Source organism: Candidatus Hepatobacter penaei (genome assembly GCF_000742475.1).
Classification (GTDB): domain Bacteria; phylum Pseudomonadota; class Alphaproteobacteria; order Holosporales; family Hepatobacteraceae; genus Hepatobacter; species Hepatobacter penaei.
The window spans coordinates 20,159-116,190 of record NZ_JQAJ01000003.1; the positions used below are offsets into that span (position 1 = coordinate 20,159).

At 49.2% G+C, this 96,032-nt stretch carries 97 protein-coding genes and 2 tRNA genes; 60 read left to right on the forward strand and 39 right to left on the reverse strand.

What is annotated here, in order from left to right; translation table 11 throughout:
• Window positions 1–186 precede the first annotated feature (186 nt).
• Together IG82_RS0104235 and IG82_RS0104240 are read right to left on the reverse strand one after the other, a co-directional pair.
• Window positions 187–597, reverse strand: a complete 411-nt coding sequence (locus tag IG82_RS0104235; RefSeq protein WP_031934331.1) for an EVE domain-containing protein — start codon at window positions 595–597, stop codon at window positions 187–189.
• Between the two features lie 38 nt (window positions 598–635).
• Window positions 636–1,319, reverse strand: a complete 684-nt coding sequence (locus tag IG82_RS0104240) for an outer membrane beta-barrel protein (RefSeq protein WP_156095375.1) — start codon at window positions 1,317–1,319, stop codon at window positions 636–638.
• Between the two features lie 223 nt (window positions 1,320–1,542).
• Here IG82_RS0104240 and IG82_RS0104250 point away from each other — a divergent pair, with 223 nt between their 5' ends.
• Both IG82_RS0104250 and IG82_RS0104260 read left to right on the forward strand, forming a co-directional pair.
• Window positions 1,543–3,177, forward strand: a complete 1,635-nt coding sequence (locus tag IG82_RS0104250) for a hypothetical protein (protein ID WP_156095376.1) — start codon at window positions 1,543–1,545, stop codon at window positions 3,175–3,177.
• 432 nt (window positions 3,178–3,609) lie between these two features.
• Entirely contained in the window at window positions 3,610–4,398 is a 789-nt protein-coding gene (locus IG82_RS0104260; RefSeq protein ID WP_031934335.1) for a hypothetical protein, read from the forward strand.
• A 9-nt stretch (window positions 4,399–4,407) separates the two neighbouring features.
• On the opposite strand, the gene frr is transcribed toward IG82_RS0104260, so the two are convergent.
• From frr to rpsB, 4 genes are read right to left on the reverse strand one after another with little or no spacing between them, the layout of a single operon-like run.
• On the reverse strand, window positions 4,408–4,965 hold the full coding sequence (frr, locus tag IG82_RS0104265) for a ribosome recycling factor (RefSeq protein WP_031934336.1): 558 nt from the start codon (window positions 4,963–4,965) through the stop codon (window positions 4,408–4,410).
• Complete coding sequence (locus IG82_RS0104270) at window positions 4,955–5,683, reverse strand: amino acid kinase family protein (protein WP_031934337.1); 729 nt, start codon at window positions 5,681–5,683, stop codon at window positions 4,955–4,957. The genes frr and IG82_RS0104270 overlap by 11 nt, the downstream gene beginning before the upstream one ends.
• A 14-nt stretch (window positions 5,684–5,697) precedes the next feature.
• On the reverse strand, window positions 5,698–6,540 hold the full coding sequence (gene tsf / locus IG82_RS0104275) for a translation elongation factor Ts (RefSeq protein ID WP_052545702.1): 843 nt from the start codon (window positions 6,538–6,540) through the stop codon (window positions 5,698–5,700).
• Between the two features lie 3 nt (window positions 6,541–6,543).
• Complete coding sequence (gene rpsB, locus IG82_RS0104280; protein ID WP_040333154.1) at window positions 6,544–7,437, reverse strand: 30S ribosomal protein S2; 894 nt, start codon at window positions 7,435–7,437, stop codon at window positions 6,544–6,546.
• A gap of 242 nt (window positions 7,438–7,679) precedes the next feature.
• On the opposite strand from rpsB, the gene IG82_RS0104285 reads away from it, so the two are divergent.
• A complete protein-coding gene (locus IG82_RS0104285) occupies window positions 7,680–9,572 on the forward strand; it encodes a secretin GspD/PilQ domain-containing protein (RefSeq protein WP_156095377.1) in 1,893 nt (630 codons plus the stop codon).
• Here the strand turns inward: IG82_RS0104285 and IG82_RS0104290 are convergent.
• Window positions 9,559–10,071: a TIM44-like domain-containing protein gene (locus tag IG82_RS0104290; RefSeq protein ID WP_156095378.1), complete on the reverse strand. Its 513-nt coding sequence runs from the start codon at window positions 10,069–10,071 to the stop codon at window positions 9,559–9,561. The two genes, IG82_RS0104285 and IG82_RS0104290, sit on opposite strands and share 14 nt — an antisense overlap.
• 113 nt (window positions 10,072–10,184) lie before the next feature.
• Between IG82_RS0104290 and IG82_RS0104295 the strand changes: the two genes are divergently transcribed.
• The 3 genes from IG82_RS0104295 to IG82_RS0104305 are packed head-to-tail and all read left to right on the forward strand — an operon-like array spanning window position 10,185 to window position 13,360.
• Complete coding sequence (locus IG82_RS0104295) at window positions 10,185–11,303, forward strand: extracellular solute-binding protein (RefSeq protein WP_172642895.1); 1,119 nt, start codon at window positions 10,185–10,187, stop codon at window positions 11,301–11,303.
• Window positions 11,304–11,314: 11 nt separating this feature from the next.
• The gene (locus IG82_RS0104300) at window positions 11,315–12,451 is read left to right on the forward strand and encodes an ABC transporter ATP-binding protein (protein WP_031934343.1); all 1,137 of its coding nucleotides are present in this window, start codon (window positions 11,315–11,317) and stop codon (window positions 12,449–12,451) included.
• 3 nt (window positions 12,452–12,454) lie between these two features.
• A complete protein-coding gene (locus IG82_RS0104305) occupies window positions 12,455–13,360 on the forward strand; it encodes an ABC transporter permease (protein WP_216476150.1) in 906 nt (301 codons plus the stop codon).
• 10 nt (window positions 13,361–13,370) lie between these two features.
• On the opposite strand, the gene IG82_RS0104310 is transcribed toward IG82_RS0104305, so the two are convergent.
• A complete protein-coding gene (locus IG82_RS0104310; RefSeq protein WP_031934345.1) occupies window positions 13,371–15,428 on the reverse strand; it encodes an ATP-dependent DNA helicase RecG in 2,058 nt (685 codons plus the stop codon).
• 77 nt (window positions 15,429–15,505) lie between these two features.
• On the reverse strand, window positions 15,506–16,369 hold the full coding sequence (accD, locus tag IG82_RS0104315) for an acetyl-CoA carboxylase, carboxyltransferase subunit beta (RefSeq protein WP_052545704.1): 864 nt from the start codon (window positions 16,367–16,369) through the stop codon (window positions 15,506–15,508).
• 151 nt (window positions 16,370–16,520) lie between these two features.
• On the opposite strand from accD, the gene IG82_RS06970 reads away from it, so the two are divergent.
• The gene (locus IG82_RS06970) at window positions 16,521–17,207 is read left to right on the forward strand and encodes a pilus assembly FimT family protein (protein ID WP_052545705.1); all 687 of its coding nucleotides are present in this window, start codon (window positions 16,521–16,523) and stop codon (window positions 17,205–17,207) included.
• Window positions 17,191–17,943: a type II secretion system protein gene (locus tag IG82_RS06685; RefSeq protein ID WP_082192066.1), complete on the forward strand. Its 753-nt coding sequence runs from the start codon at window positions 17,191–17,193 to the stop codon at window positions 17,941–17,943. The genes IG82_RS06970 and IG82_RS06685 overlap by 17 nt, the downstream gene beginning before the upstream one ends.
• Before the next feature lie 6 nt (window positions 17,944–17,949).
• On the opposite strand, the gene IG82_RS0104330 is transcribed toward IG82_RS06685, so the two are convergent.
• The 5 genes from IG82_RS0104330 to IG82_RS0104350 all read right to left on the reverse strand — a co-directional run bounded on the left by IG82_RS0104330 (window position 17,950) and on the right by IG82_RS0104350 (window position 22,538).
• Window positions 17,950–18,261, reverse strand: coding sequence for an HU family DNA-binding protein (locus IG82_RS0104330; protein ID WP_031934348.1), 312 nt, complete (start codon window positions 18,259–18,261; stop codon window positions 17,950–17,952).
• A gap of 150 nt (window positions 18,262–18,411) precedes the next feature.
• Complete coding sequence (locus IG82_RS0104335) at window positions 18,412–19,158, reverse strand: ABC transporter ATP-binding protein (RefSeq protein WP_052545706.1); 747 nt, start codon at window positions 19,156–19,158, stop codon at window positions 18,412–18,414.
• Window positions 19,155–19,928, reverse strand: coding sequence for an MlaE family ABC transporter permease (locus IG82_RS0104340; protein WP_031934350.1), 774 nt, complete (start codon window positions 19,926–19,928; stop codon window positions 19,155–19,157). Before IG82_RS0104340 ends, IG82_RS0104335 begins: the two co-directional genes overlap by 4 nt.
• Before the next feature lie 43 nt (window positions 19,929–19,971).
• Complete coding sequence (alr, locus tag IG82_RS0104345) at window positions 19,972–21,114, reverse strand: alanine racemase (protein ID WP_052545707.1); 1,143 nt, start codon at window positions 21,112–21,114, stop codon at window positions 19,972–19,974.
• Window positions 21,111–22,538 (reverse strand): replicative DNA helicase, encoded by a 1,428-nt coding sequence (locus tag IG82_RS0104350; RefSeq protein ID WP_216476152.1) that lies wholly within the window; start codon window positions 22,536–22,538, stop codon window positions 21,111–21,113. Before IG82_RS0104350 ends, alr begins: the two co-directional genes overlap by 4 nt.
• 502 nt (window positions 22,539–23,040) lie before the next feature.
• Here IG82_RS0104350 and IG82_RS06690 point away from each other — a divergent pair.
• A complete protein-coding gene (locus IG82_RS06690; RefSeq protein ID WP_156095380.1) occupies window positions 23,041–25,617 on the forward strand; it encodes a hypothetical protein in 2,577 nt (858 codons plus the stop codon).
• Here IG82_RS06690 and trmB read toward each other — a convergent pair.
• The 4 genes from trmB to ftsH form a co-directional block, all read right to left on the reverse strand.
• Complete coding sequence (gene trmB, locus IG82_RS06975) at window positions 25,545–26,267, reverse strand: tRNA (guanine(46)-N(7))-methyltransferase TrmB (RefSeq protein ID WP_172642897.1); 723 nt, start codon at window positions 26,265–26,267, stop codon at window positions 25,545–25,547. The two genes, IG82_RS06690 and trmB, sit on opposite strands and share 73 nt — an antisense overlap.
• Entirely contained in the window at window positions 26,264–27,826 is a 1,563-nt protein-coding gene (lnt, locus tag IG82_RS0104365; protein WP_082192069.1) for an apolipoprotein N-acyltransferase, read from the reverse strand. Before lnt ends, trmB begins: the two co-directional genes overlap by 4 nt.
• Window positions 27,827–28,174: 348 nt before the next feature.
• The gene (ybeY, locus tag IG82_RS0104375) at window positions 28,175–28,639 is read right to left on the reverse strand and encodes an rRNA maturation RNase YbeY (RefSeq protein WP_172642898.1); all 465 of its coding nucleotides are present in this window, start codon (window positions 28,637–28,639) and stop codon (window positions 28,175–28,177) included.
• 87 nt (window positions 28,640–28,726) lie between these two features.
• Window positions 28,727–30,607, reverse strand: a complete 1,881-nt coding sequence (gene ftsH / locus IG82_RS0104380; RefSeq protein ID WP_156095419.1) for an ATP-dependent zinc metalloprotease FtsH — start codon at window positions 30,605–30,607, stop codon at window positions 28,727–28,729.
• A 167-nt stretch (window positions 30,608–30,774) separates the two neighbouring features.
• Here ftsH and rseP point away from each other — a divergent pair, with 167 nt between their 5' ends.
• The 5 genes from rseP (at window position 30,775) to IG82_RS0104405 (ending at window position 35,930) form a co-directional block, all read left to right on the forward strand.
• Window positions 30,775–31,875 carry an RIP metalloprotease RseP gene (rseP, locus tag IG82_RS0104385; RefSeq protein ID WP_031934358.1) on the forward strand — a complete coding sequence of 367 codons (1,101 nt, stop codon included), beginning with the start codon at window positions 30,775–30,777 and terminating at the stop codon, window positions 31,873–31,875.
• Entirely contained in the window at window positions 31,872–34,148 is a 2,277-nt protein-coding gene (gene bamA / locus IG82_RS0104390; protein WP_052545712.1) for an outer membrane protein assembly factor BamA, read from the forward strand. Before rseP ends, bamA begins: the two co-directional genes overlap by 4 nt.
• A 65-nt stretch (window positions 34,149–34,213) precedes the next feature.
• Window positions 34,214–35,242, forward strand: a complete 1,029-nt coding sequence (lpxD, locus tag IG82_RS0104395) for a UDP-3-O-(3-hydroxymyristoyl)glucosamine N-acyltransferase (RefSeq protein ID WP_031934360.1) — start codon at window positions 34,214–34,216, stop codon at window positions 35,240–35,242.
• A gap of 37 nt (window positions 35,243–35,279) precedes the next feature.
• A complete protein-coding gene (fabZ, locus tag IG82_RS0104400) occupies window positions 35,280–35,786 on the forward strand; it encodes a 3-hydroxyacyl-ACP dehydratase FabZ (RefSeq protein WP_031934361.1) in 507 nt (168 codons plus the stop codon).
• 67 nt (window positions 35,787–35,853) lie between these two features.
• Window positions 35,854–35,930 (forward strand) — tRNA-Arg (locus IG82_RS0104405).
• A 220-nt stretch (window positions 35,931–36,150) separates the two neighbouring features.
• Here the strand turns inward: IG82_RS0104405 and IG82_RS06980 are convergent.
• Entirely contained in the window at window positions 36,151–36,756 is a 606-nt protein-coding gene (locus tag IG82_RS06980; protein WP_052545714.1) for a cold shock domain-containing protein, read from the reverse strand.
• A gap of 296 nt (window positions 36,757–37,052) precedes the next feature.
• On the opposite strand from IG82_RS06980, the gene IG82_RS06985 reads away from it, so the two are divergent.
• Genes IG82_RS06985 through ftsY form a run of 3 tightly spaced genes read left to right on the forward strand, consistent with a single transcriptional unit; the run spans window position 37,053 to window position 41,386 of the window.
• A complete protein-coding gene (locus IG82_RS06985; RefSeq protein WP_172642900.1) occupies window positions 37,053–39,206 on the forward strand; it encodes a hybrid sensor histidine kinase/response regulator in 2,154 nt (717 codons plus the stop codon).
• A complete protein-coding gene (gene mtaB / locus IG82_RS0104425; RefSeq protein WP_052545716.1) occupies window positions 39,199–40,485 on the forward strand; it encodes a tRNA (N(6)-L-threonylcarbamoyladenosine(37)-C(2))-methylthiotransferase MtaB in 1,287 nt (428 codons plus the stop codon). Before IG82_RS06985 ends, mtaB begins: the two co-directional genes overlap by 8 nt.
• On the forward strand, window positions 40,475–41,386 hold the full coding sequence (gene ftsY / locus IG82_RS0104430) for a signal recognition particle-docking protein FtsY (RefSeq protein ID WP_031934365.1): 912 nt from the start codon (window positions 40,475–40,477) through the stop codon (window positions 41,384–41,386). Before mtaB ends, ftsY begins: the two co-directional genes overlap by 11 nt.
• Here the strand turns inward: ftsY and rnpA are convergent.
• From rnpA to IG82_RS0104440, 3 genes are read right to left on the reverse strand one after another with little or no spacing between them, the layout of a single operon-like run.
• Window positions 41,383–41,841, reverse strand: a complete 459-nt coding sequence (gene rnpA / locus IG82_RS0104435; RefSeq protein WP_245591063.1) for a ribonuclease P protein component — start codon at window positions 41,839–41,841, stop codon at window positions 41,383–41,385. The two genes, ftsY and rnpA, sit on opposite strands and share 4 nt — an antisense overlap.
• A gap of 9 nt (window positions 41,842–41,850) precedes the next feature.
• Window positions 41,851–41,985, reverse strand: coding sequence for a 50S ribosomal protein L34 (rpmH, locus tag IG82_RS07090; protein WP_082192072.1), 135 nt, complete (start codon window positions 41,983–41,985; stop codon window positions 41,851–41,853).
• Window positions 41,986–42,039: 54 nt separating this feature from the next.
• On the reverse strand, window positions 42,040–43,560 hold the full coding sequence (locus tag IG82_RS0104440; protein ID WP_031934367.1) for an Npt1/Npt2 family nucleotide transporter: 1,521 nt from the start codon (window positions 43,558–43,560) through the stop codon (window positions 42,040–42,042).
• A gap of 222 nt (window positions 43,561–43,782) precedes the next feature.
• Between IG82_RS0104440 and IG82_RS0104445 the strand changes: the two genes are divergently transcribed.
• The 16 genes from IG82_RS0104445 (at window position 43,783) to ctrA (ending at window position 59,611) form a co-directional block, all read left to right on the forward strand.
• Window positions 43,783–44,166, forward strand: coding sequence for an NADH-quinone oxidoreductase subunit A (locus IG82_RS0104445; RefSeq protein ID WP_082192073.1), 384 nt, complete (start codon window positions 43,783–43,785; stop codon window positions 44,164–44,166).
• A 5-nt stretch (window positions 44,167–44,171) separates the two neighbouring features.
• Window positions 44,172–44,726, forward strand: a complete 555-nt coding sequence (locus IG82_RS0104450) for a NuoB/complex I 20 kDa subunit family protein (protein ID WP_168338450.1) — start codon at window positions 44,172–44,174, stop codon at window positions 44,724–44,726.
• 17 nt (window positions 44,727–44,743) lie between these two features.
• Window positions 44,744–45,346, forward strand: coding sequence for an NADH-quinone oxidoreductase subunit C (locus IG82_RS0104455; RefSeq protein WP_031934370.1), 603 nt, complete (start codon window positions 44,744–44,746; stop codon window positions 45,344–45,346).
• The gene (locus tag IG82_RS0104460; protein ID WP_031934371.1) at window positions 45,343–46,521 is read left to right on the forward strand and encodes an NADH-quinone oxidoreductase subunit D; all 1,179 of its coding nucleotides are present in this window, start codon (window positions 45,343–45,345) and stop codon (window positions 46,519–46,521) included. Before IG82_RS0104455 ends, IG82_RS0104460 begins: the two co-directional genes overlap by 4 nt.
• Window positions 46,518–47,111: an NADH-quinone oxidoreductase subunit NuoE gene (gene nuoE, locus IG82_RS0104465; RefSeq protein WP_031934372.1), complete on the forward strand. Its 594-nt coding sequence runs from the start codon at window positions 46,518–46,520 to the stop codon at window positions 47,109–47,111. The genes IG82_RS0104460 and nuoE overlap by 4 nt, the downstream gene beginning before the upstream one ends.
• 1 nt (window position 47,112) lies before the next feature.
• Window positions 47,113–48,429 (forward strand): NADH-quinone oxidoreductase subunit NuoF, encoded by a 1,317-nt coding sequence (nuoF, locus tag IG82_RS0104470; protein WP_031934373.1) that lies wholly within the window; start codon window positions 47,113–47,115, stop codon window positions 48,427–48,429.
• A gap of 5 nt (window positions 48,430–48,434) precedes the next feature.
• A complete protein-coding gene (nuoG, locus tag IG82_RS0104475) occupies window positions 48,435–50,504 on the forward strand; it encodes an NADH-quinone oxidoreductase subunit NuoG (RefSeq protein ID WP_031934374.1) in 2,070 nt (689 codons plus the stop codon).
• A 36-nt stretch (window positions 50,505–50,540) separates the two neighbouring features.
• Window positions 50,541–51,530, forward strand: coding sequence for an NADH-quinone oxidoreductase subunit NuoH (gene nuoH, locus IG82_RS0104480; RefSeq protein WP_031934375.1), 990 nt, complete (start codon window positions 50,541–50,543; stop codon window positions 51,528–51,530).
• A gap of 2 nt (window positions 51,531–51,532) precedes the next feature.
• The gene (gene nuoI / locus IG82_RS0104485; RefSeq protein WP_052545757.1) at window positions 51,533–52,048 is read left to right on the forward strand and encodes an NADH-quinone oxidoreductase subunit NuoI; all 516 of its coding nucleotides are present in this window, start codon (window positions 51,533–51,535) and stop codon (window positions 52,046–52,048) included.
• 13 nt (window positions 52,049–52,061) lie between these two features.
• Window positions 52,062–52,673 carry an NADH-quinone oxidoreductase subunit J gene (locus IG82_RS0104490; RefSeq protein WP_172642901.1) on the forward strand — a complete coding sequence of 204 codons (612 nt, stop codon included), beginning with the start codon at window positions 52,062–52,064 and terminating at the stop codon, window positions 52,671–52,673.
• A gap of 1 nt (window position 52,674) precedes the next feature.
• Window positions 52,675–52,968 carry an NADH-quinone oxidoreductase subunit NuoK gene (nuoK, locus tag IG82_RS0104495; RefSeq protein WP_172642902.1) on the forward strand — a complete coding sequence of 98 codons (294 nt, stop codon included), beginning with the start codon at window positions 52,675–52,677 and terminating at the stop codon, window positions 52,966–52,968.
• Window positions 52,969–52,974: 6 nt separating this feature from the next.
• On the forward strand, window positions 52,975–54,891 hold the full coding sequence (nuoL, locus tag IG82_RS0104500) for an NADH-quinone oxidoreductase subunit L (protein WP_031934379.1): 1,917 nt from the start codon (window positions 52,975–52,977) through the stop codon (window positions 54,889–54,891).
• Between the two features lie 21 nt (window positions 54,892–54,912).
• Window positions 54,913–56,466: a complex I subunit 4 family protein gene (locus IG82_RS0104505; protein WP_052545717.1), complete on the forward strand. Its 1,554-nt coding sequence runs from the start codon at window positions 54,913–54,915 to the stop codon at window positions 56,464–56,466.
• Window positions 56,466–57,827: an NADH-quinone oxidoreductase subunit N gene (locus tag IG82_RS0104510; RefSeq protein ID WP_082192074.1), complete on the forward strand. Its 1,362-nt coding sequence runs from the start codon at window positions 56,466–56,468 to the stop codon at window positions 57,825–57,827. The genes IG82_RS0104505 and IG82_RS0104510 overlap by 1 nt, the downstream gene beginning before the upstream one ends.
• Window positions 57,820–58,617 carry a biotin--[acetyl-CoA-carboxylase] ligase gene (locus tag IG82_RS0104515; protein ID WP_031934382.1) on the forward strand — a complete coding sequence of 266 codons (798 nt, stop codon included), beginning with the start codon at window positions 57,820–57,822 and terminating at the stop codon, window positions 58,615–58,617. Before IG82_RS0104510 ends, IG82_RS0104515 begins: the two co-directional genes overlap by 8 nt.
• A gap of 268 nt (window positions 58,618–58,885) precedes the next feature.
• Window positions 58,886–59,611: a response regulator transcription factor CtrA gene (gene ctrA / locus IG82_RS0104525; protein ID WP_031934383.1), complete on the forward strand. Its 726-nt coding sequence runs from the start codon at window positions 58,886–58,888 to the stop codon at window positions 59,609–59,611.
• Between the two features lie 580 nt (window positions 59,612–60,191).
• Here the strand turns inward: ctrA and IG82_RS0104530 are convergent.
• From IG82_RS0104530 to IG82_RS0104540, 3 genes are all read right to left on the reverse strand, one after another.
• The gene (locus tag IG82_RS0104530) at window positions 60,192–62,264 is read right to left on the reverse strand and encodes an Rne/Rng family ribonuclease (RefSeq protein WP_172642903.1); all 2,073 of its coding nucleotides are present in this window, start codon (window positions 62,262–62,264) and stop codon (window positions 60,192–60,194) included.
• A gap of 276 nt (window positions 62,265–62,540) precedes the next feature.
• Window positions 62,541–62,783 (reverse strand): RNA chaperone Hfq, encoded by a 243-nt coding sequence (gene hfq / locus IG82_RS0104535; RefSeq protein ID WP_031934385.1) that lies wholly within the window; start codon window positions 62,781–62,783, stop codon window positions 62,541–62,543.
• Between the two features lie 103 nt (window positions 62,784–62,886).
• A complete protein-coding gene (locus IG82_RS0104540) occupies window positions 62,887–63,558 on the reverse strand; it encodes an HAD family hydrolase (protein WP_052545719.1) in 672 nt (223 codons plus the stop codon).
• A 440-nt stretch (window positions 63,559–63,998) separates the two neighbouring features.
• Here IG82_RS0104540 and IG82_RS0104550 point away from each other — a divergent pair, with 440 nt between their 5' ends.
• From IG82_RS0104550 to IG82_RS0104560, 3 genes are all read left to right on the forward strand, one after another.
• Window positions 63,999–64,589 carry a hypothetical protein gene (locus tag IG82_RS0104550; protein WP_156095382.1) on the forward strand — a complete coding sequence of 197 codons (591 nt, stop codon included), beginning with the start codon at window positions 63,999–64,001 and terminating at the stop codon, window positions 64,587–64,589.
• Between the two features lie 146 nt (window positions 64,590–64,735).
• Entirely contained in the window at window positions 64,736–65,197 is a 462-nt protein-coding gene (locus tag IG82_RS0104555; protein WP_031934389.1) for a Ros/MucR family transcriptional regulator, read from the forward strand.
• Between the two features lie 81 nt (window positions 65,198–65,278).
• Window positions 65,279–65,353, forward strand: a tRNA-Gln gene (locus tag IG82_RS0104560).
• Between the two features lie 16 nt (window positions 65,354–65,369).
• Here IG82_RS0104560 and IG82_RS0104565 read toward each other — a convergent pair.
• Window positions 65,370–66,179: a DsbA family protein gene (locus IG82_RS0104565; protein WP_172642904.1), complete on the reverse strand. Its 810-nt coding sequence runs from the start codon at window positions 66,177–66,179 to the stop codon at window positions 65,370–65,372.
• 96 nt (window positions 66,180–66,275) lie between these two features.
• Entirely contained in the window at window positions 66,276–66,875 is a 600-nt protein-coding gene (locus IG82_RS0104570) for a class I SAM-dependent methyltransferase (protein WP_031934391.1), read from the reverse strand.
• A 411-nt stretch (window positions 66,876–67,286) separates the two neighbouring features.
• Between IG82_RS0104570 and hemB the strand changes: the two genes are divergently transcribed.
• The 5 genes from hemB to IG82_RS0104600 are packed head-to-tail and all read left to right on the forward strand — an operon-like array spanning window position 67,287 to window position 71,106.
• Entirely contained in the window at window positions 67,287–68,288 is a 1,002-nt protein-coding gene (gene hemB, locus IG82_RS0104580) for a porphobilinogen synthase (protein ID WP_031934393.1), read from the forward strand.
• A 33-nt stretch (window positions 68,289–68,321) separates the two neighbouring features.
• A complete protein-coding gene (locus IG82_RS0104585) occupies window positions 68,322–68,948 on the forward strand; it encodes a septal ring lytic transglycosylase RlpA family protein (protein WP_245591061.1) in 627 nt (208 codons plus the stop codon).
• A gap of 21 nt (window positions 68,949–68,969) precedes the next feature.
• Window positions 68,970–69,281, forward strand: a complete 312-nt coding sequence (gene fliQ / locus IG82_RS0104590) for a flagellar biosynthesis protein FliQ (protein WP_216476154.1) — start codon at window positions 68,970–68,972, stop codon at window positions 69,279–69,281.
• The gene (locus tag IG82_RS0104595) at window positions 69,278–70,018 is read left to right on the forward strand and encodes a flagellar biosynthetic protein FliR (RefSeq protein WP_031934396.1); all 741 of its coding nucleotides are present in this window, start codon (window positions 69,278–69,280) and stop codon (window positions 70,016–70,018) included. The genes fliQ and IG82_RS0104595 overlap by 4 nt, the downstream gene beginning before the upstream one ends.
• Window positions 70,018–71,106: an EscU/YscU/HrcU family type III secretion system export apparatus switch protein gene (locus tag IG82_RS0104600; protein WP_031934397.1), complete on the forward strand. Its 1,089-nt coding sequence runs from the start codon at window positions 70,018–70,020 to the stop codon at window positions 71,104–71,106. The genes IG82_RS0104595 and IG82_RS0104600 overlap by 1 nt, the downstream gene beginning before the upstream one ends.
• Before the next feature lie 35 nt (window positions 71,107–71,141).
• Here the strand turns inward: IG82_RS0104600 and IG82_RS07340 are convergent, their stop codons facing one another.
• On the reverse strand, window positions 71,142–71,273 hold the full coding sequence (locus IG82_RS07340; RefSeq protein ID WP_281172866.1) for a hypothetical protein: 132 nt from the start codon (window positions 71,271–71,273) through the stop codon (window positions 71,142–71,144).
• A 140-nt stretch (window positions 71,274–71,413) separates the two neighbouring features.
• On the opposite strand from IG82_RS07340, the gene lpxA reads away from it, so the two are divergent.
• Entirely contained in the window at window positions 71,414–72,232 is an 819-nt protein-coding gene (gene lpxA, locus IG82_RS0104610; protein ID WP_216476155.1) for an acyl-ACP--UDP-N-acetylglucosamine O-acyltransferase, read from the forward strand.
• A 107-nt stretch (window positions 72,233–72,339) separates the two neighbouring features.
• On the opposite strand, the gene IG82_RS0104615 is transcribed toward lpxA, so the two are convergent.
• Both IG82_RS0104615 and IG82_RS0104625 read right to left on the reverse strand, forming a co-directional pair.
• Window positions 72,340–73,950, reverse strand: a complete 1,611-nt coding sequence (locus IG82_RS0104615; RefSeq protein ID WP_031934399.1) for a coiled-coil domain-containing protein — start codon at window positions 73,948–73,950, stop codon at window positions 72,340–72,342.
• Between the two features lie 231 nt (window positions 73,951–74,181).
• Entirely contained in the window at window positions 74,182–74,580 is a 399-nt protein-coding gene (locus IG82_RS0104625; RefSeq protein ID WP_031934401.1) for a YbgC/FadM family acyl-CoA thioesterase, read from the reverse strand.
• Window positions 74,581–74,753: 173 nt separating this feature from the next.
• Between IG82_RS0104625 and IG82_RS0104630 the strand changes: the two genes are divergently transcribed.
• The 10 genes from IG82_RS0104630 (at window position 74,754) to IG82_RS0104670 (ending at window position 82,675) form a co-directional block, all read left to right on the forward strand.
• Window positions 74,754–74,954, forward strand: coding sequence for a hypothetical protein (locus IG82_RS0104630; protein ID WP_156095384.1), 201 nt, complete (start codon window positions 74,754–74,756; stop codon window positions 74,952–74,954).
• Window positions 74,955–74,966: 12 nt separating this feature from the next.
• Window positions 74,967–75,299: a GspE/PulE/PilB domain-containing protein gene (locus IG82_RS0104635; protein WP_031934403.1), complete on the forward strand. Its 333-nt coding sequence runs from the start codon at window positions 74,967–74,969 to the stop codon at window positions 75,297–75,299.
• Window positions 75,229–76,344, forward strand: coding sequence for a GspE/PulE family protein (locus IG82_RS0104640; protein WP_172642905.1), 1,116 nt, complete (start codon window positions 75,229–75,231; stop codon window positions 76,342–76,344). Before IG82_RS0104635 ends, IG82_RS0104640 begins: the two co-directional genes overlap by 71 nt.
• Window positions 76,314–76,856 (forward strand): type II secretion system F family protein (locus IG82_RS07250; RefSeq protein ID WP_216476156.1); only part of this gene is annotated, 543 nt, incomplete at its 3' end. The genes IG82_RS0104640 and IG82_RS07250, both read left to right, overlap by 31 nt.
• A 111-nt stretch (window positions 76,857–76,967) precedes the next feature.
• Window positions 76,968–77,411: a type II secretion system F family protein gene (locus tag IG82_RS07410; protein ID WP_408605317.1), complete on the forward strand. Its 444-nt coding sequence runs from the start codon at window positions 76,968–76,970 to the stop codon at window positions 77,409–77,411.
• A gap of 14 nt (window positions 77,412–77,425) precedes the next feature.
• Window positions 77,426–78,808, forward strand: a complete 1,383-nt coding sequence (locus IG82_RS0104650; RefSeq protein WP_156095385.1) for a hypothetical protein — start codon at window positions 77,426–77,428, stop codon at window positions 78,806–78,808.
• Window positions 78,809–78,887: 79 nt separating this feature from the next.
• Window positions 78,888–79,400: a hypothetical protein gene (locus IG82_RS0104655; protein WP_031934406.1), complete on the forward strand. Its 513-nt coding sequence runs from the start codon at window positions 78,888–78,890 to the stop codon at window positions 79,398–79,400.
• 131 nt (window positions 79,401–79,531) lie between these two features.
• Window positions 79,532–81,013, forward strand: a complete 1,482-nt coding sequence (locus IG82_RS0104660; protein WP_031934407.1) for a peptidylprolyl isomerase — start codon at window positions 79,532–79,534, stop codon at window positions 81,011–81,013.
• A 26-nt stretch (window positions 81,014–81,039) separates the two neighbouring features.
• Entirely contained in the window at window positions 81,040–81,930 is an 891-nt protein-coding gene (locus IG82_RS0104665) for a bifunctional 5,10-methylenetetrahydrofolate dehydrogenase/5,10-methenyltetrahydrofolate cyclohydrolase (protein ID WP_031934408.1), read from the forward strand.
• On the forward strand, window positions 81,899–82,675 hold the full coding sequence (locus tag IG82_RS0104670) for a ComF family protein (RefSeq protein WP_082192077.1): 777 nt from the start codon (window positions 81,899–81,901) through the stop codon (window positions 82,673–82,675). Before IG82_RS0104665 ends, IG82_RS0104670 begins: the two co-directional genes overlap by 32 nt.
• Here the strand turns inward: IG82_RS0104670 and IG82_RS0104675 are convergent.
• Together IG82_RS0104675 and IG82_RS0104680 are read right to left on the reverse strand one after the other, a co-directional pair.
• Entirely contained in the window at window positions 82,672–83,871 is a 1,200-nt protein-coding gene (locus IG82_RS0104675; protein ID WP_031934410.1) for a UDP-N-acetylglucosamine--N-acetylmuramyl-(pentapeptide) pyrophosphoryl-undecaprenol N-acetylglucosamine transferase, read from the reverse strand. The two genes, IG82_RS0104670 and IG82_RS0104675, sit on opposite strands and share 4 nt — an antisense overlap.
• Before the next feature lies 1 nt (window position 83,872).
• A complete protein-coding gene (locus tag IG82_RS0104680; RefSeq protein ID WP_156095386.1) occupies window positions 83,873–84,868 on the reverse strand; it encodes a hypothetical protein in 996 nt (331 codons plus the stop codon).
• Window positions 84,869–84,904: 36 nt separating this feature from the next.
• Here IG82_RS0104680 and rapZ point away from each other — a divergent pair, with 36 nt between their 5' ends.
• Together rapZ and IG82_RS0104690 are read left to right on the forward strand one after the other, a co-directional pair.
• A complete protein-coding gene (gene rapZ, locus IG82_RS0104685) occupies window positions 84,905–85,777 on the forward strand; it encodes an RNase adapter RapZ (RefSeq protein ID WP_031934412.1) in 873 nt (290 codons plus the stop codon).
• A gap of 75 nt (window positions 85,778–85,852) precedes the next feature.
• Window positions 85,853–87,031, forward strand: coding sequence for a thiolase family protein (locus IG82_RS0104690; protein ID WP_031934413.1), 1,179 nt, complete (start codon window positions 85,853–85,855; stop codon window positions 87,029–87,031).
• A gap of 21 nt (window positions 87,032–87,052) precedes the next feature.
• Here IG82_RS0104690 and IG82_RS0104695 read toward each other — a convergent pair whose 3' ends face one another.
• Window positions 87,053–87,868 carry an undecaprenyl-diphosphate phosphatase gene (locus IG82_RS0104695; protein WP_031934414.1) on the reverse strand — a complete coding sequence of 272 codons (816 nt, stop codon included), beginning with the start codon at window positions 87,866–87,868 and terminating at the stop codon, window positions 87,053–87,055.
• 85 nt (window positions 87,869–87,953) lie between these two features.
• Here IG82_RS0104695 and IG82_RS0104700 point away from each other — a divergent pair, with 85 nt between their 5' ends.
• The 5 genes from IG82_RS0104700 to IG82_RS0104720 are packed head-to-tail and all read left to right on the forward strand — an operon-like array spanning window position 87,954 to window position 91,032.
• On the forward strand, window positions 87,954–88,646 hold the full coding sequence (locus tag IG82_RS0104700) for a glutathione S-transferase family protein (RefSeq protein WP_052545723.1): 693 nt from the start codon (window positions 87,954–87,956) through the stop codon (window positions 88,644–88,646).
• 26 nt (window positions 88,647–88,672) lie between these two features.
• Entirely contained in the window at window positions 88,673–89,011 is a 339-nt protein-coding gene (locus tag IG82_RS0104705) for a YraN family protein (protein WP_216476157.1), read from the forward strand.
• A 32-nt stretch (window positions 89,012–89,043) separates the two neighbouring features.
• Window positions 89,044–89,559 carry a BON domain-containing protein gene (locus IG82_RS0104710; protein WP_052545724.1) on the forward strand — a complete coding sequence of 172 codons (516 nt, stop codon included), beginning with the start codon at window positions 89,044–89,046 and terminating at the stop codon, window positions 89,557–89,559.
• A 7-nt stretch (window positions 89,560–89,566) separates the two neighbouring features.
• Complete coding sequence (gene rnhA / locus IG82_RS0104715) at window positions 89,567–90,019, forward strand: ribonuclease HI (protein WP_031934418.1); 453 nt, start codon at window positions 89,567–89,569, stop codon at window positions 90,017–90,019.
• Window positions 90,016–91,032, forward strand: a complete 1,017-nt coding sequence (locus IG82_RS0104720; RefSeq protein WP_031934419.1) for an RluA family pseudouridine synthase — start codon at window positions 90,016–90,018, stop codon at window positions 91,030–91,032. Before rnhA ends, IG82_RS0104720 begins: the two co-directional genes overlap by 4 nt.
• Here IG82_RS0104720 and IG82_RS0104725 read toward each other — a convergent pair.
• The 6 genes from IG82_RS0104725 to IG82_RS0104750 are packed head-to-tail and all read right to left on the reverse strand — an operon-like array spanning window position 90,988 to window position 95,330.
• Window positions 90,988–92,442 carry a TrkH family potassium uptake protein gene (locus IG82_RS0104725; protein ID WP_082192078.1) on the reverse strand — a complete coding sequence of 485 codons (1,455 nt, stop codon included), beginning with the start codon at window positions 92,440–92,442 and terminating at the stop codon, window positions 90,988–90,990. The genes IG82_RS0104720 and IG82_RS0104725 overlap by 45 nt on opposite strands.
• Window positions 92,443–92,468: 26 nt before the next feature.
• Complete coding sequence (gene lipA, locus IG82_RS0104730; RefSeq protein ID WP_052545725.1) at window positions 92,469–93,374, reverse strand: lipoyl synthase; 906 nt, start codon at window positions 93,372–93,374, stop codon at window positions 92,469–92,471.
• Window positions 93,358–93,864 (reverse strand): F0F1 ATP synthase subunit B, encoded by a 507-nt coding sequence (locus IG82_RS06700; protein WP_040333163.1) that lies wholly within the window; start codon window positions 93,862–93,864, stop codon window positions 93,358–93,360. Before IG82_RS06700 ends, lipA begins: the two co-directional genes overlap by 17 nt.
• A gap of 10 nt (window positions 93,865–93,874) precedes the next feature.
• Window positions 93,875–94,321, reverse strand: coding sequence for a hypothetical protein (locus IG82_RS0104740; protein WP_031934422.1), 447 nt, complete (start codon window positions 94,319–94,321; stop codon window positions 93,875–93,877).
• A gap of 12 nt (window positions 94,322–94,333) precedes the next feature.
• Window positions 94,334–94,558 carry an ATP synthase subunit C family protein gene (locus tag IG82_RS0104745; RefSeq protein ID WP_031934423.1) on the reverse strand — a complete coding sequence of 75 codons (225 nt, stop codon included), beginning with the start codon at window positions 94,556–94,558 and terminating at the stop codon, window positions 94,334–94,336.
• Between the two features lie 16 nt (window positions 94,559–94,574).
• Window positions 94,575–95,330, reverse strand: coding sequence for a F0F1 ATP synthase subunit A (locus tag IG82_RS0104750; RefSeq protein WP_332840774.1), 756 nt, complete (start codon window positions 95,328–95,330; stop codon window positions 94,575–94,577).
• A gap of 427 nt (window positions 95,331–95,757) precedes the next feature.
• Between IG82_RS0104750 and IG82_RS07260 the strand changes: the two genes are divergently transcribed.
• Window positions 95,758–96,032: hypothetical protein (locus IG82_RS07260; RefSeq protein ID WP_216476159.1), on the forward strand; the 275-nt coding region annotated here is incomplete at its 3' end.

Consider the following 96,032-nt stretch of genomic DNA (forward strand, 5'->3'; position numbering starts at 1 on the left):
GCAAGATGCGAACTATCCTATTCTGACCCTTTAGGATGTGAACCCTGAGCCGAAGGCTTGGCCTGTGCCATCGCCTCACTGACCTTGGATTACACAAACACGGCGCCCCGTTAAAGGGGCGTTTTTTTTATCATCCATTTGGGGGGTGTTTTGGTGCCGCAAGGTTCGTGCGTTTAGAGGCAAGGGTTATGCAGGATGACCCCATGAAGAAATGAGATACCACGTTTCTTCATCCACAGGTACCACAGAAAGACGCCCTTGTTTGATGAGAGCCAGATGATGACATCGTGGATCTTGCTTGATGCGCGTTAAGGTGACAGGGGCAGCAAAGGGACTCAATGTTTCCACATCTACCATGGAAAATCTGTGGGTTGGGTCTGTGGTGTCGGGATAGGCTTCACGCACAATCTTGACCGTGCCCATAATGCGCCGCTCGCTGCCGGTGTGGTAGAAAAACGCTTCATCTCCTTCACGCATGGCGCGCATATGCTTTTGTGCCTGAAAGTTGCGCACACCATCCCACGATGTTTGCTGATCACGAACTTGGTCCTGCCACGACCAACAATCAGGCTCTGTTTTCAACAGCCAATAGGCCATGCTGTCTCCACCAAAAACGCGCCTCTCAAAGGTGACCCTTAAATGGGCAAGTGCATTCCCACCATGATGACGTTTTTGCTGACTTTGTCAAAGGTTTGCTTGATGGTGTGGTTACGACCATCGGTAAAAGAACGTTCGATCTTGCCAAACGTTGTCCAGGTATAGCTGAGAGACCAGGTGATTCTTTCAAACTTTCTCAGCACACCGATGCCCAACGACATTCCTGTTTTCAGCTTTGTGCCATCAGATTTAAAATCTGCTGCGGGCTCAGCATAATCTAAAGCAAACCATCCAAAATCAAGGCCTAGCTTAGCAAAAGGTTGAAAGCCCTCTCTTTCAAAGAGGCCGAACTTGCACGCCAACCCCAGGTTTGCATTGTGAGCAATAGATCCTGTAAAGCCATAGGCTTCATGGGTGTGTTTAGCTTTGGGGGTGAGAAAATCCAACGAAAGCTCAGGCGCAATCCAGCGATAGACATAAGAAACATTGAACCCAAACAAAAACCCCCATTGAGAAAATTTTTCACTTTTGCCCTCAGTGCCCAAGAACTGACTATCTATGGTTTCTGAACTTTCACCTGAAATTTGCGGTGCACCAAGACCCAGGCCCCACATCCAACCGGGATCTGCATGCCCCTGAGGAGGGGTGCTCATCACGCCGAGACAAAGGGTGCCCAACACAAGGGATAAACAAACATTTTTATTCGATAGAAAAGAAGTCATGATACGTTCGCAGACAAAATTCAAAGTATGGTGCCATTCAACCCTTATTTTTTTCTAAAATCAATATTTTTTGCCCATGAAAGCATTGATGAATACCCTTTTTTTAACGCCATGATTTGCGCCCAGGCAGATTGAAGCAAGTTTTTTATAACCTGTTGAAAAAAAGAGGTTTTTGTTTTAATTGTTGCCAAATGAGCATAATTGTATGGTGGCAACGATGAGAATGGTCGTATCGTTTTTTCTTGTGTATGTCTCTTTCCTCTCTTCGGGGTGGGCGCTTGAAGCACTTTGGCGTGAAGAGCAACGGGTGCTTGCAGCACACAGAGCCGGTCGCCCTGTGACACTGAATCAGGGGTTTACGTGGCGAGACCTTGCCATGAAAGCCAGAAATGATATGCTGCGACGCCGGCATCAAGAGGCGCAGCACTTTCATATGATGCCGCTTGTTGCGCCCGATGGACACGTTTCTCATCTTCCTGTCCGTAATGGCCGTGTCCACATCGATTTTGATGTTCAACGCCGGGCCATGAGGGAAAGGCAAGGTTCACCCTCTCAACGTCAAGAGGCCATACGCGTGCGTCTTGAACGCGAGCGTGCCGCAGAGCAAAGGTTTCGGGTCCAAGTTGCCCTTCGTGATGCTGGGGGGAGAGATCGAGGGGGACGCAATGCTGCGTTGCAAAATGAGCAGAGAGAACCTGAGAGGTCCGCTCAAGAGGGATTGAGGTTAACCAGAAACTATGAAAGAGGGACGTTATCATCGTGGTCACACCAAATGGTGGATGACACTTTTCCTAACATGGTCGCTGGGGATTATAGAGACGCTGTTGTCTTGGCAGGCACTCACAGCTGCAGAAAAACCACATTGATGCGGGCCATTCAGCGTGTTTATGCGGAACGTCGTCTCACGCCGCAACCTGTGTATGGGGACAATTATAGGGTGAACCTTACGAATATTTTACAAGACCCTTATATAGCCTTGTTGTCCTTTGCAGAAGGTGAGCCTATGGGTCTAGAACAGCACAAGGGGATTCTTAAGAACCAGTTTGATGATCTGACGAACCACGTTCCCGATCAAAGGGGGGCACTTTTGGCGTTTAGGGACCGTATGTTTAATTGCCCTCAATTTCAACGCTATCCTCAAAGTGTTTCGCTTCCGCTTCAATTTCTTCTGAGCTATATCTTAAGGCCAGAAAATGGATCGTTGAGAGAAGATGTGGTGAATATCATGGTAACGCACAACGATGCTTGCGAAGATGCGACGGCTTCAGCCTTGGAAACCTTACGTACTTTGAGTGTGTGCTATAGAATACAGACGTCGTCTTCCGATCCAGATGTGGAGACAGCCTTGGTGAGTGTGTGTTTATCCTTTGTGAAACAGCATATGTTGAAGGAGTATATGGTCAACGCTGTTTATGCAGAAAACCAAAGATTGCGCGCTAATAACACCTTTGATGAACAACGTAATAATCCAGGCCATGGTGAAATTGTGGAATACCAGCTTCAGCTGACCAAGCTGGCCAATCACGTGCTGGGTTGGGGGTGTGTGTTTGATCATGTGCTCCACCCTCTTCCCCTGCCTGATTATATGACGCCGCGCGGCCTAGCAGAAGACCTTGCCAACGTGAATCCAAGGTTTTGGATCCATGCCTTAGGTGCGCTGCCAGCATGGCGGTTTTGGGTTGAGAAGAGTGATGAATACAAAAATCTACAGCGTATGTATGATGAAGCTGCCACAGATGAACAACAAAGGGAACTTGAAGCAGCCTTTGACTCTCTGTACTATCTCAAGGCAAAAAATGCTCTGATTGCGGCGGGGTATTTCACCCAGAATGAATATTATGATTTGATTCGACTTTGATGGTCTGCCCCAACTGGTCTCGTTTTTCGTCAGGGGGTATTGTGGCCTGGCCATCTTGTGCGCTTCTTGATGGCCTCTAGCCTCGAGGGGGGGGAGGTCCTTTCAGCGGCTAGGGGGGTCAGGGCTTAAGCATCTGGGTGCTCGTTGCGCCAAGGGGACGCGTTTTTTTTCTGCCTTGTCCCACAGCGCGATGGGGTGGGTGAGATGCCATGGCTTAGGCTTTTGTTACCTTTTTTTTTTCCACAATCATCTCTTGGGTTGAAACGTTTGTGCATTGCTTGAAGCTGATCCTTATAAAAAAAGGCCGTTTTGTGGTGCACCGCGCGGGGTGATGCCAAGGCATGGGAGGCATGCGCCTTGCGCGCAGGGATTGTTTTGACTCGCGGCCCATAAGGGCGTATGGTAAGGCAGCTTTGTATAAGGACGCGCTCCATGGATACAAATATTTATACAAGTGTGGCCAAAGCGATGGCTTCCTTGGCCACCATGCATGTGGTGTTTCCTGTGTTTTTATTGTGCTATGTGAGCCGTGTGCGGGAACGGGCAGCAGAGGCCTTTATTTTGGTGCTGTTTTCTTCCCTCGTGGTGGCTTTTTTTGACATCATTTTTGATCGCTGGATTACGGAAGACAAGGCCATCTATTTACCCCATGGCTCGGCCGCGTTGGCTGTTGCTTTTTATGGCTGGTTTGTGTATGCGTCGTCCCTCTGGCCCTTGCGCATTCTCTGTGGGGTGATGGCGATATGTGCCCTTGGAGGGCTCTGGTATCAAAGTGTGCCCTTGATCTCGCTTGTCTTGGGGGCAGGTATGGGCTTTTTGCTGGTAATGTTTTTCTCACTGCTCACCAGAGGGGCTTTGCTTCAGGGGCGGATCTATATCATTGGTCTTTTCCTTACCCTTGTGGGTCTTGGGTTGGTGGCCTTTATTGCGCATGTGCCCAAGGCCGTGTGGATGGATGGCTATATGTTGCTAGGGTTTTCCTTGGCGGGCCTTTTGTTGCACAAATCATTGACGGGTGTGTTTCGCGCCAAAGAAAAGGTGGGGCTGATCAGTCTTGTGATGCTGGGCGTGGTGGCGCTGAAGGCCTTTTCTGATTATGTCCTGGTGCCGCTCTTTTCACCGGCGGTGTCATTGACGGTGTGGATCATGAGCGGGGCTCTGCCGGTTGTGATGGTGTGGCAATTTCCGAAACGTATTCACATCTTTCAGAGCAAGCCCTAGGCTGTGTGCCTAGAGGCTCATCAATTCGGTTTTTTTAACGTTCACCGTTTGATCAATTTTGCTAATCATACCGTCTGTCATTTTTTGAATCTGGCCACTGTGGCTGCGCAGTTCGTCTTCAGAAATGTCGTTATTTTTTTCTGCCTTCTCAAGGGCGTCCATGCCCATGCGCCGTATAGAGCGTACTGCCATGCGCCCATTTTCCGCATACTTGCCCAGCGTTTTGGCCAGCTCTTTGCGGCGTTCTTCGCTTAAGTCAGGCACCTGAATGCGCAACGTCGAGCCGGCTGTTTGGGGGTTGAGTCCTAGGCCTGCATCTGAGATGGCTTTTTCCACCTGCGGCACCATATCTTGGCTCCAAACCTGAATTTGCAAGGTCAAAGGTCCCTGTACGCTCACTGTGGCCACCTGATTTAAGGGCATCTTGCTGCCATAGGCGTCTACCTGCACAGGATCAAGCAACTGTGTGGTCACGCGTCCGGTGCGCAGGCCTTGAATATCTTTAAGAAAAGACTGAAAACTGTCTTCCATCTTTTTTTCTAATTTGTTTTTCAGTTCATGAAACATCGTGAATCCCCCCAGATGTGATGCGTGTAAAACGACCCTTGTGCTGAAGTAGAGACAAGAGCCCATCCTTTTTCATAATATTGAACACATAAATAGGCAAATCAAAATCCCGTGCCATGGCCACTGCGGTGCTATCGAGGACCTGGATGTTCTTTTCTAAAACTGCTGTGTGGCTGAGGTGGGGCAAAAAGGGCGCATCAGGAAAGTACGCGGGGTCTTGTGCAAACACGCCGTCCACTTTTGTGCCCTTAAGCACAGCGCTGCATCCTGTTTTAAGAGCGCCCAATACGGCCGCTGTGTCTGTGGTAACAAAAGGTTGCCCCGTGCCGCCAGCAAGAATGAGGATTTTTTTGGTCCCCAAAATATCTTGTGCCCTTTCCTCACTGAAAAGAGAGACTTGCTCTGGCAGGGGAAAGGGGCTCATCACCTCTGACGGGATATGCCTTTCTGCCAGATGCGCTTTGAGAAAAAGACCATTAAGCATACTGGCACACATGCCCATTTGATCAAGAAACAGGCGAGATGTTTGGGTGAAAGGGGCCGTGTGTCCGCGCATGAGATTGCCGCCGCCTATCACAATCACCAAAGTGTGAGATTCAGCCAGTGTAGCCACTTGATCGAGGATAGGGTCGAGCCTTTCTTGTGAGAAAATTTCACCAGACAGCTTAAGCAAAAAGCGCTGAGAAGACAACGTCTCTTGCCCCAATCTTTCACCCATGGTCATGCCTTTGGTTATTTAATTTTCTCCATGGCAAAGCCTGTGATGCGCACATGGCCGGGCAGGGCGGTGACATACGCCTCCACCGTTTTTTCAGGCTCCATAATAAAGGGCTGCTCGAGAAACACGGTTTCGGAGAAAAACTTTCTCATCCGCCCGTCAACAATTTTGGCAATGGCCGCTTCAGGCTTGCCGGCTTTTTGCGCATCTTCTAAGAAGAAAGCTCGCTCTTTGCTGACGTCCTCTGCATTGAGGTCATCACGGGTCAACGCCGTGGGCTTAGAAGCCGCCACATGCATGGATAAATGTTTGCCGGGCAGATGAAGCGCCTCTGGATCGGATTCGCTGTGTAAGCCCACCAGCACGCCAATGGTGCCCATGGCATCTGTATAGGCGTTGTGGATATAAGAGCCAACATAGCCTTGATCCACAGAAACGACTTGCAAATCCATCAGCTTAATAGGCTCACCAATGACAGAAGACAGGTGGGTTGTTTTTTCTTGCACCGTTTCACCTGAAGCCATGGCAAGCTGCGCCAGTGCATCCAGTGTGGCGGGTTTTTCTTTCACCACAAGAGCCAGCACGTCTTTGACGAAACCTTGAAAGGTCTCATTCCGTGCCACAAAATCAGTTTCTGACGCCACCTTCAACAGCGCGCCCCAGGTGCCTTCTTTGGCCACGCCGATCACACCTTCGGTGGTGTCACGATCCATTTTTTTAGCAGCTTTGACAATGCCTTGCTTGCGAAGCCAGACCGCGGCTTCCTCAAGAGACCCATTCGTCGCCTCCAAGGCTTTTTTGCAGTCAAGAATACCGCAACCTGTCATCTGCCTGAGTTTTTGAATGTTTTCTTTCATACGTTACCCATCCTTTCTCATATCGGCATCTTCAGACGTTACGGGTGCTTCTGGGGCTATCTCTTGTGGAGCCTTTTCCGGTGTACCTTCCTCTGCATGGGCGGCTTTTTCTGTCTGGGATGTATCGGCTAAAGCTTCCGGTTGAGCCGGTGCCTTTTCGTCCTCTGTGGGTTCATCTGACGCAGCAGCTTGTTTTTTATCGTGGCCAAATTCTTTTTTCAGGCCTGTTAATGTCGCTTCAGCTACAAGGTCACAATAAAATGCGATGGCCTTGGCGGCATCATCATTGGCAGGGATTGGGTAGGTGATATCATCGGGGGTTGCGTTGCTGTCCACAATGGCCACCGTCGGGATACCCAGTCGTTTGGCTTCAGCTACCGCGATGCTTTCTTTATTAGTATCCACAATAAACAACATATCAGGCAAGCCGCCCATATCCTTGATACCACCCAAGGCATTTTCTAATTTCTCATGATCCCGGGTGAGAGACAAACGCTCTCTTTTCGTGAGTTTTTGAAAATCGTCTGTCTGAAATTGAGCCTCAAGGTGCTTAAGCCGTTTGATCGATTCAGCAATGGTGTGCCAGTTGGTGAGCGTGCCACCAAGCCACCGCTTGTTGACATAGTATTGTCCTGCGCGCAGGGCTTGCTCTTTAACAATCTGTGACGCTTGCCTTTTGGTGCCCACAAAAAGAAGACGCCCGCCCGAAGCAATGGTTTTCTCAATGGCATTTAAGGCATCCACCAACATGGGCAGGGTTTTTCTCAAGTCAATGATATGAATGCCGGCCCGTTTCCCAAAAATATAGTCTTTCATTTTGGGATTCCAGCGCTGGGTTCTGTGACCAAAATGAGCGCCCACGCCCATTAAATCTTTGATGCCGATTTTGTGTACCATTGCGGTTCTATCCTTTCTCAGTTCATCCGCCACAGGTCCACCGCCCCTTGAGGGGCACTGAGAAATTGACCTGTGTGAGGTTTTCTATCCCTCTATCATAATCCAAAATGCGAGGGAGACAAGGCATTCCTGTTTTTTTCTATTGACTGGCTGTGCCAAATCATATCTAAAATAGACAAAAAAACACAAAAGTAGGGAAAGCATGCTAAAAAAATATCGTTTTGTGTTTTTTTTTGTGGGGTGTGTGGCTGGTGTCTGCCTGTGGCCCCACAAACAAGCCTGAGCTCTCTTATCTTGATCAACAAGAGCCGTGGAAAGAAGAGGCGCAAAAAGTGATGTCTGCCCTGGCTGAGGGGGACGCGGATCGGGCAAGCATGAGTGCCAATTTTGCCCTGAGTAAGTTTCCCAATCAGCCTATGCTGCATTTGCTCAATGGCATGGCCTATGAGGCCGCATCGTCGTCAGGCGGGATGTCGCAAAATTTAGATTTGGCTGAAACGGCCTATCACACCTCGTTACGGCTTGATCCTAATAGTTGGTATGCGCTCTATCGCATGGGACGACTGCAGGTGAGCATGGGAAAGTATGTGCCTGCCCAGCGTTACTTTGCCCAAGCCATCAAATTACGGCCCAAAGACCCTATGCTTTTTTATGAAATGGCCTTTGCTGCCTATTACGCCCATGATTTGCCCTGTGCGTTTGTGAGCATCAAAAAAGCCCTTGCGTGCTTGGCGGAAGACTCCCCCCAGCGCCCTCTCTATTTGCGGGCTGCGGCCTTGCTTTCTTCAGCTGTGGGCCATCACGGAGTGGCCGCCACCTATCTGGCGGAGTTGAGAACCCTCGTGCAAAAAGGGGATGAGAAAGATGTGGATTTTTTGCAAGATCGCATGGACAGCTGGCAGAGGGTGTACCAGGATTTATCGCCGGGGTTGTTGAAAAAAATCTCGCTGTCGCCCGGCAGTGAGGAAGATCTTTCGCTGCCGCCACCTTCGGCCTTGCCCGGTCCTGATGGCCAGTATGTAGACCCCCATAATGCAGGAACATCACCAGATGATCTCACCTCTTTGGGTGATGGATCTCCAAAGTCTCACGCCTCTTTCCGGAAACACAAAAGGAAGCTCGGGCCGCCAGAGGAAGAAGAAGATCCGGTGGTGATTTTTGAATGCGTATTGCTGTTTTTAGATGAAAAGACCACCACACAAAAGGGCCAAAATCTTCTGGAATCCTTTGTCAACGGCACGCTCTTAAGCTTGAAGCCCTTAGAAATTGATACGTTGTTTTATAAGAACCTGGATGGGGGCCGGGTGCTGAGCACTACAGACATGGGTACAAGCGATAGTGCATCGCTGCCCGTGCAGAGGATTTTTTCCAAAAATATGACCTGGGGCACGGTGCAATATAATGCCAACATCGTCAACATTACCAATGACCGGGTGGAGCTGTTGAGCCGGCCGGTGCTGACGGCTTTTTTGGGCAAGCCGGCCACGTTTGATTCGGGCAACACGTTGGTAGGCGGGTTATCGGGAAGCTCGGGTGGGTCGTTGATCAATTTGCCTGTGGGCACGTTGGTGAGTTTTACGCCCACAAAAATTACGGGGAAAGTGGTGGAAATTGATGTGGATATGGAAAGCAGTTCGGTGACCCACGCCAGTCTGCCCACCGGCCTGTCAGATCAGCTGATTGACACGCAAAAAACCCGCATCAAGACCAAATTGCGTCTCAAGTTTAATGAAACAGGGATTGTGGGCGGCAATTATGATCGGGGCACAACCTATAAAAAGAGTGGTGTTCCGTTGCTTGAAAAAGTGCCGCTGGTTCAATATTTTTTCTCGTCTGAAAATAAAGAGGCGCAGAAACGGTCGGTGTTATTTTTGGTGACACCGCGCCGCCGCAAAACCATTGAGCAAGAGTTTCATCATTATCAAACCCTGAGGGGTCGCCATGGAAAGCTATCAGAGCTGTCCATGTTTTTAAGAGAAAACCTAGATGCCACCATGGGCATGAGCCACTTGGGTATTTTCTATAATGAGTCTTGGGATAAACTCGATTTCTATTTTAAAGGGGATATGGTGCGCTTTCCGGAAAGCTCATTGTCACAAAAAGTGGGCTCGCTGCGCAACTTTATTTATTATTGATGCGATCGAGCACCCAGTTAGGGTCATCGCTTTTAATGTTGCGTTTGAAGGTCCATACATCTTGGGTGGGCACCGTTTCTTGGTCAAAAACCTGATCACACGCAAATTGCACCGAGACAAAGGCTGTGTTTTTCTCAAGACGTTTATGTTGAATAGATACCGCGGTGAGATAGATATCGGAAGGTTTTTTGGGGATGGGGTTATTGAGCAGCGTCTTTAACAGCGCCGGGGAGACCAGGGGTTTGAGGGTTTTTTGATCTTGGGCCTGGTGGGCTTTGAGAATCATCAAAAAAGACGCTTCCGCCCCTTCAAGAAAATGAGATTCATCAAACCCAGGGTAAAAGGCTTGCGGATCTGCCACATGTTTGCGAATTTCCACGTCGTGCTTATCGAGAAACACCGTCCTTTTGCGGGGCTTGTGGGGCATTTTTTGACCCAGCACCTGCCAGAGTCTGGAAAAGATGAGCACAGCAACAAAAAGTAAGACAAGAAGACTCATAAAAAGATCCTTTGAAAAGAGGTCCCACAAACGTTTGTATGCGATCACTCTAGCGCCATCTTGAAAAAACTTCTATAGTCTGTGGACCGTGGGTGCGTGTGCGAGGCCTGAGTGTGTCAAAAAATTCTTTGGTGGGTGTGGCGTTTTTTGTTTTTTTTGCCGCGCTTGCTTTTTATACAGCCTTTTCGCCTTCGCAAGATAAACGTGTTTTGCATATCTATAACTGGGCGCACTATATTCCTGCCTCTGTGATCGAAGCCTTTGAGCGTGAAGAAGGTGTCAAAGTGCATTATGATGCCTTTAGCACCCTTGAAATTCTTGAGGCCAAGTTGTTGGCGGCTCATTCAGGATATGACGTGGTCTTTCCCCCAGCATTTCCTACCCTCAAGCTTTTTGCGCCGGCCGGGATTTTTGCCAAACTGGATGTAACGAAAATGCCTAATATTCAGCATCTTGATCCGGCGGTGGTGGAAAAATTAAAAATGGCTGATCCTGAGGGTGTGTATGCGGTGCCTTATTTATGGGGCACAACGGGCATGATTTACCATAAAGAACGGTTGGCATCTTTGGGGGATGATCCCCCCTATGAAAGTTGGGCGTTGCTTTTTTCGAAGCCATGGCTGAAAAAACTGGCGCCTTATCATGTGGTTTTGCTGGACTCGCCGGCTGATGTGTTTCCAGACGTTTTGTTTTACAAGCGAAAAGATCCGTTTGGGTTTCATAACGATGTCTTGAAAGAGGCGGCTTCCTATTTGGCTGAGATTCGTCCCTTCATCTATAAATTTGATTCGAGCCAGATTTTGCAAGATCTTGCATCTGAGCGTGTGGCTGTGGCTGAGATTTTTTCCTCCTATGCCCACATGGCCATTGCGGCTTGGGAAAAACAAACAGGGCATTCGCCTTATTGTTATGTTATTCCTCAAGAAGGTGCCTTGATGTGGATTGATACCATGGCGATTCCGCGCGATTCATTAAATAAAGATCTGGCCTATAAGTTTATGAACTTTTTGATGCGTCCTCAGGTGATGGCTGAGATTACGAATCAAACCTATACAGCCAATGCCGTGATGGGGACTGAGCGCTGGGTGGATCCTTACATCCAAAAGCAAAAAACCATCTATCTGGATGCGTCCGTTAAAAAACGTCTTCTGTTAGATCAAATTCCTCCTCGTGCTTATGAACGTTTGCGCCTGCGCTATTGGACCATGATACGGGCGGGGCATAACCTTTAGGGAGAATTGTTATGGTAAAACTTTCGCTCACACGTCTTGAACCCTGGCAAGATCCCAAAGTCAGGCCTTATATTGACATTCGTCATGTGACCAAATCTTTTGGCAATGTGCAGGCCCTAGATGGCGTGAGCCTTTCTGTATATCAGAATGAATTTTTCTCTTTGCTGGGGGGGTCGGGATGTGGGAAAACGACACTCCTCAGGATTTTGGCTGGGTTTGAAGCGCCGACGTCAGGGCGGATTTTAATTGATGGTGTGGATGTGACGGATATGCCTCCTTTTGAACGTCCACTTAATATGATGTTTCAATCTTATGCGCTGTTTCCACACATGACCGTTGAAGAAAATGTGGCCTTTGGCCTGCGTCAAGAAAAAATGCCTGAGCCCACGCTGAAGAAACGTGTGAAGGAAATGTTGTCACTTGTGCATATGAGCGCTTTTGCACACCGCAAGCCGCCGCTTCTTTCGGGGGGGCAAAAACAGCGTGTGGCCTTGGCGAGGGCGCTGGCGAAAAGGCCGAAAGTGTTGTTGCTTGATGAGCCCCTAGCCGCCCTTGACCGCATTTTGAGAGAAGATACCCAATTCGAGCTGGTCAATATTCAAGAGGAGCTGGGCCTGACCTTTATTATGGTCACCCACGACCAAGAAGAGGCCATGACAGTGTCAACGCGTATGGGCATTATGGATCATGGCCGCATTTGTCAGGTGGGGACTCCTGGTGAGGTTTATGAATATCCCAATTCTGTCTTTGTGGCGGGATTTGTTGGGGCCATCAATTTATTTGAAGGTCTGGTGATCGAGCATGAGGCCGACCATTTGTTGGTGCGATCGGAAGACCTGGATACTGATCTTTATGTAAGCCACACATCGTCGCTGCCTGTGGGGGCGCAGGTTTCTGTGGGCATTCGTCCTGAAAAAATCATGATGTCTGTGCGTGAGCGGCAAAGTGATCGCAATGCGGTGAAGGGGCAGGTGGAGGATATTGCCTATCTGGGGGATGTTTCTATTTATCACGTGCGGCTACCGTCGGGAAAAATTGTTTTGGCCACCCAACCCAATGTGGGGCGTTTGCGTGAGCGAGTGGTGCAATGGGACGATGTGGTGTCTTTGTTTTGGAAGCCAGAAAACGGCGTGGTGTTGACGGCGTAGCGTATGTATTCTTGGCTGGCAATTATGTTTGACTATGTAAGAAAGCGCAGTGCCTTTCTTATTTTTATGGTTCCCTATGTATGGCTGTCAGCGTTTTTGCTGGTCCCCCTGATTGTGATTTTTTGCATCAGTTTTTCTGAAAGCTTGATTGCCATACCCCCATTTGCGCCTATGATTTCGTGGGTGGGGCGCCATGTGATGCAGATTAAGATCAGTTTTGATAACTATGCCTTTATTCTTTCTGATCCCCTCTATATCCTTTCCTATCTCAATTCCTTTGGTCTTGCGTTTGCCACCACCTTGTTGTGCCTGGTCTCATCATACCCTGTGGCCTATGGTTTGTTTTTGCTGCCAAAAAGAACGCGTTTTTTCTGCCTCATGTTGTTATTGCTGCCTTTTTGGATTTCTTTTTTGGTGCGGGTTTATGCATGGATTGGGCTGCTTGATGCGCATGGTTTTTTGAGCCTGCTGCTTCAAAAGCTGGGTCTTTTTCACAGCACGGAAGGTGTGCTTGGAACCCCTGTGGCCGTGCTGTTGGGCATGGTCTATACCTATTTGCCTTTTATGATTTTGCCGCTTTATAACGCCCTGGAAAAAATTGATTTTCACCTGGTGGAGGCGGCCTCAGATTTAGGCGCCAAACCGTTGGCTATTTTTTGGAAAATCATTTTTCCCCTTTCACGACGTGGGGCGCTGGCTGGATCTATTTTGGTGCTCATTCCTGTGGTGGGAGAGTTTGTGGTGCCCGAGCTTTTGGGGGGTGGCAAAGTGCTGATGATTGGTCAGATGATTTGGAATGAGTTTTTCTATAGCCGTGACTGGCCCTTGGCCTCAGCCTTGGCCATGCTGATGTTGGTGACGTTGGTGCCACCGATTATGATCTTACAGCGATTGCAAAAAAAGCTATAGCCCAAGGGAGCTAGGCAGCTTTGATGACCGCCTGCATCTGCGCGTATTCAAACAGCGATAACAGGCATGTTTTCACAGGTTCAGAAAGGGCTGAGGTTTGGAGAAACACTTGCGCCTTGCGCGCCAGTTCAGGAGAAGCCAGAAGGGATGTATCTAAAAACCCACTTTGTCGCAGGCCTAAGATGTCACCCTCACCGCGCAGGGAAAAATCTTTTTGCGCAAGGGCAAAACCGTCATCATTGTGCTGGAAAAAATCAAGGCGTTGACGCGTCCCCTCAGACAGAGGAGGGGTATAAAGCACCACCAGGAAGCTTTCTTGCCCCTGTCGTCCAATGCGTCCGCGCATTTGGTGCAACTGCGCCAGGCCAAAGGATTCGGCATTTTCAATGACCATGTGAGTGGCATCAGGCACGTCAATCCCAATTTCAATAATGGTGGTGCACACCAGAATGGGGGTGAGGCCTTGCCGAAAATCTGCCAAGGCTTTTTGCTTCTCTTGTTCAGGTTGGGTGCCATAAAGCCCATGGACTTGGCCCGGAAAAGCCTTTTTTAGAAAAGCCCACCGCTTTTTCACGGCGGCTTTTTCTGAAGAGGCCTCAACACATGGGCACACCCAAAATAATTTTTTGCCGGCCTTCAGCGCCTCCCTTATTTTGGGCATAAGACTGTGCATGTGATCTTGGGGCAACAGCGTGGTGGTGCGTTTGGATGCTACACGGGACTGCAGGTAAGAGGTGTCCACATCGCCCCGCAGCATGAGGCTATAGGTGCGTGGGATCGGCGTGGCTGTCATCAGCAACAAGTGGGGCACGTAGGCCTGTTTTGTGAGAAGGGTGCTGCGTTGGCTTACCCCAAAGCGCTGTTGTTCATCAATAATTACAAGCCCTAGGTTGGGAATGGTCACCCCTTCTGAAAGCAGGGAATGGGTGCCGATAATGGCATCATACTTTCCTTCACAGATATCGCGCACGCAGGCTTTTTTGTGAGGCGTGGTGCGGGTGAGGAGCACAGCGCGCGCCGAGGTGTGTTTGAGAAGATGTGCACATTTTTCATAGGTTTGCTGGGCCAAAATTTCTGTGGGCGCCAAAAAAGCCGTGCGCACCCCTGCATGAATGGCATAAATCATAGCACCAAAAGCAACCAAGGTTTTGCCGCTGCCCACGTCTCCTTGGAGAAGGCGACGCATCGGATGGGCTTTCTTCAGATCCACAAGAATCGTTTGATAAGCTTCCATCTGAGAGGGCGTCAGCGCGATGTTCTCTTGTGTGAGCACAGCAAAAAAGGCGTCTGGATCTTTGTGGGACGAGGATAAAGAGATGGCGCGCTGATGGTGTTGTTCGTGTTTTTTTTGATGGAAAAGAATATGTCTGGCAAGCAGACGGTCAAAAGAGAGGCGTTGTTTGGCCTGCGCTTGCTCTTCAGGTGTGGTGTGATCTATGCCATGCACTCGCCTCAGCGCCTCTTCAAAAGAAGGCCAGTTATTTTCTGCAAGAAAAGCTTGATCATACCACGCCTCAGCGGGGGGCATCTCGTTGAGGGCTAAGGTCACAAGGTGGGCTATTTTTTGAGAGGTCAGCCCTTCGGTTTGGGGGTAAATAGCGTCACGCTTGATCGGCTCGTCAGGCGCATTTTGGGCAAAGCGGGGAAAAAATAAAACCCACGTGCCCTGCTCATGATGTGCCTTGCCCCATACCTGCCACAAAGAGGCAGGCTGCATTTTTTGCTTGAGGTAGGGATACTGCTTTTTGTGAAAAAAAAGGCGGACAGGGTGTGTGGGTTGGCATGGATGATGGGGATGCGTGGTGCCGATCACGTGTGTATATTTTTTGTGCTGCGCGCATGACGTGATACGTATCGATGCACAAACCTTATCAGAAGAGGCGTGGCCAATCGGGGTAAAGCATTCATAACGGGTAGGAAAATGAAAAAGAAGGTCGCGGCGTGTGTAAAGGCCTAGGTTGTGGAGCCTCTTGAGGCTCACGGGTCCGACTCCTCTCAGAGAAGAAAGGGGTGACCGCATATAGGTTAACAAGGGGGTATGGTGTGTATAAGCCTTGGATGTGCTCATGAATCAAAAAACGGTAGGGAAGAGGAGAAGATAAAACGCATGTGCATGAAAAACGCCGCGCCTCCCACATGAAGGCGTTATCCGCGCGCCCGTTCTTTTTTGATGGATGGACTGAGCAAAGAGGCGATGTTGCCGAGGGTTTGCCGTAAATCATGTCTGTGCACAATTTGATCAACCGCGCCATGGGCGAGTTGGAACGCGGATGTCTGAAATCCGTCCGGCAGTTTGGTGCGCATGGTTTGTTGAATGATGCGTGCGCCTGTAAAGCCAATAATGGCCCCAGGTTCGGCCAGGTTGATATCCCCAAGGGAGGCAAAAGAAGCAGAAACCCCGCCTGTTGTTGGGTGCGTGAGCACAGAAATATAGGGAAGGCCTGCCTCTTTCAGACTTGCCAACCCAATAATGGTGCGCGGCATCTGCATGAGCGATAAAATACCTTCCTGCATGCGTGCCCCACCCGAGGAAGAGATAATGACATAAGGGGTTTTCTGTTGAAGCGCCGTGTCGGCCCCCTTCACAAGGGCCTCGCCGGCAGATGTGCCCAAAGAGCCGCCAATAAATTGAAAATCAAACATGGCCACCACTATGGGGAGCCCCTGAATTTTTCCCTTGGCCAGGGCAACGCCATCTTTTTTCTTCTTGCGGGCTTCTTTGAGTCGTTCTGTATAGCGCTTCAGATCTTTGAACTTAAGAGGGTCATCGCTTGGCGGTGTCCAGTGAAGGGGTTGATAATGACCATCATCAAACAAAGATTGGCACCGTTCTTCGGGTGACATATAAAAATGGTGATGACATTCTTTGCATACAGAAAGGTTGTCTTTAAGTTCTTTGCGAAAAATCATTTGTTCACACGATGGACAGCGGCACCACAGGTCTTCGGGGGTGTTTCTGCCGCCCACCTGTTTTATTTTGGGCCTCATAAGATCGGTCAGCCAATTCATAGCGCAAGCCTTTTCGAAAAAATGCTCCTCATTATACCTCATTTGTCAGATTTGTTAACATGCCTGAGCAGGTGGCTGCGAACTCAGGCGATCGTAAAGGCAAAAAGTCAAAAAAATTGACAAAAAGAAAAAATCGTCTAAAAAAGTTTTTATGTCAAAGCGATCTTCCTACTTTTTGTCACTCAAGGGGATGAGTTTGTTCGAAATTGCCCTTGTCTTGGCTGTGATTGGCTTGTTAACGGCGGGCATCATGAAGGGCTATGACCTTCTCCAACAAGCCAGGCTCCAAAAGACCATCACACACATCATGTCTGTGCAAACAGCGGTGCGTATGTTTCGTGATCGTTATGGCAGCTTGCCGGGAGATTGTGACGAGGCGTCTTTTATGTGGAGCGGCAAGACCCGTGATGGCAATGGTGACGGCGTGGTGGATGGCCATTTCTTCGATAATAGGTCGGAATCCTCTTTTTTTTGGCAACATCTTTTTCTGAGTGGGTTGATTCCTGATCTGCCTTTTTTGCGGCACCATGACCCTCATCAAGCCCATGGTCTCTTTTTTCCTAAGACGGCGTTAGGCAACATTTTGGTTGTGCAGTCAGATCCGCCGCCCTTCGAAGGGCTGTGGCTGATGGTCTATGCTCTGCGTCACGGGAAAAAGTATTTAACGCCCAAGCAGGCTTTTTTCATCGATCGTCACATCGATAATGGCCATCCTTTGACAGGTTGTGTGCGTGCGCAAAGCGCACCTGGCTATAGTACAGACGCGTGCGTGAAGCAGGGGCGCTATAATTTGCAAAGCACGCGTCCTGCGTGTGTTGTGTATGTTTTGTTGGAGTAAGGTAATGTTTAGGCGTCATCAAAACGCCAGCACCGTTAAGGGGTTTTCTCTTGTGGAGATGGCGCTTGTGCTGGCGATTCTCGGCATTGTCAGCAGTGGTCTGTTCCGCATGCTGTCGTATCTGTGGACGGCACGTCAAGAAAAGAACACACAAGATCGTCAAGAGCGAGTGTTCAAAGCCTTGGGTCAGTATGTGCGCCGGACAGGCCAACTTCCCTGTCCCGCAGACCCATCAGATTTGGTGAATTGGGGCAAAGCACGTCCTCGGTGCCAATCCCCGGTTCAAGCTTATGGCATTGTACCTTTTCAGACCTTGGGCCTGTCAGAAGGGGTGTCCAAAAATGGGGCGGGCGTTTTTTTCACATATATTGTTCATCCAGGTATGACCCTGCGTGGATCGTTATCTGTGGGGCCTCAGCAGAGCTATTGCAAAAAACATGTGGAGCCTTTGTTTACGGTTGTGCACAGACATGGAGCGCAGGCATCACCTGATGGTGACCCTATTGTGCTTGTCTTGCTTAGTCACAACAGCAAGGGTGAGGGGGCATTTTGGCGTGGGAGAAAAAAAAGAAAGCCTTATAAAAACTCTCTGAGCTTCAACCAATTGTGTGGGTCTTATGATTTCAAATGTTATGAATCTGCCCCTAAGAGGCGCGCTCAATGTCAGACAAGTCTTCGCACAGAAACAAAATGTAACCTTGCCTCCTATTATGGAGGGTTCTTTTGTGATGAATAAAGCGGGTTAGATGTTTTCTCGCTTCATTCGGCGATTGATGCGTGATTTAAGAATTTGGGATGTGCGAAAACTCACGCTTTTTCTGGGTGTGATCAACGCTTCTGTGCCCGTTTTTGGATTTCTCCCCATGCGGGCCTGTTTCTTATGCACCAGAAATGTGCCAAAAGAAGAAATCTTCAAAGACGATGTCTCATTGAGAGATTCGAAAAGTTGATTGATGATTTCTTCGATCAAGATCGAGGCCTGATTCTTAGGAATCAGAAGTTGTTGTGAAATTTGTTGAGCTAAACCGGAGCGGGTCAGAGTTTTTTGTGCCACGGGTGCGTCCTCTTGTTGCTTGGAAACACCCTCATTATTAGAAAATAACTTTAAGAAACAGCATTCAAAGCCAATACCCTTTTAAAAAAACAGGTTTTTTTGTTTACGCAGACAACTTTGACTGTCTTCTATCAAGAAAAACTGGATAGATTAGAGTTTTTGTGCCACCACCATTTCTCTTACGAGGTCAACCTTCGCTGAGGGCATATCCTCAAAATGTCCATTCCAAACAATCTTGCCTTGCTCTAACACGCCAATGTGGGTAGAAATCATGCGCGCAAGATGTAGATCATGGGTGATGGTAAGCGTCGTGGTTTGTGATTGGTGGTGAAGCTGGTGAATCAGTTGACCAATGAGGTGGACAGAAAGGGGGTCAAGGCCTGTGGTGGGTTCATCCAGCAGCAAAAGGTTAGGTTTGTGAACAATGGCTCTGGCAATCGCCACCCTTTTGGCCATGCCGCCCGAGATTTCTGAGGGCATGAGGTCAATGATGTCATGGCTGAGGCCTACTTGACTTAAGGTGCGTAGCACAAGGGTTTTTATGAGGCTGGCTTCTTTTTTATAAGCGCGGCTTCGAAGTGCCAGCGCGATATTTTCGCCCACAGACATGCTATCAAAAAGAGCAGATCCTTGAAAAACTACCCCTACATTTTCCATGCCTGAAGAGGTGCTTCCCTCTTCCATGCCCCGGACAATATGTTGGTCACGAACAATTTTTCCTTTGTCGTGGGTGAGAAGGCCCAGAAGGCATTTCATGGCCACAGATTTGCCAGAACCTGATCGCCCCATCAGCGTGAAAGACTCGCCCTTACCAATGGTAAGATTAAAATTTTTTAGAACTGGGTTATCTTGAAAAGATTTATAAACCCTATTGAATGTGACAATCGGTGACTTCATGTGCGAAAAAACATACTGGTGAGGACATAGTTCATAATCAAGATGGCAATGGAAGACTGCACCACCGCTTTGGTGGACGAAAGTCCAACGCCGGCGGCTCCACCTTCCGTGTAATAGCCTTGATAACAGCCCGTCAGCGCAATAATCATGCCAAAAAAGAAGGCTTTGATCAGCCCTGAGGTGATGTCAATCATTTTAAGGATATCAAAGGTTTGGTTGAGATAGGCCCCTTCGGTAAAGCCAAGTTCATAAATCGCCACCAGATACCCTCCGAGCACACCAATAATGTCTGCCACAATGACGAGGATCGGCATGGTGATGATACTGGCTAGCAAGCGCGGCCAGAATAAATAGCGAAAGGGGTTTTTAGAGAGGGTAATCAAGGCATCAATTTGCTGGGTCACCCGCATGGTGCCAATCTCAGCGGCCATCGAGCTGCCCAAGCGTCCTGCAATCATGAGGCCTGTGAGCACCGGCCCTAGCTCACGCGTGATAGACAGCGCCACAACACCCGCAATGGCATCTTCAGCCTCAAAACGCGAAAAGCCCGTATAACTTTGCAGCGCCAACACCATGCCCGTAAACAAAGCCGTCAGCCCCACCACAGGCAAAGAAAGATAGCCGATCTCAAAGATGCGCGCTTTCAGGGCCTGGACATAATAGGGAGGCAACACGCCATAATACACAACCTTTCCCGCAAAGTGTAAAAACTTTCCGAAGCAGGCCATCAACAGCAAAGCAAGGCGTCCTGTGTAGGTAAAAAGAGCAATGATCATAAATTTTTGTATTTTTTATATAAAAAAACGTCAAGGGCTAGTTCACATAAGAGACATGCAAACGCTTGCCTAAGTGTGTCAAGATTTCCCACACACTGGTTTGTGCGTGTGCAGCGAGGGCGTCGATGGTGAGTGTGTCATTGATAAGATCCATCCATGTGGCCTGCTCAAGCTCTTGTGGTGGCACATCTGTCACGTCAAAGGTGGTGAGATCCATGGAAATACGGCCGACAACAGGCAGGGTGTGCTGACCGATCATGCCCGCGGCCTTGTTGCTGAGGGATTGAAAATAGCCATCACCATAACCTACGCTGACAGTGGCAATGCGCATATCACGGGGGGCCATAAACGTTTGGTCATATCCAATGCCTTCGCCTTTTTTCAGGGTGCGCACTTGCATGATGCGTCCGCGCAATGTGATGACGTGGCGAAGATGCGCTGATAGCGGGTTATGTGCCGACAGCATAGACCCATAAAGAAAGCGTCCTGGGCGGGCAATATCATAAAAATAGGAAGGGCCGTGTAACAAGCCCGCGGAATTGGCAAAGCTTTTTCGTGCCTGAGGAAAAGCAGCAAAACTTTGTTCGAAGAGAAGACGCTGATATTCATTGTAGGAGGCGTGGAGGTCATATCCGCATGCCAGGTGGCTCATCAGCGCATCCACCGTTAGCCCTTGCGTGGCATCGGGAGATTGAGCCAGTTGGTTCAGTATATCAGGCGTGAGCCCCAAGCGGTTAAGCCCTGTTTCCACTTGCAGCCAACACGGCAAAGAGCGTTGGAGCAATTGAGCTGTGTGACGCCACGCCGCTACCTGCTCTGGGGTGGATAGGATAGGTGTGATATGATGGTGTGCCGCTTCGTACATCACGTCTGGCCAGAGGCCGTTTAACACATAGATGGTGATATCTTGGTCACCTTGACGAAGAGAGAGTGCCTCTTCTAAGGTGGCCACAAAAAAGTGGTGCGCGCCTAAGGATTTGAGGGTGGCCACAACCTCTTGTGCGCCCAGTCCATACGCATTGGTTTTGACCACAGGCGCAACCTGGCATGATGGCGTTACATATGTATCCAGCGTTTGATAATTTGTGCGCAAGGCTGCTCGATCCACATACAAAACAGCTGAGGCTGTGTGGGGAATATCTGTTTGGGTATTCTGAGGTTGAGAAGGTTGCGTTGTCATGACAAAGAGCTCACACGTGCCAGGTCTGAAAATTTGGTCAACATGCTGTTGAAATGAACAGAGATATTACCAATAGGCCCATGACGTTGTTTTGCAATCATAATATCAGCCTTATTATGAATTTTTCCCATAGTTTCTTGCCACGATGCCATTTTTTCTGAATCTTCCCCCGGTTTTTGGCGCGAGACATAATATTCTTCCCGGTAAATCAGCATCACCACATCGGCATCTTGCTCAATGGATCCTGATTCTCTGAGATCAGCCAGCATGGGGCGTTTGTCTTCCCGCTGTTCCACAGATCGTGATAATTGAGAGACAGCAATGACCGGCACATTGAGTTCCTTGGCCAGTGTTTTCAGGCCGCGCGTGATGCTTGACAGCTCCTGCACCCTGTTGTCTTGGTTTTTTTGGCCGCCGCTCAGGAGTTGAAGATAATCCACCACGATGAGGCCGAGACCTTCCTTGCGTGCAAGCCGGCGCGCCCGTGTGCGCAGCGCCGCCACCGAAAGGGCGGGGGTGTCATCAATGGCAAAGGGAAGTTGGGCCAGCATGCGTGAGACTTCTACAAAGGTGGGGAAATCTTCTTGAGACACCATACCCCGGCGGATTTTGTCAGAAGAAATTTTTGACTCTTGACCCAAAAGACGCATGGCGATCTGTTCAGAAGACATCTCGAGGGAAAAAAAAGCCACCCGACCACCTTCTTTTCCTTTTGTGTTGAGAAACGCTTGAGCCGTGTTAAAAGCAATGTTGGTGGCAAGGGCTGTTTTCCCCATGGAAGGCCTGCCTGCCACGATGATAAGATCAGATGGGTGCAGGCCGCCCAATTGCTTATCAAGATCTTTGAGGCCTGTGGTGATGCCCACAACGTGCGAATCTTTTTTAAATGCACTTTCTGCCGATAAGATGGCTTGGGACAGTGCGCTTTTAAAATCCACAAACCCTGTGTTGGTTTTGTTGTGTGAGGCCAGGTTGAAAAGCTGTTGTTCGGTTTCTTCGATGCAGTCTTGAGCCGTTTTGTCTACAGCAATTGTTTTGGCATCACTTGTGAGTTTCTCACCTAAATAAATCAGCTGACGCCGCAGGTGAAGCTCTCGGATCTGTTGGCCATAATCAGCTGTGTTGACGAGCGATAAGATATGGTCGCCCAGTTTAGAGAGATAGGCCACGCCCCCAAGATCGGTGAGGGCGCCGTCACCTTCAAAAAAAGGTTTGAGCGTCACCGGTGACGCCAAGCTTCCTTTTTGCACAAAGGTGTGAATGGCGTCGAAAATCCGTCCATGCAGGGGGTCAAAAAAATCTTGCGCTGTGAGAAAAGCGTCTACCTGCTCTAATAAGCCATTATCATGCAACAAGGCTCCCAAAAGAGCTTGCTCAACCTCAAGATTGTGGGGAAGCACCTGCTCTGACACCAGATAACCCAAAGAAAATATGAGAACGCTTGTCCCTATTATAGAGAGAACAACTCGTTTGTCACCCATGCTTTTGGGGTGGGTGATTTATGGATATGCACAAAATATATCCATTTAAAATAATTATCAATGTCCACAAATATTTAAAAAAATTAAAAAGACAAAAATAAATAAATAAAGTAAAAAAAAATAAATTATATCATTATAAAATGTTTTTTTGACAAAAAATATAATTAAAATTGTTAAAAAATGCGCAATAACATCGCTGTGCTTTTTTGTTTCTGGATTTTTTTATCCAAAAAAAATGCACATTGCCTATGAAAAAAGTGCGCATACGGGCATAAGAAGAAAGAGTCCTCCCGTTTTGGTCAAGACGGCATGGCAAGAGCCTCAGTTATCTAAAGTTCCTGTGATGATACAGCAGAAAAAAAAAGACCTTGTCGCGGCCATCCTCACGCCACCTCAAAAAAAGAGACCCCGCCACGTTCCAAAGAAAAAGAAGACCTCTTTTGTTTTGTTAAGAAAGCCTGCACCTTTTTATTTATCGTGCCCGCAGCAGAGGCACCACCACAATTTTTCTCAAGAAACGGTTGTCGATATAAGTCATCATGCTGGGCTTGCGTATGGGGGAGACACCTCTGATCCCCTGCTGTTTCCATCCCTGCTAATGGGGGGTGATGGGGTGGCAGCTTACGACATCGCTCAAAGTGTGAGGGGAGAGCATCACGTCACGTTTGTAGGCACCCCTATGGTGGAAAATAACAGAACCTCCCATCAAAACCTCAGCCAGGTGCAACACACCCCGACCCCCGTTCCCTCTATCCGTTTCACAGAAGATAGGATATGTTATGAGGCTATGGTATGTGAGGTCGTGCTGGTGCGGCCATCCTTGTTTGCAGAATCTGTTGGCGGCGATCATGATGATGGGCAAGACGGGCACAGCCTGTTTTTTTACGATGAAATGGATGGGGATGATGAGGAAGACATGTCAACGCCTTTGGCAGACATGGATCATGACGCCATGCTTTTGGAGGAAACGTATGCGCGCGTACAGGCTCTGTCTGAGGAGGCAGATCTATGGGACGACGTTCTTGTTGACCAGATGGATGGCTCTGAAGACGAGTATCATGGTGGGGACGTCAGGGAGGAAATAGATGCGTCAGCATCAGAAGATGAAGTGTCTGAAGGTGAGATGTCAGAGGATGAGGAACTTGAGTATGCAGAGAGAGCCAATGTCTTCACGCAGGAGGATGTGGCGAGCATAGACATGCAGGGTGAGGAGGTCGATGGTGCGGGCCACGCTGGTGAAGGAACAGAGGTTGCCGCTTTGCATGAACAGGAAGAGACAGCGGCGCGTCGGATTCAATCGTGGTGGCGTGAGCGGCGGCGATCGAGAGTTCAGGCTACGATGCGACAATATGCACTCAACACGTTAGCACAACCCCATGGAGAAGCCTTAGCTTCAGGATCTCTAGAACGGCTCGATGATGTCACCCACGAGGTGCTGCCTTCTGAAACTTTTGGCCCTGAAGAATCACAACACTCCTTAAGACAGCGCACCTATTCTGATAGTGCATTAGATCGATGGGCTTATGCTTGCATGATTGATTGGGAGAGACAGCAAACACCACCACCTTCTCATTATGGGTCAAGTGATAGCCTAGAGAGTCTCAATCCTGATGTGTTGGCGCGCGTCAACCAAAACCAATACTATGTTAATTATCAAGACTTGATCAGTGATGATGAGTATGAATGGGATGACTCACTCCCGGCCTATTTTGGTGCATCTCATTTTAATGACCCCGTGTCTCCACCATATTACGATGAGCCATGGACATTCTCAGATCCAGAGAGTGAAAGTGAGGATGATCAGTCAAGAGATGTTCACGAAGGGACACGTGTTTTTCGTGGCTTTTCTTCTCCCGTGGTGCCCTTAGAAAGAGCTGCTGCACCGCCTTCTCCTGACATGGGAGCTATGCCCGTTTTAGGGCCAAGAGCGGAAAGACAGGTTGAGAGCGTGCCATCTACACCTTTGCTTGAGCCTTTGTTAGGAGAAGAAGTGCCTTTGCAGGCACCGGTCATCCCCCCTAACACAGAAGAAGAAACGATTGCAGAAGGCGACATCAACCGTGCCGAAGAGGATGTGCATACGGACATAGCAAGCGGTGTTGCTGAGGCTTTAGTGACAGAACATCAGATGGGTCAAGCCCTGGCTGCTCAGGTTCAGATGATTCAAGCTACCTTGGGTCATGAGGTGTTTGATGTGTCGCCCCCGTTAAGCCCACTTACCTCTTCTGATGAAGGGCTTGGCTCACCTGAAAGACTGGGTCCTGTGCCCCATGAAGATCCTGTACCTGATGAAGATACCTCTTTACCCCGTTTGCCTGAAGAGGGTCTTTTGAACTGTTTCCCGATAGAGGGTGTGCATAATCTTTTGGTAGAGCCAGCAGATGTGGTGGAGGCATGTGCACAGCGACGGGATAGCGCAGGGTCTGTTCCCGTTTTGATAGAAGTGGGACCCTCTTCGCAACGAGATTCAGGCATTTTTGAAGACAGGGTGTCGAGTCCGGATCCATGGCCTGGCGATGCCGTACTTGTTGCTCCTTTATGCCAAGAGCAGGAATCTGAGGTATCTGAGGTCTCCCTAGCTACGGGAAGCACAGAAAGCATAGGCGGTGTAAGGACTGTAACGCGCCGGCGGCGCAGGCGGGAAGGGCCGCATGTTCGTCAAAGAACAGGCCTTTCAGATTATGCCGCTGGCAACGCCGCACGAAGGCGTGAAGCAGAGGCCAGAAGGGCACAAAGACAAGAAGACATGCTTCAAGATGGGCAGAGTCGTCAATTGAATGCGCAGCACGTGCGGGAAAATCAGCGCGCGCAAGCACAGGCAGAAAGGCACCGGATAACCCAAGAGCGTCAAGAACGTGCCAGGCGCAATCGGGAAGCGCAAGGTGCTGGGCCACGCTCTGTCACATCACGCACGCGGCGTGACGATAGGCGCACAGATCGTGAGCGATATCAAGGATCAGGAGGGGTGAGCGCAGGTGATCCCGATTTTTCCCACACACCAAACCCAAGACGGCGCCCTTGACGGCGTGCTTTTTGGGCATAGCGCGTGAGCGGCCAATCTTGCGGCCATAGGGGCCAGTCTTCGGGCTTGTCATTGTGAACACCTGCGCGGTATACAAGCGCCTCTTGCAAGGCCAGGTTCTCTAACACAAAACCAATGTAAGAAGGGTCATCAGAGGCAAAGACAAAAAGACCGCCAGGCACCAACAGGCGACTGATATGGGCCAGTGTTTGAAGATTGAGGAGACGACGCTTGTGATGTTTTTTCTTGGGCCATGGGTCAGGAAAAAAAACGTGAATGCGATGAAACGTCTGATCAGCCAAGGTTGGCCATAATATTTGTATAGGGGCAGAGGAAAGGCACACGCGTTTTTTGAGATGGGGCGCCTGATGAATCTGTGTCATCACCTTCATAAGGCCGTTTTGAAAAGGTTCAACCCCTAGTATGCCCACATCTTTTTGTGTCTGGAGGGTGTGCATAAGATGTTCACCACCGCCAAAGCCAATGTCAAGAATACGTTCTTTGATGGTGGGTGAACCTACAAAGGCTTGCGTCCATGTCTCTGGATCATAGGTGACTGAGGGCCACGCTTCTTCAAAAATAGCGCGGGCCTGTGGACTGATCTTTTTGCCGAGTCTGCGCCCATAAAAAAAATGTTTGGGGCGCATCATGATATTTTTTTCCGTAAGCGCCGACGTTTCTTTGTGATCGGTGTTGTTTGCCATAAAATAGTGAGAAAAAGCAGGGCGCAGCTCAGCCAAAAACAGGTGTATCCTAGGGTTTGAAAGAGGGTAGGCTCAAGCGGTTTGGGCAGCGCAAAGTCAATCACGCCTTGAGAAGAGATGGGCAGTTGTTTCAGCACCTGGCCATAGGGGGACACGAGGCAAGAGATCCCTGTGTTGGTCACGCGTACAAGCGGCACACCTTCTTCAATCGCACGTAATCGTCCTATGTCTAGGTGTTGGTAAAGGCCCCAACTTTCTCCAAACCAGGCATTATTGGTTAGCTCCAAAAGCCAATGCGGCCTTTTTAAGGTTTGTGCCACATGATTGCTGAAGGCCGTGTCAAAGCATATCAGCGGTGAAAAAGGCGGAAGATTTCCTGTGTAAAACGTTTTGATGTGGGGCCCGGGTGTGAAATCGTGACGGTCGAGGGTCAGGGCTTTGATGTGACCCAAAGGTAGCCAATTCCGCCCGGGGATATACTCGCCAAAAGGCACAAGGTGATATTTATCATAAATGTGTGTGAGCTCACCATTGTGACGCACGACCACAAGACTATTGTGCAGTTTATGTCTTTCTCTGCGCATCACCCCGGTGATCAAGGTTTGGGGAAAGCGTATGGGAAGTGGCACACCAATCTTTTGTGACCCTTCGCACCAAAAAGGAAAGGCAGCTTCAGGCCATAAGATGTGCGTGAGTGGTTTTTTGCTGGGCAGTTGCGTCAAGGTGGTGAGGGTCGTTAAAATGGAAGACGTTTTATCAGGATTCATCTTATCTTTCTGTGAGATATTGGGCTGAACAAGTCGTATCCATGGTTTGGCGTGATAGGTTAGAGGCTTCATGCGTTGATGCCCCCAAAAACTGATGACAAAAATGATGAAAGTGAGGGCCCCTGTAAAGGAAAGGCGCACGCGGAAAGACAGCGTCTTAGCGGCCCAAAGATACGGAATGGATAAGAAAAAGAGGGTGAGCACACTGAGACCATAGCTGCCAATCACAGAAACTGTTTGCATAATAAAAAGGTTTTCACCCCAAATGTGGGCGAAAAAATTCCAAGGAATGCCTCCAAAAACCAAAGAGCCACGCACCCACTCTGCCAGACTCCAGCTGAGGATAAAGGACAAAAAGGCCGCCAGGGTGCCAAAGTTTGAGATGCTAAAAAAAGAAAGAATGGCGGCCAACAGGCCCACATGGATGCAGGCAAAGACAATGGGGATGATAACAAAGCAGAACGGGATCAAAAACCAAAATTTATCTAGCTCGACATACATGGACAAGGTGATCCAGTAAAAGCCGACCAAGAAAAAACCAAAGCACCACGCAAAAAAGACACACAGGCCTTTGATCAAAGGGAGTGGTTCAAGCATTTTGAAAAGGCCCAGCATGCCTATACTTAAGAAAGGCCAGAAATAAAGGGGCGGCAGCGCGCATGCCGAAAAGGCACCTAAGACAACAGCCATGAAGAGGCTGATTTTCATGTGAAAAGAGGAGAGTGTTAACAAAGACATTGATTATGAAGAATCTTTAGACACCAGGGCAGCTACACGATCAGCCTTAACAACATTCGCATGGATGATTCTAAAAGGAAAGGCCGCGCAAGGGAAAACAATTTTATCCCACGCTTTCACCCCATGCCTGATCACGGTGCACAGCAAGGTGTGGATGAAGGGGGATGCTTCATATTTTTGTATGCATACCCCATGGCCCTGATGTGGGGGGTGGCTGCTGCCCCCCTCAGATTTTGAAATCATCGTTTGGTTTACCTGAAGCCTTTTTGTTGTCTATAAGACAATCGCATGTGTTTTTGTACCGTATTTCGTTAAGACGTGGAAACCCTTTTTTCAAAAACCACTCCCTCATGGCGTACTAAAAGGGGACGACAAACCCAGTTGATGGAGCGTCTTGGTTTCGTGGGCACGCATGATGCGCGTTTCTGCTTCTGTTTGGTGATCAAACCCCATGAGATGTAAGGCGCCATGAATAACCATGTGTGTCAGATGGTGGGCAAAGTCAATCTGTAGATCGTGACTTTCTGAAAGAATTTGTTCAAAACCCAAAACAATATCTCCTAAAAATGTCCATGATGGAATAGGGGAAGACGCTGGGAAAGCCAATACGTTGGTGGGTTTGTCAATGTTGCGGTATTGTGCATTATAGCGTCTGATGACGCGGTTGCTTGTGAACAGAAAGCTGATTTGTCCCCGAGGGTAGTTAGACATATGGCGAGACAGGGTGCCAAGCAAGTGATCAAGCCAGGGCGTTGTGGGGACAAAGAAAGGCGCCCACGTTTTAGGATTTGTGATCTGTAAAACAGAGGTCAAGGGGCTTGGCGACATGAGGGTAACAAGGGTTTTTAAAAAGGGCTTTCACATGAGAAGGGATCACCAACAGGCCAAAATGGGTTTACGCTATGTCTCTGACGTGGCAGGTTTGGATGGCTGTTCATTTTCATGGCCCAGGGCACTTTTGACAACACGTTGCGTTTTTTCCGCAAGTTTACCTGTTTTTAACAACGTTGTAATCTCTTCCCCTGTGAGTGTTTCTTTTTCAAGAAGATTTTTAGCTAAAAGATGCAGATCTTTCTTTTTGTCTATCAATAGCTTTTTAGACTTAGCGTAGCAGTCATCTACAATTTTCTTTGTTTCTTGATCCAACGTTTCTGCGGTGGCCTCAGAGATGGTTTTGCTCAGCCCACTCCATGGCCCTTCTTGCGAGGATTCACCATAAAACACAGCGCCCATTTTGTCACTCATGCCCCATTCTGTGACCATGTGACGGGCAATATGTGTGGCGCTTTTAATATCAGAAGAAGCGCCCGTGGTGACTTTTTCTTCACCAAAAATCATGTGTTCAGCAATGCGCCCGCCCATGGCCACCATGATGTCAGCCAACAAGCGTTCTTTAGATACAGAAATACGGTCTTTCTCAGGCAGACGTACCACCATGCCCAAGGCATGTCCTCTGGGAATAATGGTGGCCTTGTGGATAGGGTCTGAGGTGGGCGAATAATACGCCACAATGGCATGACCTGATTCGTGATAGGCGGTAAGGCGCTTCTCTTCCTCAGTCATGACCATGGATTTTCTTTCGGCGCCCATGATGACCTTATCTTTAGCGTCTTCAAAATCTTCTACAGAGATCACGCGCTTATTGCGTCTGGCTGCAAGCAGAGCCGCTTCGTTCACCAGGTTGGCAAGATCCGCACCTGAAAACCCAGGTGTGCCGCGGGCAATGGTGCGTGCATCCACGTTGGGGGCCAGTGACACCTTTTTCATATGCACCTGAAGAATCTTTTCACGCCCGTTAATGTCTGGGTTGGGCACACTGATCTGGCGATCAAACCGCCCTGGTCGCAAAAGCGCTGGATCCAACACATCGGGCCTGTTGGTGGCGGCAATCAGAATCACCCCTTCCGCAGATTCAAACCCATCCATTTCCACCAGAAGTTGGTTGAGGGTTTGTTCTCGCTCGTCATTACCGCCACCCATGCCAGCACCGCGATAGCGACCTACGGCGTCAATTTCATCCACAAACACGATGCACGGTGCATTTTTTCGTGCTTGCTCAAACATGTCCCGCACACGAGAGGCGCCCACGCCTACAAACATTTCCACAAAATCAGAGCCTGAAATAGAAAAGAAAGGCACAGACGCCTCACCGGCGATGGCCTTAGCCAGCAACGTTTTCCCTGTGCCGGGCGGGCCCATTAACAACACACCTTTGGGAATTTTACCGCCCAATTTTTGAAATTTTCGTGGACTGCGAAGAAAATCAACAATTTCTTGCAAATCAGCCTTGGCCTCATCAATGCCCGCCACATCATCAAAGGTGATTTTGGCCACTTTCTCGTCTAAAAGGCGTGCCCGTGATTTGCCAAAACCCATGGCTCGCCCCGATCCGCCTTGCATTTGCTTAAGAAAGAAAAACCACACACCAATGAGCAACAGCATGGGAAACCATGACAGCAAGATTTGGATAAAAGAGGGCGACCCTTCTTCTTGAGGCGCCGCTGCAATAGACACGCGGTGAGAGAGCAGCTTAGGAATCAAATCATTTTCTTGTGATGGCACATAGGTTTGAAATTTTTGTCCATTTTTCAAATGTCCAAAGATTTGCTCCCCACGAATCAACACAGAATGCACGCGCGCACTTTCGACACTGGAGAGGAAATCAGAATAGCGTAACGTGTTTACAGAAGGCTTGGGTGTCTTTTGATACAGGCTAAACAGGGCTGTGAAGAAGACAGCGATGATCACCCATATGGCAAGGTTTTTTCCATGTTGTTTCAGCAAGGAAGAAAGTCTCCGGTCAAGAAAAGGCAACGACCCTCATTGTAACACAAAATAGATTGATAAAAAAGATTCTGCCGCACGGGTCCGGAAACGCGCGTATTCTTGTCTTGTTTTTTTTGGGTGCAAAGACTAGTGTGATGGCGATGCCTTCAGTTTTTTGTTTCATGTCCTTTCTTCTTCAATTCCTTGGTGATGTATGGCCTTTTTTGCTTGTGCTGACCCCGCTCGTGTTTTTTCATGAGCTGGGACACTATCTTGTGGCGCGCTATGTGGGCGTTAAAATCGATGTGTTTTCTATTGGTTTTGGGCCTGAAATTTTTGGCTGGCATGATCGGTTAGGCACAAGGTGGAAAGTGTCGTGGATTCCGTTAGGCGGTTATGTCAAAATGCATGGCGATGCGGATGTATCAAGCCGCCCTGAGCAAGATCTCTCGCCCGAAGTTTTGGCGCAAACGATGCACGGCAAAACCCCGCTTCAGAGGATGGCCATTTCTTTTGCAGGTCCTTTGGCAAACTATATCTTGGCCGTTGTGTGTTTTGCTTTTATTTTTCTCGTGCGTGGTGTGGATCAATGGGATTGTGTCATTCAAGCGCCTGTGCCGCAGAGCCCCGCGTTTGAGGCCGGCCTTCAGAAAGATGACCGCATTGTGGCTGTGAATAATCAGTCTGTATCAACATTTCATGACATTGTGCGCCACGTGCGCCAAGATGAGGGTCAATCTTTGCTTTTGCATATTGAGCGCCAAGAGGCCACGCAGGATATCGTGATTGAGCGAGAAAAATTGGCTGCGTTTGGCGGGCGGTTGGGCATCATGCCGGCGCGCTCTTTTGTGGAGCGTGTAAATCCCTTCCAGGCGGTTTCTATGGCGTTTGGGCGTGTGATCTCTCTCTCTGTGGATATTGCCGCCAACATCTGGGGCATGCTGACGGGGAAGGTGTCCTCCGAAGGGATGGGGGGCGTTTTGATGATTGGCAAGATGGCCCGTGATGTTTCCTTAAGTGGGTTTCTCCCGCTGGTGATTTTTTTGGCGATCTTGTCGGTAAGCCTTGGGTTTTTTAACCTCCTGCCCATTCCTATGTTAGATGGCGGCCATATTTTATTATGTGTGGCTGAACTGGTGGTGGGTAAAAAGTTGTCTGAGGCTTTTGTGGAATGGTTTTTCCGTGTGGGCTTTGTGCTGATTATTATGCTTTTTTTGTTTACAACGTGGAATGATTCGAAACGCCTCGGGATCATTGCCTTTTTTCAGAGAATGTTCGCGTGAGACGGTTTGTTTTCTGTTTTGTTTTGTTATGTGGTTTTTTTTCCGCGTTGCACGGTCTTTTCATTAAAGACATTGTTGTGCGCGGCATTGTGCGCATTGATCGCTCTTTTGTGCTGTCACATATTTCTGTTCGTAAGGGCCAGGATGTGTCAGAAGCCGATCTTGAAAAAATGCTTCAGGAGCTTTTCCTGACGGGTCTTTTCGCAGACGTGAAGGGTCAAATCAAAAACCAGACACTGTATATCACGGTGACAGAGAATGAGGTTTTCAATCGGATCGTTTTTGAGGGCAACAAAAAAATTGATAGCGAAGCGTTAAGCAAAGAAATTGATCTGAAACCTCGCCAGGTATACACGCCCTATCGCGTGCAAAAGGCGGCGCAGCAGGTGCGAGATCTTTATCGCATGAAAGGGCATGTCGGCGCTGTGGTCGAGCCCAAAATCATTCGCAGGCCCCAAGGCCGTGTGGATTTGATTTTTGAAATTCAAGACGGGCGTCCTCAAAAGATTGATGCCATTCTTTTTCAGGGAAACAAACATTTTTCTGCCAGTGACTTGCGAGGGGTGGTTTTGACGAAAGAGAGCCGCTGGTGGCGCCTTTTGTCATCGGCAGATACCTATGAGCCTGACCGTCTTGTGTATGATCGTGAGCTTCTTTATCGCCACTATCGTGACCATGGGTATGCGGATGTAGATGTGGTGTCTGTGTTGACAGAGCTTTCTTCCAACCAACAACATTTTTACATCACGTTCCATGTGCAGGAGGGAGAGCTATATCATTTTGGCACCATCGGCCTGACATCTAAGGTGCCCGATTTTGATGTCAAAGAGCTTAAGTCTCTTTTGGAGCCTCAAGAAAAAAATGTGTTTAACTATTCTAAGATTGAGCGCACTGTTTTTAACATCAACCGCTTTTTAAGTGAGAAGGGTCTCTTTTACGGGGTGGAGACGGATATTCGCACCGATAAAGAGGGGAAGAAAATTCATGTCACCTTTATCATTGTGCCGAAAAAACCCATTTATGTGGGCAACATTTGGGTGCGCGGCAACATTGCCACGAATGATGATGTGATTCGCCGTGAAAGCATTGTGGCACCGGGAGATCCGCTGACCAATTTTAAAATTGAACGCACACGGCAAAAAATAACGAACCTTGATTTTTTCAAAACGGTGGATGTGCAGGTAGAAGATGTGCCAGAGACGCCGGATCAAAAGGATGTGGTGATTCAGGTAGAAGATAAATCTACGGGCGAGCTCATGTTCTCCGGTGGTTACTCTACGGCGGATGGTCCTCTTTTTGAAGTCAAAGCCGCAGAGCGCAACTTTTTGGGACGTGGGCAGGAGCTCGAGTTTAAGGGCACGGTGGCGCGACGCACGAAAGGCGTTGTGTTAGGGTTTATGGAGCCCTATTTCCTGAGGCGCCGCCTTGAAGCGGGTGTGGATTGTTTTGCTCAGCAAACACGTCAAGACACCCTCGGTTCGTTCCAAGGGGGGTACTCACGTAACTATTTGGGCGCAGGCTCGCGGCTGGGGTTTTATTTAGACACCTATCTCTTTGAACGGTTTCGTTATTCTATCCGAAAAGAAACCTTTAAAGACAAAAAAACAAAATCTGTTTTCTATCAAGATATGGGGAAAGACATCGTGTCACAATTGGGGCATGACCTTATTTATGACCGACGCAACAACATAGCTGAACCCACAGGTGGTGGGTATTGTGGACTGACCACAAACTATGCGGGCCTGGGCGGCAGCGTCCATTTTTTGGGCAATGATGTGGTGTTTGGTTATTACTGGTCTCTGGATAATGATCGTGATTTGATTGTGCGTCTGCGTGGTCGTTACGGCATCATCGTTGGGTGTGGTGGCCCCTTACGGGTGACCGATCACCTCTCTATGGGGGGTGAGAGCGTGCGCGGGTTTGAAGAGGTGGGCATTGGACCAAGAGACGGCACAACCGGGGAAGCCATCGGTGGTCGACAAAGTTTCTTGACGAATATCGAGCTCTCCTATCCGTTGGGTAAGAAAAGCTTTGGTCTTACTGGTTTCTTGTTTAATGACTGGGGCAGTTTGTGGTCTTCAGGCGAGGCTTCAGGGCCTTATGGTGATCGCGTTGTAAGCAACCAGTTCTTTATCCGCAACTCTGTGGGTTTTGGAGTCCGTTTCCAGTCGCCTTTTGGGTTGCTTGGGTTTTCTTTAGGGTTTCCTATGAGGAAGATGAAGGGTGTTGATAAGAGACAGGTTTTCCGTTTGAATATAGGGACCGATTTTTAGGTGGAAGGCCTTGCTTGGCAAGGACCCGGGGCCTTGAATGTCAAACAGTTAAGAGAGATTGGTTTGTGGTTAACACACGTTTTTTTGAGCGACAAAAATCCTTACCGTTGAAGGATGTAGCCGCGTTAGCAGGAGCCACTTTGTGGTCCGGTGACGAAAGTTTGTTGATTGAACAGGTGGCACCTCTTGAATCGGCAGGGCCCCATGATCTTTCTTTTGTCCGTAATCTTCATTATTTGCCCTATCTAGATCACACACGCGCAGGGGCTGTGCTTGTGGATGACCAGTATCGCGACCGTGTGCCTCAAAAAGTTGCTGTGTTGGCGATGAGGCATCCAGAAAAAGGTCTTTTTAAGGTGCTGAGCGCCCTGTATAAAGAGCCCCCCTCCGTAAGCGGGGTTCATCCGAGTGCTGTGATTCATGAGTCTGCGCAGGTGGGCCTTGGGTGTTCTGTGGGACCTGGGGTTGTGATTGAAGCAGAAGCCGTCATCGGTGAACGCTGTGTGATTGGTGCCGGCAGCGTGATTGGTCGACGTGTGACCATGGGTAATGATTGCCATATAGGTTCGCATGTGACGCTTATGTATGCCACACTTGGTCATCATGTGCGTATCAAGCCAGGGGGGCGCATTGGTCAAAGTGGATTTGGATTTTTTCTCAGCAAAGATGACAACCAGGATCGTATGACCCAACCTCAATTGGGTGGTGTGAGAATAGGTGATTATGTGGAAATTGGTGCCAACACGACCGTTGATCGTGGCAGTGTGAAAGATACGGTGATTGAATCGTATGTGCGCATCGATAACCTGGTGCAAATTGCCCATAACGTGCATGTGGGGAAAGGGTCAGTGATTGTGGCTCAAGTGGGCATTGCGGGCAGTACAATCCTTGAAGAAGGTGTGGTGCTGGGTGGACAGGTAGGCATTGCGGGCCATTTGACCCTTAAGCGCGGTGTGCGCGTTGCGGCGCAAAGCGGTGTCATGCGGAATGCAGAGGCTGGCGAAGTTTTATCTGGGTCTCCTGCCATGTCTCACCGGCTCCATTTCAAAATACTTGCTATGCTCAAGAATTTGACCCAAAATCGAGGAAAGTAAGCCTTGAAAACGTATAAAATAAATCGGGAAGTAAGTTGTGCACGTACTAGAAAAGAATGATCATGTTGAGAAAGAAAATCATTCCTCTGTTGAAAGCGCTGAGGTCTTAGAAACGGAGGATCTTTTTCGCCTGTTGCCCCATCGTGCGCCGTTCTTAATGGTGGATCGCCTCACAGATATTCATTTAGGTGAAAGTGTTGTGGGCATTAAGAACGTTACCTTTAATGAGTGGTTTTTTGTCGGGCACTTTCCTAAAAAGCCGGTGATGCCAGGCGTCTTGATTGTGGAAGCACTTGCGCAGACGGCTGGTGCCTTGGTAATGTACACCTTAGAAAAGGCGGGCAAAAATATTGATAATTCCCTTGTTTACTTTATGTCTATAGAAAAAGTACGCTTTCGTAGGCAGGTGTTGCCTGGGGATTGTCTGCACTTGCATGCGCGTAAGGTTCATCAAAGAAATCAGACGTGGCGTTTTGAGGGAGAAGCACGTGTTAACGGTGTCCCTGTAACGCAGGCCACCTATACCGCCATGATTCAGCCCTAAATGTCAAGCGGGTTTTATCGGCCCCACGTCTTGTGTTTTGCTGTGTTTTTTTCTAGCCTATACTCACGCGCTCGTAGCTCAATTGGATAGAGCACCAGACTACGGATCTGGGGGTTAGGAGTTCGAATCTTCTCGAGCGCGCCACGTTCTTATGAAGCTCTCAGCCCATAAGGCCCACCGCGTCTTGCATCTGAGAGGAAAGGTCGATCAACCATTTTCTTTGGAGCCATCAAGGCTATTGGGTGGCATCTATAAGGATCTCTGAAGGTGCGGTGTCTATAGTTAAAAAGATGCAAATAAAATAGACAGTCTAAGGGGTGATGCCCTAAGAGGTGAGGAGTGAGAGGAAAAGGCCGGGAAACGGTTACCTCACAAAGCGCAATTTTTCATCTGAAGATTCAGAGGAAGAAGCCTCAGATGAGAGGGTTGCTTCTTTGATGGCTTGTATCTCTGCTTGCGCTTCATCATCGTTGATAAAACGAATCTCTCGAGCTTCACGACCCCGCTCTGTGAAAAGAACCTTTGTGCTCACGCGTTGCCCATGGAGAAGCCTGTCAACGTTGAGATCCTTTAACGAGCCGGTATGAAAGAAAATATCTCGTCCACCATCATCAGCCTCAATAAAACCATATCCTCGCAAGACATTGAACCATTTGACAACACCGGTGGTTTCTTCAAGCGTTAACGGAATGTCTTGCGGTTGGTTGGTGACGCTATTGACACTATAGACCTTGGTCACATAAAAACCGCGCTCTCCCTGCTCAATATCGCACACAATCTCATCTCCTTGTGCAACATGCTGGCAACCAACGCTTTCTAAGAGAGAGAAGTGTATGAAAATATTTGATACGCCTTGTTCAGCAAGCTCAAGGAACCCATATCCTTTTTTGAGGCTGAACCACTTTACAGAACACGTCGGCTTGTTTTCTATTTTTTCACCATCTTGACAATGTTTTTTTGTATACCCCATATACTTCACTCGCTTATCTGTCAAAAAAATTATTAAGAGGACTCTATTCTATTTAGAACACATCACATTTTATTTTTTTTGTCAAAAATGTTTTTATTTTTTATAAACGTTTTGATATTTTTTTTGATTGTGACCTGAACCATCGACGATACTATTCGCTTGTACTGCTCTCTCATTGTAGTTACCTTTGCAGCATAAGAAAAAGAAAAACGGGACGGTCTTGAATGTTTGGGAATACTTGTGCGAGATGGTCAGGTTATTTGGGGTTTTTCTTGCCAAAAGCGCATCTTGACCAGATGCCTTGTGGTGTTGTCTTTTATAAGAAGTCTGGTCAAACGTTCATTTTGAATCATTATGCAGAAGCATTGCTGGGCTCTTGCCCGTCTTTTGAGGCTGTCAAAAAAATCTGCGCTGAGAATGAAAAAAAAATTGTTGATCAGGTGGGTGAGTCCTTAACTCAAACAAGGAATGCTTTTTTTTCATTTCAGGTCGTTGTTCAGGGTGTGCACCAAAACATCACTTGGCACGTCAAGCCCTTAAGCCGTTCTCGCGGCTTTATTTTTATTGAAAAAACAACCTTACCTGAAGGTATGGGCCTTGGATCTACGTCATTTGCACGGATCATGGACCTTTTGCCGACACCGGTGGTGATGAAGGATGCCTCGTCTAAGATACAATATGCCAATGAAGCTTTCTTAGATTGGCTAGGTCTTGAAAAAGAAGATGTTTTTCACAAAAAAATGACAGATCTAAGCGCGGATGGTATTGAGAAATCTGAAGCTTCAGGACCCAGAACCATTTGGCTTAAGGATTGTGGGGGGTATCGCCGTCAAGGCATGTTGAGTGCGGATATTCCGGTGGACCATCAAGGACAACAAGCTTGCTTTGTTGTGCCTCACGCCTCAGAAATGAATGTAGAGGGCAAGGCTTATCTGGCCCTTTTGCTTGAAAACATGCCCATGCCAGCCCTTCTGCTCAACCATCAGGGGATGATTATGTTGGTTAACAGTGCTTTTGAGCACCTGATTCGCGAGCGAAAAATATTAGGGCGTTCGCTGAATGATTGGTTAGAAAAGAATATGCAGGGTCGCTATCGTGACTTTTTGAAAAAAGCGCGTCGGCAAACCAAAAGTGGTGAGTTTTTCCTGGCCAAGCTCACGGGCAAAAGTGCGCGTTATATGCGTCTTTATGCCAACTATGTGTCCACCCAAGGCTGGGACCCGATGGGCTGTTTTTTTGTGCTTCTTTATGATGTGACGGATCTGAAAAAAAGGGAGATTCAAAATATTGAATCTCAAAAACTTCAAGCCTTGGGCCAGCTCGCCAGCGGCATCAGTCATGACTTTAATAATCTTCTTACAGCCATGCTTGGTTTTTGTGATTTGTTGTTGCAGCGTCATTCGCCGCAAGATAAATCGTTTACAGATATTATGCAGATCAAACAAAACGCCAACCGCGCCGCCAACCTTATTCGCCAGCTTTTGCTGTTTGCGAAGCAAACCGCTTCTGTGCCTAAACTTTTCAACCTGCGTGAATGCTTGAATGAAATGTCGTTTCTCTTGAGGCGTCTTATTGGCGTGACGGTGGAGCTGCGTATTGAGCATGATCGCTCTATTAAAGACATCTATGCAGATCAAGGGCAGATTGAGCAGATTGTGATGAATTTGGCAATCAACGCCCGTGACGCGATGCCCAGGGGGGGCACACTCACGTTCCGTACAGGCCATGTGATGTTGGATAAAGGAAAAACATTGATCTCGTCTTCTTTGGGGGCAGGTAGTTATGTGACCATTGATGTGGAAGACACAGGGTGTGGCGTGCCAGCAAAGAATTTGCGCAAAATTTTTGACCCCTTCTTTTCAACCAAAGAATCCAGTGGTGGGACGGGATTGGGTCTATCAACGGTGTCTCAGATTTTGAAAAAAATGAAGGGAGGCGTTGATGTTGTCAGTACCATGGGTGAGGGCACAAAATTCACGCTTTATCTTCCCCGTGACCAGGTGGCCGTAGAAGCCAAAAAGCCTGAAGCGGAGCCGTCAACCCATGGGCAATTTTTTGATTTTTGGGAGTCTGCCAGTATACTGATCGTGGAAGATGAAGATCCTGTTCGCTTGTTTGTGGCGCGTGGATTGAAAAGCAAAGGGTATGAAGTGTTTGAGGCGCGTGATGGTATGCAAGGGTTAGATATCATCAAACACCATAAAGAAATTCGGTTACTGATTACCGATATTATGATGCCGGGCATGGATGGACCCACGCTGGCCAATAAAGCTTATCAACACAATCCGCATCTGGAGATTATTTTTGTCTCAGGCTATCCTAATGAAAATGTGTATGAGCAGTTGAATTTTTCCAAATCGCAAGCCCACTTTCTGCCGAAGCCCTTTACTCTGGATGAGTTGACGAAAAAAGCCCATCAAGCCCTTATGAGGAGGAAAGCCCTTGCCTGAGGCGCGTGTGGTCACTTTTGGGTGTCGTCTGAACTTTTTTGAATCAGATGTGATGGCCAGTCATCTCAAAGCGCAGGGGCAGCGCAATGTCATTGTTCTGAATTCTTGTGCTGTAACGCGCGAGGCTGAGCGGCAGGTGCGCCAAAGCATCCGTCGCCTTAAACGTGAAAACCCTCAGGCAAAAATTGTGGTGACCGGGTGCAGTGCTCAGCTTGATCCAACCACGTATGCCCGTATGCCCGAAGTCAGCCTTGTGCTTGGCAATAAAGAAAAGATGCAACAAGAAAGCTTTCGCAAAGCCGGGGGTGTTTTTGTGAGCGGCGGCGTGGATGTTCAGGAGGTCCTGACGACGTTCCCTCAGCCCTCAAAGAAAGGCCGTGCCTTTTTAAAAATTCAAGATGGATGTAAGCATGCGTGCACGTTTTGTGTCATCACCCACGCCCGGGGAGAGAGCCAAAGTTTACCTTTGGGCAGTCTGTGCCAGCAGGCGCACCATCTTTTGGCGGCGGGGACAAAAGAAATTGTGTTAACGGGAGTGAATGTGACATCTTATGGCGAAGACTTGCCTGGTCCGCTCACCTTTGTGTCCATGATCAAGCGCTTGTTGCTCAATGTGCCGTCGCTAACAAGGCTGCGCCTTTCGTCTTTGGATCCAGCAGATTTGGGTGATGATTTCATCGATTTGATTGCAGAAGAGAAACGCATTCTGCCTCACTTTCACCTCAGTTTACAGGCGGGTGCTGATTTGATTCTCAAGCGCATGAAGCGTCGCCATCTGAGGCACGATGTCATGACGCTTTGCCGTCGGATAAGGGAAGTACGTCCTGAGGCTATGCTGGGCGCAGATGTAATTACAGGCTTTCCCACAGAAACAGACGCACATTTTAAAGACACCCTTTCTCTGGTGGAGGCGTGCACCTTGTCAATGTTACATGTGTTTCCTTATTCGCCGCGCCCGGGCACACCGGCAGCCCGGATGCCTCAAGTGGATCGTGCCCTAGCCACGGCGCGCAGTCAAAAACTCAGGGCATTAGGTCAGGACCTTCTTTATCACGAACTTAAAAAACAGGTAGGTCAGCCCCTACGCGTATTGCTTGAGAAAAAAGATTTTGGACACAGTGATCATTTTGCCCCCGTGGTGGTGCAAGGCGCCCATGAGAAGGATGTGGGGAACGAAGTGTGGGCACAGATCACAGATGTGCAGCACGTTGCCGGCAAATGGCACCTTGTGGGGACGACGTTAGGGGGTCAAGAAAAGGGGAGTTCTCATGTGGTCTAATCGTTTTCGAGAAGGCCTGGCCCGCTCACGACAGCATATTGGGCACTATATGGGCAGCTTGTGGCGCAAAAAAAAACTTGATGCGCAGTCTTTGGGAGAACTCGAATCTTTGTTGCTTGAAGCCAATTTTGGGGTGCACTTTACCACGCATTTTCTTGAGCAGGTGCAGAGAAAGGCTTCCCCCATGCTCTCATTGCAAGAATGCTTAGCGCAAGAGCTGACTGCCTTTCTAACGCCTTTTATGGCGCCGTTTCCTGATCCCAAAGGGGCTCACCCTTTTGTGTGTATGTTTGTGGGCGTCAATGGAAGCGGCAAGACCACAACGGCCGCAAAAATGGCCAAGGCCTATCAACACAAAGGCCACAGCGTGGCCCTGGTTGGGGCAGACCTCTTTCGGGCCGCCGCCACAGAACAAGCCTCTTTATGGGCTGATCGCGTGGGCATCTCTTTTTATCAAGCAGCGGCGCAGCATCGAGATAGCGCGTCTTTGGCTTATGATGCGTTTGAGTGGGCTCAGCAGGAAAAAAAGGATTGCCTCTTCATCGATACAGCGGGCCGCTTGCATACACAAAAAAATCTGATGGATGAGCTTGAAAAAATGTGCCGCGTGTTAAGGCGCAAAGAGCCCACAACTCCTCACGCTTGTTTGTTGGTGATAGATGGCACGGTGGGACAAAATGCGTTGAGCCAGGGAAAGCTTTTTCAGCAAGCGGCCCCCTTAACGGGGATTGTGATGACAAAGGTGGATGGCACAAACCGCGCGGGCATTGCGGTGCATTTGGTAGATACGCTCAAAATCCCCATTGTGGCCTTTGGGGCCGGTGAGGGCGCTGATGATCTTTACCCAGCCGATGCAAAGCTCTTTGCGCGCAGCCTGGTCGGTCTTGAGGCTACATCCTAGTTTTTGTGACGGCGTGGTTTGAAGGATGAGTTGTCTTTTGTGTGGCCAGAGGCTTCTTGAGCGGCGATGTAGGTAGCCGCCTTGGCAAACGCGCGCGTAAGGGTCTCAAAAGAATCGTCATAGCAAGCCAGGGTCGGAATAATCACCATATGCAGATCTGTGGTAAGGGGCATGGGAGAGAACGTCACGTGCATGGCCTCTTTGATGCGTCGCCGAATCCGGTTGCGCACCACCGCTTTTTTGGCCATTTTTTTTGAGGTAATTAGCCCTCTTAAGAGAGAGGCGTGGGGGGGCGCGGGTGAAGAAGAAGCCTTTGCGGTGTAGGAGACGCCGGCTTCATCGCCCCCAACGAAAGAAAAGTGAATCCGAAAGTGGGGGCAGCGCCACACGCGGCTTTCTTGCCGCAATTGCTGGAAATGCTTTTTTCTCTGCAAGGAGGCAATGCGCACAGGCACGAGCGTCAACTAGGCAGATAGTTTTTTACGACCCTTCGCCCGTCTTCTAGACAAACAGCGTTGCCCCGAGGGGGTTTCCATCCGGGACCGAAAACCGTGCCGCCTTTTACGAACCAAAACACTGGGTTGATATGTGCGTTTCATGATGACTCTACCCCTCTACCCTCTTAATTCAACACAAGATGCCCGCGTGAAACATTAGCGATCCTTCTTCTTAATGAGGCTATTATACTCCACAGAGAGTTTTTTCACAGCCCAGATCCACGCCAAGACAATGATAAACAAAATTCCGGCTAGATAAGGAGCAATGGCCATTTGTGTGCTGGCACCACCCAAGGCAGAGAGAAGAATCAACTGAATCCATCCACCACCTGATTTGCCCATACGGCCACCCACCACGTCAATGGCTGCTTTACCTTTGATCTTCATCTCCTGATCAAGGGGGATATAGGCCATCTCACGGGTCGGATCAAACAAGGCGTACTTTGTGCCCTTGCTGAGCACATTTTGACCCATGCCCGCATACACAGCTGCCATCAGCGGTGTTAGGCCCGCAAAAGCAATGGCACCCGCCAGCTCACTTTGCCACAACACAAAGGTGAAAAACAAAAAGCCTGTGACCATAATCATAACCGGTGTGGCCACGGCCGCAGGGAACCAGCCAAAACGACGAACAACGCCTTTGGTGGAATAAAGAATCAAGATGGTGATGGGGCCGAGCCAACTGTACAAGTCACCCATAAAATTGGTGTAGCTCAGCGTATCAGGATAGGCCTGCTTGACGGCCGACTTCCAGGTGACCTCCACCAAGTTGATGCTCATACCATAACCCAGTACCAAAATGGTGATATAGCCCAGGTACTTGGAAGAGCCAAGATAGCGAATGCTTTCCATGATCGACATTTTGGGCTTGCTCGCCTTCTTGCCCTTTTTCTCAGAATCCGGCACATCGTTATAAAACTCAGGATCCTTCATCAGATAGTTGTTCATCCAATAATAAAGACCCGCAATACCAAGGCCCGAGATGACCACCAGCAAGATCAAATTTTGCAAGGTCATGCCAAAAAAGCCCTCTGGCGAAATGCCTGCAGGCACGGTGGAAAAGTGTTTGAGTGATTGCCCCGCAGCAATCAAGGCCACATTCCCGACGATGCCCACCATGGGATAGAAGCGCTTGGCTTCATGGGTGGGTGTGATCTGGTTGGCAAACTGCCAAAAAAGGAGGTTGGTGCCAATGTTGCCCCAAAGCTCGGCCAGCACATAAAAAAGAGAATACGTCCACAACCCATAAATGGGGAATACCCACTTAAAATAGGGAAAAGCAGCCTGAAGGCCCGCAATACTTTCCGGTGTGGGGTGCAGAAAATCTTTGGCAGGATAGATCACATACGCAAACAGCGCAAAAAAGATGATAAAAGGAAACAGGCACGTATAATACAACGCCTGACGAGACAACATATTGCTGAGCTTTGAAAACAAAAGCACAAAGAGAATCGATGCCGGCAAGACCACCCAGCTTTTGAGAAAGTTGACCACCTCGGCGCCCGAGCCTTGTGTGGCGATGATCATGGCATCCTTAAGGCTGCGCACAACAGTGTAGTTAAACAAAATCAAAAGCATGATGCAGGCCATGGGAATAAACTTCTTCATTTCATAGCCATGGATGGGCCACAAAATGGCGCGTAGCTTGGAAAACTCAGCCTGCTTTGTATCTGACATTGACGACAACCTCTTTAAAATTCTCTCAATCCCGCGACGCCCTTTCCCATGAAAGAGCCTATAAGGGATAAAAATACCTATCCTCCTTTATAAACATTTTTTTTACACTTTCCAAGTCCCCACCTGCGGAAAATAAACTTTTGCGCCGAAATAAAGAAAGAATTTGCAAACCGTCTCTACAATAAAAAGCGTCGTTTTAGGAAGTGTTTTTCAAGGGGGAACATGCTTAGGCCCTTTTTTTCTTATGAAGAGCTGATGAATTATGGAGGGCTTCTCGTCTTTTTACTCCTCGGCATTTTTTTTTCATGTCTGTTCATGATTTTGGCCCGTCTCAGGGGAGGCAGTCGTCCTTATGCTGAGAAAAATAGCCCCTATGAGTGTGGGTTTTCTCCCATGGGGTCGCTGGACGCTCCTTTCTCTATCAGGTTTGCCTTGGTTGCGATTTTATTTGTCATTTTTGATATTGAAATTGCCCTTCTGTTTCCGTGGGCGCTGACCTTCAGGCAGTTGGGCTGGCCCGGGTTTATTTCTGTGCTTTGTTTTTTGTCGATTTTGGCTGTTGGCTTTGTGTATGAGTGGTGTTCAGGCGCACTAGATTGGGAATAGGTACCATGAGTTCAGAAAAATCTCCTTATCACATGGAAGCGGTCAAAATAGACCAGCAAGATCCAGATGCTTTGTTGAATGCACTTGATGAGGGCATCAAAAAGCGTGGCTTTTTTGTGACCCAAGTTGACAAAGTGATTGCGTGGGCACAGACAGGGTCTATTTGGCCGGTGAGCTTTGGTCTTGCGTGTTGTGCTGTGGAAATGATGCATACAGCTGGCTCAAGGTATGATCTTGATCGATTTGGCATCTTTTTTCGGCCCAGCCCCCGTCAATCAGATTTGATGATTGTGGCCGGCACCCTCACCAACAAAATGGCACCAGTGTTGCGCAAGGTTTATGATCAGATGGCTGAGCCGCGCTGGGTTTTATCGATGGGGTCATGTGCGAATGGTGGGGGGTATTACCATTACTCTTATTCTGTGGTGCGGGGGTGTGACCAAATTGTGCCTGTGGATGTGTATGTCCCTGGGTGCCCACCTACGGCTGAAGCCTTATTGTATGGCATTTTTGAGCTCAAGCGCAAAATGAAAAAACAACGCATTTACCGCATAAGCTGACGAAGGATTGTAAGCATATGGCTGAGCGGACCCACATTCTCAAAACGCATCTTGGACCCCTGATCAAAAAGATGGAAGGCCAGCACCAAGATGTATCCATGGTGATCGAAAAAAAAGATGTGCTGGCGGTTTTTCAAAAACTGCGTGACGATAAAGAGCTGGCCTATACCCAGTTGATAGATCTTTGTGTGGTGGACTATTTGGGGCAAGAGAACAAAAGGTTTCAAGGAGTCTATCATCTCTTAAGCATGGATTATAATCATCGTTTGCGGGTCAAAGTGGCCCTGGATGAAAATGAAAACTTGCCTTCGCTCACCCCGCTGTTTTCAAGTGCCGGGTGGTGGGAGCGTGAGGCCTTTGACATGTTTGGCGTCGTGTTTGAAGGACACCCTGATTTGCGGCGCATTTTGTCTGATTATGATTTTGATGGCTTTCCCTTGCGCAAGGATTTTCCCCTGACGGGCTATGTGCAAGTGCGTTATGACGAAGAGGAAGGTGCCGTTGTTAAGGAGCCGGTTCATTTGGCCCAAGCCTTTCGCACCTTTGAAACCCTCAGTCCTTGGGAGGGCATGGGGAGCGCCTTCCAGCGATTGTCTCTTGATAAGGAAAAACAGCCATGAGCGCCGAGGCGAAAAATCTTTACTCCATCAATTTTGGGCCTCAGCATCCTGCGGCTCACGGTGTGCTCAGGCTTATTCTCGAGTTAGATGGCGAAGTGGTGGAGCGCGCAGATCCCCATGTGGGTTTTTTGCACCGGGGCACAGAAAAGCTGATTGAGCATAAATCTTATCTTCAAGCCTTGCCTTATTTTGATCGCCTTGATTATGTCTCACCCATGTGCCAAGAGCATGCCTTTGTGCTGGCCATTGAAGGGCTTTTGGGGATAGAGGTGCCGTTGCGTGGGCAATATCTGCGTGTGTTGTTTTCTGAAGTGACGCGCATTTTGAATCATATTCTCAACATCTGCACCTTTGCCCTGGATGTGGGGGCCATGACCCCTTTTTTGTGGGGTTTTGAAGAGCGCGAAAAGCTGCTTGATTTTTACGAGCGCGCCTCAGGCGCACGGATGCACGCAAATTATTTTCGCCCCGGCGGGGTGCATCGTGACATTCCCAAAGGGTTTGAAGAGGATTTGGCGAAAACCTTAGAGAGCACGTTGAAGTTTATTGACGATACAGAAGATCTGTTGACAGAAAATCGTATTTTCAAGCAGCGCACTGTGGACATTGGTGTGGTGTCGAAAGAGCAAGCCCTTGATTGGGGGTTTACAGGCCCCGTGCTTCGCGCCTCAGGGGTGCCGTGGGATTTGCGGCGCAATCAATCCTATGAAGTGTATGATCGTTTAGATTTTTTGATTCCTGTAGGCACATCCGGCGATTGCTATGACCGCTATCTTGTGCGCATGGGGGAGATGCGTGAAAGCGTCAAAATTATTCGTCAATGTCTGTCAGAAATGCCGCAAGGGGATGTGATCTTAAGAGATTGGAAAATCGCGCCCCCCAGCCGCGAGGAAATGAAAACATCCATGGAGGCGTTGATTCACCATTTTAAGATGTTTTCTGAAGGAATTCACGTGCCTGCTGGTGAGATTTATAGAGCTGTAGAAGCCCCTAAAGGAGAATTTGGTGTGTATTTGGTGTCTAACGGCACCAACAAACCTTATCGGTGTAAGATTCGTGCCCCTGGCTTTGCTTTTTTGCAAGCCTTTGAAGCACTCACCCGTGGGCATATGCTGGCGGATGTGCCGGCGATTCTTGGTTCTTTGGATATTGTGTTTGGGGAGGTGGATCGATGAGTCAATCTTCACAAAATAAACCCACGCCCTTCACCTTTGACAAAAAAAATCAAAGTCTGATCGACGAGGTGCTGGCACGCTATCCAGAAGACCGTAAGCAAAGTGCCTTGTTGCCTTTGTTGTGGTTGGCGCAACGGCAAAATGGTGGATGGCTTTCGGTAAGCGCCCTGGAAGAAGTGGCTCGCATTTTGAATGTGCCGTTCCTGCGTGTTTATGAGGTGGCCACCTTTTATACCATGTTTCGTCTCAAGCCTGTGGGCAAGCACTTTATTCAGATTTGTCGCACAACCTCGTGTTGGCTTCGGGGGTGTGAGTCACTGAAGGAAACCTGTTTTCGGTTGTTAAAGGTGGATGCAGGGGACGTGACCCAAGATGGGTTGTTTTCCTTTGAGGAAGTGGAATGTTTGGGTGCCTGCGCGAATGGGCCTGTAGTGCAGATCAATGACCAATACTTTGAAGATCTCACACCCAAAGCCTTGCAAAATCTTCTTGAGAATTTGTCGCGCAACCTGCCCGTGACGTCAGGGTCCCAGCGCAATCGCAAGGCCTCAAAAGCCGAGCTTCCTCAAACCATCGGGGAGAAGACATAACATGGTTCTGGCGGCACAAGATCATATTTTTACCAATCTTTTTGGCGAAAAACCCACCACCCTCAAGGCGGCACAGGCACGGGGCGATTGGGATGGCATTAAAAAAATACTCAAAAAAAGCCCCAAGGAAATCTTGGCGGCCATTGATCAGTCAGAGCTGCGTGGACGAGGTGGTGCTGGCTTTCCCACAGGCAAAAAGTGGGCATTTGTGGCAGGTGTGAAGGATGAACGCCCTCATTATCTGGTGGTCAATGCTGATGAAAGTGAGCCGGGCACATGTAAGGATCGTGAAATTTTACGCCACGAACCTCAAAAGCTGATTGAAGGCGCCTTGATTACCGGGTTTGCCATTGGCGCGCATGTGGGGTATGTGTATGTGCGGGGCGAATTTTGGGATGAAGCTAACCGCCTTGAAAAAGCCATCGAAGAAGCCTATCAACAAAAATTGTTAGGCAAAAACGCAGCCGGTTCAGGCTTTCATTTTGATCTTTACGTGCATCGAGGGGCTGGGGCCTATATTTGTGGCGAAGAGACAGCCTTGTTGGAAAGTTTAGAAGGGCGCAAAGGCATGCCTCGCCTCAAGCCGCCGTTTCCTGCCAACATTGGTCTTTTTGGCTGCCCCACGGTGGTGAACAATGTGGAAACCATTGCGGTGGTGCCCACCATTATGCGGCGCGGCGCGTCCTGGTTTCAAGGCATTGGTCGACCCCATAACACGGGCACAAAAATTTTCTCTATTTCAGGCAATGTGCTGGCGCCTTGCAATGTGGAAGTTGAGATGGGCGTGCCCATGAAAGAATTGATTGAAAAATATGCCGGCGGCGTGGTAGGAGGTTGGGACCAACTGGCGGCGGTGATTCCTGGCGGGGGCTCTGTGCCATTGTTGCCAAAATCTATTTGTGATGAGGTGTGCATGGATTTTGATGCCCTTGCGGAGGCAGGAAGCGGCCTTGGCACAGCTGCGGTCATTGTCATTGACAAACATACCGACATTGTGGAGGCCATCACGCGGCTCAGTCATTTTTATATGCATGAAAGTTGCGGCCAGTGTTCGCCATGTCGCGAAGGCACAGGATGGATGTGGCGTATGCTTTCTCAATTTCAAAAGGGAGATGGTTGCACGGCAGACATTGACTTATTGTGGGAGGTGTCATGCCACATTGAAAATCATACCATTTGTGCGCTTGGGGACGCCGCGTCATGGCCTGTGCAGGGGCTGATTCGTCATTTTCGTTCTGAGATTGAATCCCGTTTTCAACCTAAAGAGGTGTTGATTAAAAAATCACCGTTTCTAGGCATGGAAGGTCACGACGTATGAAGAACATGGTCAAGATCACCATTGATGGACGTTCTATTTCTGTGCCTGAAGACAGCACCATCTTACAGGCCACACAACGCCTTGAGGTGGAAGTGCCTTTGTTTTGCTATCATCCGCGCCTGTCCATTGCCGGTAATTGCCGCATGTGTTTGGTGGAGGTAGAGGGCAGCCGTAAGCCTGTGGCTAGCTGTGCTATGCCTGTGTCAGAAGGAATGGTTGTGAAAACAAACACCCCTTTTGTGCGTGAATCACGGGAAGGGGCACTAGAGTTTTTGCTGCTCAATCACCCGCTAGATTGCCCCATTTGTGATCAAGGGGGCGAGTGTGATCTGCAAGATATCACCGTGGCCTATGGACGCGATAAAAGCCGGTTTGGTTTTTATAAACGATCTGTTGAGCCCAAAAATTTTGGCCCCCTGATTAAAACAGAAATGAACCGCTGCATTCACTGCACACGTTGTGTTCGCTTTGCCACAGAAGTGGCCGGTGTCCAGCATTTAGGGGCCGTTCGTCGCGGTGAGCATACAGAAATTGTGAGCTTGATGAACCAACCCTTTGCCTCTGAGCTTTCCGGCAACGTGATTGATCTTTGCCCGGTGGGGGCGTTGACCTCTAAGCCCTATGCTTTTAAGGGGCGGCCGTGGGAGATGAGAAAAACAGAAACCATTGATGTGATGGATGCTGTGGGGTCTCACATTCGTGTGGATACGCGGGGTCTTGAAGTGATGCGTGTTTTACCGCGGGTGTTTGATCCCATTAATGAAGAATGGATTTCAGATAAGACTCGTTTTGCCTACGACAGTTTGCAGGTGGCACGATTGGATCGTCCTTACATCAAACGTGAGCACGGCGTGCTTGAAGAAGCTTCGTGGGAAGAAGCCTTGTCTTGCGCTGTGTCTAAACTTTCTTCTTGTTCGCCTGGGGAAATAGCCGGTCTTGTGGGTGATATGGTGGATTTAGAGAGCCTTTTTGCTTTCAAAAAGCTGATGGATTTTGTGAAAACGCCCCATCTTGATTGTCGGCAAGATGGATCGCACACACTGGCTTCGGTGCGCTCAAGCTACATTATGAACACACCTATTGAACGCTTGGAAGAAGCAGATTTTTTGTTGTGTGTGGGCACCCATCCACGGGTCGAAGCGCCGCTGATTAATGGGCGCCTCAGAAAAGCCTATACCCACGGCAATTTGGAGGGTGCGTTCATAGGGCCTTCAGTTGATTTCACCTACCCGATGGAACATTGTGGTGACCAACCTGATGTGCTGAAAACCATTCTTGAGGGCAAGCATCCTGTATCTGAAAAGCTCAAAAAAGCGAAGAAACCTTTGTTGATGATCGGCCAATCAGTGTTTCGCCGAGAAGATTGGGCCTGCATCTTGAGCGTGTGTCACAAAATTGCGGATAAGTGGGGCTTGATCACCAAAGACTGGGTGGGGTTAAACATTTTGCAAACAGCTGCCGCTCGTGTGGGCGCGTTGGATCTTGGGTGTGTGCCGGGAAAAGGCGGCAAATCCACGCCTGAGATTTTATCGGCGGCCAAGGAGGGCAAGATCAAACTTGTGTATCTTTTGGGCGCGGATGAGGTGGACACCCGTATGCTTAACGATACGTTCGTGATTTATCAAGGCCATCACGGAGATCGTGGCGCCGAAATTGCAGACCTTATCCTGCCTGGTTCAGCCTATACGGAAAAAGAAGGTATGTATGTCAACACAGAAGGACGCCCCCAATATGCCTTCAGGGCATGCCCGGCACCAGGAGATGCGCAAGAAGATTGGCAGATTGTAACAAAAATAAGTCAAGGGCTAGGGGATCCGCACGCTGATTTTTCAGGCATTGAAGATGTGCGTGCAGCCATGTTTAAGGAAAAGCCTTTTCTCAACAGCGGGGGAGACATTCCTGATCTTCCCTTTACGCCGTTTCTGGAGGCACTTGATGTCACCACAAGTTTGCTGAAAGAGCCGCTCTCTTATGTGATTGACAACTTTTATCAAACAGATGTGCTGAGTCGTCATTCTCATACCATGGCGGTATGTGCAAACACGTTTCTCACCAACAACAAGGAGGTGAGTTAAGTGGACATAGTGTTGTGGGCCTCTGACCTCTTTTCGATGGCGAACGCTTTGTATGCCATAGACGGTGTGCGTTTGGTGGTGCAGGCGCTGGTGATTTTGGTGCCGTTGCTGGTGTCTGTGGCTTATCTCACCTTTGCAGAGCGCAAGATCTTAAGCGCCATTCAATTACGGCAAGGGCCGAACACGGTGGGCCCTTTGGGTTTGCTGCAGCCCTTTGCCGATGCATTAAAGCTTATGCACAAAGAAACAATGGTGCCTGTGTGCGCCCATAAAGGTCTTTTTTACCTGGCTCCCATTTTGTGTTTTTCTGTGAGCATTGCGTCTTGGTCTGTGATTCCGTGGGGAGAGGGGTTGGTGGTGAGCGACCTCAATATTGGGGTGCTCTATTTATTTGCTCTGTCGTCACTGGGTGTGTATGGCATTATTTTGGCAGGGTGGGCTAGCCAATCGCGCTATGCGTTTTTAGGTGCCATTCGATCCGCCGCGCAGATGATTTCCTATGAAGTTTCCATTGGATGTGTGTTGATCATTGTGGTCATGCATGCAGGGTCGCTGAATCTGACACAGATTGTGATGGCACAGGAAAAGCTGTGGTTTATTGTGCCCCATTTGCCCATGGGTGTGATTTTTTTCATTTCTGCTCTTGCGGAAACCAACCGTGCGCCTTTTGACTTACCTGAATCTGAGGCCGAGCTTGTCTCAGGCTATAACGTTGAGTATTCATCCTTAGGGTTCTCCCTCTTCTTTTTGGGTGAATACATGAACATGATTCTCATGAGCGCTCTTGGCACCATCTTTTTTCTGGGCGGATGGCTTTCCCCCTTGCCTGTGGCGCCGTTTACGTGGTTGCCGGGCTTTTTTTGGATGGCTTTCAAAATGTCCTTGCTGTTGTTTCTGTTTATCTGGGTGCGTGGTACATTGCCGCGTTACCGGTATGACCAGCTGATGCGCCTTGGGTGGAAGATTTTTCTGCCGCTCACGTTGCTGTGGATGGTGATTTCTGGCGTGTGTTTACTGGGGGTATGACCATGGCAGAAACAAGCAAAAAACGAGGCTTTTTTTGGCGCTTGCGCAAACGGCTAAGCGCTTTCTTGCTCTATGATGTGATCGCGGGGCTATACAAAACCCTGAAATACTTTTTCCGGCCCAGTGTGACGTTGGCTTACCCTTATGAAAAAGGACCGATCTCGAAGCGTTTTCGTGGCGAGCACGCCTTGCGGCGCTATCCCAATGGCGAAGAGCGCTGTATTGCCTGCAAATTGTGTGAGGTGATTTGTCCTGCTCAGGCTATTACGATTGAAGCGGAAACCCGGGCGGATGGATCGCGTAGGACCGTTCGCTATAATATAGACATGACCAAATGTATCTATTGCGGGCTGTGCCAAGAGGCGTGTCCTGTGGATGCTATTGTGGAAGGTCCTAATTTTGAATACGCTACCTATACGCGCGAGGAACTCTATTATACAAAAGAAAAGCTTTTAGATAACGGGGACAGGTGGGAACAAGAGCTGGCGCGGCGTTTCCAGAAAGATGCGAACTCATGAGGAATCACCGGTGATGACACAAGGCATCCTTTTTTTCTTTTTAGCAGCGGCTTTTTTATTCAGTTTTGCTGCCATTTTTGCGCGTCTCACGCTGCACAATGTCTTATCCCTGATTGTGTTGTTTTTTTCTGTGGGCGGCCTCTTTATCTTTGCCCAGGCACCTTTTTTAGGCATGGTGATCATGATTGTGTATGTTGGCGCTGTGACGGTCTTTTTTCTCTTTGCGGTGATGATGTTTGGCAGTCGCCTTGAATCTGTGCATAAGCGTTCTTGGGGCCAGGTGATGGGGTCGCTCATTTTGGGTATGGTGCTCTGCGCTTCCCTCGCGTTGTGTATTATCGTCACCTATCATATGGACAGTGCGCTGGCCCCCATCACGTCACCCCAGATTGCAGATCCATTACCGCTGATTGGACAAGCTCTTTATACACTTTATATCATTCCTTTTCAGTTAGTGGGGTTGCTTTTGTTTGTCGCCATTGTGGGTGGCATTTCCCTAACGCTCAAGCATCGGAGCGAAACAAAACGGCAACAACCCTTTAAACAAATTATTCAAAAAGAGCGCACAACTGTCAGCTATCTTTTTGTGGAAGCCAATAAAGGGTTGAAGGAGGGGGATCAATAAGATGTTGCACTATCTCTTGCTTTCAGGCTGGCTTTTTTTTCTGGGGAGTTTTGGGTTGTTTTGGCACAGGCGCAACTTACTTTTGTGCTTGCTATCCATCGAAGTGATGTTGCTGGCGGTCAATGTTAACTTTATTGCCTTCTCACACAGCTTGCACGATGTGGTGGGCCAGGTGTTTGTTGTGTTTATCTTTTCTGTCGCTGCGGCAGAAACGGCCATTGGTCTTGCAATTTTCTTGATCTTCTTTCGTGAAAAAGCAGGCTTGTCTCTTACAAACCCCAAACTCAAGGGATAATATCTTATGTTTTCTGACGGTCAGATTGCTTTATTCGCTCCCTTGGTGGGCTTTCTTATTGTCTTTAGCTTCTCTCAGCAGCTGTCAGACAGGTGGGCGAACGTGCTGACCATTGTGCCCATGTTTCTCTCCTTATACGCAGGGGCTCATGTCTTTTATGACGCCTGTATTTTAGGTCAACTTTCTTCCCTCTATCTTGCGCCTTTTTTGCACCTTGGCTCTTTGGATGTGTCGTGGGCGCTTTATCTTGACCCTTTAAGTGGGTTGATGACGGGTGTGGTGACCTGTGTGTCTTTTTTGGTGCATGTCTATTCTGTGGGCTATATGCACGGTCAAGAAGGCGTGCCAAGATTTATGTCCTATTTAAGCTTTTTCACGTTTTGCATGCTGCTTTTGGTGATGTCTTCTAACCTTGTGCAGCTTTTTATTGGATGGGAAGGCGTGGGGCTTGCCTCTTATCTTTTGGTGGGCTTTTACTATAAAAAAGAGTCAGCCAATGTGGCGGCCATCAAGTCTTTTCTTGTCAATCGTGTGGGGGATGCCGGCTATATTCTGGGCATGTGCTTTGTGTTCTCGGCATTTGGCTCTCTTAATTTTTCTGACATTTTTTCTCACGTCTCTGGCCATGCTGCCGATATCGTGAACATACCATGGATAGGCGCGATGCCTTTGATGAGTGTTGTCTCCCTGTTATTTTTTATTGGGGCCATGGGTAAATCCGCGCAGCTGGGGCTTCATGTATGGTTGCCTGATGCCATGGAAGGTCCAACGCCTGTTTCAGCGCTTATTCATGCGGCCACCATGGTGACAGCAGGCGTATTTTTGATGACGCGTCTTGGGTGTGTTCTTGAATATGCGCCTCACGTGCAAACCTTCATCATGATTGTGGGTGCGTTGACAGCGTTGGTGGCAGCCACCATTGCTTGTGTGCAGCAAGATATTAAAAAATCGATTGCCTATTCCACGTGTAGCCAGCTTGGGTATATGTTTATGGCTGTGAGTTGTGGTGCCTATGGTGCGGCAATGTTCCATCTCACCACCCATGCCTTTTTTAAGGCGCTTCTTTTTCTGGGGGCGGGGTCTGTGATTCACATTTTTTCAGGTGTACAAGATATGCGTGAGATGGGCGGGGTCTGGCGCCTTGTACCTTGGACCTATGGGTTTATGTGGATTGGCAGTCTTGCGTTAGCAGGGATTCCTTTTTTGGCAGGCTTTTATTCCAAAGATGCCATTCTCTCTTTTTTGTGGGGATCATCGATGCCTTACAGTGATTTTGCGTGGAGTGTGGGCGTGTTTGTGGCGTTTTTGACGGCTTTTTATAGCTGGCGCCTGTTGCTTAAAGTGTTTCATGGGAGGCTCCGTGCTTCTTCGATGGTGATTGCCCGTGTGCATGAGTCGCCTTGGATCATGCGTGCGCCTTTGGTTGTGTTATCCATAGGTGCCCTTTTTGCAGGCAAGGTTGGTTTTGAAGCTTTTGTGGGTGAGCATACAATGTGGCATTATGCGATCTTAGAAACCCAGCATTTAAAGCATCTGGCCTTGAGTGTTGAAGCTTTGCCCACCATCGCCAGTTTGTTGGGTGTGGGATTGGCGTTATGTGCGTATCGATTCTATCCTTACATGACAGATATATTGTGCCGTTACTTTGCCTGGATTTATCAGCTGTGGATGCGCAAGTGGTATTTTGACGATATGTATGATCTTTTGTTGGTGAGGCCTTCCTTTCGAATTTCGCAATTTTTTTGGCGTATATTAGATGTAAATGTGCTGAGCGTGATGTGTATTCAAAACCTGGCACGTTTTGTGGATTGGTGTGGGGGGCGTCTTGCCTCTTATCACACGGGGTATATACAAAGCTATGTGTTGGGTATGTTGCTGGGGCTTATCTGCCTGTTATTTTGGTTGCTGCACTACTATCTCTGATATGAAAAGGATGACTGAGCTTTGACGTTTGACTCTTACCTCTCTTTTCTCCTTCTGATTCCCCTGGTGGGAGCTGGGGTGATCCTAACCATCGCGGGTGGTGGTGTCGCCAAGCACGGACGCAATGTGCGTCATGTGGCGTTGTGGACCAGTGTGTCAGAGTTTTTGCTCACCCTTTACCTGGCGATAAATTTTGAAGGGTGGCGTCCAGGTGTGCAGATGGTGGAAAAAAGTGCCAGCACCTTTTTTGGCATTCGTTACCATCTGGGCATCGATGGCATTTCTCTTGTGTTTGTGCTGTTAACAGCTTTTCTGGTGATGGTCACTATTTTTGTGAGTTGTCGCGGGACACAGCAGAGCCTTAAGGCTTATATGATTTCTTTTCTCCTGATGGAGAGCTTGATGGTGGGGGCTTTTGTGGCCCAAGATGTTTTTTTGTTCTTTATTTTTTTTGAAGCGCTCTTGATTCCCATGTTTTTTGTCATTGGGTTTTGGGGAGGGGAAAAGCGTCTTTATGCCACCTTTGTCTTTTTTCTCTACACTTTCTTTGGCTCTCTCGCGCTTTTTGTAGCCCTTGTATACATCTATCAAACGATCGGGAGTTTTTCGGTGCAAAGCATTGTCGCCTATCCTTTCACGTTGAAAGAGCAAATCTGGCTGTTCTGGGGATTCTTTTTGGCTTTTGCCATCAAAGTGCCCATGCTGCCTGTTCATACATGGTTGCCTGATACCTATGTGGAAGCTCCGTTGGGTGGCAGCGTGATTTTGGCAGGCATTTTGTCCACGTTGGGCGGTTATGGTCTGTTACGTTTTGTAATTTCCTTTTTTCCAGAAGCGAGCCTGCTGTTTCAACCTCTTGTCTTTTTCTTAAGTGCGCTGGCTGTGGTCTATGCTTCGTTTGTGGCGTTTGCCCAGTCGGATGCCAAGAGATTGGTGGCCTATTCCTCTGTGGCGCATATGGGCATTGTGACGTTGGGCATCTTTTCTTTAGGGTTTGCAGGTGTTCAAGGAGCGGTCTTTCAGATGGTCAGCCATGCGATTTTGAGCGCAGCGCTCTTCATCCTTGTGGGGTTTTTGAAGGACCGTTTCCACACCTATGACATGCAGGCCTTTGGTGGACTCGCCCGTTCTATGCCTGTATTTTCAACGATGTTTATGATTGCGGTGCTGGGGGCTGTTGGATTGCCTGGCACCATAGGGTTTGTGGGCGAATTGCTTGTCTTCTTGGAAAGTGTGCGTATCTCCCCTTGGCTTGGTGGTATGGCTGTTACGGGTGTCGTGTTTTCGGCTATGTATTTTCTGGTGCTCTATAAAAACATTTTTCTGGGAGAAGCCTCTCAAGAGGTGGTGCAGGCAGATCTGACCACCAGAGAAGTGGGGGCTATTTTGCCCATGATTCTATGCGTTCTTGCGTTAGGCATTTTTCCCTATGCGTTGATCAAGGTTACATCACCTTCTGTTCACATTCTTCTTAACACATCCAAGGCGCCGGCCAGTCTTGCCAAATTGCGTATGCCTTCCCATAAGCCTTCTTTTTTTCTCAAGCGTCTCATGCTGAAGGGAGATAAACAGTAATGTGTTCATTCCGCGACTTGCTGCCCATTTTGCCGGAACTTGTGCTGTGTGAAAGTACGTTTATCCTTTGTTTTTGGCACTTGGTGTTATCGCCCAAAGACATGACAGTGAAGCCGGGTTATATACGGTATAGTTTTTTGACGTTTCTGTGTGTTTTGGGTGTGCTTGTGGCCACACACACGGAAGGCCTTTTCTTTTTTAACACCCTGATTGCTGACAGCATGGGATTTTTATTCAAAAGTCTCCTTGTGTGCGTGGTGGCGTCTATTTTCTTGTTGGCGTTATTTCTGAAAGAGTTACGGGGGCTATTTTCTTTCGAAAAGTTGTTGCTCTTTCATTTTTCGTGTTTGGGTGGATTGTTTGTTTTTTCATCCTACGATTTTATCACGCTTTTTGTAGCACTCGAGCTTCATGTGCTTCCCCTTTATTTGTTGATTATTTCAAAAAAGCGTCATGCGCTGACGCTTGAAAGCAGTCTTAAATATTTTATTTTAGGCGGCTTTTCTTCCTGCCTCTTTTTGATGGGAGTTAGCTTCATTTATGGCGCCAGCGGTACAACACAGTTTGTGATTCTCAGTCAATGGCTTGAGGGGCAGGCTTTGTTTTGGCATGTGCTCCCTTTTGAGGCACCCTACCTGTGCTTGGGTCTGGTCTTTATGTTTGCATCACTAGGATTCAAGCTGTCTTTAGTGCCGTTTCATTTTTGGACGCCTGATGTTTATGAGGGTGCTGAAACAGGCATGACGCTTTTTTTGTCAACAGCTGTGAAGATTGTGGCGTTGGGGATGACAGCGCGCCTGCTTTGTGAGGTTTTTGGGCCTATACAAGGGTTGATGAAGCCGGCATTGACGGTGATGGCCCTTTTATCCATGTTATGGGGGAGTTTGGGCGCATTGCGGCAAACAAGCATCAAGCGCATGCTGGCCTACAGCACGATCGCACACATGGGGTATATTGCCAGTGCCTTTGTCGTGGGGGGTCAGCTGGGTGTGCATGTGGTTTTTTTATATGTATCTCTTTATGCGCTGACCACGGTTCCGCTTTTTGCGTGCCTTTTGCTCAGGGAAGGTTATTTTCCTCAATCGTGCGTGACCCTCAATGACTTGAGAGGCTTTCGGCAGTCCTCTCCTGCGTTAGCCATGGTGCTGGCTGCGCTGTTTTTATTTTTAGCCGGGCTTCCCCCTTTCCCGCTGTTTTTTGGTAAATTTTCTGTTGTGCTGGTGCTGGTGGAAAGCAGGTTGTGGGTTCTTGTGGTTGCTTTGGCCCTGAGTTCTCTGATAGGGTGCTACTACTATCTTCGGGTAATCAAATTCATGTTTTTTGATGAACCAAAAACCATGAAAAAAGTAGGGCATGGATGATTCTTTTGAGGCAGGGGTAAGCCTTCCTGCGGGTTATGTGTTGCATGCGCATGCGTGCTTGCCAAGCACGATTGATGAAGCCAGCCGTCTGGCTCAAGAGGGCGCGCCTTCAGGCACGCTTGTGTTGGCCAAAGAGCAAACGGCGGGGCGAGGACGCCGCGGCAATCCTTGGTCATCTTATGCTGGTAATCTTCACCTTTCCTGCGTGTTGCGTCCTAGATTATCTCTTTCCCAGATGTCTTGTCTCAGTTTTGTGGCTTCTGTGGCCGCGGGGCACGCAATTTTGCCTTTTTTGGGCAATCCAAGCTTGTTGCAGTATAAGTGGCCTAATGACATCTTGATCGATGGATTTAAGGTGGGGGGATGTGTGGTGGATGTGGGGCCAAGTCTGGCGTCTGAAGACAAGCCATCGTGGGTGGTATTAAGTGTGGGGGTGAACCTGTGTAAGGCGCCTCACGGAATGGATTATCCTGTGTCTTGTTTGAAAGACCTGGGGCTTCTTGTGGATGGAGAGGCGATTCTTTCTTTTTTTTGTACCGAATTACAGCCATTGCTGAAATCTGTGGAAGACCAAGGCTTTGAGACGGTGCGGGCTATGTGGATGGGGCGTGCCTGGGGCATGGGTGAGACCCTATCCATCGACGTCGGTGACGGCCTTGTTTATCAAGGTGTGGCCGAAGGCATCACAGCAGAGGGGGCCTTATTGTTAAAAAAATATTCTGGTGAAAAAGTGACGATTCCTACGGGTCACGTGATGCGGGTGCCTGATAAAATCGATGCTGGAAATTGAGTTAATGAATTATAAGTTTTTTTATAGCATGAAAGAAAGAGGGAGTTGATCAGATATGGGTGATGAGAAAAAAACTGAAAATCAACATCTTATTTCTTCTGTAACGTCAGATCGTTTTTGCAGGCGGGCAGCTGCGCTGCGTGCCAATCTTATGAGGCGCAAGCAGCATCAGAAAGAACGTGAACAAGGATGTATCGATTTGAAGACATAACGTGTCAATAGGTGGTGGGTTCAAAGCTAATATAAAAAAAGATGAGGAGAGGCATGGATGCGCGTTTTAATTGTTGAAGATGATTCAGGGGTGGTGCAAGCTTTAGAGGCGATGCTCAGGGCAGAAGGGTGCGTTGTGGATTCCACAAGCATTGGTGAAGACGGCTTTGATATTGCCAAAATCTATGACTATGACATCATTATTTTAGACCTCATGCTGCCTGACATGGATGGTTATGATGTTTTGCAACGTCTTCGTTCCTGCCGCGTAACCACGCCTGTGCTTATTCTTTCAGGCCTTCAAAAAAGTGAAGATATTATCAAAGGCCTTGGCATTGGTGCTGACGATTACTTAACAAAACCCTTCAATAAAGAAGAACTTTTGGCCCGTGTGCGGGCTGTGACGCGTCGCTCTAAAGGGCATGCCGAATCTAAAGTCTCTGTGGGCCGTCTGAGTGTCGATTTGCAATCACGCCAGGCAGAAGTGGATGGCAAGCCGTTGAGCTTGACGTGTAAAGAATATTCGATTTTAGAATTGTTGGTGATGCGAAAAGGGTCCACCTTAAGCAAAGAAGTGTTTTTGAATCACCTTTATGGCGGTATGGATGAGCCTGAACTCAAAATTATTGACGTCTTTGTGTGCAAGTTGAGAAAAAAACTGACCCAAGCCTTGGGCAGTGACGACACGTACATAGAAACCGTGTGGGGACGAGGATACGTGCTGAGGCTTATGAATGATGAGGACGCCTCACGCCCTGCGGTAACGTTGCCAGAGGTATCTTAAGGCAAGAACATAAAGCTGTTTGACTCGTGGTGATGGATATAATCTCCATGATCTTAGCTATTGGACTACATCATGTTTTTGCCTGAGCAGTCAGGGCCGCGAGGATCATGTGCCTGTGTCTTTTGCAGGGGGCCTGAGGGAGAGCAACCCGGGTTGAGCTTCCATAAAGCATGCGATCGTTTCACGCGCTTTCATTGACGTGTTTGCGGTGAGCTACGTAGACCAGCTCTGTACGTTCTTTCAAGGTCTCACAGGTCTATGATCAGCCACCCACATCCTTCACGTAAGTTTTTCTGGTGGCCTTTCTCTTGGTCAATCTGCCTCTCAAGGTTCCCAGGCATAGCTGATGGCTTCTTCATTTATGCTCCCTTCATTGGCATGTTTTTTTGAGGGATCTCAGGACGGGACTTGAGCCCTTTGGCATTATTGCTAGATCAAATGGGTTCTTGCCAAGCGGTGCAAGACCTTTTGTTGTGGTTTTTTTAACAGGCTATGGCGCACAAGACACAACATCGTGTGGTCAACATCGCGTTCGACCATCGTGCCGATGTACCTGCGCCCCCTCGTTTATGCCCAAGCTCTATCGATCCAAGAGTCGCTTCCACCATGCAGCTTTTTCCCCACCAGCCTCTGGCGTGCTCTCCTTGTGAGGGGGAGCGATTTGGGCTTTTTGCATCGTCGTATCGTCTGACGCACTGAGCTCTTCCTCGTGGCTTGAAGAGGGTGTTTTGACCTTTAAGGTGGCGCGGCCTTTGGGTCTTGATTTAACGCGAAAACGTTGAGAGGAGGATACCACTTTAAGACGCGTGTCACGCGTGGTTTTGTGCATCGTGTTTTCTTCTTCTTTCCCATCTTGAGGGGTGATGTCTTCAGGGGCATCTTTTTTGGGTTGTTTACGGCGATATGAACCCCTTTTTGCACGAGGATTGTCAGATTCTGACGCGTTGTGCTCAGTTTCTTGACGCAGACCGCTCTTTTTTTGGGGCGTATTGTCATGCGCATCAGATTCGGTGTTCAGCTCGTTTTTCTTGTCCTTGCCTACGGCCGCCGGTTGCCCCTTCTTTTTCTGTGAAGACGGGGAAGCTTTTGTTTGCTGAGAAGGGGTGCCTGCTTTTTTCCCAGATGCTGCTCTTTTCGATGCTGCTTTCTTAGTGGGATTTTGAGGTTCAATGCGGAAAGATGAAGGCGCCAGCATGATATCCTCTTCAAAGAAGATGCGATGGCCGGTATTTTTTTCTAAAGCTTCAATGCGATCTCTTTTTTTATTAAAGAGGTAGAAAGCCACAGAAGCCGCCACAAAAACATACGCGTCACCCTGTGTTTGGTCGATCACCTGCTCAAGCTCACGCAGGATGCGCAGTGCCAGAGATTCGGTAGAAGGGACAGAGCCCGTGCCCTGGCACACGGTGCACATCTGGTTGATGCTTTCTGTCAAGCTGGGTTTCAGACGTTGACGTGACATCTCTAATAGGCCAAAGGGACTGATGGTGCCCACTTCTGTGCGTGCACGGTCCAGCTTTAACGCATTTTCGAGGCATTGTTCCACCTGTGCTTTGTGTTTACCTTGGTCCATATCAATAAAGTCAATAACCACCAGCCCACCAATGTCTCGCAGGCGAATCTGCCTGGCAATTTCTTGCGCGGCTTCAAGGTTGGTCTTGAGTGCTGTTTCCTCAATGTGACGTTCGCCGGTAGATTTGCCAGAGTTCACATCAATTGAGGTGAGCGCCTCTGTGGTGCCAAAAACAAGGTATCCTCCTGAAGGCAATTGGAAGGTGGGTGTGTGAATATCGGCAATATGCTCTTCAACCCCATAATATTGAAATAAGGGAGCACTTTCTTTGTGGAGACGAATTTTTTTCACATGGCTGGGCGTCAATTTTCCCATGATCTTTTTGGCGTGTCGATAGCCATTTTCACCCTCCACCAGCACCTCGTCAATGTCGCGTGAATAGGTGTCACGCAGGGTTTTCTGAATCAGATCGCCTTCTTGATAAATAAGGGCAGGAGCCGTAGATTCAACGGTCTGACTTTTGATGTCTTCCCACATCTTTTTGAGATAGTCATAGTCACGTTTGATTTCAATTTTTTTTCTGTCGATGCCTGCCGTGCGCAAGATCAATCCTGTACCTTCCTGTACCTCCAGTTCGTCCATAATGCCGCGTAGGCGTTTTCTTACGCTGCTATCCGTAATTTTTTTAGAAATGCCGCCACCTTTGGCTGTGTTGGGCATGAGCACACAATAGCGGCCCGGGAAAGAAAGATAGGTCGTCAACGCAGCACCTTTATTGCCACGTTCGTCTTTCACCACCTGAACGAGCAAGAGCTGTCTTTTCTGAATCACCTCTTGTATTTTATATTTTTTAGATGATTCCCGTGATGAAGAACGTTTCTCACTGTCCTCTTTTTTCTGGGCGGGAGCCAACGAGGCCACAAGGGCCTTTTGGTCTTCTACAGGAATACGGAAGTAATCGGGGTGAATTTCGTTAAAGGCCAAAAAGCCATCTTTTCCCGAACCAAAATCTACGAACGCTGCTTGTAAGGAAGGCTCAACCCGTGAAACGCGGGCAAGGCACACATCCCCCTTAGCCGAGCGTTTGGCGGAAGATTCATAGTCAAATTCTTCGAGCGCATCACCGGAAACCACAGCCACCCTGCATGCTTCATCATGGGAGGCATCGATTAAGATCCTTTTTAATGTTGTTTTTGTCATACCAAATTGAAATCCCAAAAAGATTCACAAGACCTATCTGCGATGTCTACGTGCTGTTTACCTGTGCAAGAGGGCCCTGGAAAGAATGTAAAAAAATCAAAGAGAAAGACCCCGATAGCCGAGATCGAACTACGTGGGAATTATAGTGGCTGATATCCCGCGGCACAAGAGAAAAAAACGTTCTCTCGAAAAGAGAGCCCCTTTTCAAAGGAGAAATCAATTCTGCTCAGGCTCATTTGGCGTGTATAATTGGATGGGCTCAAGGGGAGAAATGGTGGAAATAGCACTCTTATAGATCAGCTGAACAGAGGCCTGATTTTTGAGCGTTAGCGAAAAAGAGTCAAAGCCGGTAATAATACCTTGTAACTTGACGCCGTTAATAAGAAATAAAGCTGTTTGAGCCTTTTCTTTTCTGAGCACATTAAGAAAATGATCTTGTAAGGACTTTTTATCTGTCATTTTTTATCTCTTTTAATTATTTTTTTTATTATAAAAATAAAGCTATTTTTTGCAACATCTGTGAAGAAAATTATATGAATATTTCTTTAATTGCAAAAAAAAGTTATTTTTTTTGATTATCTAAAAGATATTCTATTATTTTTGTCAGAAAAAAGCAATCCTTGGCATTAAAGATTTCAGATGATAAAGAAAGAGGCCGGTGAACAGAAACAGGCATACACCTCGCACGGTGCGCGCATAACATATCTACTTCTGAATCTCCCACAAACCAAACGTGATGCCCCGGATCATGGATGCTGTTTTCAAGAGCTTTGAATAGGGGAACCGGAGAGGGCTTGTCTTCAGGCGTATCTTGTGAGCCGACAACGCTTTCGAACAAAGAGGACCATCGAAAGGCCGCTACTTCTTTGCGCAATAAATCTCCCTTTTTGTTGCTGACAACGGCTGTATAGATGTTGTTTTTTTTGAGCATCGTTAAGAGGGCTTCAGCGCCTGCAAAAGGTTGGGGATGGTGGAGTTGTGTGAGGTGTTTTTCAAAAATGCGCTGTGCTTGGGCACTTTGCGTGCCAAACAGCTTGGGAAAGATAACGCTTACAGATTGGCCTTGAGCTGCCAGAAGCTCGTGCCGCGTGATGGCTTCATGCCCAAAATGAACAAGTGTTTTGTTAAATGCCTGTAAAAGAAGAGAATAAGAGTCAGCCAGTGTGTTATCCCAGTCAAAGATCACAGCCTGCGGTGGTGGCGGAAATGTGTGGGGCAAAAAAGCGTCAGACACAGCCCATCTTTACGAAAAGCGGAAAGAATCGTTTCGTCTGCCACTGTATCTTTTTTTTCGATCGATCGATACGCCCCAAAGCATTTTTTTCAAGCGCTGATCCGGTAAGATCATGGCAAAGGACAAGTCGGAACGCTCTGCCATAAGAACATCTGATGGCGTGCATTTTTTCAGTAAGGCAGAGAGCGTTTGTCTCTGATTGTCCCTCAAGGCCTTTCATGTTATGGTGAGCTCGCCAAACGTGTTAGCATGGTGGGTTGAAGAAGGGACGAAAGAGCATATTAAGTGCTCATCGGTGTGTTGTTCCAGTCAAAAATGAACAGTGTGCGGATGAGGTAACAGATCATGGGTGCTGCCCTCTGTTTTCCTGCACTGTGTTCTTTCATGATCATGCCAGAGCCGTTGTGGGGTATATCTTTTTCTGTAGGCTAGGGTTGGGCATGCATTCATTTTTTCTCAGTGTCACAAAAAATCTGATTTCTTTGGGCGCTCTCGATCAAGCCACGAAACAGTTGGTGACCAAGCATGTGCGCGTGGAAGGGTCGGTTACCTTAAGCCGTCTTTTGGCCCTTTCCATTCAGCGTTTTTGGCAAGAGCAGGGTTTGTGCCTTCAAGATTTTTCTCATATGGCGTGGGTGGCGCCCCGGCATCAGTTGAGCGTTTACCGGCTTGCTTACGCATGTGTGGAAGGGCTGAAAACAGTGCATCCCACGCTTTGTGTTACAGAACCTTCGTTTTTTGACCTTGTGTGCCGTGGGGTTCAAGCCGCGCCTGAAAAGACGGTGTGTGTCACCCCTTTTGGCCAAGCGTTTTATGCCTATTGGCAGTCAGGAGAGCATCGAGAAGAGCAAAAAATTAACCAAGAAGACCTTAGAACATGGGCAAAAGGACTGTTGGGCAAAGAATATGTTTTTGTTGGGGCGTGTGACAAAGACGTGCTTTCTGTTTTAGGGGTTTTACCTTCATTTTTATCTGAAAAAGCTATTATTACCTTTTTAGAAAAAATAATGTCCTTTAAAGATAAAAAATAACGTTCACGATAATGTCCAAAAATGTCTTATCACCTTAAAAATAACTGATTTTATATCTTGAAAAGTTAGTTAAAGAAAGATAAGGTGCCCAAAAAGATTTTTATACAGGGTTTTAGTGTGCTTTATGGTTATTCAGGGGTTTGAAAATGCATTTAGATCATTTTTTATCTAAAAAAAACATTGAAGGGGCAGGATCCTCTCTTTTGAATGTGTTAAGTGATGTTGTGGCGGCTTATGTGTCGAACAACAGGGTGAATGTGTCTGAAATTCCTGAACTTATTCGTGAGGTCTATTTAACGCTTGTGTGTCTAGAAGATTGTCGCACAACCGCCATGGGCTCGGGCCTTGATCCGGCGGTGCCTGTGGCAGACTCTGTGACAGATGATTATATCATATGCTTAGAGGACGGTAAGCCACTGAAAATGCTGAAACGTCACTTGCGTGCTGTGTATAATCTGACACCAGAGCAGTATCGTATGCGCTGGGGGTTGCCGGAGGACTATCCTATGGTGGCGCCGAACTACGCAAAAAAGCGTAGCTCCCTTGCCAAAATGAATGGGTTAGGTCAATCGCCGACATCCGAACAACGCTCTGTCTCTTGTCTCTAAGATTTCTCTTTGCTTTTTGGCGACAACTAGGGGTTGTGTCTCTTCTTTTTTTTGCGTTATGCTTGTTGTGAACCCAGACTTTGGGGTGTAGCCAAGCGGTAAGGCAGCGGTTTTTGGTACCGCCATTCCCAGGTTCGAATCCTGGCACCCCAGCCATAAGATGAGCTGTTTTTTATTTGGGGTTCGCCTTAGCCTGCTTCGCTGCGTCAATAAGTTCTTGGGGAGAGAGCATACCTTCTTCCACGTGTGGCTGGTGGGAGCCTTGAATCAACACAAAGCTAGGTGTTGCTCGGATGTTAAATTCATCGGCCAGGCGCAGCGTGTGTCGAATGGCGTCACGAATATCTGTGGCCATCATCTCTTTTTCAAAGGTGCGCGTGGGGATCTTGAGGTGACGCGCGAGGGCGGTGATTTGCTTTGGGGTCAGCACCTTGTGGTTTTTTTGGCTCTTGGCATAAAGAGCTTTGCGCAAGGGGCCATGTTTTTTGTATTTGTGGGCCACCCAAAGCGCTCTGACCGCTGTGTAAGAATCACGTCCCCCTAAGGGAAAATCATGAATTACCAGTTTAAACGTGGGGTGCGTTTTGACGTATTGCGTATATAGGTCAAGGCTTTGGTGGCAAAAATGGCAGTAGGGGTCGGTGAAAATAAGAATGGTGAGGGGAGCCTTTTCTTTGCCCACAAAAGGTGGGGCCAGGCCTTTCTTTGAAAAAGATTCCACCGTTGAGGCAGTGACCTCTTTTTTGATCTTTTCTATTTCTTGGGCCCATCGTTCTTCTATAAGCCGCTTCATGCTGCTTTCACATTGTTTGAGGCAACTTTTGTAAAAGACCTCTGCATGTTTTTTAATCAAGATGGGTAAAATGCGGGCCACCTCTTTTTGGACAATGTGCTTTATTTCTTTCTGTTGCGCAGGAGAAAGCGGGTCTGCGTGCGCGACGCATGACACAAAGGACAGCCATACCAAAACGATCCACGCCATACCAAGGTTTGTTTGTCTTATTTTGATCATTTTGGTCTCAAGCCCGTAAAAGGTTGCTTAACGTGGCCGTGAAAAATGTGATCATCAACCTTAAGGTTAGGCAGAGCGCCTGTATGACCAGACCGTGGCAGGGGGCACATTGAAAAACACTGTGCCGATGCGTCGCTTTACCAATTTAAAGGTTTCAGCAGGAATGGAAGAGAAGGGGCTGTAGGTAAACTGATAAAAAAGCCCGGTGTCTCCCAAAAGAGAGAAGGAGGATGCAATAATGGCCTCGCGCGCCTGTGCAGGCAGACTCATCATAGGAATCCCTGAGACAACAGTGGCAATGTTATGACGCAATGCATCCGGCAGAATTTTATGCATCTTGCTGGCATCTGCGCACATGGTCTTGACCTGTGGAAAACGTTTTTGAAGATAGGAAAAAAGTTTAGGATCCAGCTCGACAGAAATAATTTGATCACAGGGAATGCCGGCCTCCAAAAGGGCCGATGTAAACGAACCTGTGCCCGCCCCAATTTCAAGCACATATTTTTTTTGACGAATGAGCGCACGATTCTCTTCAAGGACGCTCGAAGCCACAAAACGAGAAAGATTTTTCGAGCTGGGCAAAATGGCACCAAGGGTGAGAGGGTTTTTGATCCATCTTGCAAAAAAAAGTTGTTTCTCACCCCACACAGACGAGATACGCCTCATCACACATCAACTCTTTCTAGTAAATTTCACAGAACCTTAACAGGTTCGTGTGTGTCTTACAAGCGATCAATTTGTGGCCAATCCTTTTCTTTGGGGGTCTCGCAAGCTGTCTTGATTGCCTTTTCTTAAAAGTCCGTGCTGCTTGCTGGATGAATGGCAAGCTTCTTTACAAAGACGCTTTTTATCCCCATTATTGGCGTGTTGCCTCTCGCAGTCTTTTTCACACGCTTTCATTGTTGACATCGAGCGAGCCGTGCAAACGGTAGGCTGTAGGAGACACGCAAACAGAAATGCACCAGAAAAAAAAGAAATAATGGGCTTCATAACATCATCGTTTCTTACATCTTATACATTAACTATGGCTTTTTTGGATTAACAAACCCTTTATCTCCTCACGGTAAACAGTAACCTATGGATATGGTTGGCACATTTCCCTTGACCCGGCTAAGGCGCCTGCGCAAAGAGGCGTGGTGCCGCGATTTGGTGGCTGAAAGCCATGTCACCCTTGAGAATCTTGTGCAACCCTTGTTCGTGTGTGAGACGCCTTGCCATGACGGGATGCCGCCAGGGTTTTATACCGTCACCTGTGAAGAGATGTCCACGTTTGTTGAGACGCACATGCTTGCCTATGGCCTTTCAAAACTGGCGTTGTTCCCTGTGGTGGCTGTGGACAAAAAGGATGCTTCAGGCAGTGAGGCCTTTCGTCAAGACAACTTTTTTTTAAAGGCCATGGCTTCCTTAAAAAAACGGTTTCCTGAGATCACCTTGATTTTGGATGTGGCGCTCGATCCATTCACAGATCATGGTCACGACGGCGTGGTGGAGCAAGGAGATGTGGCCAATGACAAAACAGCCCACATGCTGGCCGCATTATCCTGTCTTTATGCTCAGGCAGGGGCGGATGTTGTGGCGCCCTCAGATATGATGGATGGGCGCGTGGGGATCATCCGTCAGGCGCTTGACCGTCAGGGCTATGAGGGCACAAAGATATTAAGTTATGCCGTGAAATATGCGTCTCATTTTTATGGTCCGTTTCGCCAGGTGATGAAGGGGCCATCCTCGAAAGATTTTTCAAAAGCATCTTATCAAATGGATGTGCGTAATGTGCATGAAGCCATAAGAGAAGCGGCTTTAGACATTCAAGAAGGGGCTGACTTTTTAATGATAAAGCCTGGCCTGTTATCTTTAGATATTTTGGCGCACCTGAAAAAGTCGACAGCGGTGCCCTTATTTGCGTATCATGTGTCAGGTGAGTATGTCATGTTGCGCACAGCAGCTGAAAAAGGCTTTATTGATTATGAACAAGGGTTGTGGGAGATTTTGTCTGTGTTAAGGCGCGCAGGGGCTTCTGGCATCGTGACTTATGGCGCCTCAGATGCCGCCCGTTTTATGCAGATGATGGCCGCTGGGTAAATGGTGGAGACAAAAGGGCGAGCAAGAGGCCTTGTGGGCAGCGTTCTTCTTATGTGCCTTATGTTGGCCAGCTGTGCATCGCCGCGCCGCACGCCCAGCCCGTCCAAAGCCACCAGTCGGCCCTATAAGATTAAGGGGCGCTGGTATTATCCCCAAAAGCATTATGAGCTGACAGAAACAGGCATGGCCTCTTATTATGGTCGCGGCCATGGTGCCCACGGGTTGCCCACCGCCACGGGTGAGCGTTTTTGCCGCTATCAAATGACTGCGGCCCACAAAACATTGCCCTTGCCGTGTGTGGCGCGTGTGACCAACCTGGAAAATGGTCGTCAGGTTGTCTTAAGGATCAATGATCGTGGCCCGTTTATTCGCAAGCGTATCCTTGATGTCAGTTCTGCAGCCGCCAAAGAGCTTGGTTTTTACCATCAAGGATTAGCACGTGTACGCTTGGAAACCTTGGTGGCTGAAAGTATGGCATTGCCTGAAAATCGACCGGGCGGCGTGAGAAAGCGAAAATCCAAGAGATGTGGGCGCCCTCGTCATCAGCGGTGTAAGGGTTATCCGGCCCGTAAACCGGCGCGCCGACGCAAGCCGCGACGCTCGCTTTTGCGCAAAACATCCCACAAGCCACGCCATATTTCAGACCTGCTTTCTTTTTAGATTTATTAACCCTTTCTGCGGATGCTGAGGCCAACATGCGCGCGAGATAGGCAGATGACAGGTCTTGACGTCATTGATATTGCCCGGTCGTCTCTTTGGGTGACCATTCAGGTGGCTTCGCCATTGCTGTTGGTGGCGTTGATTGTGGGTGTGAGCGTGTCGCTTTTTCAAGCGCTCACCCAGGTTCAGGAAATTACGCTGACGTTTATTCCCAAAATTTTAGGTATCTTTATTGCGCTTTTTTTCTTGCTTCCCCTTTATGGCGACATTTTCCACTCTTTTTCTGAAATGTTGTTTGACCGCATTGCCACCATCGCCGCTGACACCCCGTGAATTTTTCGCTATCCACCCTTATTCCTTACACGGAATCCTATTTTCTTGTTTTCAGCCGTCTTTTCTTTTTCTTTCTTTTCATGCCGGGGCTTGTCAGCGTGTTTGTGCCGGGCCGCATCCGGTTGTTAATGGCGCTGAGTGTCAGCTATGCTGCCGCGCCCATGGTGGGTCTATCACCGTCCTTTTCGTTGTTAACCTGCGTGAAAGAGAGTTTTTTTGGCTTTTTCCTGGCCACAGTTATCCGCATCTTGTTTGAAGGGGTCAGCATGGTGGGGGGGGTGTTAAGCCATCAGAGCTCTTTTGGCAACGCCATGGGAAGCGCCTTGACACAAGAAACAGAAGATCTCTTTTCATCCTTCTGCACGTTGTATTTTATCACTCTCTTTTTTGCCACAGAGCTTCATATCGTGTTGATCCGGGGCGTGATGAATAGTTATGATATTTTTCCCATCGGCAGCGAGTTTGTCTATGGTGATGTGTCCTCTTCTGTTGTGCATTATCTGGCCCAGGGGTTTGAGGCGGCCATTTCGCTGGCAGCCCCTTTTCTTATTTTTGGCGTGTTTTATCATATCTTGCTGGGCCTTTTGAACCGCATTGTGCCCATGCTGCCCGTCATTTTTATTGGCCACCCTATTTCGTTGTTTATTGTATTGACCATGCTCATGATTTGTATTTCGCGTTTTGCGGTGGTTTTTTCTGAGATTGTGTCCCGGTTTGCAGAAGGATTTTTTGCCTGATGGCTGACCCGCAAGACAAAGATGCTCACGGGCAGAGTGAATATCCCACACAAAGACGGCTTGAGAAAGCGCGCGAGCAAGGCAATGTTCCCCAATCTAAAGAGTTGTACCACGTGGCGCTGCTGGGCGCTTCGCTGTTGTTTTTTTATTGGCAGGGCCGCACCGTGTGTTATGGCCTTTTTTGCGCTCTTAAGGGATGGATTGTGCACGCAGGAACTCACCCTGCCGATGGCTATGCCTTGAGGCAAGCCTTGTCTCATCTTTTCCATACCGTATGGATGTATTTTTTGGGGTATGCGTTGGGGCTTGTGGCGGTCATTGCTTTGGTTGTGTTCTTTCAAAGCCGCTGGCGGATAAATCCAAAATTTTTGCACATCAGCTGGGAGAAAGTGTCGCCCCTCAAGGGAATCAAGCGTCTTTTTTCTCAAAACAATGTGGTTGATTTTTTGAAAAACCTGCTCAAGATCAGCGTCCTTTTTTTGATCATTTTTCTCAGCAACCGGGCGCTTATGCAAAAAGTGGGGGGGTTAAGCGGCATATGTGTGCGGGGCATTTTGGATGAAATCATGAAGATGGTAGAACACTTTGTGTTTTTGGCCCTAGGCGTTTTGTTGCTGCTGGCGCTTTCGGATTATGGCTATCAATGGTTTCGATGGATTCGCCAACTATTTATGTCTAAAAAAGACATTCAAGACGAGCAAAAAGAGGCTGAGAAAAGCACTTTGGTGGCCTCAAAACAGCGACAGGTGCGTAAAGAGATGCTGGCTATGCGACACGCCCGCGTGGCGGTGCCTGACGCAACAGTTGTGGTGATGAACCCCACACACTATGCTGTCGCGCTTAAATGGGTGCCGCATCAGATGATGGCGCCTGAAGTGATTGCGAAAGGGGCTGACCAAGTGGCGCTTTATATACGTAACCTGGCTGAAAAACACAGCATCCCTGTGGTGGAAAACCAAAGCCTGGCCCGCAGTTTGTTTAAAGAAACGGCCATCGGGCAAGCCATCAGCCCCCGTCATTATCGGGCCGTGGCCGAGGTCATTCACTATGTGATGACCCTCAAAGAAAACCTAAGGAAAAAGGGTTAGTCTCTCCTTAGGTCAACACAAAACAATCACCGCCATTAGCTAGCGCTGTCGTCAGACTCAGCTGCTTCTTCTGTCTTTTCTTTGTCAGCACAACCTTCGTCAGCCAAAAGAGGAGAAGCCATATTCACCGTGGCCAAACCAAGAAACAAGAGAGCCAATAAACGCATAATAAAATATCCTTTCACGATAATTTGGAGGCACCATAGAATATTTTTTTTCGTTTTTCAAGACGGTTGAGAATGTATTTGATATTATGTGCAAGAAATCTCGTTTTTTCCCGTGATGGGGTGAGGAAACACCGCAGGCTATGAATGATTGTGCGATGTCAAAAGAAGTGTTGATTCATCCAACGGCGATTGTGGCCCCAGGGGCCGTGCTTGGGGACGGTGTGCGCATAGGCCCTTACAGCGTGGTGGGTCCGCATGTGCGCCTGGGCGACGGGGTTGTGCTACATTCCCACGTGATTATTCATGGGCACACCACGTTGGGGGAGGCGTGTGAGGTGTTTCCTTTTGCGTCCCTCGGACATGCCCCGCAAGACAAAAAATATCAAGGTGAGCCTTCGGAGGTGCATATTGGTGCGCGCACCATCATGCGTGAGTATGTGACCATCCAGCCGGGCACCCAAGGGGGTGGCATGCGCACATCGGTGGGTGACGATTGCCTGCTGATGGCCTCGACGCATGTGGCGCATGATTGTCATGTGGGCCATCGCGTGATCATGGCTAACAACGCAACACTCGGGGGGCATGTCACCGTGGGTGATGATGTGGTGCTGGGTGGTTTATCTGCGATTCATCAGTTTGTGAGAATCGGCGCCTCGGCCATGATTGCAGGCATGACCGGCGTATCGCGGGATGTGATCCCCTATGGCATGGTGGGGCCACGCCATAACACCTTAAGCGGCCTCAATCTTGTGGGCCTGAGGCGCCTTCACAAAGCCACCGAAGAGATCCAGGGCCTGAGAATGGCCTATGCCCACCTTTTTGAGAACATGGATGGCACCCTCGACAGCCGCCTGGAAGACATGCCTCAGGAATTGGCCGCTAACCCGTTGGTGAAACAGGTGCACGCCTTTTTGAAGGCAAACACCAAACGATCTTTGTGCTTACCCGCAGAGGTGTGATGCCCCGCACCTTGATGTGAAGGGGCAAGGGCGCCTTGTTTGAGAGACGCGGCGCTCCTTAGCATGTAGGTTCTTACAGAACAGAGGCCTTTACAGAACAGAGGTCCTTACAGATCCTGAGCAAGCCCTTCAAACTCTTTCCAATGTTTGATCTCTGTGCCGTCACGAGGCTCAGTCGCCTGAAAGACTCCTTGTTCAGCCTTCACGCCTTGACCTGGTTGCCAATCTTTACCCAAGGCACAAAAACTCTGCCAAAAACCATTCACCCTCGTGATTTCCCTGTCCATGACCCTTTGAATCCATGTGAGGTTGAATTTTTCATTAGATATTTCAGAGGTGTCATAGGGCTCGGCCTCCATTTCCTTTTCCAGCTGCTTGCCGATGCTGTGCATATAAAGCATCTGAGACACACGCTGATGGTGGAAAAGGATGTGATTCAGATTGTGGTTCGCCCTTTTAAACGCACATGTCCCGATAGCCATCGCTGTGTTGATCTGTTCTGTTTTTGTTTGGGCAGACTGTATCACCTCTTTGAGGGTATTCGCTGTGTCTTTCAGTTCTTCCCACGGTTGCGTTTCTGTGATCAGATAGAGACAGTCAGGACCTTCATGCCCAAGATTGGCTAAGTCATTCTCATAGAGGGTTAACGCCTCCTCAAGCTGGCTTTGATCGAGGTGACTGATGATCTCATCTATGACCAATTCTTTTTGTTCCCAAAAAGACTGTGCCTCTTTGGTTGCCATGAGATAGCTTTCTGCTTCACCCTGATACAGAGATTCTTTTTCAGCATTCTGGCGCTTTTCATCTATGGCTCTTGCTAGGGTTTGCTTGTCTTCCCCTTGTGCTGCTGCCAGTTTTTTTTCATCCTCCTCTATTTCACTTTCCCATTTTTTAAAGTTTTTTTGACATCTTTCGATTATTTTGACCCAATTCGTTGTTTTCTCATTCAAGGTTTTTGTTATTCTTTCTTGTGTTTTTGACAATACACTTTTACATAATATGCCGAGCTTATCCTCCAGCTCAGAAAGAGTCGCAAGATCTTTATTTCTGATCTCCATGGTTTCCTCTAGAAGTTTTTCAGCCTCTTTTGCGGTGTCTTTGTGGGTTTTGAGGGAGGCAAGCTCTTGGAACACCTCGTCCTTACCTGTGGGGATGTTGACAGACAGGAGTCGATGACACAGGCTCCTGGCGCCTGTAAATGCTCCCCCCTCTGGCAGCACCCTTAAAATATCTGTGGTGCTTCTTTGAAACTGCTCAATAACTTCCCCCATGTGTTTTCTTAGCTCCTCATAAAACGCCAGACGTTCTTCAGGCATGAGGGAAGCCCCCATATCAGGAAAGACGTTGGCTGACAAGAAGGCGTCAGCTGCTTGCGCATGGTCTCCCTTCACAAAAGGCACAAGCAAGATCTTATGCTGAGACGGCAAGGCAAGAGGGGCTGCTTCAGGGTCATGTGCGCGATGAGGATATGTCCAAAGCGCTTCTGCACTTGGGTCCGGGAAAAGGTCTTTCACAGCCTGCTGCGTGATAACGCCATGCCTTAGATCCCAATAATACGCCAGCAAGTGCTCTTTAGAGGGGGTGAGCGGGGTGGCCTTGGGGGAAGGAGGTTGCTTGCTGCCCACAAAAAAGGCCAGGCGCCGCACCCAAGGGAACACAACAACGTGGTGAGTGTAAGATATGTTTTCATGAATGGACCTCTTGGCAAAAATTGTCATAAAGACATGATAGTCTTTTTTATATAAAAATCAATGGGATAAAAAATATCTCAATAAAGTTCCCTTCCTCTGCATGGTGAGGCCAAGAGGTGGGGTCAGCAAGGGTGCATAGGGTTAGCAAGCCCCTCAAAATGAGAATGGGAAGGGTGACGTCATGAGGAGATACAGGTGTGATTATACGTGCCTGACGATTATGCGCGTGTGGGGGTGGGAAAGGCGTGCGGCCTTGTTTCATGCCAAATGAGGTTCAAGGATAGGCGGCAGGGCCGTGGGGCGGCCTTGGTCGCTCAGCCACGCCAGTGTGATCATCAGGCGCGCTAAACAACCATGATCTGTGTGCATAAAATCTTGCGATAAGGTGAGGCTGGCTTTCTTCATGTGGGTGACGTGGGTGAGGATCTCAAGGCAATCATCAAGGCGGGCAGGTTTGAGAAAGCGACCATCCGCTTGTGTGACCACAAAATAGCCCTGGTGCTCGCGGGTAAAGGCGTGAAGGGGCAGGCCTTTGTCGCGAAAAAACTCGGCCCGTGCATGCTCGGCCATAGAAAAATAGTTGGCATAATAAACAATGCCCCACATATCGGTGTGCTGCACGTAAATGCGTTGGCGAAACGTGTGGTGTGCGGCCATAAGGGCGCCCCTCTTTTTGTGTCCAGGCTGCCCCAGCGTTGGCCCAGAATCAATGGAAAAAGCATTAATTTTTTATGTGATTTGAATATGCTGTTAAGTTTGTGGCAATATTCGCCATACATAAATGCCCAAAAGGCAAAAAACAGGGAGCCTTGGTGACGTTCATGGAGGAGATGGATCCTTTTCTGCGCGATCTTGTGGACAAAAACCTGTTGTCTGAAGATCAGGCGCAAACCGTGATGGAAGAATGGCGGGTGCGTCACACGCCCATCGATTATTTGTGCATCGATATGGGGTTTGTGGCGAAAGATGAGCTGTTGCCTCATCGGGCGCGCAACAATCATGTGCAGCTGTCGCAGGGCGGCGATATATGAGGTGATGAAGCCTTGGTTCAGAAACTCACGCTGGCGTTTTGCCAACAATTTTTTGTGCTGCCCTTGGCTTTAAAAGAGAGCACGGTGCACGTGGCCATGGCGGATGTCACCCATGTGGGCCATAAAGATCATGTGCAGCAGGTGTGTCAGGCCAGCCAGGTGGAGGTGGTGCTGGCGGATCGCAGCGATATTCTGGCAGCGCTGAGTTTATATGAAGATCACCAGGCGGCGCGCCCCAGGCCCTCTGCCTTGCTTGTGCCTTTTGCGCAAGGGCGTGCGGCGGGGAAGCTCGGACCTTCATTTTCATCCACGCCGGCTTTCTTTGCATATTGGACACCGCCTTGATGGGGTGTTGCACCCGTTGATGGATATGAACAAACGTCATTGGCCTGTGGTATTGGCAAAACTTAAGGTGATGAGCGGCCTTGAACCCACCGAACACAGGAAACCCCAGCAAGGGCGCATGACAGTCAACATGATGGGGCGTGACATCGATGTGCGTGTGTCAACGCATCCTAGTTTTTATGGAGAACGTGTGGCGGTTCGTATTTTGGATCAAGAAAAAACCTTGTCTCTTCAAGGGTTGGGGTTTGACGCGCGGTCGTGCGAAACGCTTGAAGCGGTGCTTTCTCATCCACAAGGGTTGGTGATTGTGACAGGGCCTACAGGATCGGGAAAAACCACCACTCTTCATGCTTGCCTGCGCCATCTTTCCCACGACTCCCTCAACATCATGACGCTGGAAGAACCGCTTGAGTATCTCTTGCCGTTTGCTACGCAAACGGAGGTGTCAGAAGACAAAGGGTTTGGGTTTGCTGAAGGGGTTGTGTCGGCCTTGCGGCAAGATGTGGACGTGTTGCTTGTGGGTGAGGTGCGTGATGAGGAAACAGCGCACATGGCCATGCGCGCGGCTATGACAGGCCACCGCGTGTTGACCAGCCTTCATGCCCCTGATGCGCTGGGCGCCATCGATCGTCTCTTGGATCTTGGCGTGTCGCGTCACCATATGGCGACTCATCTCAGCTGTTTGATGGCGCAGCGCCTGTTTCGTCCTTTATGTGAGGCCTGTAAAAAGCCAGATGAGGTGTATAGCGATCAGCACACGTTTATCTATCAAGCCCATGGATGTGATCTCTGTGGCCACACGGGCTATCGAGGGCAGCGCGCGTTGCTTGATATTGTGACGGTGGATGCCCCCATCGCCATGGCCATTGAAAATGGGATGACGCGTGCGTGGTTAAAAGAGTTTTTGCAACAAAAGCAGCATCGCTTTCTGACTGATCATGCTCACCGCTATTTGCAAAAAGGTGTGATGTCCCGTCAGGAAATACGACGTGTATTAGGAGAGGACCCGTTGACATGGGAACAACATATTTCAGGGCGCTGTTAGCCGGGCTGAGGCAGCATGTGCCGCTAGCACGGCAATCTCTTTTTTTTATGACCCTTGAGCGGTTTGTGCGCATGGGTCAATCCCCACGCGAAGCTTTGCGGTTGCTGAGTGCCGAAAAAGACCGTTTGCTCGCGCGCCTCAGTCAGCGCTGCCTTGAGGCTATGGAAAAAGGGGCTCACCTTTCTCAGGCACTCGAGGCCTCAGGCTATGCTGTGGCGCCGGTTGTGCTGCCTTTGTTAACGGCGGCCGAAGAAACGGGCACCATGCCAGTGCTGTTAAGGCGGGTGGTGACCTATTTAGACGCTGCGGAAAAAATGAAAGCCGGCACATGGGCGATGGTGCGTTACCCGTTGTTTTCGTTGATGGCTGTGTTGGTGAGCTTTTACTGTCTCTACAGCTTTTTGTGGCCTCAGCTGATAATTTTTGTGGAAGATCGGCCTCAAGATGTGGGGTGGGCCACCGCAAGCTTGCTGTTTTTATCATCGTGTGGCCGCGAAAAGACGACGTTTGTTNTGGCCTTTGTGGGGGTTGTGGGTTTGTTGTGCGTGGTTTTTTTGTATGCCATCGTCACGGGTCGATGGCTTTGGCACAAGATGGTGCTGTCTCTTCCGCTTGTGTCGACGATGATCTTGTCTTTGCGGTGGGCTCACTTTTTTTCGGTGTTGTCTTTGGGCGTGAAGTCGTCTCTTACCTTACCTCAAGCCCTGGCTGTGGCAGAAAAGGTGCTGGATTATGCGCCGCTAACAGAAGCGGTGCAGCATGTGCGTCAGCGTGTGGATAGCGGTCAACCCCTTAGTGAAAGCATGCGCGGTGTTCCGGGCCTCACCCCAGAAGCATTGCATTTTTTGGCCCTGGCTGAACATACGGGAGACATTCAAGAGATCTTTGCCCACATAAGTCATGGCTATCACCTCCAGCGAGATAGGCTGGAAGCGCGTTGGCAGAGCTATATGCCGCTGTTCATTTTGATGCTAACGGGCATGATGTTTGTGTGGATCATTTGTGGCATCGTGCTGCCCTTTTATGACCATATGCTCAACATGTCGTCAGGTGTGGTGCAGACATGAGGGGAAGGGGTGACATGAACGCCTGGCTCTCTTTGTGGTTTCATCGCCGGCGGCTGTATGTCTATGTGCGGCACAACCATCTTTCGGTATGGCAGTATGAGAAAGGCCGGTTTGCACATCAAGGGTCTGCGCAAGAATCCACAGACGTGTTGGCGCAGTGTCTTGAAAAAAATCCCAAGATCCCGGTTTTTTTGATCCTGGAAGCAGAGGACGATGTGTGGGATGTATGCGTGCAGCCGACATCTTGGTATCAAACGTTCCTTGCTTTGTGGCCATGGCAGGGTGCTGGGCCTCGCGATGCTTCATTGGCCACGAAAACCTTTGGTGTGACGTCCACGTTTCATTTGCCCGACGCGTCTTTTGTGTGGGCGTGCCATCGCCTGATTTTGGCCAAGGGGTGTTTGTGCTTTGTGCACAGTTTTTCTGCGTTGTGTGTGGGTTTTTATCGATCTGTATTCAAGGATCAGCAACAGTCAAGGCCTTTACAGAAAGCTCAACCCCACAAGGTGTCCTTATTTTTGGCCCATGTGCGCGCCTTCAGTTGGGTAGGGCTTTTTTGGGATCACGGCAGGATGATCTATGCCCGCCGGGTGGCACGCACGGTTGAGGATAACAGCCGTAACCTTCATACAACGCTTCAAGAAACTGCGCTCTATGGCGCTAAAATTCAGCATCATTATCGTCCCTATAAAAAGGTGCTGTGGCATGAAGAAGGGGCTTTGCCGGATGGCTTGCAGGGTATGGGCGCGTGGGTGAGTCAAGGCTATGAGGACGATTTTTTCATCCGTGTGATTCAAAGGCGGGTGCCCTTCTGGGGATCAAGGCTGCGTCTGACCCCACGCGCTTCATGGATGGGGGCTCTTTTTAAGAGGCTCTGGGCCTCCCCTGTGCGCCTGGCCTGGCACCTTTGGTTTTTTTTAGCCGCTCTTGTAGGGGGCGGGTTGGGCTATACGTATTGGCAAGAGCCTCGGCTGAGGCATCAAGAGGCTGTCGGTATCGCGTCTTATCAGGAGCTGACGAAAAAAAGAGCCGTCTTTCCTTTATCTCTTGCGCGCTGCATGCAGTGGATGGCTGAGCATCAGCAGCATCCCTTAAGGGGATTGAAAAAAATAGCCCCCCTTGTGGGCAAGCATTTTCGCCTGCGTCATGTGTTTTGGCAGGCTGAAAAACCATCTGGACAATCCTTGGTGCTGGAGATGTGCCCGCGCGCCACATCTCCCCAACGGGCTGTGAAGGATTTTCGTGTGCTGGTGGATCATCTGAAGGCTCCTCCCTATGCCGTGAAGGTAGAGGTCATCAGTGATGGCGTTGTCAGCCAATCAGATGCTTTTTATGCCGGTGGGTTTGCTGACAATCATGATCGGGAGATTACCTTTGTGGTGAAAATAGTATGGTAAAGGCTTCTTTTGCGATCAAAGCTTATGGACCTCTTTTCCTGGCTTACACCGGTTTGTTGATGGGGGGGGTTGGCTTTGGATGCGTCTTGAAACACAAGGAAAAGTGCGTCATCTGATGGCTCACCAACAGCGTATGTGCGCGCGCCTTAACAAAGACATCCAGATGCTTCAATCGTGCTGGCCGCGCATGCAAGCGTTTCGTCAGCCCACAAAAAATATGACGTCTCATGTGGATGTGGGAGAAACCATTAAGCAGCTTGCCCGCGCTGAAGGGTTAAGCGATCTTAAGTTTCAAATTATGCCTCATAAGCGCGTTAAGAAAGAGGGGGAAGAGCGCCGCATGCGGGCGATTGTGATTGATTTTATGGCGGACCATGATGGCGCCGTGGCACGCTTTGTTGAGCGCTGCACGCAGGTGTTTCAAGGACAGTTGGTGGCCCGCAGTTTTTTACTTGAGCGAGATGTGCTTGCTCAAGGAGACGGGGAAGGCACGGCCCTTTTGACAGGTTGCTATGTCTTAGATTGGGTGCTGCCCCCGAAAAAAATAGCTTTGAAACGGCGCAAAAAGGGGGTAGGATTTCGAGGTCAATAAACATGTAAGAGGTGGTATGCGCACACTGTTACCCAAGGATTTTTATCTATTGATTTTGCTTTCTACGTGTTTTGCTGTTTTTTTATATTATTTTTTCTTCATTCTCAGTTAATAAGGGGTGAACGTAAGCGATGTTAGAAGGGTTGAGGCGTTGGAGCCAGTCGTGGTCAGCAAAGATGCTCTTGGGCGTTTTGGCGCTGTCCATGGTGGCTTTTTTTGGGTTTGATCGCCTGTTTTTGGGGGGCGGTGACCCTGTGGTGGCCACGGTGGGCAGCCAGAAAATTCGCACGCGTCAGGTGCGCCGCTTGCTTTCCCAGCGTCTTCAGATGATTCAGGCGCGGTTGGGGCGTGAGATGTCAGCAGCCGAAATTCAGCAGAGCCAGGTGATTTTTTCGGTGTTGCGTGAGTGCATCAGTCAGGCATTGCTTGATTTAGAAGCCGATCGTTTGGGGTTAGTGGTTTCAGATGCCATGCTCAAAAAAGCACTGATGGGCACCTCTTTTTTTCAAGACGATGAAGGGTGTTTTTCACAGGCAAAGTTTCAGCGCTTTTTAAGGGAGCGCGGCTGGGAAGAGCGCACCTTTTTGACCATGCAGCGAGAGGCCATGCGCCGACAGCAGGTGATGCGCACCTTGGGGTGTTTGGTGTATGTGCCGTATATGTTGCCAGAGATGAACGTGTTGACTGAGCATCAAGAGCGTTTAGGGGCTGTGATGACATTGTCGCCAGCACGTGTGACGGTGCCTGAGCCTTCACGCCAAGAAGTGGAGACCTTTTTTAAGGACCATGCCGCCCAGTTTGAGAAACCAGCGCAGTGCGGGTTTTCGGCTCTCGCCATTTCTCCGGACTTATGGAAGAAAGAGTCTCTTTCTGATACCGATATGAGGAAGAAAATGTATGACCTGATGGAGGTGGTGGAAGATCATCTCTATGGCGGCATGTCGCTGGAAGATGTATCTAAAAAGTTTGGTCTTTCTGTGGTGCGCGTGCCTCTTTTTTCAAAAACAGGTCCGTGGCCCTCTGTGCTTGCCAAGCATTTTCAAGGGGATGATGGGAAAGCCTTGGTGGATTATGTGTTTTCTGAAGATGTGAAACGGCGTCCGCATGTGAAAAGGCTGTCTGAACGCACGTTGGCTGTGGTGAATGTGCAGGATGTGCGGCCCTCTTTTGTGCCCCCGCTTGAGGAGATTCGCCCCGAGGTGGTGACAGCATGGAAAGCGTCAGAAAAGCGCGTGCAGCTCAAACGCTATGGAGAAGAGATGGCGCAAGCCTTGATGAAAAAAGAGGGAAAGAAGGGGTCTTTTGCGTTGCTGCCGGCGGTGACGTTGTCATCCGAGAAGACGCAGGTACCCCCCAAGGTGCAAACAGCTCTTTTTGAAATGAAGCCCGGTCAAATCAAGGTGTCAGAGAGGCGCGATGGGTCGCTGTGTCTTGTGAAATTGCTGGAGATTCGTCAACCGGCTGATGGGATTATTCAAAAGCACCTCGCCTCGCAAACAACCACGGTGCGTGACATGCTGAAAGAAGATTTTGCGTTGGCGTTTTTGTCATCATTAAGGGCACACTACCATGTTCATGTGCATCAGGAGGCCTTGGCGCGGGCAGTGTCGTAACCCTATCAACACGTAAGGAGTGAGGGATGGCTGAACAAAGCGTAAGTCGTGCCACCATCTTAGATGGTCGCGCGGTGGCTGATGGCCTGTTTCCCCGTTTTTGCGCCTTGCGTGAACGTCTTGAAAAGCACCGAGGAAATCCGCCGGGGCTTTGTGTGTTGGCTTTTGGCCATCATCCTCCCAGTGATCTTTATATTGAGCGTAAATCTGAAATGGCGCGTCGTTTGGGGTTTCTGTTTGAAGCCAAACGTTTTGACAATGCCGTGTCGTTGCCTGAAGCCTTGGCTGTGATTGAGGCGGTGAACCGTGATCCGTCCATAGATGGCGTGATTGTACAAATGCCTGTGTCACCCTCGGTGTGTGCCCAAACGCTTTTGGAAGCGGTGTCCCCGCATAAAGATGTGGATGGCCTGCATGCCTTGAATCGGGGCGCGTTATATGCCCCTTCGTCACAAGGGTTTGTGCCGTGCACACCTTGGGGGTGCGTGCAATTGTTAGATCATTACAATATCCCTCTGAAAGGTCGCCACGTGGTGGTGGTGGGGCGTTCTTTGTTAGTGGGACGTCCTTTGGCTGCTTATTGCTTACGTCGTGATGCCACGGTGACTGTGACCCATCGTTACACTCAAGACCTTAGCCTACTTACGCGACAGGCAGACATTGTGTTTGTGGCGGCCGGTGCACACCATCTGATTGATGCGTCTTATGTGCACCCGCAAAGCGTGGTGGTGGATGTGGGGATTCATCGCACACCAGATGGCACCATCACGGGTGACGTGGATTTTGCCTCGGTGGCCCCGCGCGTGAAGGCCATCAGCCCTGTGCCTGGGGGCGTGGGGCCGTTGACGGTGATGGGGCTCATGCATAACACGTTGCAAGCAGCCTATGCCTCGTGCCAGCTTCCTTTCCATGTCTAGCCTAGCACACGTCAGCACCTGGATGCGGCGCGCGGTGTCCATTCTTTTGCCGTTTCGTTGCCCTTTATGTCGCACGACTTTAGACAACCGCGGGCTTTGCGGTGAATGCTGGCGCAAGATTACCTTTCTTTCAGGCCCTTTATGCCAGACGTGCGGCACGCCACTTCCTTTTTCTGTGTCACAACCATTCACGTGTGGGGGGTGTTTGGCGCATCCGCCCCCATTCCAAGAGTTGCGTTCAGCCTTTCTTTATGACGAGCACTCGCGGGCCCTGTTGCTGCATCTCAAAAACCGCCAAGGTCTTTTTTTAATACCTCTGTTGGCCCATTTGCTTATGCGTCTGATGCCCAGCCTCACAGGTCCTTTTGATTGGGTGGTGCCCGTGCCCCTTCATAGAAGGCGTCTGTTTAAACGTGGGTTTAACCAGGCCGCGCCCTTGGCTCAGCAGCTGGCCCAGCATTATGCGTTGACCTATGTGCCGTTTTGTCTTAAGCGTCATCAACACACGCCGTCGCAAGGAGGGCTCAATATTCGTCAACGACGTGACAATGTGCGCACAGCTTTTTCTGTGCCCAGACCATGGCAAAAAGAGGTGGCCGGCAAGCGCATTGTGCTTGTGGATGATGTGTATACTACAGGCGCCACATTATCGGCGTGCACAAGAGGGTTGCTGGCGGCCGGGGCAAAACGGGTTTCTGCGCTCACCCTGGCGCGCACACCGCTCTCTAAAAACCCTTTGGGCTAGCGCGCGCGTTTTTCCTCCATCACGGCTTGAATCAGATCATGCATCTTCTGAGCAGCCTTGTGGCCAAAAAGTGTGTGAAGGGTTTCGGCTTTTTGCTTAAGAAGCTCGGGCTGTTCAAAGGCTTTCTTTAAGAAACGAGCCAGGGTTTTTGGATGGAAGTTTTTTTGGTCCATGAGAAATCCAGCACCATTTTCCTCAACCGTTTGGGCATTGATGTATTGGTGGTTAGCTTTGGCATGGGGATAGGGGACCAACAACACAGGGCGACCACAGGCAGCCACTTCACCGAGTGTGGAGGTGCCAGCACGGGCAATCACAAAATGTGCCTTCGCAAGGGCTGCGGCCACATCGTGGATGAAAGGTGAAAGGGTGACGCGTATAGCCGGTGCAAAAGAAGCTTGGGCGGCGGCAAGATCTTCTTCTCGGCATTGTTGTGTCACCACAAGCCGTTTTTGAGTCTTGGCGGGTAAGAGGCTGAGGGCTTGGGGGATCACATGGCTGAAAACGTGGGCACCTTGGCTGCCGCCTAACACCAACAGGTGAAGGGGGCCCTTGGTGGGACAGTCATAAGGAGAGGGCGTAAAGGCCGCGCGGGTGATGAAGCCCACCCATGTGTGAGGTATCTGGGTTTTGGTCGCTTGTTTTTTCCCCCTCCTCATTTGCAACCAGGTGGCCATATGTTCACACCATGAAGACGGGCCTTCCTGGAGGCTGGGAAAGCCCGTGGCGATGTGGCGCGCAAATGTTTTAAGCCAACGGTTGGTTTGCCCCATCACAACATCGGGTTGATAGAGAATGGTGGGTACGCCCATCATAAATCCCCACATCATAGGCCAAAAGGAAGCAAATCCCCCAAACCCCACAATCATCTGTGGTTTGTGTTTGTAAAGACTGAAGGGCGTGATGATCCCTGTATACATAAACCAAAACAGCGCTTTGATTTTCTGGTGCCAAGATCCTTGAAAATGATAGATAGGAAAGGGCTTGCATGACGACAAGAGCGCTTGATGCTCGTTTGTGAGGTAACGCAAACCACGCATGTCTGTCATCAGTGATAGGCGATGGTGGGTGTGCATTTCTTCGGCCATGGCGATGGCGGGAAACATGTGCCCCCCTGTGCCGCCTGCGGCGAATACAATGCGCTTGGGGGTGGATGACGATCGTGGGGGCGGGGACGTTGAACACATAGGACTCATCTCATATGTTGGCCTTGTGTTCTGACAGGGTGTGGTTGCAGATATGGACAGCTTCGGCTTTTGAGAGCCCTAAGGCTTTGAGGATACTTGTCAGCATTCGTTTCTTCACGGTCAAGGGCGCTTTTTGCATATGAGGATAGCGTGCATAAAAATAGAGAATGGGGTTCAAAGGAGAGAGAGCGGATTCCATAAACCCCGATGCTGTGAGGCGTTGGGCCATTTTTTGAGTGTGGTCGGCATGGGTATCCATTTGGTGGAAAAGCGTTTTTTGCAAGGTAGGATCTTTAATTTCACGCAGACGTGCCACAATTTTGGCTTCCGCTAAATCATCTTCTAAATAGCGTTGAGCACGTTTAGATTCGCTGCGGCATTTTGATTCTGTGAGCACAAGAAAATTGCCGTGTGCATGCCAAAAAATACCATCAATCCCTTGGTTGGAGGCGTTTTGACCATTAATTTTGTGAAAACCGAGGCTTAAAAATGTTAAATCGGTGACGGTTTCGCCCAAGCGCCCACGCTCAATCTTATTGGCGTTTGCCGAAGCACAAAGCGACGAAAAGTTGCGCTTTTCAGGGCCGTGCGTACCATGAAAGGTAATGGTGACAGATGCCTTGCCTTTCTTTTGTAAAGGCATGCGCTTTAGGGGCGTTAAGGGATGTGTGCAGGGCGGAAGGGTTGACACTTGGTGCTTGTTATGGATTTTCCCAAAGGTGCGCACGGCCATGGTGGCAGGATGAAAAGACGGAGACAAGGTGACGTGGCCCAAAAAATCTGTAGAAAAATGTGCATGACGAAAGGCCGTCTTTTCCTTAAGCCTTGGGTTGCGCAAGGGGATATAGTCCACTGATGTCAGTTGTTGCTTTTCTGTATCAAACACGATAATGCGGATACCCTTTTCCCCCGTTTCTTTGAAAGAAAATGTGCCCACATCCATAAAAAGAAGTGACAAGGCTGCGGGGATCGCACTAAAATAAAAGAGAAGTGTTGTATACCACATAGACAACGGGTTTTATCGCACGCTTCCTTTGAGACTATGCCGAATCAGAAGAAAAAAAAACCAGCACGTGTTGTATTTTTAGCAGGGCTCGCCGGTGCCGGCCGGTCGTTGATGCTGAAAACCCTTGAGGATTTGGGGTATGAAACCATTGATAACCTCCCGCTGTTTTTGGCAGAGTCTGTGATTTTTGGGGATGAAACCGCCCAGGCACCTTTTGCCTTAAGCATTGATTTGCGGTCGCGCTATTTTTCTGTGCCGGCGGTGTTTGATTTGCTTGCGAATCTTAAAAAAAAGGGCGTTGCCTATCGGTTCGTGTTCCTTGAAAGTGACGATAGCGTTATTGAGCGTCGCTATCGTGAAACCCGGCGTCATCACCCTTTAAGCACAGGAAAATCGTTGTCACAAGCCATTGAGGCCGAGCGGGCCCTGCTTGCGCCGTTAAAGGATGTGGCCGATCATGTGTTGGATACATCGCTGCTGAACCCCATCGAGCTTAAGGGCCTTGTGCGCAATATCTTTGGGTTTGCCAAACAGCGCCCGGTGGTGTTTGAGATTATGTCTTTTTCCTTTGTGGGCGGGATTCCGCGAGAAGCCAACCTTGTGTTTGACATGCGTTTTCTCAAAAATCCTCATTATGACCCCAATCTCCAATCGCTGACGGGGCGTGATCAAGGGGTGCAAGATTTTTTATTCACCTTGCCGCTTTTTGAATCTTTTGGCCAGCATCTCAAAGCCATGCTGAGTCTTATGTTGCCTTCTGTTGTGGAAGAAGGGCGCGGCATGTTTGTGATTGCCTTTGGGTGTTCAGGCGGGCGTCATCGTTCTGTGGCCATGGCCGAATCTTTGTATAAGTGGCTCTTGGCCCAAGAATTTTATTCCCACATACAACACCGAGAGCTGGATAGCTAAGAGGCCCTTTTCAAGATTTTTTAACGGCACGGCTGTTAGGGTAAGTCTAAGGGGGGTTGTGATGAGTTTTCTTTCATGGCTTATGCGCACACTACACCGGTTGTGTATGCAGCCAAAAGAACGCCTCACGGTTTGTTTGGGGGTCAGTGTTTTTCTCTTCATGCCCATGAGTGGATGAGCCCCCTTTTGCGCGCCTGTGCTCAGGAGAGCCAAGGCCATGAAGTCCGCAGTGTTGTGCTGGGGTGCGTTTTAAGCGCAGGCCTAGGGCAAGCGCCCGCCCGTCAGGCTACCTTAACAGCCGGCCTTCCCGATCACACGCATGCCATGCATATCAATAAGGTGTGCGGTTCGGGCATGATGGCGGTGATTCATGCCTGCCAAGATCTTTATCATGACCCTGCGCAGCTTATTTTGGCGGGTGGCATGGAAAGCATGTCAGGGGCCCCGTGTCTTGTGAATGGACGGTTTGGGTATCGCTTTGGTCACCAAACTGCGCAAGATCATTTATTGTATGACGGTCTTGAGGATGCCTATGATGGTGAGCCTATGGGCTGTTTGGCCGAAGATGTGGCGACCTCTCACAAGTTAAGCCGCGATGTGCAAGATGACTATGCCATTCACAGTGCAAAAAGAGCTCTGGAGGCGGATGAAAGCGGTTTTTTTGATCAAGAAAGGATGCCCATCAAGGGGCACAAGCACACCCTGGACCGTGATGAAACCTTGAGTCGCGTTAAGGTGGAGCGTGTCAAAACATTGACCCCTGCCTTTAAAAAGGACGGCACGATTACCCCCGCCACATCAAGTGCGCTTGCCGATGGCGCGTCTGTGCTGGGGTTAACCTCATGGTCTCATCTGAAAAACACACAGCTTCAGCCACGTGCAGCCATTGTGGGGTGGGCCTCTTTTTCTGGGCCTCCCCGTGCGTTTACACTGGCGCCTATAGGCGCTGTGAATCAGCTTTTGCACGACCTTTCGTGGCGCGTGGAAGATGTGGATGCCTGGGAGGTCAACGAGGCCTTTGCCGTGGTGCCCTTGGCGCTGCAAAAGACATTAGGGCTGTCACAAGACAACCTCAACATGTGGGGCGGCGCGTTGGCACTTGGCCACCCTTTGGGGTCTTCGGGTTCGCGCATTTTGGTCACCTTGCTGCATGTTCTTGAACATACCCAAGGCCGCCGTGGTGTGGCGGCGATTTGTATTGGGGGGGGCGAAGGGCTCGCCGTGGCCATAGAGCGTATCGATCGTGAAGGTTGACCACGGGTTAACCCACCTGTGTTAATGCCAACCCCAACCATAGATGCCGGCCAAGAGAAGCGCGCCTAACACCATGCGATAGGCCCCCAAGGCTCTTAAAAAAGGTGTGTTGATAAAAGATATTATTACATGAATCACCACCATCCCTACACAAAAGGAAGAGAAAATCCCAAGCGCCATGATATCCAACGCCAACTCTGTTCCTGAAGTGAAAAGCGCATATCCTTTGAGCATAGAGGCGCCTGCTAGGGTGGGCAGTGCCATGAGAAACGCAAAACGCACGGCATCTTGACGTTTATAGTGACTAAGTCGGCCATAGGTCATGCAAATGCCGGATCGTGAAACACCATGAATAAATGCCAAGCATTGTGCCAGGCCCCACCCTAAGAGTGCTTGGCTGCGTGAGATGTCTTTAATTTTATATTTTTGCGGAAAAAAATCAGCCATGACCAGCAAAGCGCCAAACAACAGCGTCATCCAGGCAATGATGTCGAGGCGCTCAAACACAGTGCGCCCCAGCGTTTTGTTGAGAAAAAACCCAAAAAAGATCGCCGGCAAGCAGGACAATACCAGGATAGAAAAAAAAGATGTGTCTTCGGGACGTTTGCGTTGCGTGGCGATGGAAAGGCTGCCTCTGATCAGCTGGCCTACCTCTTTTTTAAAATACACAAGAAGGACGCCTAAGCTTCCAAAATGAACGGCCGTCTCCATAAATGGAGGAACATGCGCGAGGTCAAAAAAACGTTCAAGCAAAAAAAGATGGGCTGATGAGCTGATGGGTAAAAACTCACTGACGCCCTGTAGCGCCCCATAGAAAAAAACATCGATATAAGACATATCACAGCCTTTCTTGCACACATGGCCTTTTCTCGCTTCCGTCTTTTCTATATGATTTTTTTTAAGAAGCCGAGCTTTTTTTCTTATGTCTCTTCCCCTAAGACAAAAACAGGAACACACGCTTTTCTATTCATCCCTGTGCCCCTTTTCGCGTAAAATTCGGCTTCAGTTGGCGGAAAAAAAGATGATGTGGCGCGCGTTTGAAGAGCGTTTGTTTGCGCCTTCTGAGAAGCTATGTTCTCTCAACCCAGAAGGGACGACGCCCGTGTTGGTGATGGGCGGGGATGTGCTTGTGAAGAGCTATGCAATCCAAGAGTATATTGAAGAAAGGGTGCCCGATTTTTCTCTTTTGGGCGACAAACCCTCTGCGCGAGGAGAAGTGCGCCGTCTGCTCAGCTGGTTTGATGAAAAGCTTTTCTATGAGGTGACACAAAAGTTTTTGAATGAAAAAGTGATCAAAAGAAGCCGCGGGAATTGTGAGCCCGATGCTTCTGTGTTGCGCCAAGCCCGTCAAGCGCTTTATGAGCATATGGATTATATTGGCTGGCTTTTTGATCGCCGAAGCTGGCTGGCGGGATCCCAGCTGACCCTGGCGGATTTGGCCGCCGCCGCACAGCTTTCTTGCATTGATTATTTAGGGGATGTGTCGTGGGACAAATATCCCAGCACAAAGGAGTGGTTTGTGAAAATGAAATCACGCCCTTCGTTTCGCCCCTTGCTGATGGAGTCTTTTGTGGGCATTATTCCCAGCCGCACTTACCGCATGTTAGATTTTTGATGTCCTGGAGAGGGTCACCAAAGCACGTGGCTTATCGCAAAGGTGTGTGGGGTGAACGCCTGGCCGCGCTTTTCTTGCAACTGAAGGGGTATCGCATTCTTGCCAGACGTTACCGAACGCCTGTGGGTGAATTGGATGTGATTGCGCAAAAAGGCGCCATGATTGTGGCTGTTGAAGTGAAAAAGCGGGCCACTCTTCGTGAAGCGCAAGAGATTCTTGCCATGTGCAGCCATCAACGCATGTATAGGGCGCTGTCTTTTTACTTGACCCATCATGGTCGCTATGCCACCTATGATATAAGATTGGATGGTGTTTGCTTAGGGGCATGGTTTTTTCCCGTTCATATGCGTGGCCTCTCGCGCTAGCGTCTCTTTTTTGTGCAAGTGCGTGTGATCCCGTGACCTTGGCGGTGGGCACAGGTGTGGTGGTGGGCGCAGCGGCTGCAGAAGATCGAGGGGTGAGCGGTGTCTATTCAGACACAAAGATTCGCACACAAATTAACTATCGTTGGCTGAAACATGAGTCCATTTTGATGGACCGGTTGACGCTGTCTGTGCAAGATGGTCAGGTTGTGTTGACGGGCGTGGTGGAAGAGCCGGCATTGAAGGAAAAAGCCGTATCGTTGATTCAAGACGTGCCTGGGATCACCCATATTATTGATGAAATCAAAATCGGGCCCCCTGAAACGTTCAATGACTATAGCCGCGATGCATGGATCACCACCAAGGTGCGCAGTCAGATCTTCCTGGATAAGAAAGTGGCCTCGCGAAACTATAGCATCCGCACCGTGGGGCGCGTGGTGTATATTATGGGTACAGCTAAGGATTCAGCAGAGCTGGCGCGCGTGGTGGCCCACGCTTCCTCTGTGTCGGGCGTGAAAGAAGTGATTAATTATACAGCGGTTAAAGACTAGGAGGTGCATGGGGCTGACGATTGACATTTTTACAGATGGTGCGTGTTTAGGGAATCCTGGCCCTGGCGGTTGGGGAGCTGTGATTCGACGTGGTGAGGATGAACAGGTTCTTTCAGGTGCTGCCTCCCAAACCACCAATAACCGTATGGAGCTTGTGGCGGTGATTGAGGCGCTGCGCTTTTTGGCGCCTGATCAGAAAATCACCCTTTATACCGATAGCCAATATGTGAAAAACGGCATCACCGTGTGGATCAAAACCTGGCAGAGAAACGGGTGGAAAACCAGCCAAAAACAACCTGTCAAAAATCAAGATCTCTGGCAATCGCTTCAGGAAGCGTTGACAGATCATGACGTGGCGTGGGTGTGGGTCAAAGGCCATGCGGGTCACCCAGGCAATGAGCACGCCGATCGCGTGGCGCAAGAAGCGGCGCAAAGGGCTTTTGTGGAGAAGCTTTCTTGAGTCAAGAGGTGCCGCCTCGCACTGTGGTACGGATTGTGGCAACACACGAAGAAGGTCAACGTCTAGACCGTTTTGTATCACGTCATTACCCATCTCTGCACATGGGTCTTGTGCAAAAAGCCCTGCGTTGCAAAGACATACGCGTGAACGGTCTACGGGCAGCGCCTTCGTATCACCTAAGGTCGGGTGACGAGGTGCGCCTTTTCCGCGGGCTTTTGAACACAGTGACAGATGCAGAAAAAGAGGCTCAACAAAAGGCACGCCTTCATGACAGGCATCAAGAACTGGCGGACCAGCTTCGAAAGCAATGCTTACTGGAAACGGATACCTTCGTGGTGATCAACAAAAGGTATGGCCAGGCTTGCCAAGGTGGTACGGGGGTTGATGTAAGCGTGGATCGGGCGCTTGAGGTTCTCTATGGCCAAAAAATGTATCTTGTGCATCGCTTAGACCGTGAAACCTCAGGCGCGTTGCTGGTGGCCCGCCAACCCTCAAGTGCACGGTTTTTTATGTCGGCTTTTTTAGCACGCCGCATACACAAAAGCTATATAGCGCTTTTGATGGGTCATCTGCCAGATTCTATGGAGGGTGGGGTCTATACCTCATGGATGAAAAAAGAAGCTTTGGGCCGTCATGAGTCGATGCATCATTATGATACCCATCGCCCCGGAAGCCAAAAGGCTGAAACGCGTTTTTTTGTGCTGCAAAAAAACGATACGCATTCGCTTGTGTGTATGCATCCTTACACGGGTCGTCGTCATCAGTTGCGAGCGCAAACCAAAGCCTTGGGCGCCCCCATTGTAGGCGATGCTCGTTATGGCGAAGGCGTGACGAAAGGGCCTCTCTTTTTACATGCGCGGTGCCTGCGGTTTCCGTGCCCTATTTCAAAAAAAGAGTATAAGGTTGAGGCCCCGTTTCCCACCTTTTTTAAGGAAAGGCTTGATCAGCTAGGGTGGCAGGATGCGGCCTTATCGGCGCCAAAAGGCGGGCGTGAAAAGAATCAGGACCGTTAAAAATTCAAGGCGCCCCAAAAGCATGCCCAGCGTCATCAGCCACTGCGTATGTTCAGGCAGATTCATAACATGGAAAGAGGTGAAGTGTGAGCCGCAATTAGAGAGAATGCTGGCACTTAAGGTCAGGCTTTTGGCCTGTGAGAATCCTGATAAGGTGAACCCAATGGCAAACAGGATGTAAAGCGCCAAAAAAAGAACAAATAATGTCAAAACAGCATAGACTGTGTGTGTGTCTACGTTTTTTTTGCGATAGACCGGCGTGAAGACACCGTGGGGAAAAATCATTTTATAGATTTGGCTTTTGATCACACGATAAATAATCTGAAAACGAAAGATTTTGATGCCCCCCGATGTGGAGCCCGTGCATCCGCCAATCAAACAGAGGAAAATGAAAAAGATTTGCAGCGAGCTGGCCCATTCTTGGAAGGCGGCATCATGAAATCCCGATGTCGTGACCATAGAGACCGTATGAAAAATGCAGGATTTGACGTGCATGACCGTGAGATCGTGCGTGGTGATCCACATCAACCCCGTGGTGATGATGGAGGCAAAAATCATTGTTTTCAGATAGGCTTTGACTTGTGAGTCTTGCAGATAAAGGGAGATGTTGCCTGAAAAAATTTTCGCTAAAAGCAACAAAGGCGAGGCAGATAAAATCATGAAAATAAGGATGACCCACGGCACATAGGGTGTATTGAGGTAGTGGATAGAACCATCAACCATAGGCATGCCCGACGTGGATATGGTGCTTAGACCATAACAAAAGGCTTTAATAAAGGGCAGACCGCTCAACCAAAGGAACGAAATGCAAAGGGTGGTGAGCCCCATGTAAAGCCAAAAGAGAAATTTGGTCACCTGTGAAATTTTGGGAAAGAGCTTTTCATAGTGGCTTGAGGATTCTGTCGCAAAAAGCTGCATGCCGCCGATGCGCAGAAAAGGAAGCAAGGTGATGGCCATGAGGGTAATCCCCACCCCGCCCAGCCACTGTAACAATCCGCGCCACACAAGAATATAGGTGGGGGTGGTGTCAAAATTCAGAAACGTGGAGATCCCCGTGGTGGTCAGCGCTGACATGGATTCAAACAGGGCATGGGAAAAGGACGGCACATTGTGTGACAGCATGAAGGGCAGGGCGCCAAACGCGCTGATAGCCACCCAGGCTGCTGTGGTCAGGAAAAAGGCCGTGCGAATGTGGAGCTGGGGTACACTGCTCGTTCGATAGGCAAAAATCAACAGCCCGCCCACAAACAAAGAGCACATGCAGGATTTCAGAAAGCCATTGACATAGGGCTCGCCTAGATAGCTGCCCACACTCAGGGGGATGAGCATAAAAAGAGAGAGAATGATCAGCAAAATGCCGATCACAAAGGCCGACGGACGTATATCAAGGGGAGCAAATTTCATAGCCATGACGTCCTGTCACACATGGTGCACGGTTATACCACGTTCATGGTCTTGCGTCGCGCCTCTTTCAATGTTTTGAAATCATCACCCGCATGATAAGAAGAGCGTGTAAGAGGCGAAGAGGCCACCATAGAAAACCCTTTTCCAAGCGCCATCTCTTTAAAATCGGCAAATTCTTGAGGCGTGACATAACGATGCACAGGATAGTGGTTGGGGGTGGGCTGGAGGTATTGGCCGAGGGTTAAAAAATCGACATCCGCCACACGCAAATCGTCCATCACCTGATAGAGCTCATCATGGGCTTCCCCAAGGCCCACCATCAGACCTGATTTGGTGAAGAGCGTGGGCAGCTTTTCCTTCGCTTCGGCCAGCAACGACAGGCTGTGAAAATAGCGCGCGCCGGGCCTGACATGAGGATAGAGCCGCGGCACCGTTTCTAGGTTGTGATTAAACACGTCAGGCTCGGCCTCTAAAATCAGATCCAGCGCCCCCTTTTTGCGCAAAAAGTCAGGCGTCAGCACTTCAATGGTGCTGGCAGGGGCGGCCTTTTTGATGGCGCGGATGGTGTTGGCAAAATGAAGGCTGCCGCCGTCTATCAGATCATCTCTGTCCACAGAGGTGACCACCACATGGTGAAGCCCCAGCTCTTTGACCGCGGCTGCCACATTCTCAGGCTCTGCCGGGTCCAGCGGGCCAGGCTTACCCGTGGCAATGTTGCAAAACGCACACGCCCGCGTGCAAATGGCGCCCATAATAATAAAGGTGGCATGCTTTTTCGCCCAACACTCCCCAATGTTGGGGCATGCTGCCTCTTCGCACACAGTGTGCAGCTTGTGATGCCGCACCTTGTGCACGGTTTCATGATAGGCCTTGGATAGCGGGGCCTTCACACGCAGCCAATCCGGCTTGGCCAAAGAGGGATTAGGCTTTGAAGACATGGGAAGCAGACGAAAAGAAGGTTGGGTCTGGCACAGCCAGCGGGGCCGTTAAGGGCTCGTCTTGGAGCTTTTGTTCTAAATGGTCACTTGTGTGGGCCAGCATGGCCTTGGTGATGCGTTTGGCCAAAGATCGCTTTAGCGAGGTGATGTCATCTTGCACCTTTTTCTGATATTGCGCCCGCAGCGCAGCGATGGTTTGGGCCCCATTCTTCTGGATATGCGCGATTTGAGCTTCCTGGCCTTCTTTGATGTGCGCAAGACGGGCGGAAAGAGCTTGCGCTTCCTTTTGCGCCTGGCTCAGCAAGGCTTCGGCCTCTTTTAACAATGTTTCGGCCTCATCCGTTTCTTGCATCACGTGGTCCTGATACTTCGCAATGGCCGCCATCAAGGCCCGCCACAACTGTTTGGCAAACAGGGCAAAAAACACCACAAACGCCGCCAAAACCCCAAAACTGGCACTGTGAAGAAAAGCGGTCATCGGTCCGGTCATGGGTGGTCTCCTACGTCTGCCGTTGATAGGCCTGGTGAGCTTTTTGCCACAAAGTAGCGGCCATTTTTTGGGTCAAAGGTTCAATATCACGCAACTGGGCCGCCATTTTTTTCTCTAAGTCTTTTGCCGCCTTATGGAGCTCAGCCGCCGAGGCCTCAGCCAGGGCGTGCCGCTCTTGCCGAATCTCTTCATGCGTGGCCACCAAGGCCTCTTCCACATTTTTTTTCACCTTGCGGCGCTCGCGCTCCACATGCGACGCCTGAAGCGCCAAGATATCCTCGGCCTGCTGCTCCAGCGTGCGCGCCTTGGCCACCAGGCTTTGAATACGCGCCTTGCGTGAGGCAAACACGCGACCCATGGAAGGAAGCAACTGCCAAAGCCCCACCCACAAAATGCCAAAAGAGACAAACAGCCAAAACAGCTGCGAGCTGTAGGTGGCGACATCAAGCTGCGGCATCCCGCACTCCCCTTACTTAAAGAGAATGAGAAAGGCAATCAACAGCGCAAACAGCGCCACAGCCTCGGTGAGGGCAAAGCCCAAAATACCGATCTTAAACACCTGGGGCTCCACCTCAGGGTTGCGCGCCACCGCATTGATCAGCGTAGAGAAAATATTGCCAATGGCCAGCCCCACCCCAAAAAGAGAGATGACCGCAAACCCGGCCCCAATCATGCGCGCGGCTTCAACATCCAACATAAATCAACCCTTCCTATTCATCATGATCTGCTCCATGCAAGTAAAGTGCATCAGAGAGGTAAATACAAGTCAAAATCGTAAACACATAGGCTTGAAGGAACGATACCATAAACTCAAACCCCATGAGAAGCACATTAATCACCAGCGGCGCCACGCCCCACAACCCCAAGGCCACCGTAAACCCGCCAAACACCTTGAGCATGGTGTGTCCCGCCATCATGTTGGCAAACAAACGCACCGCCAAGCTGAACGGGCGCGACAAATACGACAACACCTCCACCGGAATCATCAGCGGCCACAACAGCCACGGCACCCCCGGCGGCAAAAACATGGCCAAAAACCGACCCTTGTGCTTAACAATGCCAATGGCCGTGATAATCAAAAACAACAACCCCGCCAGCCCAAAGGTGGCAATAATGTGGCTGGTAAAGGTGAAGCCATAGGGAATCATCCCCAGCATATTGCCCATCAACACAAACATAAACACCGACGCAATCAGCGGAAAAAACGGCAGCCCCTTATCCAGGTTCGTCTCCCCCAAAATGTCGGCCACAAATTGATAGCCCATCTCAAGCACCGCCTGCCATCGCCCCGGCTTGGTGTGATAAGGCCGCCCGATCCACAAAAACACCAGCGGCAAACACGCCGCCAACAGCATAAACGCCGCCGCATTGGTGAGCGAAAGATCCACCCCCCCCACATGCAGGGGCACCAGCGTTTTGATCAAAAATTGATGAAGGGGACTTTCCTGCGGCACCACGACGCTCACTCTCTTTCACACGTGGGGCTAGTATAAATCCTTTCCGCGGTTTCGGTCAACGCGCCCGTTAAGCCCTCTTTTTCAGGTCATGCCTGTTCAGGGTATGCCGTTTGTGTGACAAAAATGCCACACCCTGTGCCCCTTGGGCGCGGGCCTTCCCTTTCGCATATGAGGCCGCAAGAAAGGCGTTTCCCTTTCCTTTCTATCCCTGGCTGGCCCTTGTGTTGCGCACAGCAGCATCATGACGGGCAAGCACGCCACATCATGGGGGTGGGGCGTCGATCTTTATCAAATTTTTACAATTTTTTTTGAAAATCCCCCAAAAAAATCTCCAAAAAACACATAAAAACATCGCTTCTCGCCAAAAGTGACGTATTATGTATCTGCTAAGTACAAAAAAATAATGAGGGAGTGCTTGATGAGAAAGATTGTTTCGATGGGGGTGGTATCGGCGTTGTTGTTGGGGGCGTCGTTGAATCTGGCAGCGGTGGATGATCTAGATTTTGCTCCTGGCCCTTGGGGAGAATTGAAAAGTGTGTCGAAATATCCTTCAGATGGTCCCGTGAAGCTCGCCACCAAGCTTTATAATTCTTATGGAGACGCGTCCCACCAGGATATCCTGGGCATGGCAGAGGATTACGCAGCGCAAAAGCAGCAGGTCGCCGCTGATGATGTTGATGATGTCGTTGCTGGGGATAGCATGACCACGCG

What these genes read in the sequence shown, in the direction of transcription:
- trmB (WP_172642897.1), bottom strand. Translation starts at nt 26,267, where the DNA reads ATGATGCGCCCCAAACATTTTTTTTATGGGCGCAGACTCGGCAAAAAG.
- nuoI (WP_052545757.1), top strand. Translation starts at nt 51,533, where the DNA reads ATGGCAGAAACAAGCAAAAAACGAGGCTTTTTTTGGCGCTTGCGCAAA.
- nuoF (WP_031934373.1), top strand. Translation starts at nt 47,113, where the DNA reads ATGGTTCTGGCGGCACAAGATCATATTTTTACCAATCTTTTTGGCGAA.
- rapZ (WP_031934412.1), top strand. Translation starts at nt 84,905, where the DNA reads ATGCCGAATCAGAAGAAAAAAAAACCAGCACGTGTTGTATTTTTAGCA.
- IG82_RS0104335 (WP_052545706.1), bottom strand. Translation starts at nt 19,158, where the DNA reads ATGAAGTCACCGATTGTCACATTCAATAGGGTTTATAAATCTTTTCAA.
- IG82_RS0104240 (WP_156095375.1), bottom strand. Translation starts at nt 1,319, where the DNA reads ATGACTTCTTTTCTATCGAATAAAAATGTTTGTTTATCCCTTGTGTTG.
- hfq (WP_031934385.1), bottom strand. Translation starts at nt 62,783, where the DNA reads ATGACAGATAAAAAGTCCTTACAAGATCATTTTCTTAATGTGCTCAGA.
- IG82_RS0104290 (WP_156095378.1), bottom strand. Translation starts at nt 10,071, where the DNA reads ATGAGTCTTCTTGTCTTACTTTTTGTTGCTGTGCTCATCTTTTCCAGA.
- IG82_RS0104250 (WP_156095376.1), top strand. Translation starts at nt 1,543, where the DNA reads ATGGTCGTATCGTTTTTTCTTGTGTATGTCTCTTTCCTCTCTTCGGGG.
- IG82_RS0104690 (WP_031934413.1), top strand. Translation starts at nt 85,853, where the DNA reads ATGGCTTATGCGCACACTACACCGGTTGTGTATGCAGCCAAAAGAACG.
- rnhA (WP_031934418.1), top strand. Translation starts at nt 89,567, where the DNA reads ATGGGGCTGACGATTGACATTTTTACAGATGGTGCGTGTTTAGGGAAT.
- ctrA (WP_031934383.1), top strand. Translation starts at nt 58,886, where the DNA reads ATGCGCGTTTTAATTGTTGAAGATGATTCAGGGGTGGTGCAAGCTTTA.
- lnt (WP_082192069.1), bottom strand. Translation starts at nt 27,826, where the DNA reads ATGTCTTTGTTAACACTCTCCTCTTTTCACATGAAAATCAGCCTCTTC.
- IG82_RS0104310 (WP_031934345.1), bottom strand. Translation starts at nt 15,428, where the DNA reads ATGAGCACATCCAAGGCTTATACACACCATACCCCCTTGTTAACCTAT.
- IG82_RS0104695 (WP_031934414.1), bottom strand. Translation starts at nt 87,868, where the DNA reads ATGTCTTATATCGATGTTTTTTTCTATGGGGCGCTACAGGGCGTCAGT.
- accD (WP_052545704.1), bottom strand. Translation starts at nt 16,369, where the DNA reads ATGAATTGGCTGACCGATCTTATGAGGCCCAAAATAAAACAGGTGGGC.
- IG82_RS0104455 (WP_031934370.1), top strand. Translation starts at nt 44,744, where the DNA reads ATGGCTGAGCGGACCCACATTCTCAAAACGCATCTTGGACCCCTGATC.
- IG82_RS0104490 (WP_172642901.1), top strand. Translation starts at nt 52,062, where the DNA reads ATGACACAAGGCATCCTTTTTTTCTTTTTAGCAGCGGCTTTTTTATTC.
- IG82_RS06985 (WP_172642900.1), top strand. Translation starts at nt 37,053, where the DNA reads ATGCCTTGTGGTGTTGTCTTTTATAAGAAGTCTGGTCAAACGTTCATT.
- IG82_RS0104260 (WP_031934335.1), top strand. Translation starts at nt 3,610, where the DNA reads ATGGATACAAATATTTATACAAGTGTGGCCAAAGCGATGGCTTCCTTG.
- IG82_RS06685 (WP_082192066.1), top strand. Translation starts at nt 17,191, where the DNA reads ATGTTTTGTTGGAGTAAGGTAATGTTTAGGCGTCATCAAAACGCCAGC.
- nuoK (WP_172642902.1), top strand. Translation starts at nt 52,675, where the DNA reads ATGTTGCACTATCTCTTGCTTTCAGGCTGGCTTTTTTTTCTGGGGAGT.
- IG82_RS0104660 (WP_031934407.1), top strand. Translation starts at nt 79,532, where the DNA reads ATGTTAGAAGGGTTGAGGCGTTGGAGCCAGTCGTGGTCAGCAAAGATG.
- IG82_RS0104570 (WP_031934391.1), bottom strand. Translation starts at nt 66,875, where the DNA reads ATGAGGCGTATCTCGTCTGTGTGGGGTGAGAAACAACTTTTTTTTGCA.
- IG82_RS0104655 (WP_031934406.1), top strand. Translation starts at nt 78,888, where the DNA reads ATGCGTCTTGAAACACAAGGAAAAGTGCGTCATCTGATGGCTCACCAA.
- lpxA (WP_216476155.1), top strand. Translation starts at nt 71,414, where the DNA reads ATGAATGATTGTGCGATGTCAAAAGAAGTGTTGATTCATCCAACGGCG.
- nuoG (WP_031934374.1), top strand. Translation starts at nt 48,435, where the DNA reads ATGGTCAAGATCACCATTGATGGACGTTCTATTTCTGTGCCTGAAGAC.
- IG82_RS0104450 (WP_168338450.1), top strand. Translation starts at nt 44,172, where the DNA reads ATGAGTTCAGAAAAATCTCCTTATCACATGGAAGCGGTCAAAATAGAC.
- IG82_RS0104625 (WP_031934401.1), bottom strand. Translation starts at nt 74,580, where the DNA reads ATGGCCGCACACCACACGTTTCGCCAACGCATTTACGTGCAGCACACC.
- IG82_RS0104270 (WP_031934337.1), bottom strand. Translation starts at nt 5,683, where the DNA reads ATGGGTGAAAGATTGGGGCAAGAGACGTTGTCTTCTCAGCGCTTTTTG.
- IG82_RS0104615 (WP_031934399.1), bottom strand. Translation starts at nt 73,950, where the DNA reads ATGACAATTTTTGCCAAGAGGTCCATTCATGAAAACATATCTTACACT.
- IG82_RS0104740 (WP_031934422.1), bottom strand. Translation starts at nt 94,321, where the DNA reads ATGCCGCAGCTTGATGTCGCCACCTACAGCTCGCAGCTGTTTTGGCTG.
- fliQ (WP_216476154.1), top strand. Translation starts at nt 68,970, where the DNA reads ATGCTGAGGCCAACATGCGCGCGAGATAGGCAGATGACAGGTCTTGAC.
- nuoE (WP_031934372.1), top strand. Translation starts at nt 46,518, where the DNA reads ATGAGTCAATCTTCACAAAATAAACCCACGCCCTTCACCTTTGACAAA.
- IG82_RS0104305 (WP_216476150.1), top strand. Translation starts at nt 12,455, where the DNA reads ATGTATTCTTGGCTGGCAATTATGTTTGACTATGTAAGAAAGCGCAGT.
- IG82_RS0104650 (WP_156095385.1), top strand. Translation starts at nt 77,426, where the DNA reads ATGAACGCCTGGCTCTCTTTGTGGTTTCATCGCCGGCGGCTGTATGTC.
- IG82_RS0104630 (WP_156095384.1), top strand. Translation starts at nt 74,754, where the DNA reads ATGGATCCTTTTCTGCGCGATCTTGTGGACAAAAACCTGTTGTCTGAA.
- IG82_RS0104510 (WP_082192074.1), top strand. Translation starts at nt 56,466, where the DNA reads ATGTGTTCATTCCGCGACTTGCTGCCCATTTTGCCGGAACTTGTGCTG.
- rpsB (WP_040333154.1), bottom strand. Translation starts at nt 7,437, where the DNA reads ATGGTACACAAAATCGGCATCAAAGATTTAATGGGCGTGGGCGCTCAT.
- IG82_RS0104665 (WP_031934408.1), top strand. Translation starts at nt 81,040, where the DNA reads ATGGCTGAACAAAGCGTAAGTCGTGCCACCATCTTAGATGGTCGCGCG.
- rpmH (WP_082192072.1), bottom strand. Translation starts at nt 41,985, where the DNA reads ATGAAACGCACATATCAACCCAGTGTTTTGGTTCGTAAAAGGCGGCAC.
- IG82_RS0104550 (WP_156095382.1), top strand. Translation starts at nt 63,999, where the DNA reads ATGCATTCATTTTTTCTCAGTGTCACAAAAAATCTGATTTCTTTGGGC.
- IG82_RS06980 (WP_052545714.1), bottom strand. Translation starts at nt 36,756, where the DNA reads ATGGGGTATACAAAAAAACATTGTCAAGATGGTGAAAAAATAGAAAAC.
- IG82_RS0104700 (WP_052545723.1), top strand. Translation starts at nt 87,954, where the DNA reads ATGTCTCTTCCCCTAAGACAAAAACAGGAACACACGCTTTTCTATTCA.
- IG82_RS07410 (WP_408605317.1), top strand. Translation starts at nt 76,968, where the DNA reads ATGATCTTGTCTTTGCGGTGGGCTCACTTTTTTTCGGTGTTGTCTTTG.
- IG82_RS0104460 (WP_031934371.1), top strand. Translation starts at nt 45,343, where the DNA reads ATGAGCGCCGAGGCGAAAAATCTTTACTCCATCAATTTTGGGCCTCAG.
- IG82_RS0104725 (WP_082192078.1), bottom strand. Translation starts at nt 92,442, where the DNA reads ATGGCTATGAAATTTGCTCCCCTTGATATACGTCCGTCGGCCTTTGTG.
- IG82_RS0104670 (WP_082192077.1), top strand. Translation starts at nt 81,899, where the DNA reads ATGCCTCGTGCCAGCTTCCTTTCCATGTCTAGCCTAGCACACGTCAGC.
- IG82_RS0104600 (WP_031934397.1), top strand. Translation starts at nt 70,018, where the DNA reads ATGGCTGACCCGCAAGACAAAGATGCTCACGGGCAGAGTGAATATCCC.
- frr (WP_031934336.1), bottom strand. Translation starts at nt 4,965, where the DNA reads ATGTTTCATGAACTGAAAAACAAATTAGAAAAAAAGATGGAAGACAGT.
- IG82_RS0104675 (WP_031934410.1), bottom strand. Translation starts at nt 83,871, where the DNA reads ATGAGTCCTATGTGTTCAACGTCCCCGCCCCCACGATCGTCATCCACC.
- IG82_RS0104515 (WP_031934382.1), top strand. Translation starts at nt 57,820, where the DNA reads ATGGATGATTCTTTTGAGGCAGGGGTAAGCCTTCCTGCGGGTTATGTG.
- IG82_RS0104300 (WP_031934343.1), top strand. Translation starts at nt 11,315, where the DNA reads ATGGTAAAACTTTCGCTCACACGTCTTGAACCCTGGCAAGATCCCAAA.
- ftsY (WP_031934365.1), top strand. Translation starts at nt 40,475, where the DNA reads ATGTGGTCTAATCGTTTTCGAGAAGGCCTGGCCCGCTCACGACAGCAT.
- IG82_RS06970 (WP_052545705.1), top strand. Translation starts at nt 16,521, where the DNA reads ATGTCAAAGCGATCTTCCTACTTTTTGTCACTCAAGGGGATGAGTTTG.
- IG82_RS0104555 (WP_031934389.1), top strand. Translation starts at nt 64,736, where the DNA reads ATGCATTTAGATCATTTTTTATCTAAAAAAAACATTGAAGGGGCAGGA.
- IG82_RS0104440 (WP_031934367.1), bottom strand. Translation starts at nt 43,560, where the DNA reads ATGTCAGATACAAAGCAGGCTGAGTTTTCCAAGCTACGCGCCATTTTG.
- rseP (WP_031934358.1), top strand. Translation starts at nt 30,775, where the DNA reads ATGTCCTTTCTTCTTCAATTCCTTGGTGATGTATGGCCTTTTTTGCTT.
- alr (WP_052545707.1), bottom strand. Translation starts at nt 21,114, where the DNA reads ATGACAACGCAACCTTCTCAACCTCAGAATACCCAAACAGATATTCCC.
- IG82_RS0104445 (WP_082192073.1), top strand. Translation starts at nt 43,783, where the DNA reads ATGCTTAGGCCCTTTTTTTCTTATGAAGAGCTGATGAATTATGGAGGG.
- IG82_RS0104235 (WP_031934331.1), bottom strand. Translation starts at nt 597, where the DNA reads ATGGCCTATTGGCTGTTGAAAACAGAGCCTGATTGTTGGTCGTGGCAG.
- nuoL (WP_031934379.1), top strand. Translation starts at nt 52,975, where the DNA reads ATGTTTTCTGACGGTCAGATTGCTTTATTCGCTCCCTTGGTGGGCTTT.
- IG82_RS0104680 (WP_156095386.1), bottom strand. Translation starts at nt 84,868, where the DNA reads ATGTGGTATACAACACTTCTCTTTTATTTTAGTGCGATCCCCGCAGCC.
- tsf (WP_052545702.1), bottom strand. Translation starts at nt 6,540, where the DNA reads ATGAAAGAAAACATTCAAAAACTCAGGCAGATGACAGGTTGCGGTATT.
- nuoH (WP_031934375.1), top strand. Translation starts at nt 50,541, where the DNA reads ATGGCGAACGCTTTGTATGCCATAGACGGTGTGCGTTTGGTGGTGCAG.
- hemB (WP_031934393.1), top strand. Translation starts at nt 67,287, where the DNA reads ATGGATATGGTTGGCACATTTCCCTTGACCCGGCTAAGGCGCCTGCGC.
- IG82_RS07340 (WP_281172866.1), bottom strand. Translation starts at nt 71,273, where the DNA reads ATGCGTTTATTGGCTCTCTTGTTTCTTGGTTTGGCCACGGTGAATATG.
- IG82_RS0104565 (WP_172642904.1), bottom strand. Translation starts at nt 66,179, where the DNA reads ATGGCGTGGATCGTTTTGGTATGGCTGTCCTTTGTGTCATGCGTCGCG.
- IG82_RS06700 (WP_040333163.1), bottom strand. Translation starts at nt 93,864, where the DNA reads ATGACCGGACCGATGACCGCTTTTCTTCACAGTGCCAGTTTTGGGGTT.
- lipA (WP_052545725.1), bottom strand. Translation starts at nt 93,374, where the DNA reads ATGTCTTCAAAGCCTAATCCCTCTTTGGCCAAGCCGGATTGGCTGCGT.